This is a genomic window from Micrococcales bacterium, from assembly GCA_016703125.1.
Lineage (GTDB): Bacteria > Actinomycetota > Actinomycetes > S36-B12 > UBA10799 > JADKAV01.
In genome coordinates, this window is record JADJCR010000002.1 from 57672 (window position 1) to 171990 (window position 114319).

106 protein-coding genes, 2 tRNA genes and 12 pseudogenes (2 of these 120 only partly in view) are annotated in these 114319 nt (G+C 69.1%); 49 read left to right on the top strand and 71 right to left on the bottom strand.

The window, feature by feature from the left end; all coding sequences use genetic code 11:
* Positions 1–654 carry the 5' end (the start) of an aldo/keto reductase gene (locus tag IPG68_01870; protein ID MBK6762093.1) on the bottom strand. It extends 819 nt beyond the left edge of the window, so the window shows 654 of its 1473 coding nt (coding positions 1–654); it begins with the start codon at positions 652–654; its stop codon lies beyond the left edge, outside the window.
* A gap of 90 nt (positions 655–744) precedes the next feature.
* On the opposite strand from IPG68_01870, the gene IPG68_01875 reads away from it, so the two are divergent.
* The gene (locus tag IPG68_01875) at positions 745–1320 is read left to right on the top strand and encodes a TetR/AcrR family transcriptional regulator (protein ID MBK6762094.1); all 576 of its coding nucleotides are present in this window, start codon (positions 745–747) and stop codon (positions 1318–1320) included.
* 108 nt (positions 1321–1428) lie between these two features.
* Entirely contained in the window at positions 1429–2139 is a 711-nt protein-coding gene (locus IPG68_01880; protein MBK6762095.1) for a hypothetical protein, read from the top strand.
* 719 nt (positions 2140–2858) lie between these two features.
* Here the strand turns inward: IPG68_01880 and IPG68_01885 are convergent.
* The 4 genes from IPG68_01885 to IPG68_01900 all read right to left on the bottom strand — a co-directional run bounded on the left by IPG68_01885 (position 2859) and on the right by IPG68_01900 (position 5641).
* Positions 2859–2932 (bottom strand) — tRNA-Thr (locus IPG68_01885).
* Positions 2933–3170: 238 nt separating this feature from the next.
* Positions 3171–3869 carry a hypothetical protein gene (locus IPG68_01890; GenBank protein ID MBK6762096.1) on the bottom strand — a complete coding sequence of 233 codons (699 nt, stop codon included), beginning with the start codon at positions 3867–3869 and terminating at the stop codon, positions 3171–3173.
* 46 nt (positions 3870–3915) lie between these two features.
* The gene (locus tag IPG68_01895) at positions 3916–4092 is read right to left on the bottom strand and encodes a hypothetical protein (protein ID MBK6762097.1); all 177 of its coding nucleotides are present in this window, start codon (positions 4090–4092) and stop codon (positions 3916–3918) included.
* Between the two features lie 19 nt (positions 4093–4111).
* Positions 4112–5641, bottom strand: coding sequence for an alpha/beta fold hydrolase (locus IPG68_01900; GenBank protein ID MBK6762098.1), 1530 nt, complete (start codon positions 5639–5641; stop codon positions 4112–4114).
* A 56-nt stretch (positions 5642–5697) separates the two neighbouring features.
* Between IPG68_01900 and IPG68_01905 the strand changes: the two genes are divergently transcribed.
* Positions 5698–6591: a patatin-like phospholipase family protein gene (locus IPG68_01905; GenBank protein MBK6762099.1), complete on the top strand. Its 894-nt coding sequence runs from the start codon at positions 5698–5700 to the stop codon at positions 6589–6591.
* Positions 6592–6797: 206 nt separating this feature from the next.
* On the opposite strand, the gene IPG68_01910 is transcribed toward IPG68_01905, so the two are convergent.
* The 8 genes and pseudogenes from IPG68_01910 to IPG68_01945 form a co-directional block, all read right to left on the bottom strand.
* Complete coding sequence (locus IPG68_01910; protein MBK6762100.1) at positions 6798–8849, bottom strand: dehydrogenase; 2052 nt, start codon at positions 8847–8849, stop codon at positions 6798–6800.
* 42 nt (positions 8850–8891) lie between these two features.
* Complete coding sequence (locus IPG68_01915; GenBank protein ID MBK6762101.1) at positions 8892–9728, bottom strand: hypothetical protein; 837 nt, start codon at positions 9726–9728, stop codon at positions 8892–8894.
* A complete protein-coding gene (locus IPG68_01920) occupies positions 9692–10786 on the bottom strand; it encodes an SMP-30/gluconolactonase/LRE family protein (GenBank protein MBK6762102.1) in 1095 nt (364 codons plus the stop codon). The genes IPG68_01915 and IPG68_01920 overlap by 37 nt, the downstream gene beginning before the upstream one ends.
* Before the next feature lie 83 nt (positions 10787–10869).
* Entirely contained in the window at positions 10870–12036 is a 1167-nt protein-coding gene (locus IPG68_01925) for a DNA polymerase III subunit delta' (GenBank protein ID MBK6762103.1), read from the bottom strand.
* Positions 12033–12638 (bottom strand): dTMP kinase, encoded by a 606-nt coding sequence (locus IPG68_01930; GenBank protein MBK6762104.1) that lies wholly within the window; start codon positions 12636–12638, stop codon positions 12033–12035. Before IPG68_01930 ends, IPG68_01925 begins: the two co-directional genes overlap by 4 nt.
* A gap of 384 nt (positions 12639–13022) precedes the next feature.
* Positions 13023–15640 (bottom strand): annotated as a pseudogene (gene topA, locus IPG68_01935) (type I DNA topoisomerase).
* Positions 15641–15744: 104 nt separating this feature from the next.
* Entirely contained in the window at positions 15745–17178 is a 1434-nt protein-coding gene (locus IPG68_01940) for an aspartate aminotransferase family protein (GenBank protein MBK6762105.1), read from the bottom strand.
* 7 nt (positions 17179–17185) lie between these two features.
* A complete protein-coding gene (locus tag IPG68_01945; GenBank protein ID MBK6762106.1) occupies positions 17186–18544 on the bottom strand; it encodes an MFS transporter in 1359 nt (452 codons plus the stop codon).
* A 71-nt stretch (positions 18545–18615) separates the two neighbouring features.
* Between IPG68_01945 and IPG68_01950 the strand changes: the two genes are divergently transcribed.
* Complete coding sequence (locus tag IPG68_01950; GenBank protein MBK6762107.1) at positions 18616–18948, top strand: hypothetical protein; 333 nt, start codon at positions 18616–18618, stop codon at positions 18946–18948.
* On the opposite strand, the gene IPG68_01955 is transcribed toward IPG68_01950, so the two are convergent.
* The 12 genes from IPG68_01955 to IPG68_02010 form a co-directional block, all read right to left on the bottom strand.
* Complete coding sequence (locus tag IPG68_01955; protein MBK6762108.1) at positions 18941–20023, bottom strand: SDR family oxidoreductase; 1083 nt, start codon at positions 20021–20023, stop codon at positions 18941–18943. The genes IPG68_01950 and IPG68_01955 overlap by 8 nt on opposite strands.
* Positions 20020–20862, bottom strand: coding sequence for a hypothetical protein (locus IPG68_01960; GenBank protein ID MBK6762109.1), 843 nt, complete (start codon positions 20860–20862; stop codon positions 20020–20022). Before IPG68_01960 ends, IPG68_01955 begins: the two co-directional genes overlap by 4 nt.
* Positions 20863–20944: 82 nt before the next feature.
* Positions 20945–23290, bottom strand: a complete 2346-nt coding sequence (locus IPG68_01965; GenBank protein ID MBK6762110.1) for a sodium-translocating pyrophosphatase — start codon at positions 23288–23290, stop codon at positions 20945–20947.
* A gap of 137 nt (positions 23291–23427) precedes the next feature.
* Positions 23428–23799, bottom strand: a complete 372-nt coding sequence (locus IPG68_01970) for an ATP-binding protein (GenBank protein ID MBK6762111.1) — start codon at positions 23797–23799, stop codon at positions 23428–23430.
* Positions 23799–24131: an STAS domain-containing protein gene (locus IPG68_01975; GenBank protein ID MBK6762112.1), complete on the bottom strand. Its 333-nt coding sequence runs from the start codon at positions 24129–24131 to the stop codon at positions 23799–23801. The genes IPG68_01970 and IPG68_01975 overlap by 1 nt, the downstream gene beginning before the upstream one ends.
* A 64-nt stretch (positions 24132–24195) precedes the next feature.
* Positions 24196–24522, bottom strand: coding sequence for a flp pilus-assembly TadE/G-like family protein (locus tag IPG68_01980; GenBank protein ID MBK6762113.1), 327 nt, complete (start codon positions 24520–24522; stop codon positions 24196–24198).
* Positions 24512–24895, bottom strand: coding sequence for a pilus assembly protein TadE (locus IPG68_01985; GenBank protein MBK6762114.1), 384 nt, complete (start codon positions 24893–24895; stop codon positions 24512–24514). The genes IPG68_01980 and IPG68_01985 overlap by 11 nt, the downstream gene beginning before the upstream one ends.
* On the bottom strand, positions 24892–25068 hold the full coding sequence (locus IPG68_01990; GenBank protein MBK6762115.1) for a DUF4244 domain-containing protein: 177 nt from the start codon (positions 25066–25068) through the stop codon (positions 24892–24894). The genes IPG68_01985 and IPG68_01990 overlap by 4 nt, the downstream gene beginning before the upstream one ends.
* 125 nt (positions 25069–25193) lie before the next feature.
* The gene (locus tag IPG68_01995; protein MBK6762116.1) at positions 25194–25871 is read right to left on the bottom strand and encodes a type II secretion system F family protein; all 678 of its coding nucleotides are present in this window, start codon (positions 25869–25871) and stop codon (positions 25194–25196) included.
* On the bottom strand, positions 25868–26506 hold the full coding sequence (locus tag IPG68_02000) for a type II secretion system F family protein (GenBank protein ID MBK6762117.1): 639 nt from the start codon (positions 26504–26506) through the stop codon (positions 25868–25870). The genes IPG68_01995 and IPG68_02000 overlap by 4 nt, the downstream gene beginning before the upstream one ends.
* Before the next feature lie 5 nt (positions 26507–26511).
* Positions 26512–27639, bottom strand: coding sequence for a TadA family conjugal transfer-associated ATPase (locus IPG68_02005; GenBank protein MBK6762118.1), 1128 nt, complete (start codon positions 27637–27639; stop codon positions 26512–26514).
* Entirely contained in the window at positions 27636–28667 is a 1032-nt protein-coding gene (locus IPG68_02010) for a hypothetical protein (protein MBK6762119.1), read from the bottom strand. Before IPG68_02010 ends, IPG68_02005 begins: the two co-directional genes overlap by 4 nt.
* Positions 28668–28917: 250 nt before the next feature.
* On the opposite strand from IPG68_02010, the gene IPG68_02015 reads away from it, so the two are divergent.
* Positions 28918–29736 (top strand): HAD family hydrolase, encoded by an 819-nt coding sequence (locus IPG68_02015; protein ID MBK6762120.1) that lies wholly within the window; start codon positions 28918–28920, stop codon positions 29734–29736.
* A 124-nt stretch (positions 29737–29860) separates the two neighbouring features.
* On the opposite strand, the pseudogene IPG68_02020 reads toward IPG68_02015, so the two are convergent.
* From IPG68_02020 to IPG68_02040, 5 genes and pseudogenes are all read right to left on the bottom strand, one after another.
* Positions 29861–31098 (bottom strand): annotated as a pseudogene (locus IPG68_02020) (class I SAM-dependent methyltransferase).
* Positions 31095–32492, bottom strand: a complete 1398-nt coding sequence (locus tag IPG68_02025) for an FAD-binding oxidoreductase (GenBank protein ID MBK6762121.1) — start codon at positions 32490–32492, stop codon at positions 31095–31097. The pseudogene IPG68_02020 and the gene IPG68_02025 overlap by 4 nt, the downstream one beginning before the upstream one ends.
* Before the next feature lie 37 nt (positions 32493–32529).
* On the bottom strand, positions 32530–34026 hold the full coding sequence (locus IPG68_02030) for an AarF/ABC1/UbiB kinase family protein (protein MBK6762122.1): 1497 nt from the start codon (positions 34024–34026) through the stop codon (positions 32530–32532).
* 348 nt (positions 34027–34374) lie between these two features.
* A complete protein-coding gene (locus IPG68_02035) occupies positions 34375–35049 on the bottom strand; it encodes an oxidoreductase (protein ID MBK6762123.1) in 675 nt (224 codons plus the stop codon).
* A 121-nt stretch (positions 35050–35170) separates the two neighbouring features.
* A complete protein-coding gene (locus IPG68_02040; GenBank protein ID MBK6762124.1) occupies positions 35171–36223 on the bottom strand; it encodes a PilT/PilU family type 4a pilus ATPase in 1053 nt (350 codons plus the stop codon).
* Between the two features lie 239 nt (positions 36224–36462).
* Between IPG68_02040 and acs the strand changes: the two genes are divergently transcribed.
* The 4 genes and pseudogenes from acs (at position 36463) to IPG68_02060 (ending at position 41012) form a co-directional block, all read left to right on the top strand.
* Positions 36463–38406 carry an acetate--CoA ligase gene (acs, locus tag IPG68_02045; GenBank protein ID MBK6762125.1) on the top strand — a complete coding sequence of 648 codons (1944 nt, stop codon included), beginning with the start codon at positions 36463–36465 and terminating at the stop codon, positions 38404–38406.
* 37 nt (positions 38407–38443) lie between these two features.
* Positions 38444–39698 (top strand): annotated as a pseudogene (gene nhaA, locus IPG68_02050) (Na+/H+ antiporter NhaA).
* A gap of 4 nt (positions 39699–39702) precedes the next feature.
* On the top strand, positions 39703–40092 hold the full coding sequence (locus IPG68_02055) for a phage holin family protein (protein ID MBK6762126.1): 390 nt from the start codon (positions 39703–39705) through the stop codon (positions 40090–40092).
* Positions 40093–40121: 29 nt separating this feature from the next.
* Positions 40122–41012 carry an alpha/beta hydrolase gene (locus IPG68_02060; protein ID MBK6762127.1) on the top strand — a complete coding sequence of 297 codons (891 nt, stop codon included), beginning with the start codon at positions 40122–40124 and terminating at the stop codon, positions 41010–41012.
* A 446-nt stretch (positions 41013–41458) separates the two neighbouring features.
* Here the strand turns inward: IPG68_02060 and IPG68_02065 are convergent, their stop codons facing one another.
* The 3 genes from IPG68_02065 to nth are packed head-to-tail and all read right to left on the bottom strand — an operon-like array spanning position 41459 to position 43991.
* The gene (locus tag IPG68_02065) at positions 41459–42637 is read right to left on the bottom strand and encodes a MarP family serine protease (GenBank protein MBK6762128.1); all 1179 of its coding nucleotides are present in this window, start codon (positions 42635–42637) and stop codon (positions 41459–41461) included.
* Positions 42638–42672: 35 nt separating this feature from the next.
* Positions 42673–43302 (bottom strand): CoA pyrophosphatase, encoded by a 630-nt coding sequence (locus tag IPG68_02070; GenBank protein MBK6762129.1) that lies wholly within the window; start codon positions 43300–43302, stop codon positions 42673–42675.
* Positions 43299–43991 carry an endonuclease III gene (gene nth, locus IPG68_02075; protein MBK6762130.1) on the bottom strand — a complete coding sequence of 231 codons (693 nt, stop codon included), beginning with the start codon at positions 43989–43991 and terminating at the stop codon, positions 43299–43301. Before nth ends, IPG68_02070 begins: the two co-directional genes overlap by 4 nt.
* Before the next feature lie 131 nt (positions 43992–44122).
* Between nth and IPG68_02080 the strand changes: the two genes are divergently transcribed.
* From IPG68_02080 to IPG68_02095, 4 genes are read left to right on the top strand one after another with little or no spacing between them, the layout of a single operon-like run.
* Positions 44123–44596, top strand: coding sequence for a hypothetical protein (locus IPG68_02080; GenBank protein MBK6762131.1), 474 nt, complete (start codon positions 44123–44125; stop codon positions 44594–44596).
* Between the two features lie 53 nt (positions 44597–44649).
* Positions 44650–45324, top strand: coding sequence for a Crp/Fnr family transcriptional regulator (locus IPG68_02085; protein ID MBK6762132.1), 675 nt, complete (start codon positions 44650–44652; stop codon positions 45322–45324).
* Between the two features lie 4 nt (positions 45325–45328).
* A complete protein-coding gene (locus tag IPG68_02090) occupies positions 45329–46066 on the top strand; it encodes a DUF2029 domain-containing protein (GenBank protein MBK6762133.1) in 738 nt (245 codons plus the stop codon).
* Positions 46018–46491 (top strand): hypothetical protein, encoded by a 474-nt coding sequence (locus tag IPG68_02095; GenBank protein ID MBK6762134.1) that lies wholly within the window; start codon positions 46018–46020, stop codon positions 46489–46491. The genes IPG68_02090 and IPG68_02095 overlap by 49 nt, the downstream gene beginning before the upstream one ends.
* 40 nt (positions 46492–46531) lie before the next feature.
* Here IPG68_02095 and IPG68_02100 read toward each other — a convergent pair.
* The 4 genes and pseudogenes from IPG68_02100 to IPG68_02115 all read right to left on the bottom strand — a co-directional run bounded on the left by IPG68_02100 (position 46532) and on the right by IPG68_02115 (position 48662).
* Positions 46532–47257, bottom strand: a pseudogene (locus IPG68_02100) (MBL fold metallo-hydrolase).
* Positions 47258–47349: 92 nt separating this feature from the next.
* On the bottom strand, positions 47350–48057 hold the full coding sequence (locus IPG68_02105) for an NUDIX domain-containing protein (protein ID MBK6762135.1): 708 nt from the start codon (positions 48055–48057) through the stop codon (positions 47350–47352).
* Positions 48057–48414 (bottom strand): annotated as a pseudogene (locus IPG68_02110) (RidA family protein). Before IPG68_02110 ends, IPG68_02105 begins: the two are co-directional and overlap by 1 nt.
* Positions 48415–48506: 92 nt before the next feature.
* Positions 48507–48662 (bottom strand): hypothetical protein, encoded by a 156-nt coding sequence (locus tag IPG68_02115; GenBank protein MBK6762136.1) that lies wholly within the window; start codon positions 48660–48662, stop codon positions 48507–48509.
* A gap of 119 nt (positions 48663–48781) precedes the next feature.
* Between IPG68_02115 and IPG68_02120 the strand changes: the two genes are divergently transcribed.
* The 3 genes from IPG68_02120 to IPG68_02130 all read left to right on the top strand — a co-directional run bounded on the left by IPG68_02120 (position 48782) and on the right by IPG68_02130 (position 51551).
* Positions 48782–49747: an ArsA family ATPase gene (locus IPG68_02120; GenBank protein ID MBK6762137.1), complete on the top strand. Its 966-nt coding sequence runs from the start codon at positions 48782–48784 to the stop codon at positions 49745–49747.
* On the top strand, positions 49744–50871 hold the full coding sequence (locus IPG68_02125) for an ArsA family ATPase (GenBank protein MBK6762138.1): 1128 nt from the start codon (positions 49744–49746) through the stop codon (positions 50869–50871). Before IPG68_02120 ends, IPG68_02125 begins: the two co-directional genes overlap by 4 nt.
* 131 nt (positions 50872–51002) lie before the next feature.
* Positions 51003–51551, top strand: coding sequence for a YceI family protein (locus IPG68_02130; protein MBK6762139.1), 549 nt, complete (start codon positions 51003–51005; stop codon positions 51549–51551).
* A gap of 100 nt (positions 51552–51651) precedes the next feature.
* On the opposite strand, the gene IPG68_02135 is transcribed toward IPG68_02130, so the two are convergent.
* Positions 51652–51963, bottom strand: coding sequence for a WhiB family transcriptional regulator (locus tag IPG68_02135; protein MBK6762140.1), 312 nt, complete (start codon positions 51961–51963; stop codon positions 51652–51654).
* A gap of 307 nt (positions 51964–52270) precedes the next feature.
* Here IPG68_02135 and IPG68_02140 point away from each other — a divergent pair, with 307 nt between their 5' ends.
* Positions 52271–54454 carry a transglycosylase domain-containing protein gene (locus IPG68_02140; GenBank protein ID MBK6762141.1) on the top strand — a complete coding sequence of 728 codons (2184 nt, stop codon included), beginning with the start codon at positions 52271–52273 and terminating at the stop codon, positions 54452–54454.
* A gap of 1 nt (position 54455) precedes the next feature.
* On the opposite strand, the gene IPG68_02145 is transcribed toward IPG68_02140, so the two are convergent.
* On the bottom strand, positions 54456–55160 hold the full coding sequence (locus IPG68_02145) for a TetR/AcrR family transcriptional regulator (protein MBK6762142.1): 705 nt from the start codon (positions 55158–55160) through the stop codon (positions 54456–54458).
* A gap of 83 nt (positions 55161–55243) precedes the next feature.
* Here IPG68_02145 and IPG68_02150 point away from each other — a divergent pair, with 83 nt between their 5' ends.
* Positions 55244–56182: an NAD-dependent epimerase/dehydratase family protein gene (locus IPG68_02150; protein MBK6762143.1), complete on the top strand. Its 939-nt coding sequence runs from the start codon at positions 55244–55246 to the stop codon at positions 56180–56182.
* A gap of 6 nt (positions 56183–56188) precedes the next feature.
* On the opposite strand, the gene IPG68_02155 is transcribed toward IPG68_02150, so the two are convergent.
* Positions 56189–56650 carry a GatB/YqeY domain-containing protein gene (locus IPG68_02155; GenBank protein MBK6762144.1) on the bottom strand — a complete coding sequence of 154 codons (462 nt, stop codon included), beginning with the start codon at positions 56648–56650 and terminating at the stop codon, positions 56189–56191.
* Between the two features lie 66 nt (positions 56651–56716).
* Between IPG68_02155 and IPG68_02160 the strand changes: the two are divergent.
* Together IPG68_02160 and IPG68_02165 are read left to right on the top strand one after the other, a co-directional pair.
* Positions 56717–57602, top strand: a pseudogene (locus IPG68_02160) (metallophosphoesterase).
* 25 nt (positions 57603–57627) lie between these two features.
* A tRNA-Pro gene (locus IPG68_02165) sits at positions 57628–57701 on the top strand.
* Positions 57702–57869: 168 nt separating this feature from the next.
* On the opposite strand, the gene IPG68_02170 is transcribed toward IPG68_02165, so the two are convergent.
* The 4 genes from IPG68_02170 to IPG68_02185 form a co-directional block, all read right to left on the bottom strand.
* Complete coding sequence (locus tag IPG68_02170) at positions 57870–58178, bottom strand: antibiotic biosynthesis monooxygenase (protein MBK6762145.1); 309 nt, start codon at positions 58176–58178, stop codon at positions 57870–57872.
* A 97-nt stretch (positions 58179–58275) separates the two neighbouring features.
* Entirely contained in the window at positions 58276–58566 is a 291-nt protein-coding gene (locus IPG68_02175) for an SHOCT domain-containing protein (GenBank protein ID MBK6762146.1), read from the bottom strand.
* Positions 58566–59009 (bottom strand): DUF1269 domain-containing protein, encoded by a 444-nt coding sequence (locus tag IPG68_02180; GenBank protein MBK6762147.1) that lies wholly within the window; start codon positions 59007–59009, stop codon positions 58566–58568. The genes IPG68_02175 and IPG68_02180 overlap by 1 nt, the downstream gene beginning before the upstream one ends.
* 87 nt (positions 59010–59096) lie before the next feature.
* Positions 59097–59501 (bottom strand): hypothetical protein, encoded by a 405-nt coding sequence (locus IPG68_02185; GenBank protein MBK6762148.1) that lies wholly within the window; start codon positions 59499–59501, stop codon positions 59097–59099.
* A gap of 188 nt (positions 59502–59689) precedes the next feature.
* Here IPG68_02185 and IPG68_02190 point away from each other — a divergent pair, with 188 nt between their 5' ends.
* The 7 genes and pseudogenes from IPG68_02190 to IPG68_02220 all read left to right on the top strand — a co-directional run bounded on the left by IPG68_02190 (position 59690) and on the right by IPG68_02220 (position 70114).
* Positions 59690–61045 (top strand): diacylglycerol kinase, encoded by a 1356-nt coding sequence (locus tag IPG68_02190; protein MBK6762149.1) that lies wholly within the window; start codon positions 59690–59692, stop codon positions 61043–61045.
* Positions 61045–61617, top strand: coding sequence for a phosphatase PAP2 family protein (locus IPG68_02195; GenBank protein ID MBK6762150.1), 573 nt, complete (start codon positions 61045–61047; stop codon positions 61615–61617). Before IPG68_02190 ends, IPG68_02195 begins: the two co-directional genes overlap by 1 nt.
* A gap of 88 nt (positions 61618–61705) precedes the next feature.
* On the top strand, positions 61706–62953 hold the full coding sequence (locus IPG68_02200) for an AI-2E family transporter (GenBank protein MBK6762151.1): 1248 nt from the start codon (positions 61706–61708) through the stop codon (positions 62951–62953).
* 133 nt (positions 62954–63086) lie between these two features.
* A pseudogene (locus tag IPG68_02205) lies at positions 63087–65994 on the top strand (sulfatase-like hydrolase/transferase).
* A 256-nt stretch (positions 65995–66250) separates the two neighbouring features.
* A pseudogene (locus IPG68_02210) lies at positions 66251–67527 on the top strand (anaerobic sulfatase maturase).
* Positions 67524–68252, top strand: coding sequence for a DUF2252 family protein (locus tag IPG68_02215; GenBank protein ID MBK6762152.1), 729 nt, complete (start codon positions 67524–67526; stop codon positions 68250–68252). The pseudogene IPG68_02210 and the gene IPG68_02215 overlap by 4 nt, the downstream one beginning before the upstream one ends.
* A gap of 2 nt (positions 68253–68254) precedes the next feature.
* Positions 68255–70114, top strand: coding sequence for a hypothetical protein (locus tag IPG68_02220; GenBank protein MBK6762153.1), 1860 nt, complete (start codon positions 68255–68257; stop codon positions 70112–70114).
* A gap of 7 nt (positions 70115–70121) precedes the next feature.
* On the opposite strand, the gene IPG68_02225 is transcribed toward IPG68_02220, so the two are convergent.
* Positions 70122–70523, bottom strand: a complete 402-nt coding sequence (locus tag IPG68_02225; protein ID MBK6762154.1) for an HIT family protein — start codon at positions 70521–70523, stop codon at positions 70122–70124.
* A gap of 24 nt (positions 70524–70547) precedes the next feature.
* Between IPG68_02225 and IPG68_02230 the strand changes: the two genes are divergently transcribed.
* The 3 genes from IPG68_02230 to IPG68_02240 all read left to right on the top strand — a co-directional run bounded on the left by IPG68_02230 (position 70548) and on the right by IPG68_02240 (position 73967).
* Positions 70548–71486 (top strand): DNA alkylation repair protein, encoded by a 939-nt coding sequence (locus IPG68_02230; GenBank protein ID MBK6762155.1) that lies wholly within the window; start codon positions 70548–70550, stop codon positions 71484–71486.
* A gap of 62 nt (positions 71487–71548) precedes the next feature.
* Complete coding sequence (locus IPG68_02235; GenBank protein ID MBK6762156.1) at positions 71549–72895, top strand: hypothetical protein; 1347 nt, start codon at positions 71549–71551, stop codon at positions 72893–72895.
* 52 nt (positions 72896–72947) lie between these two features.
* A complete protein-coding gene (locus tag IPG68_02240; GenBank protein MBK6762157.1) occupies positions 72948–73967 on the top strand; it encodes an aspartate-semialdehyde dehydrogenase in 1020 nt (339 codons plus the stop codon).
* 102 nt (positions 73968–74069) lie between these two features.
* Here IPG68_02240 and IPG68_02245 read toward each other — a convergent pair whose 3' ends face one another.
* Positions 74070–75251, bottom strand: a complete 1182-nt coding sequence (locus IPG68_02245) for a molybdopterin-dependent oxidoreductase (GenBank protein ID MBK6762158.1) — start codon at positions 75249–75251, stop codon at positions 74070–74072.
* A gap of 1060 nt (positions 75252–76311) precedes the next feature.
* Here IPG68_02245 and IPG68_02250 point away from each other — a divergent pair.
* The gene (locus IPG68_02250; protein MBK6762159.1) at positions 76312–76848 is read left to right on the top strand and encodes an LURP-one-related family protein; all 537 of its coding nucleotides are present in this window, start codon (positions 76312–76314) and stop codon (positions 76846–76848) included.
* 27 nt (positions 76849–76875) lie between these two features.
* Here the strand turns inward: IPG68_02250 and IPG68_02255 are convergent, their stop codons facing one another.
* Positions 76876–77355 carry a transcriptional regulator gene (locus IPG68_02255; GenBank protein MBK6762160.1) on the bottom strand — a complete coding sequence of 160 codons (480 nt, stop codon included), beginning with the start codon at positions 77353–77355 and terminating at the stop codon, positions 76876–76878.
* Between the two features lie 87 nt (positions 77356–77442).
* On the opposite strand from IPG68_02255, the gene IPG68_02260 reads away from it, so the two are divergent.
* Positions 77443–77721: a DUF2249 domain-containing protein gene (locus IPG68_02260; protein MBK6762161.1), complete on the top strand. Its 279-nt coding sequence runs from the start codon at positions 77443–77445 to the stop codon at positions 77719–77721.
* A 3-nt stretch (positions 77722–77724) separates the two neighbouring features.
* Here the strand turns inward: IPG68_02260 and IPG68_02265 are convergent, their stop codons facing one another.
* Positions 77725–78495 carry an MOSC domain-containing protein gene (locus IPG68_02265; GenBank protein ID MBK6762162.1) on the bottom strand — a complete coding sequence of 257 codons (771 nt, stop codon included), beginning with the start codon at positions 78493–78495 and terminating at the stop codon, positions 77725–77727.
* Between the two features lie 127 nt (positions 78496–78622).
* Here IPG68_02265 and IPG68_02270 point away from each other — a divergent pair, with 127 nt between their 5' ends.
* Positions 78623–79849, top strand: coding sequence for a DUF222 domain-containing protein (locus IPG68_02270; protein MBK6762163.1), 1227 nt, complete (start codon positions 78623–78625; stop codon positions 79847–79849).
* Here IPG68_02270 and IPG68_02275 read toward each other — a convergent pair.
* The 3 genes from IPG68_02275 to IPG68_02285 are packed head-to-tail and all read right to left on the bottom strand — an operon-like array spanning position 79836 to position 81948.
* On the bottom strand, positions 79836–80216 hold the full coding sequence (locus IPG68_02275) for a hypothetical protein (protein MBK6762164.1): 381 nt from the start codon (positions 80214–80216) through the stop codon (positions 79836–79838). The genes IPG68_02270 and IPG68_02275 overlap by 14 nt on opposite strands.
* A complete protein-coding gene (locus IPG68_02280) occupies positions 80167–81561 on the bottom strand; it encodes an NAD-binding protein (protein MBK6762165.1) in 1395 nt (464 codons plus the stop codon). Before IPG68_02280 ends, IPG68_02275 begins: the two co-directional genes overlap by 50 nt.
* Positions 81562–81948 carry a hypothetical protein gene (locus IPG68_02285; GenBank protein MBK6762166.1) on the bottom strand — a complete coding sequence of 129 codons (387 nt, stop codon included), beginning with the start codon at positions 81946–81948 and terminating at the stop codon, positions 81562–81564.
* A gap of 157 nt (positions 81949–82105) precedes the next feature.
* Between IPG68_02285 and IPG68_02290 the strand changes: the two genes are divergently transcribed.
* From IPG68_02290 to IPG68_02300, 3 genes are read left to right on the top strand one after another with little or no spacing between them, the layout of a single operon-like run.
* Positions 82106–82294, top strand: a complete 189-nt coding sequence (locus IPG68_02290) for a hypothetical protein (GenBank protein ID MBK6762167.1) — start codon at positions 82106–82108, stop codon at positions 82292–82294.
* The gene (locus IPG68_02295) at positions 82291–83502 is read left to right on the top strand and encodes a cupin-like domain-containing protein (protein MBK6762168.1); all 1212 of its coding nucleotides are present in this window, start codon (positions 82291–82293) and stop codon (positions 83500–83502) included. Before IPG68_02290 ends, IPG68_02295 begins: the two co-directional genes overlap by 4 nt.
* The gene (locus IPG68_02300) at positions 83499–84371 is read left to right on the top strand and encodes a hypothetical protein (protein MBK6762169.1); all 873 of its coding nucleotides are present in this window, start codon (positions 83499–83501) and stop codon (positions 84369–84371) included. The genes IPG68_02295 and IPG68_02300 overlap by 4 nt, the downstream gene beginning before the upstream one ends.
* A 191-nt stretch (positions 84372–84562) precedes the next feature.
* On the opposite strand, the gene IPG68_02305 is transcribed toward IPG68_02300, so the two are convergent.
* From IPG68_02305 to IPG68_02345, 9 genes and pseudogenes are all read right to left on the bottom strand, one after another.
* The gene (locus IPG68_02305; protein MBK6762170.1) at positions 84563–85360 is read right to left on the bottom strand and encodes a YwiC-like family protein; all 798 of its coding nucleotides are present in this window, start codon (positions 85358–85360) and stop codon (positions 84563–84565) included.
* Positions 85357–86097 (bottom strand): respiratory nitrate reductase subunit gamma, encoded by a 741-nt coding sequence (narI, locus tag IPG68_02310; GenBank protein ID MBK6762171.1) that lies wholly within the window; start codon positions 86095–86097, stop codon positions 85357–85359. Before narI ends, IPG68_02305 begins: the two co-directional genes overlap by 4 nt.
* Positions 86098–86126: 29 nt before the next feature.
* Positions 86127–86747, bottom strand: coding sequence for a nitrate reductase molybdenum cofactor assembly chaperone (narJ, locus tag IPG68_02315; protein ID MBK6762172.1), 621 nt, complete (start codon positions 86745–86747; stop codon positions 86127–86129).
* Positions 86747–88423 carry a nitrate reductase subunit beta gene (gene narH / locus IPG68_02320; protein MBK6762173.1) on the bottom strand — a complete coding sequence of 559 codons (1677 nt, stop codon included), beginning with the start codon at positions 88421–88423 and terminating at the stop codon, positions 86747–86749. Before narH ends, narJ begins: the two co-directional genes overlap by 1 nt.
* Positions 88424–89203: a hypothetical protein gene (locus tag IPG68_02325; protein MBK6762174.1), complete on the bottom strand. Its 780-nt coding sequence runs from the start codon at positions 89201–89203 to the stop codon at positions 88424–88426.
* A 118-nt stretch (positions 89204–89321) separates the two neighbouring features.
* On the bottom strand, positions 89322–89525 hold the full coding sequence (locus IPG68_02330) for a hypothetical protein (protein ID MBK6762175.1): 204 nt from the start codon (positions 89523–89525) through the stop codon (positions 89322–89324).
* Positions 89492–90008: pseudogene (locus tag IPG68_02335) on the bottom strand (molybdopterin-dependent oxidoreductase). The gene IPG68_02330 and the pseudogene IPG68_02335 overlap by 34 nt, the downstream one beginning before the upstream one ends.
* Entirely contained in the window at positions 89942–90631 is a 690-nt protein-coding gene (locus IPG68_02340) for a molybdopterin-dependent oxidoreductase (GenBank protein MBK6762176.1), read from the bottom strand. The pseudogene IPG68_02335 and the gene IPG68_02340 overlap by 67 nt, the downstream one beginning before the upstream one ends.
* 349 nt (positions 90632–90980) lie before the next feature.
* Positions 90981–92196 (bottom strand): annotated as a pseudogene (locus IPG68_02345) (nitrate reductase subunit alpha).
* 807 nt (positions 92197–93003) lie between these two features.
* Between IPG68_02345 and IPG68_02350 the strand changes: the two are divergent.
* Entirely contained in the window at positions 93004–94281 is a 1278-nt protein-coding gene (locus IPG68_02350; protein MBK6762177.1) for a NarK/NasA family nitrate transporter, read from the top strand.
* Complete coding sequence (locus IPG68_02355; GenBank protein MBK6762178.1) at positions 94278–95615, top strand: NarK/NasA family nitrate transporter; 1338 nt, start codon at positions 94278–94280, stop codon at positions 95613–95615. Before IPG68_02350 ends, IPG68_02355 begins: the two co-directional genes overlap by 4 nt.
* A 4-nt stretch (positions 95616–95619) precedes the next feature.
* Here IPG68_02355 and IPG68_02360 read toward each other — a convergent pair whose 3' ends face one another.
* Both IPG68_02360 and IPG68_02365 read right to left on the bottom strand, forming a co-directional pair.
* Positions 95620–96759, bottom strand: coding sequence for a molybdopterin molybdotransferase MoeA (locus IPG68_02360; protein ID MBK6762179.1), 1140 nt, complete (start codon positions 96757–96759; stop codon positions 95620–95622).
* Positions 96752–97519 (bottom strand): NTP transferase domain-containing protein, encoded by a 768-nt coding sequence (locus tag IPG68_02365; protein MBK6762180.1) that lies wholly within the window; start codon positions 97517–97519, stop codon positions 96752–96754. Before IPG68_02365 ends, IPG68_02360 begins: the two co-directional genes overlap by 8 nt.
* Before the next feature lie 29 nt (positions 97520–97548).
* On the opposite strand from IPG68_02365, the gene moaC reads away from it, so the two are divergent.
* The 3 genes from moaC to moaA are packed head-to-tail and all read left to right on the top strand — an operon-like array spanning position 97549 to position 99844.
* Positions 97549–98013: a cyclic pyranopterin monophosphate synthase MoaC gene (moaC, locus tag IPG68_02370; GenBank protein MBK6762181.1), complete on the top strand. Its 465-nt coding sequence runs from the start codon at positions 97549–97551 to the stop codon at positions 98011–98013.
* Entirely contained in the window at positions 98010–98873 is an 864-nt protein-coding gene (locus IPG68_02375) for a molybdenum cofactor biosynthesis protein MoaE (GenBank protein ID MBK6762182.1), read from the top strand. Before moaC ends, IPG68_02375 begins: the two co-directional genes overlap by 4 nt.
* Positions 98855–99844 carry a GTP 3',8-cyclase MoaA gene (gene moaA / locus IPG68_02380; GenBank protein MBK6762183.1) on the top strand — a complete coding sequence of 330 codons (990 nt, stop codon included), beginning with the start codon at positions 98855–98857 and terminating at the stop codon, positions 99842–99844. Before IPG68_02375 ends, moaA begins: the two co-directional genes overlap by 19 nt.
* A 353-nt stretch (positions 99845–100197) precedes the next feature.
* Here the strand turns inward: moaA and IPG68_02385 are convergent, their stop codons facing one another.
* Genes IPG68_02385 through IPG68_02405 form a run of 5 tightly spaced genes read right to left on the bottom strand, consistent with a single transcriptional unit; the run spans position 100198 to position 102728 of the window.
* Positions 100198–101178 (bottom strand): Ig-like domain repeat protein, encoded by a 981-nt coding sequence (locus IPG68_02385; protein MBK6762184.1) that lies wholly within the window; start codon positions 101176–101178, stop codon positions 100198–100200.
* Positions 101172–101510, bottom strand: coding sequence for a hypothetical protein (locus IPG68_02390; protein MBK6762185.1), 339 nt, complete (start codon positions 101508–101510; stop codon positions 101172–101174). The genes IPG68_02385 and IPG68_02390 overlap by 7 nt, the downstream gene beginning before the upstream one ends.
* A complete protein-coding gene (locus IPG68_02395; protein ID MBK6762186.1) occupies positions 101507–101737 on the bottom strand; it encodes a DUF2470 domain-containing protein in 231 nt (76 codons plus the stop codon). The genes IPG68_02390 and IPG68_02395 overlap by 4 nt, the downstream gene beginning before the upstream one ends.
* Positions 101738–101778: 41 nt before the next feature.
* The gene (locus IPG68_02400) at positions 101779–102225 is read right to left on the bottom strand and encodes a hypothetical protein (protein MBK6762187.1); all 447 of its coding nucleotides are present in this window, start codon (positions 102223–102225) and stop codon (positions 101779–101781) included.
* Positions 102226–102227: 2 nt separating this feature from the next.
* The gene (locus IPG68_02405) at positions 102228–102728 is read right to left on the bottom strand and encodes a hypothetical protein (protein ID MBK6762188.1); all 501 of its coding nucleotides are present in this window, start codon (positions 102726–102728) and stop codon (positions 102228–102230) included.
* A 47-nt stretch (positions 102729–102775) separates the two neighbouring features.
* Here IPG68_02405 and IPG68_02410 point away from each other — a divergent pair, with 47 nt between their 5' ends.
* The 4 genes and pseudogenes from IPG68_02410 (at position 102776) to IPG68_02425 (ending at position 106049) form a co-directional block, all read left to right on the top strand.
* Positions 102776–103399 carry a biliverdin-producing heme oxygenase gene (locus IPG68_02410; protein MBK6762189.1) on the top strand — a complete coding sequence of 208 codons (624 nt, stop codon included), beginning with the start codon at positions 102776–102778 and terminating at the stop codon, positions 103397–103399.
* Positions 103327–104266, top strand: a pseudogene (locus IPG68_02415) (ABC transporter substrate-binding protein). Before IPG68_02410 ends, IPG68_02415 begins: the two are co-directional and overlap by 73 nt.
* The gene (locus IPG68_02420) at positions 104263–105309 is read left to right on the top strand and encodes an iron ABC transporter permease (GenBank protein ID MBK6762190.1); all 1047 of its coding nucleotides are present in this window, start codon (positions 104263–104265) and stop codon (positions 105307–105309) included. The pseudogene IPG68_02415 and the gene IPG68_02420 overlap by 4 nt, the downstream one beginning before the upstream one ends.
* 53 nt (positions 105310–105362) lie before the next feature.
* Positions 105363–106049, top strand: coding sequence for an ATP-binding cassette domain-containing protein (locus tag IPG68_02425; GenBank protein MBK6762191.1), 687 nt, complete (start codon positions 105363–105365; stop codon positions 106047–106049).
* A 47-nt stretch (positions 106050–106096) separates the two neighbouring features.
* On the opposite strand, the pseudogene IPG68_02430 reads toward IPG68_02425, so the two are convergent.
* A pseudogene (locus tag IPG68_02430) lies at positions 106097–107361 on the bottom strand (aspartate kinase).
* A gap of 225 nt (positions 107362–107586) precedes the next feature.
* On the opposite strand from IPG68_02430, the gene IPG68_02435 reads away from it, so the two are divergent.
* Complete coding sequence (locus IPG68_02435) at positions 107587–109011, top strand: adenosylhomocysteinase (protein ID MBK6762192.1); 1425 nt, start codon at positions 107587–107589, stop codon at positions 109009–109011.
* A 24-nt stretch (positions 109012–109035) separates the two neighbouring features.
* On the top strand, positions 109036–110229 hold the full coding sequence (locus IPG68_02440) for a methionine adenosyltransferase (protein MBK6762193.1): 1194 nt from the start codon (positions 109036–109038) through the stop codon (positions 110227–110229).
* Positions 110230–110240: 11 nt separating this feature from the next.
* Here the strand turns inward: IPG68_02440 and IPG68_02445 are convergent, their stop codons facing one another.
* Positions 110241–110630 carry a hypothetical protein gene (locus tag IPG68_02445; protein ID MBK6762194.1) on the bottom strand — a complete coding sequence of 130 codons (390 nt, stop codon included), beginning with the start codon at positions 110628–110630 and terminating at the stop codon, positions 110241–110243.
* A 40-nt stretch (positions 110631–110670) separates the two neighbouring features.
* Here IPG68_02445 and IPG68_02450 point away from each other — a divergent pair, with 40 nt between their 5' ends.
* The gene (locus IPG68_02450) at positions 110671–111738 is read left to right on the top strand and encodes an ROK family transcriptional regulator (GenBank protein ID MBK6762195.1); all 1068 of its coding nucleotides are present in this window, start codon (positions 110671–110673) and stop codon (positions 111736–111738) included.
* A 13-nt stretch (positions 111739–111751) separates the two neighbouring features.
* On the opposite strand, the gene IPG68_02455 is transcribed toward IPG68_02450, so the two are convergent.
* Positions 111752–113176, bottom strand: a complete 1425-nt coding sequence (locus IPG68_02455; protein MBK6762196.1) for a GuaB1 family IMP dehydrogenase-related protein — start codon at positions 113174–113176, stop codon at positions 111752–111754.
* A 68-nt stretch (positions 113177–113244) separates the two neighbouring features.
* On the opposite strand from IPG68_02455, the gene IPG68_02460 reads away from it, so the two are divergent.
* Complete coding sequence (locus IPG68_02460; protein MBK6762197.1) at positions 113245–113868, top strand: class I SAM-dependent methyltransferase; 624 nt, start codon at positions 113245–113247, stop codon at positions 113866–113868.
* 3 nt (positions 113869–113871) lie between these two features.
* Here the strand turns inward: IPG68_02460 and IPG68_02465 are convergent, their stop codons facing one another.
* On the bottom strand, positions 113872–114319 hold the 3' portion of the coding sequence (locus tag IPG68_02465; GenBank protein ID MBK6762198.1) for a N(G),N(G)-dimethylarginine dimethylaminohydrolase. The gene runs 299 nt beyond the window's last position; only the last 448 of its 747 coding nucleotides appear in the window; its start codon lies beyond the right edge, outside the window; its stop codon occupies positions 113872–113874.

Consider the following 114319-nt stretch of genomic DNA (forward strand, 5'->3'; position numbering starts at 1 on the left):
GCTCTCCGGCCCGCCGTAGGCGAGCTTCGCCGGAGTGAAGCGCGACCTCTCAGTGCCTCTGGCTGTGGTGATGTCCCCGAGGTCGAGGACGTCGGTGTGGCCGAAGTCGCGCAGCAGCCCGGTCACCGCCTGCTTGGCGCCCTCGTCGTTACCGCTGACGAACACCGTGTGGTCGCCGGCGGCGAGCAAGCCCGGGTCGGTCATCAACGCGGCCGTCATTGTGTTAAGCGTCTTGACAACGCGAGCGTCGGGGTAGGTCCGCTGGATCTGCTCGCCCAGGGAGTCGGTGTCCTTGACGAACAACGTGGGCGGCATGCCCTGCGAGAAGTCGAGCGGGTTGGACGCATCGATAAGCACCTTGTCCGCGAGGGCGTCCGCGCCGGCCGCGGCTAGGGCGTCCATCGCGCCGGCCCCGTTCGTGGCGTTGACCACGATGTCGCCAGTGGCGGCTGCTTCGGCGTAGGTGACCAGGCGCACGTCGGGGTGTTCGGTCTGCCACGCCCCGTAGCCGGGCCTGCCCCAGCCATCGGGCTCGGTGCGGCTCATCGTGTCGGCGACATCACGCGTGCCGACGACGACCTCGTGGCCGAGTCCGGCGAATCCTGCGGCCAGTGCCTGGCCGACCGCTCCGGTGCCGAGAACTGCAATCTTCATGGGGACTCCTTTGGTGGTCTGCGTTGCACGACGAACGTAACAGACAGGTCTGTCTAGCACAAGACAGAGGGGTCTGTGTATTATCGGTTCGTGACCACAACTGTTGCCCCGACGGCGCGCGACCGGATCCTGGATACAGCTTTCCGGCTCTTCTACGCCAAAGGCCTGCGCGCGGTCGGGGTGGACACGATCATCGCCGAGTCCGGCGTGGCCAAGGCGACGTTCTACCGGCACTTCCCCGCCAAGGAGGACCTCATCGTGGCCTACCTCGACCGGGTCGACGAGATCTGGACTGGGCAGTTGAAGGCCGCGGCCGCAGCAGCCGGAACCGAGCCGCGAGAGCAACTCGTCGGCCTGTTCGACGCATTGACCAGCGCCTGCCGCCGACCCGGGTACCGGGGTTGCGCATTCATCAACGCGGCTGCCGAGGCTCCCCCGGGGACGCCCGTCCACGACCGTACCGTTGCGCACAAGCAGAGGATCCTGGCCTGGGTCACGGACCTGGCGCGCGAGGCTGGTGCCGCAGACCCGCAGCAACTGGCCCGGGCCCTGACCCTGCTGCTCGACGGCGGCCTGGCCAGCGGCGCGCTTGACGGAGGTCCGGAGAGCGCGGTCGCGGCCAGGGCGACAGCCAAGGCACTGGTCGGCGCCGGGACGTCTGGTTGAAGCGGGCCCCGTCGCGGGCACACGGCTGATCTGCCCGGACGGGGGTTTGTTGCCCATCGCCGGCAGTTCTACACTCGCCGTGTCCTCCGGGAGGTTCCCATGTTCCCCATGCACCGTCTCGTCCCCTTCGCCGCTGCCGGCCTCGCCGCTTCCCTGATGGCTGTGGCCCCTGCTTCGGGTGACGTCATCAGCGGGCACTCCGGCGGCTGGTCGTTCCGCGGGGCGGTGAAGGGTCTGGTCACGGTCACGCAGAACGACGCTGACGTCACGCTCGCCTTCAACCTGTTCGGACTGCGCGCGAACACCAAGTACCGGCTGGTCGCCAGCAGCAGGAGGTGCGGCGCGAGCGGCGGGCGCATGTTCGCGCGGGCGTTCACATCTGACCCCCGCGGCACATCGTGGGACCCCGTCACATTCCGCGCCGACGCGAGCCGGATCAAGTCCTTCTCCCTGCGCGAGCGCAAGTCCGGGACGACTGTGGCCTGCTCCGGCAAGGCCGCGATCCACGTGGGAGCGGACAACACCGGCATAAAGGTCGCCCGACCCAAGGCCGTGGTCATGACCTCCGAAGCCAACGCGCTATGGGTGCTCATGACATCGGTCACGGGCCTCGAGCCGAACACCAGGTACCGCGCCGCGGCTCTGCCCGGCGGCTGCGTTCCAGGTGCGAAGCCGCTGTTCACTCACGGGTTCCGATCGAACGCGCAAGGCAATGCCCTCGTGCGCGCGCAGCGGGATGCTACTGCGGCCTCGCCCATCAGTTCGGTCGCTGTCGTGGAGCGAGCCAGCGGCAAGGTCGTCTTCTGTGCAGGTGCATGACGCCGCGGACCTCAGGGTCGGACTTGCTGGCACACGCCGGCATCATGCGCGCACCGCAAGTGGCGAATCTCTGGTTCCAGTGCCGTCCGGGAACTGATCCGGTACCCGATCGGGCTCGTGCGACGCTGCAGGGTCACCACGTACGGCTCGAAGGGACCGCGGCCCCGTCATAGCCGGCGAACACCTCGTCGGCGCACGGCGCAGCCATCGTTGAACGCGCTACGCACGGTCCGTCACCACGGTTGTTGCACTCCCTGGCCCGCCCTGCAGCGCACCTGCCTTCCCGCCGTCCCCGCCCGACGCCATCCTGCAGTGCCGCGGACTGGCAGGAGCCGTGACGTCGCGGCTGCACCTGGCGTTGGTGCTGGTTGGGAGACTGAAGATGAACGCCGGGGTGGTGTTGGACCTGCGCTGGTCGCGGGTGGACCTCAACCACCGGGGCATCACCACTCGGCTGATGGCGAGGTGGGTTTCGGCGACCCGGTGGCCGAGGAGTTGCACGAGGCGCGGCACTCGTCGGTAACGGCCATGCGGGAGGCCGGGGTCCCGGACATGGCGGTCGCGGAGTGGCACGGGCACGACGAGGCCGTGATGATGCCCGATACGCCTTCTCGGAGGCCTTCTCAGCGGCTAGTGACTTCTTAGTGACTTCCGGCGCCTTCGTCGCGCAAAAAGGGCCTGGTCACCCGCTCTTGCGCTTGTGACCAGGCCTCTCACTGAGCCGCCTAAGGGAATCGAACCCTTGACCTACGCATTACGAGTGCGTCGCTCTGGCCGACTGAGCTAAGGCGGCGTGGGCGGCGCACCGCCCGACCCGATCAGTCTAACGACGGCCGCGGTGCCGCCCCACGGCTGGTCGGAGCCTGAGGTGGGGAGACTCCCAAGCCTCCGCACAACTCACGCGGAGAGAGTTGCGGACACCCGGGAGCGACTCAACCGGGCCTTATCGCTCCCCGATGGAGGCAACTCTCCCGCTTCAGGCAGCGCGCACGCCGGAGTTCACCACGAGCACGTCCGACCTCAGCGGCTCGCTACCGAACGATCTGCAACGCTCCCGGGGCAGCGACCACCGGCGCGTCGGCGGGCGTCAGCGGCACGTAGAACCCGGCAGGGTTGGCGAAGGCGGCGCAGGCACCCGTGGTCTCGTCCTTCGCGAACAGCATGCTCGCGCCGATCGGGACGTCCGTGACCGTCGTGGCGGCGACCTTCCAGGCACTGGCGGTCGTCGCGTTGACGACCTGGAACACGGCTCGGCCGTTGCCACCGGCTGCATTCAGGTAGGGCACCAGGTCAGCCTTCAGCGTGCGCCGGATCACTGCATCGGTACACCCGTTGTTCAGGAAGAGCAGGGCGGTGTTGTCGTTGTCCAACTTGCCGTCCATGCCGTAGCGGAAGACCGCACCGTCAGCCGCCGTGACGACGACCTCCGGGACGAGCCCGGTGGTGTAGTACCCCGAGAACGTCCCGAGCGTGGTGCCGTTCTTGTCCTTGACCAGCCAGTTCGGACCCGCTGGTCCCGCCGGTCCACCGGGACCCTGTGGGCCATTGGAGTTCCAGGACGTCTTCACCCAGCCCTTCTTGCACTTCTTGTTCTTCTTGTTGATGAACTTGACGGCCCCGTTCGATTTCTTCACGCAGGCCTTGATGGTCTTCGCCTGTGCTGCTGGCGCCATCGCCAGACTCCCAGCAGAAATCCCGACCGCCGCGGTGATCGCGAGCAACTTCTTCATGGTGTCTCTCCTCCCGGACACCGCGAGGCTACACGTCCCGGGCAGGTCAGGCGGCATCTTTCTGCTTCATGAAAGCCACAACCATCGTGGCGATCACGCCCACCACAGGCAGCAGGAAACCCAGGACCGGCCAGCCGATTCTGTTCATCCCGTTGCGCTCGGCGATGAAGAAGCAGAACCAGGCACAGGCCACCGCCACGATCAGGCCCCAGAGGTAATCCATGGCCTCAGGTTAGTCCAGCTCAGGTGCACTTCAAACCGTCCTCGGGGACCTCTCCATCCACGAGGAAGGCGTCCACTGCACGGTCTACGCACTTCGACCCGGAGTAGTACGCCGTGTGCCCGTCAGCGTCCATCCAACTGACCAGCACCCCCGACTCCAGTTGGTCGGCCAGTGAGACCGCCCAGTCGTACGGTGTGGCCGGGTCGTACTCGGTGCCGATCACGACGATCGGCGGCGTGCCGGGAGCGGTGATCGCGTGTGGTTCATCGACCGCCGGCACCGGCCAGTAGTAGCACGGCAGGTTGCCCCAGGCCAGCGCCGCGCCGAACACGGGAGCCTCCTGGCTCCACTCCTGCGCCTGCTGCTGCGTCTCCTCGGGGTCGAAGCGGTCGGGCCGGTCGATGCAGTTGACCGCGTAGAGCATCTCGTAGGAGTTGTTGGCGTACGTGCCGTTGGGTTTGCGCTCGGTCAGCGTGTCCGACAGCGCTTGCAGCGAGAAGCCGTCGCCGTCGAACGCGCTGTCGAGGGCGTAGAACAACGCCTGCCAACCGTAGTCCGCGGAGTAGAGACTGCCCACCACACCGTTCATCGCCTGGGCGGCGGTCAGTGGGCGTCCCGCCTCTGCGGGCAGCGGGTTCTGCTCCAGATCGTTGAGCAGGTCCGCGACCTTCTGCACCCCCGCCTGCGGATCGTCACCGAGCGGGCAGTCCTTCTCGTCGGCACACCACTGTGCATAACGCAGCAAGGCCTTCTCGAAACCGACCGCCTGCCCACGGCTGACTTCGGCGTTGGTGAGCTTCGGGTCGACTGCCCCGTCGAGCACCAACCGCCCCACCCGGCCCGGGAACAACTCGGCGTAGGTCGCGCCGATGTAGGTCCCGTACGACTTGCCCAAGTAGGTGAGCCGCTCATCGCCGAGCGCCGCGCGCAGGATGTCCATGTCGCGGGCGACGTAGGGCGTGCCGACGTTGGGCGTCATCTCCGGGGAGTTGCGCTCGCAGCGCGGCCCGAAGCGCTTCGACACGGCCACGGTCGCGGCCACGTCCTCATCGGTCTCGGGGTTCGGGTCGACATTGAGGAACCGGTCGAGTTGCCGATCGGTCAGGCACTCCACCGGCGTGCTGTCGCTCACGCCGCGGGGGTCGAAACCGACGATGTCGTAGCGGTCGAGCAGGTCCTCACTCACAACCGCTCGGGCGGCCCGAGCGTACTCGATGCCCGACCCGCCGGGACCCCCGGGATTCACGACCAGCGACCCGATGCGGTCCTCCGGGTCGGATGCCGGCAGTCGCACCACCTTGACCTCGATGGTGTCCCCGGCCGGGTCGTCGTAGGCCAGCGGCACGGTCAGCGTGGCGCATTCGAACCGTCCGCCGCAGCCGCTCCAGGCCAGGCTCTGCCCGTAGAAATCTGCTAGCGCCGGCTCCTCCGGGGACGGTTGGACGGTTGCCGTCGGGGAGGCGGTGGGCTCATCGCCGCCGCCGAAGAAGGTGCACCCGGACAGCGCGACGAGCGCGGCAGCACCGACGGCGAGCAGGCGTGGATTCACCCCTCGACTGTAGCCACCACCACGACGAGCGGAGCCGGGGTGTGGACAATGAGCCTGTGGCCCGCCTGAGGATCGCCGACTCCTTGCCCCGCCCGATCGCATACGTGCTTGGCGGCGGCGCATCGTTCGGCGCGGTGCAGGTCGGCCACCTGCGGGCCTTGGCGGAGACCGACATCACCCCGGACTTCGTCGTGGGGACCTCGGTCGGATCGCTGAACGGCGCCGTGCTCGCCGAGCACCCGGCCACCGCACACGAACGGCTGGCGGACCTGTGGAGCGGCATGACCCGGGCCGTGGTCTTCGGCAAGATGCTCGGCACGGCCCTGAACCTCGCCAAGGGCAAAGCGTCAGCAGTCCCCAGCACCGGACTTCGGGCGGTGATCGAGAACGCCGTGGGGGCGCGGACCTTCGAGGAACTGACCCTCCCCCACACCGCCGTCACCACGGATTTCGACACCGGCGAACCCGTGCCGCTGAACTCCGGGGACCTCGTCTCGGCGCTGCTGGCCAGTGCGGCAATCCCGCTGGTATTCCCCCCGGTGCAGCGCGGCGATCGCAAACTCGTGGACGGCGGCATCGTGGCCAACGTTCCCATCGGAATCGCGGCCGCCCAGGGCGCCGCGACCATCGTGGTGCTCGACTGCGGCTTCACGGTCATGGCGCCGCAGCAGGAGGAGACGGCCACCGGACGGCTGCTGCGCACCGCCGCGATCATGGCCGCCCAGCAAGTACGCCGGGATCTGCGCACCGTGGACGACCGGGTGGTGCTGTACCTGCCCGGGCCGTGGCCGATGCGCGGGCGCCCCGACGACTTCCGCCGCGGCGCCGACAACGCAGCAACCACCTACGACCTCACGATGGCCTGGCTGCACGGGTTGAACGTGGTCGGCAGCGGGAGGTACGGTTCAGCGCCGTCGGACATGCTGATCAGGGCGAAGGTCGCGCCGTAGCGGGCCGGAGCGTGGCTCCAGTTCAACCCGGGAGAGATCGGGACAGCCGGGAGAGATCCAACCGGTCCTTATCGCTCCCCGATGGAGGCAACTCTCCCACCTGCAAGAACCGCGGCCACCAGAGCGATCCAACCCCCAGCCACACCCGGGGGCGATCCGGCACCAGAGGACTCTCCCGCCCTGCGCTGACCGACCGGCCGCGAGCCTCAGGCCTCCGACATCTCCGCACGCTTGGCCAGCGCCAACTCCCGCACCCGAGCCAGATCCTCATCGGTGTAGACGCCGTTGACGCCGCTGATCGTCGCGAGCTTCATGCCGTGCTTGAGGCCCAACTTGTAGATCTCCTTGACCTTCGCCCACTCGATGTTGCGGCCGATGGTGAAGGTCTCGTACCTGCCCTCAAGGGCCAGCACGATGGTCTCCGCCAGGCACGCGTAGGCGACGCCGGGCGGCAGGCCGATGTTGCCCATGTGGACATCGCCGGGCAGATGGATCTCGCCGGACTCCACCACCAGCACGTCGGGCCGCTTGGCGACGTCCTCGGCGGACAGGTCCAGCGGCCTGGCGACGTCGGTGATCACCGCGCCGGGCTTGACCTGCATGATGTCCAGCACCCGCTTGCCCGCCCCGGAGGTGGCGGTCACGATGGCGTCCATGTCGGGCAGGGCCTCATCGGGGGTGGCAGCGACGTAGATCTTCGCCCGCGGATTCTCACTCTCGATGTCGGCCTTGAGTGCGAGCAACTTGGCCGCCTCCGGGCTGACCATCCACAACTCGTCGCACGCCATGGCCAGCAGCCGCGCGCACACCGAGCCGATGGCGCCCGTGGCCCCGACGACCATGGCCTTGCCCAGCAGCCGGCCCTGCTCGTCGACGTCGGAGATCCCGAGCCGTCGCAGCGCGTCGTGCAGAGCCCACAGCGCACCTGAGGCGCTGTAACTGTTGCCCGTGGTGATCGGCAACGGGGCGCGCTTGGCGACCGTGACCCCCGCGTCCCCCACGACCTTCGTGAACGCGCCGAGGCCCATGATCTGGGCGCCGAGCTTCTTGGCCATGTCGGCGGCCTGCAACAGCCGCTTGTAGGTGAACTCGGGGTCATGGGCGAGCAGTTGCTTCGGGGTACCGCCCACCGTGATGAGCCAACCCTCCGCCTCGGCCCCGGTCGGGGACTTGACCCCGCTGATGTGGCTGTAGGTGAACGGTGGGGCATACGCGATCGCCTTCTCCACACCGTCCATGACCACCTGCGGCGAGATCTTGGCCATCGTGTTCAGCGGCTCGACGTTGCGCAGGTACTGCTGCGACAGCGGGTGGATGACGAACGCGAAACGGCTCTTGCGCTTGAACCCGCCCGGGTACAGCGAGCGCGGCTCCAGTCCGGCCGAGGTGATCATGTCGAGCAGGTCGTCATCGGTCAGGCGCGCCTCCTCGGCGCCGGTGACCGCGAGCATGAGGGCTTCGAGGACCGCGGCGTTGACCGTGACGCCTTCGAACGGCTGGGGGGTGTCGTCGAGGACGAGGTCGACACCCAGGCGGTGCAACTCGTCGAGGCGCTCGTCGGAGACCGCCGAGGTGATGAGGGTCTTGCCGGCCAGTTCCTCCAGGCCGAACATCATCAACTCGTCGTACGTGGCGACCAGGACGTCGGCATCACGCACGGCCCTGCGCAGCAGGGACTGGTTGAAGCGGCGGCCCGGCGCGGTGATCGGCGTGCTGACCTGGTCCGGCACCCGGTCGAGGAACCACGTGCTCACCCCGAGGAACCGGTCAAGGGCGTTGAACGAGTCCAGCATCGACGGCAGGCCCATCTGCAGCACCGCGTCGGCGAATCGGATGTTGTCGGTGAACTCGGAGAGCACGCGTGCGGTCCGGCGGTGGTGGGAGCCGCCGAGCACAACCGTGCGGGCATTGCTGAACAGTCCGGGCTGGTCGGCCTGCACCTTACGGACCGTCCACTCCTGCAGGACGTCGCGCAGACGGTGGCCGTTCGTCGTGGGGACCTCACCGGTGGCGGACTCCAGACGACGCAGCGCCGCCTTCTCATCGCCGGACAGGATCCCGACCGTGCGCGCGTCCCGCGCACCGGTGATGGCGAACACCGTTGTGCCCGGCATCCACTCCTTGATCATCTGCTCGGCACGGTCGACATCCCCGTCGGCCCCGAGGCGCAGAATGCGGAAATCGTTCTCCAGGAAGGTCACCGCGGTGTCGTAGTTTCGATCGGAGTCGGCCAGACTCACGTCGACCACTGCGGGCAGTTCCACTGCCTTCTTCTTGCGCGCCACGGGCTCCTACTTTCGTCAGTAATTCGGGTCGAACAAGCCGGCCGCTGTGCGCAGGCCCGAGGTGTAGGCCTGCACGTCCAGAACCGCCGGACCCACGATCTGTGTCACAGACTGCTGCAGATCGGGGGCGGCGATCAACTCGGCGGCGGCCGCCACCAAGCCTTCGTACGCTTCAACGCCCGCACGCAGCCGCGCGGCGACCTCGATGCTCGCGTGGTGGGCTACGGTGGCGGCTTGGGTGCCCGGCATCTGCTGGGTCGTCCGGTACAGCGTGCCGAGGCGTTCGACCAGGGATCGCAGAGCTGGGTCGACCTCGGCCAGGGCCCTGCGGAGCTGCTGCCCGGCGTCGGGGTGCATCTGGTCGACCAGGGGCAGCAGATCGTCCCAGCGGTGTGCCGCCCGCGACCAGCGCGCGACCTCCGCGGAACCCGGGGTCCCGGCCGGCAGCGGCTCGACGGGCAGGGCGGGGAGTTCCGGCATGGCCGGGGCCTGCAGGTGCTCCCGCTTCTCCTTGGTCAGGTAGGCGAACATCCCGGAGAACCCGGCGACGGTGAACCACAGCAGGGAGGGCTGCGGGGTGACGGCGCCCACGACCCCCATGGTCGAGGCGCCGGCGGCACCGGCGGTCCACATGACCTGCCGGCTCTTCATCCGTTGCAGACGCCGCTCGTGCCCGGCAACACGGGTCTGATGCCCGGCGATGATCGCCTGCCGCTGCTGCATGACGAGCTCGCGGTCGGTCGGACGCCCGGGCTTACTCGCCCGGTACTGCTGGTAGCGCTCGAGACTGGCGGAGAGACCGCTTTCGAGCACCTTCAGCGAGGGTTCGTTCTGCTTGCTTCCCTTGGCCATGTGTCTACGGTACGTGACGTCGGGGTGAACGCGCCAAGTCGTCGCGGGATCTGGGGCTCGGGCAGTTGGTTGGGGCGCGGCGCGGTGAACGTCAACCAACGCGCCTGGCCGCCGAACCAGGCCAGCGCGGTGGTGTTCAGACTCCCCATGGCCACCTTGCCGTCGCGGGCGCGCACCCCGGTGCACATGTAGAACTGCTCGTGCTCGCCGAAGAACTCGTAGACCACGCGGCCGTCGGTGTCGTAGGCCCGCACCCAGACCAGCTTGTCCGGCTTCGGGTGCAGGGCCTCGGGCAGCGCCCAGATCACCTTGCGCAGCCAGGGCCTGCCCGCGGTCTTGTCCAGCGCAGGCTTGCGGGCGCTGGCCATCGTCACCCACACCAGCCCGTCATCGCCCGCGGCGATGTTGTCCGGGAAGGCGGGCAGGTTCGTGATCCACGGCTCGTGCCGGCCGCTGTCGAGCCACACCCGGTCCACGCAGTACGCCCCGGTCTGGGCCACCGCCACGAACTCGCTCGACAGCGCCACGCCGTTGGCGAACTGCAGGCCGTCGGCCAGGACGTCCACGGTCCCGTCGGGCGTGCGGCGCAGCAGCCGGCCGGTGCCTGAGTGCTCGATGATGTCCGCGGTCCAGTGCTCGAGGTCGAATCGTTGGCTGGAGTCGGTGAAGTAGATCGTGCCGTCGCCGGCGACCGCGGCGTTGTTGCACACCCGCAAGCCGTGCTCACCCTTGGCGACCAGCGTGGTGAGGACACCGGCGTTGAGCAGGAGCAGGCCCTTCTCGGCGTCGCAGACGAGCAGGCCGTCGGGGTGCGCTTCGATGCCAAGCGGCCGGCCACCGGTGTCGGCGAGCACCTCGATCCGCCAGCCGTCGAGGCTCACCGAGATGATCCGGCCGTCCTCCAGCCCGGTGACGATCGCGTCCCCGACGAACAGCGCGTCCTCGGGGCCGACGCCGGGCACCGGAAGGATGTGCAAAGCGGGCAGGTTGGTGGCTGGCGGCTTGCTCGCCGCACCGGCTGGCTGCCACGTGGTGGGGGCGATGGCGGGTTTGCTCATGGAGTCATTGTGCGGTGCGCCGGGGCACTCCGGTGACGTTCGGCATATCTCGTTGCGCGTCAGGTGCCACCACGGTCGGAGGCTCAGCGGCCCGCCAGCCGCGGCGCCCGGAGTTTCACCACCATCGCCTCCATGGCCAGTTGCGGCGCGACGTTCATGGCCAGCGCCTGCCGGGCGTCGCGAATGGCGGTGAACCGCAGGAGGGTGTCGCTGGTCGAACTCTCATCGGCCATCCTCGCCAGGTCCGCGCGCATCTCCTCGTTGACCAACTCGACGGGCGCCTCCTCCTGCAACGCGAGCACGTCGCGGAACCACGCCAGCAGGTCGACGAGCACACGGTCGAGTTCGTCGCGCACGCTGCGATTGCGCCGGGCGGCCTGACGGTCCTCGAGGTCCTTCAGCGCGGCTTTGGTCACGCGCTTGATCCCCTTGCCCTCCGCGCCGGAGCCCAGCGCGAGCATCATGTCGGCGCGTTCGGTCTCCTCGCGGTCGGCCAGCAGCGCCTCGGCGTCTGCCTTCGCGGCTTCGACGATGTTGCCCGCCGCGGCCATGCAGCTTGCGAGGTCGGACAAGTCGCGCATCATCACGAGCACGTCGTGGCGCCGGTTGCGGACCGACTCGATGGTGGCCAGCGCCCGCGCCCGGCCGATGTGGCCCATGGAAGCGCGGGCGGCGAACGCGGCGGTTCCGGCGTCGACCCCCTGCCGCTCGAGGAACGCCGCGACGGCGCGCGTCGCGGGTGTCCGCAGACCGATCACCTGACAGCGGGACCGGACCGTCGGCAGGAGGTCCTCCACCGAGGGCGCGCACAGCAGCCAGACCGTGCGACTGGCTGGTTCCTCGATGCTCTTGAGCAGCACGTTGTTAGCCGACTCGGTGAGGCGGTCTGCGTCCTCCAGGACGATCACGTGCCAGCGGGCGCGGGTCGGGGCCATGTCAGCGCGGCCGACGAGTGCGCGGGCCTCCTCGGTCTTGTAGGACAGGCCCTCTGGGCGGACCACACGGACGTCCGGGTGGTTGCCGGCCAGGACGGCCCGGCAGTCCTGGCACACCCCGCACCCCCCCTGCGGGCACACCAGTGCGGCACCGAAGGCGATGGCGGCATTGGACCGGCCCGAGCCCGGCGGCCCGATGAACAGCCAGGCGTGGGTCATCGTGGGACCCGCCGGTTCGACCGCGGCGTCCTGGGCGGCCACCTGAAGCACCTCGACCACATGGTCCTGCCCGACCAGGGTCTCGAACACGCTCATCGGAACTCCTCGGGCAGCGAGGCCCACACCCGGTCCGCGACGTCCTCCACCGACCCGGAGGCGTCGATGACCGAGTAGCGGTGCCCCTCGCGGGCGGCGAGGTCGAGCAGGCCGCGGCGGACCCGGGCCTGGAACAACTCCCCCTCGTTCTCCATGCGGTCCACCTCACCGTCGCGCTGCTGGGACGTCCCCACCGGCAGGTCCAGCATGATGGTCAGGTCCGGGATGAGGCCGTCAGTCGCCCACAGGTTCACACGCTCCACCTCGTCGATCCCCAAGCCGCGCGCCACACCCTGGTAGGCCAGCGAGGAGTCCACGAACCGGTCGGAAAGCACGACGGCCCCGCGTTCCAGCGCAGGGCGGATCGTCCGCTCCACGTGGTCTGCGCGGGCAGCGGCGAACAACAGCGCTTCGCAGCGTGCCGACATGTCGACATCATCGGCGAGCAGGAGCACCCGGATCGCCTCGGCCACGGGGGTTCCGCCCGGTTCGCGCGTGACAACCACTTCGTGGTGCTCACCGAGCCGTTCGGCCAGCAGGCGCAGTTGGGTCGTCTTGCCTGACCGGTCCACACCCTCGAACGCGACGAACAAACCCCTCACATGGGTCACCCTCTCACGCTGCCCCGAGCAGGCGGTCGCGTCGGTACGCCGCGTCCCGTTGGAGAGCGCCCACGAGGTTGGAGAACCCACACGTTGGTTCTCCAACGCGGTGAACAGCCTCCAACGACCCACGCCACAACTGGGCGCGACAGGCGGGATTCAGGCCGCTTTCGCCCACTTGTGGGCCGGAATAATCCCGAATGCCCGGTATACACCCGTCGATCGGGACCACAAGTGGGCGACCAGGGGGCGGGTTCGCCCACTTGTGGCGAGCAGGGAGCGGCGAACTACCCCACCAGCCCGTTCGGCGACGCCAAGGACCGGGACATCATCAAGGCCCTGTAGCACGTCTCGCGTCGGTCGCTGGGCGTGACGGCGGTCGGGCTACTTCTTCGACGCTGCCTTCTTGCGGGGCTTCTTCGGCGCAGGACCCTTCGCGCGCCGCTCACTGATCAGATCGCTGGCACGCTCGAGCGTGATCGTCAGCGGGTCGTCGGCCACCCGCAACGAGGCGTTGGTCTCACCATCGGTGACGTAGGGGCCGAAGCGCCCTTCCTTGAGTTCGATCTTCTTGCCGGTGATCGGATCAACGCCGACCTCCTTGCCGGGCGCGGCCTGCTCGCGGCCCCGGCCGCGTTTGGGCTGGGCGAACAACGCCAGCGCCTCGTCCAGGGTGCACGTGAAGATGCTGGCCTCGTCGGGCAGCGAGCGGGAGTCCTTGCCGTGCGTGAGGTACGGGCCGTACCGACCGTTCTGTGCCATGACCGGCTCCCCGTCCTCGGGGTGCTTGCCGACCTCGCGCGGCAACGACAGTAACCGCAGGGCGTCCTCGAGGGTGACCGTCGTGAGGTCCATGCCCTGGAACAGGCTCGCGGTGCGCGGCTTGACCGTCTTGCGCGGCTTCTTCGCGCCTTCGGGGAGTTCCGGCAGGATCTCCGTGACGTAGGGGCCGAACCGTCCGGTCTTGGTCACGATCTCGTGCCCGGTGTCCGGGTCGACGCCCAGCCCCCGCTCCTCCTTGGGCGCGTTGAGCAACTCGAGGGCCGACTCGGGGGTGAGCTCGTCGGGCGGCAGGTCGGCCGGCACGTTCGCACGCTTCTCGCCCGACTCCAGGTACGGTCCGTACTTGCCGACGCGCAGGACGATCTCTTGGTCGATCGGGAACGACGAGTTCTCTCGCGGGTCGATCTCCGGCAGTTTCTCGATCATGGGGTGCAGGCCCACGAAACGGCCCCCGCGGGGGTCCACGCCGCCGTAGTAGAACGTGCCCAGCACGAACGTGCGGGTTTGGTGACCGTCGGCGACGGTGTCGAGGATCTCCTCGAGTTCCGCGGTGAAGTCATAGTCCACCAGCGCCGAGAAATGGTCCTCCAGCAGCCGCACCACGGCGAATGCCAGCCACGCCGGCACCAGCGCGGTGCCGCGTTTGAAGACATACCCGCGGTCCAGCAGCGTGCCGATGATGTTCGACCACGTCGAGGGCCGGCCGATGCCGCGCTCCTCCAAGGCCTTGAGCAGCGTGGCTTCGGTGTAGCGGGCAGGCGGCTTGGTGGAGTGCTCCTCGGCGGTCAGCGCCCGGACCGTCACCTCGTCACCGGTGGCCAGGCGCGGCAGGCGGCGTTGCTGCCCGCTGTCCTCGTCGTCGCGGCTCTCCTCGTACGCGGCCAGGAAGCCGGGGAAGGTCACCACGGTGCCGCTGGCGGAGAACGTCGTCGCCGTGCCATCGGCGGTCGTGGCGGCCAGTCGCAGCGTCGTGGTGGCGATCTTCGCGTCGGCCATCTGGGAGGCGACCGTGCGCTTCCAGATCAGGTCGTAAAGCGCGAGCTCGTCGGGGTTCACCTGCGAGGCCACCTGGCCCGGGGTGCGGAAGGAGTCACCGGCTGGGCGGATCGCCTCGTGCGCCTCCTGCGCGTTCTTCACCTTGCGGGTGTAGTCACGCTGCGGACCGGGGAACACGTGGTCGTCGCCGTACAGCGCCCGCGCCTGCGCCCGGGCGGCCTGGATCGCCGTGGCCGACAGGTTGGTGGAGTCGGTACGCATGTAGGTGATGAAGCCGCGCTCGTACAGGCCCTGGGCCACGCGCATCGTGCGCTGGCCCCCAGCGCAGTTTGCGGGAGGCCTCCTGCTGCAACGTGGAGGTCATGAACGGGGGGGACGGCCGCCGCGTGCCCGGCTTCTCCTCCACCGATTCCACAGCCATCCGGGCGTCGGCCAGACCCGCGACGAGCGCCTCCGCAGCGGCGATGTCGAGGTGCCGCACGTCCTTCTTCTTCAACTGCCCGAGGTCGTTGAAGGAATCCCCGCGCGCCACTCGCACGCCGTCGACGTGGGTCAGGGTGGCGGTGAAGTTGCCCGGGTCCAGCAGCGCCTCGATGTCTGCGTAACCGGCCCGCACGAACGCCATCCGTTCACGCTCACGGTCCACGACCATCCGCAGCGCCACCGACTGCACACGCCCGGCGGACAGCCGCGGCATGACCTTCTTCCACAGCACCGGCGAGACCTCGTACCCGTACAACCGGTCCAGGATGCGCCGGGTCTCCTGCGCGTCCACCAGGTCGAGGTCGAGTTCGCGGGTGTTCTGCAGCGCGTGCTGAATGGCGTCCCGGGTGATCTCGTTGAACACCATCCGCCGCACCGGGACCTTCGGGTCGAGCACCTTCAGCAGGTGCCAGGCGATCGCCTCACCCTCCCGGTCCTCATCGGTGGCAAGTAGCAGTTCGTCGGCGTCGCGCAGCTTGTCCTTGAGCTCCTTGACCCGCGCCTTCTTGTCCGCGTTGACCACATAGATCGGAGCGAAATCGTTCTCGATGTCGACGCCGAGACGCGCCCACGGCTCGGACTTGAACTTGGCCGGGATGTCGGCGGCACGGTCGGGCAGGTCCCGGATGTGGCCCACACTCGCGGTGACCTCGAAGCCGTCGCCGAGGTAGCCCCTGGATCGTCTTGGCCTTCGCGGGCGACTCGACGATGACAAGGCGGCGTACGGTGCTTTCAGGCATATTTCCCTTCCCCGACCCCATGATGCGGGCACGAATCGGCACAGTACGACACCGGGGTGGGGTTGCGCCAGCGGGGATCGCCTACCTGGACGACTGGGCGATCCTCAGCGGTTGGGTGTGAACACCTCGCTGAACACCGCCTTGAGCAGCACCTCCACCAATGGCGCCGGGGATCCCTCCAGCAGCGCATTGATGCCCGCCATCTCCTCCGGCAGGGCCACCGGGCCGCCCTGACCCTTGAATCCCGCGATCTGCATGAGGCCGTCGATCGTGGCCGCGTCGAGGGCGTCCACGTCGATGCTGGCCGCGGCCGCCGCGAGGTTCGGGTCGATGTCGGCTCGCCCCTTGCCGGTGGCAGCCTCCGTCGCTTCCCTCAGCATCGCCAGGAACTCGTCTGCCCGGTCCCCGATGCCCGCGGACACCGTCACATGGATGTTCGTCGGCCCGCCGCGCCGCGCCGGCTGGACCTGCAGCGACCATCCCAGCGCGTGCGCCTCGTCGGCGACGATCCGCACGTCGGGACCGTCCGGATCTCCGGTGTCGCCGATGCAGACCAGCGAAGACTCCGGGGCCGCGACCACCCGCAGCCCGGGGATGGTGGCCACCTCCTCAGCGATGTGCACGGCGCCGGCTCGCGATTTCAGCGCCAGCTCCCGCAGCCCTTCGCGGCCCAGTAGATGCAGAACCGCCCACGCGGCGGCACCCGGTGCGGCGGAGCGGCTGGACAGCAAGGTGTTGTTGATCAGCGGGTAGCCGGGCCAGCCGGCGTCGGCGAAGAAGTGGTACTGGCGCAACTCCGGATTGGCGTGCAGCACGATCGACACGCCCTTCGGGGCGTACCCGTACTTGTGCAGGTCCATGGACGCCGACGTGACACCCGGGATACTCATGTCCACCGGCGGCAGACCCTCGGCCTCCCGCACGAACGGCAGCACCCACCCGCCGATACACAGGTCCAAGTGGCACAGGATGTCGCGCTGCGCGGCGTCGGCCGCGACCTGCTCGACGGGGTCGATCACCCCGTGGGCGTAGCTGGGCGCGGAGACGACTGCCAGGGCGGTGCGCTCGTCCATGGCCGCGCGCATCTCGGCGGCATCGGCTTTGAACCCGTCGTCGACCCCGATGTCCACCACGTCCACGCCGAACAACCATGCTCCCTTGCGGAACGCCGAGTGCCCGGTGACCGGCAACAACATCCTCGGCCGGCCCTGCCCACCCCGGCGGTGGTAGCGCTCCCGGGCGCCGAGCACGGCAAGCATGCAGGACTCCGTGCCACCACTGGTCACCGTGCCCACGGCGTCCGGACCGCCACCGTGCAGGTCGAGGGCGGCGCCGACCAGGTCGTTCTCGACCGCCGCGATGCTGGGGAACGCCGTGGGGTCCAGGCCGCTGCGACCCCAGGCGGTCGCGGCCGCGGCGTTGGCCACCTCCCGTAACTGGGCGTTGCCGGACTCGAAGTGGTAGCTGGTGGCCTTGGTGTAGTCGAGGTCCACGGCGCGCAGAGCGGCCAGCGCCGACAGGATCTCGGCGGCGGGCAGGCCGTGGTCAGGAAGCGGCGGCAGGGTCATGTGCACCTCGCAGGTCGTTGAGTGTCTTCTCGGTGAGGTCGTACTTGAACAACGTGGGCAGGCTCAGCAGCATCATCAGCGCCGGGAACAGCGAGAAGGACAAAACGATCCCGGTCAGGGCGCTGCCCGGCTGCGTGACGGTCTGCCCGGCCTCGCTGGAGATGAAGCCGGTCGCGGCCAGGATGAGGCCCACGACCGCCGGGCCGAGCGCCAGCGAGACGGTCTCGGCGGCCGCCCACACGCCGGTGAACACCCCGGCCCGCTGCCGGCCGTGCTGGGCGGCGTCCGCCGCCACGGTGTCCGGCAGCATCGCCAACGGGAACATCTGCATGCCGGCGTAGGCCACCCCGACCATCCCGACGAGCACGTACACGGCGGCGTCCGGGAGGCTGCGGCTGAAGAACAGTCCGACCGCCGCGACCAGGAAGACGCCACTGGCCATCACGAAGCCGCGTTGTTTGCCCACCCGCTTGGAGACCATCGCCCACAACGGCATGACGATGACCGCCGGTGCCACCATGCAGACGAAGAGCAGTGTCTGCTGCAGTTCCCCACCCCCGAGGATGTAGGTGGCCAGGTAAGGCACGGACGCCAGCATCGCGCCGGTGGCCAGCGCCTGCGGGACGAAGGTGAGCATGAGCAGCAGGAACCAGCGGTTCTGCCGGACCGCGGCGACCCGTTCCTGCAGCGTCGGTTCACTCTGCGCCTGGCTGTAGGAGCGGACCCGGCGCAGCATGGACCAGCAGACCACGGTGCTCACCAGCAGTAACAACCCGACGACCACGCCCATCCCGGCATAGCCCGAGCGGCCCGAGCCGAACGCCTTGACGAGGATGGGGGCACCTGCGCCGAACAGCAGGATCGACAAGCTCAGGAACACGATGCGGATGGCCGTGATCCGGGTGCGCTCGCCGTAGTCGTCGGTGAACTCCGCGGGCATCGCGAGGTACGTGACCTGGAACGTGGCGAAACCCGTGATGGCGAACAGGAAGAACACGCCCACCCACAAGGCGGCGGCGTTGCCCTCCAGGGCGCCGGGTGCCGCGAACGTCAGGGCGAACATGGGAGCGAGGATGAGCCCGCCGATCAGCAGCCACTTGGAGCGGTGGCCGGAGCGCACCATGGTCCGGTCGGACATGCTGCCCACGACCGGCGCGATGATCACGTCCCAGGCCTTCGGCAGGAAGACCACGAGGCTGGCGATCGCGGCGGCGACCCCGAGCACGTCGGTGAGGTAGAACAACAGGACCAGGCCGGGAACCGTCGCGAAACCACCGGTGCCGAACGATCCGAACGCATAGCCGAACCGCTGCCTGCCTGTCAGTCGCTGGGCCATGAGGCCCAGTATCGTCCCGTCACCCGTACCGTTGCCGCGTTTGCGGGACACTGGGAACAGGGGTGGTTTCCATGTCAACTCCGGACACGGCACGACGCTCCACCACCGCGGCGTTCCTGATGCCTGTCACCTATCTGATCTGGTTCCCGATCGTGTTCGCCCTCGGATACTGGATCACCGCCACGTTCGATGCGTATCCGTCCACAGAGGTCCCCCTGGTCCAGACCGGGCTGGACGGAATCATCGCCGCGGCCTGCTACGGCCTGATCTGCGGACTGCCGGCGTGGATCGGGGTGTGGCTGGCAGCGAAGGCCGGCCGCGGCGGGGGCACTGCCGCGGCAGTGCTCGCCCTGGTGCTGAATCTGCTGATCGCTGTGGCGATGTTCGCCCTCGCGTTCACGTAGTCCGCCCGAAATCGGAAATCAGCGCGGCGCGCACGACGGTGTCGATGTAGTCGAGCACTGCCGGACATTCCAGACCGGCTGGCGCGAGGACCTCGTCGGCATGCGTCGTGTCGAACTGCGGCCGCATCTGCAGGTAGGGACGGTAGACCAGCCCCGCCTGCAGGGTGCGCCGCAGGCGTTGGTCGGGCACAAGCATGAGCAGCGGGCGCACGCCCCTGCGGAACACGACGGGCGGGACGCGGATCGGCGCCCCCCGCTCCAGCAGGGCGAACACCCTCGGGAGCATCTCACCGGTGGTGGTGTCGCGGCCCGGACCCGCGGCCAGGTGGAAAGTGCCGCCCAGCGTCGCAGGATCTGCCGACAGCGTGAGGATCGCGTCGGCCACGAAGTCCACCGGCACGACGTCCAGGCGCGCACCGGGGTCGTAGGGGATGACCGGCAGCCAGCCGCGGGCGATGACCTTGAGGGGCCAGTAGAGGACCTTCCAGGCTCCGGTGCGACCGGTCCGGGAGTCACCCACCACGATCGAGGGCCGGTGCACGGCCACCGGCAGGTCGGCCATCGCCGCGCGCAGCAGGTGCTCGGCCTCGTACTTCGTCTGCTCGTAGGTGTTGTGGAAGCCCGCGTCGTGGTCGAGGTCGGACTCCAGGATCAGGCCATCGCGGCGTCCTGCGACGTAACACGTCGAAACCGCGTCGAGACGGCGCAGTCGCGGGAGCCCAGCGCAGACGTCGATGACGTTGCGTGTGCCATCGACGTTGATGCGCCGCGCTGCCGCCAGCGGCAGGTCGAAGGACACGCTGGCCGCGCAGTGGATCACCTGCGTGACCTCGCTCAGCAGCGCGGGATCCACACCCAGGCCGGGTTCGGTGACATCGCCGGCCACCGCGTGCAGCCGCCCGGTGTCGCTGTCGTTGCGTTCGGAGAGGGCCACCAGCCGTTGCTCCGCCGTCGCGTCCGCAGTGGGGCGGATCAAGCACAGCACCGCGCGGTAGCGCGGGTCCGCGGCCGCGCGCCGGAGCACCTCGCCACCGACCATGCCGGTCGCACCGGTCAGCAGCAGGACGTCGGTCATAGCCGCGCGGCGATCCCCCGCACAAGGCGCCGCAGAGCGGTGGGTTCCTGCTGCAGGAACAGCGAGGGCTCCACGAGTTCCAGTTCGGCCAGCAGGGGTTGGTCGTGGTCGTCGCGGATGAGATCGATGCGCGCGTAGAGCAGTTCGTGCGGGATGTCCGCGATCACCGCCTCGGCCAGTTCTCGCTCGGCGTGGGCGATGGGCAGCGCCGCGGACACCTGCTCCTGCGCGTCGCCGAGGCGGGGGCTCTTGCGCACCGCGTGCGTGAGTTCCTCGTCGATCCAGATCAGCGAACGTTCGCCATACGTCTCGACTGAGGACAGGTAAGGCTGCACCATGACTTCCCGGTCGCCGCACAGTGTGCCCCAGAACGCCCTCGCCGCTGGCGACTGGGGGTCGGTGATCCGATCGGTGAGGAACGACCCGGCCCCCACCACCGGCTTGGCCACGACGTCGTGCCATCCGCGGTCGGCCATGAGGTCGGCGAGGTCGACCTCCTCGCCCACTCCGAGCCAGGCCGTGGGCACGACCGGCACGCCCTGCTTGGCGAGTTGGCGCAGGTAGCCCTTATGTGTGTTCCACTGGACCACCTCGACCGGGTTGAACAGCCGGGTGACGGTCGCCGCGTGCACCGCCCAGTCCAGGAACGCGTCGAGGTTGTCGATGTAGTTCCACGCCGAACGCAGGACCGCGATGCCGAACCGCGACCAGTCCACGGTGTCGTCGTCCCACGCCGCAAGTGTGGGTTCCAGGCCGGCGTCGCGCAGAGCCGCCAGCAACAAGTCCTCGTCGGGGTCGGGTTCCGGCAGAACCTGGCAGGTGACGATGGCTACGCTCACAGGCCAACTCTCGCGCACCACGGGCACCGGACACACCGCGACCCCCGTCCGGACGAACCGGAACGGGGGCCGCTGGTGCTGTTCAGGAGACCTGCGAAGCGATCTCCTCCGGGCTGACCGCGATCGGCCGGCGCTTGGTGATGACGACCGCGCCCACGACCACAGCCAGCGCACCGGCCGCGATGGCCCAGCGCAGCGCGTTGCCGTCGAGGAACATCGACACCACAGCCGGGGCGATCAGCAGCGAGACCAGGTTCATGACCTTGATCAGCGGGTTGATCGCCGGACCGGCGGTGTCCTTGAACGGGTCACCGACGGTGTCACCGATGACCGTGGCGGAGTGGGCCTCGGAGCCCTTGCCGCCGTGGTTACCGTCCTCGACGAACTTCTTCGCGTTGTCCCAGGCCCCACCGGAGTTGGCCAGGAACACGGCCATCAGGGCGCCTGTGGCGATAGTGCCCGCCAGGAACGATCCGAGGGCGCCGATGCCCAGGCCGAAGCCCACAGCGATCGGCGTCAGGATGGCCAGCAGACCCGGCGTGCTCAGCTCCCGCAGGGAGTCGCGGGTGCAGATGTCCACGACCTTGCCGTACTCCGGCTTCTCAGTGCCTTCCATGATTCCCGGGTGCTCCCGGAACTGCTTGCGCACCTCGAAGATGATGGCGCCGGCCGCCCGGGTCACAGCGTTGATCGCCAGACCCGAGAACAGGAACACCACCGAGGCGCCGATCAGCAGACCGACCAGGTTGCGCGGGTTGGAGACGTCGAGGATGCCCAGATATTGGGAGGCGTCCTGCGCGCCGAGGCCCTGCAGCGCATCGCCGGCCTGAGCCGTCGCCTGCTGCACCGCGTCGCGGAAGGAACCGAACAGCGCCGTTGCCGCCAGTACGGCGGTCGCGATCGCGATCCCCTTGGTGATCGCCTTCGTGGTGTTGCCCACCGCGTCCAGGCTGGTGAGCACCTGGGCACCCTCGCCCTCGACGTCGCCGGACATCTCGGCGATGCCCTGCGCGTTGTCGGAGACCGGACCGAAGGTGTCCATCGCAACGATGACGCCAACCGTCGTCAGCAGACCGGTACCGGCCAGCGCCACTGCGAACAGGCTCAGGGTGATCGAACCGGCACCCAGCAGGAACGCCCCGTACACCGCGGCGCCGATGAGCAGCGCGGAGTACACCGCGGACTCCAGGCCGAGCGAGATACCCGACAGGATGACGGTCGCCGGACCGGTCAGCGAGGTGCGGGCCACGTCGTCCACCGGACGACGGTTGGTCTCGGTGAAGTACCCGGTCAACTGCTGGATGGCGGCGGCCAGGATGATGCCGATCAACACGGCGGCGATCACCAGGAAACGCGGGTTGAGCGTCTCGGCGGTGGTCACGCTCAACTGCAGCCGCTCGCCGACCACGGTCCAGTCGGTCAGCTTGACCAGGCGGTCGGGCAGCCAGATGAAGGCGGCGATGGCTACCAGCACAGCCGAGATGATCGCGGAGATGAAGAACCCGCGGTTGATCGCGCTCATGCCGGAGCGGTCGTTGGGGCGCGGGGAGACCGCGAAGATGCCGATCATCGCCGTGATGACACCGATCGCCGGGATCACCAGCGGGATGACCAGGCCGAGGCTGCCGAGGGCGGCCTGGCCGAGGATCAGCGCAGCCACCAGGGTCACCGCGTAGGACTCGAAGAGGTCCGCGGCCATACCGGCGCAGTCACCCACGTTGTCACCGACGTTGTCGGCGATGGTCGCGGCGTTGCGGGGGTCGTCCTCGGGGATGCCCTGCTCGACCTTGCCGACGAGGTCCGCGCCGACGTCAGCAGCCTTGGTGAAGATACCGCCACCGACACGCATGAACATGGCCAGCAGGGCTGCGCCGAAGCCGAAGCCCTCCAGGACCTTCGGCGCCTCGCCCTTGTAGACCAGCACCACGATCGCCGCACCGAGCAGGCCCAGGCCGACGGTGAACATGCCCGCCACACCACCGGTGCGGAAGGCGATGCGCATGGCCTTGGTCTCTCCGCTCTTGCCCTCGCGGGCCGCGGCCGCCACGCGCACGTTGGCGCGCACGGCCAGCCACATGCCGACGTAGCCGGTCACCGCGGAGAACACCGCGCCGACGAGGAAGAAGATCGAGCGACCGATCCTCTCGTTGGTCGTCTCTGCCGGAAGCAGGAAGAGGACGAAGAAGACGATGACGGCGAAGATGCTCAGCGTGCGGAACTGGCGACTCAGATAAGCCGATGCCCCCTCCTGGATGGCTCCGGCGATGCTCTTCATCGAGTCAGTGCCTTCGCTGGCGGCGAGTACCTCGCGGACGAGCAACCCGGCCACCGCCAGCGCGAGCAGCGCGATGAGCGCCACGACGATGACAGTGGTGTAGTTGCCGCCCGACAGAGTCACTACGTTCGCTGCGGCAGTGCCTGCGGACATACGGTTTGCTCCTCGGATTCCCTTGCGGGCGCCGGGCGGAGACAGTCCCCTGACCGGTGCGCCTTGGTGGAGCCGGGCCCTCCCAGGACCGACTGGGCGCGATTCTACCTGTGGGTAACTTACGTCCCGCTTACAGGTCAGCCCGTTTCCGGCCGTGACCAGGACATCCGCAGCACCTGGCCCCCCTCCGGCGGCCAGGTCACCTCGGTCCCGGGGACCAGTGCGCGGATGACGGCCATAGCCATCCCGGGGTCGTCGGCGGCGCCGGAATCACGCACCTCGATCACGAAATCGCGGTCAGAGTCGACGATCCGCACGTCCACTCCGGCGGCCGAGCCCGCGCGCTCGTGCCGCACGACCGCGCGGCCCACCGCCTCGCCCACCGCCAGGCGCACGTCGTCCACGTCGTCCTCGGTCAACCCACATCGCCGGGCAGCCGCAGTGGCGACCAATCGGGCCACCCGCACCTGCGCGGAATCCGCGGGGATCCTCAGCGAGCAGGCGGCCATCAGGTCAGGGCTTCCTCAACCGTGGCGTACATGCCCACCTGCTGGTCGACGCCGGTGAGCGTGAAGACCTTCGTGATCTTGCCCGCCGCCGTGACCACCCGCACCTCACCGCGGTACTCCCGCACCGCCGCCACCGTGGCCACGATCACCGACAGCCCAGTCGAGTCCATGAAGTCGACGGCCGCGAGGTCGACCACGATGAGCGGTGCCTGCGCGGCCACTGCCGACTCCAGTTCCGCCTGCAGGGTTGCTGCGGTGTGCAGGTCGACCTCGCCGGCGGCGTGCACCACCGTCGCTGCACCCTGCTGCTCGCTGTTGACCTGCACGTGCATGTCGCCTCCCGGATCCGCTGCCCGCCACTTTGCCAGACAACGCCATGGCAGACACCCCTGTCAGTCACGGCGGCCCCGCCCGCGCCCAGGCGGTCACGCGCACGGTGCGGCCCATCGCCAGCTCAAGCTCGCGGCCCACCACCACCTCCACGTCGGCCCCGTACACCTCACACGAGACGAGTTCGGCACCGTTGTCGTGCGCAGTCGCGCGCGCCTCGGTGCAATCCATCGGCCCGGCAGCGGCCAGTGCCGCCAGGTCAGCAGCAGCTGAGACCTCGGCGCGAGCCACCGCGAACCGGACCACGCCCAGAGCGCCGAGGAACGCCACCAGCCCGACGCACAGTCCCGCTACGAGCAGGACGGTGGCGGCACCCCGCTCCTCACGTCTCACGCACGGTCCTCACCTCGGCGCGCATGGTGAAGCGCGGGAGCAGCCCGCGCCCCCCGACCACCCTGCTCACCTCGACCCGCAGGCGCCCGGCTTCATCGTGGATCCGCACCTGCGCCCCGGGCAGGGCAGACACCACCTGCTCGCGCACGGCCACTTCGTCATCGCCACGGGCGAGCATCCGGGCGGCGGTGCGCGCCGCCTCCGTCGTCTGCACCTGTACCGCGCCGGCAGCGACCACCCCCACAAGGGCCAGTACCACGGGGATCACCGCCAGCAGCCCCACGGCCAACTCAGCGGTGAACATCCCGGCGGAGGCGCGGATGCGGTGATGCAGCCGGGCCGCACCACCGCCGCGCGCAGAGGACGTCCTCACAGGATGAACGAGAACGCCTTCTGGATCACCTGCCACAGAACGTCCTGGACATCCGGTGAACTGAGCAGCTTCACCAGGACGCCACCGAACCCGCATGCGGCAACGGTCCCGACGGCGTACTCCGCGGTGGACATCCCATCGTCCGCGACGACCCGCTGGATGACAGCCTCCATCGATTACCTCCTTGTGGTTGGTCCGCCCCGAACTCAAGGCGGCTCAACCACTTTCCCGCCGCGGGAAGGTGGCCAACAGGGCCCGGAGCGGATCTGGGGACAACGGCCCGAGCGCGTCCACAACCTCAGAACAGGTCCATGACCAGCGAGCCCACGATGGGCACGACAGCCAGCAGGACGAATGCTGGCAGGAAGCAGACCGCCAGAGGCAGCACCGCCTTGACCCCGACGGCCCGGGCCCGGCGCTCGAGGTCCGCGCCCCGTTCCGCGCGCAGCTGCCCGACGCAGGCGACGAGGGCAGTGGTCAGCGCAGCGCCGGACTCCACGGACCTCAGCAGCACCCGGCCCACGGGGGCCAGCGCAGGGTCGTCGAGGAACTCCGCGAACGTCAGCGGGTATCCGGCACCGAGCCGATGGCGTGCGGCGCACCGCCTGAACAGCCCCGCAACGGGCTCGCCGAACGCATCGGCGGTCACCGTCATCCCCGTCCACAACGGCGCACCCGCGGCCAGGCAGGATGCCAGGCAGTCCACGGCATCCGGCGCCTGGCGCAGGAGTCCCTCGCGGTCGGTGGTGTCCGCGGCGGCGAGACGCTCCAACAACCGGCGGGAAGCCCACCCGGCGGCCAGTCCCAGCGGCAGCCCCCACCAGCGGCCCACGAGGGCCACAACGCCCAGCGCGGCGGCAGCCGCGGCCGCGGTCGGTGCGTCCACCCCCGGACCCCGGGACCTGTGCACCACGCGCGCCCGGCTGCCAGGCGCGATGAGCAGGATCGCCCCCAGGCACAGCAGCAGCACGCTCACAGCGACGCCTCCACACCGGCCACGAGCTTGCGCATCCAGACCACGCCCAGCACCTCGAGCAGCCCGGCGAGGCCCAGGCACCCCCAACCCCAGATCGTGCCCAGCAGGAAGCCGACCGGATCGGCCCCCATCAGCAGTCCCATTCCCACCCCGATCAGGGGCAGGAGCACCAGTACCCGCACTGTGGCCCGCGGCCCTGCCAATTGCGCCCGCACCTCCCGGCGCACCGCCGCGGCTTGCTCAGCGCCCTGCACGAGGCGGTCGAGGGCCGCTGCCATCGCGGCCCCGGATCCCTCACACACCTGCCACAGCGCAGCCAGCGCCAGCAGGAGTGACTGCCCACCGGCACCGGTCCGCAGGGCCGACGCGACGTCGCCGCCGAGCCGGGAGGTCGCAACGGCATGGCGGACGATCTCATCGGCGCAGTCGCCTGCGGCACGTTCGAAACCGTCCCGCAGGGCGGCCCCCGAGCGCAATTCGTCACGGAACGCCCCGAGCACCTCCATCACGGCGGCCTCCGACGAGGTGCGTCGCCAGGAACCGAAACGCCGCCAGGAGGACCGCGACCGGCGGATGACCCGGGGACGCACCGACGCGGGCACGAGCAGCAGAACCCCCACCGTCAGGACCGCCACGCCGATCACGGCAGGCGGTCCGCGGCAGGTCCTGGCACCACATGGCCGTCCCGGAAGACCACCGCCGGGACGGTGCTCACGTAACCCGCTGCATCGCGCTGCAGCACCGCTACGCCGGCCACGCGCCGCCGCGGATCCCGGACGACGTGCACGACCGCCTGCAGGCCAGCCGCCACCTGGGCGTGCAGACCCTCTCTGCCCAGCCCGGCCGGCAGCGCCAAGGACTCCAACCGGGCCGGGACGTCCGCGGCACTGTTCGCGTGGACCGTGCCACATCCACCCTCATGTCCGGTGTTCAGGGCCGCGAGCAGATCCACGACTTCGGCACCGCGGACCTCACCGACCACCACCCGGTCTGGCCGCATCCGCAGCGCTTGGCGGACGAGGTCTCGCACCGTCACTTCCCCGGACCCCTCGGTGTTGGGTGGCCGCGCCTGCAACTGGACCACGTGCGGATGGTCCGGTTGCAGTTCCGCGGAGTCCTCCACGACCACCACCCGCTCCGCCGGGTCCACGGCCGAGAGCAACGAATTGAGCAACGTGGTCTTGCCCGACCCGGTGCCCCCGCTCACCAGGAACGCGGCCCGCCGGGCCACCAGCCGGGCGAGGATGTCCGCGCCCTGCGCCGGGAGCGTACCGACGTCGACGAGTTCGGGAAGGGTGAACACGCGGCGGCGCGGGATCCGCAGGGACAGGCACGTGCCCTGCCCGCTGATGGGCGGCAGGACCGCGTGAAGCCGGACACCGCCGGCCAGCCGGGCGTCGACGTAGGGGACGCTGTCGTCGAGCCGGCGACCCACGCCTCCGGCCAGCCGCTGCGCCAGTCGACGCACCGCGGCCTCATCCGGGAACCGGACGTCGCTGCGCTTAAGGCCCTCGCCCGCGTCGATCCAGACCTCCCGCGGTCCGTTGACGAGCACGTCGGTGACACCGTCAGCGGCGACCAGGGGCTCCAGCACGCCGAGGCCCGCGATCTCGGTGCGCAGACTGCGGACCACTTCGACGATCGACGACTCCGGTAGCACCAGCCCTTCGGAGCGCAGCGCCTCCGTGACCGACAGGGCCGTTGCCGCCCACCCCTCCGCAGCCAACCGGCGGCGGACCCGGTCCACCACAGCCTCGGGGGCGCTCATTGCAGGACCTCCGCCAGCAGCCCGTCGCCCGCCCGTCCCAGCGGGCTGCGGCGGCGCCATCCCGGCGGCTCGCCGCGTTCCAGGCGCTGATCCAGACCCCGGTCCGGAGCCATCGCGGCGATGACCGGCACACCGACCGCCGCCGCCACATCAGCCCCGGTCAGCCCCCCGGGATTCGGGCCCCGGACCACGATGTCGAAAGCCGCCCCGAGCCTCGCCACCACCCGCCGCGCCGCACGCACACCGCGCACATCTGCCGGCACCAGCATGAACACCTGGTCGCAGCGCGCCATCGCCTCGCGCTGGTAATCCGTGACGCCGCGGCCGAGGTCCACCACTGTGACCGCGGCGCACCGGCGCGCGGTGTCGAGCACCGCCGCCGCCACACCCGTCGGCAGTCCGGCGGTACCGTCGTCCGGCCACCCGAGGACCGCCACCCCCTCCACCCGTGACACAGCGGATTCCAGGGACCGCACAGGGATCCGCCCGGCTCCGGCACGGACCTGATCCCACGTGAGACCAGACACCTCGTCGGCCCCCAGGACCACGCCCAAGCCACATCCCAGCGGATCGAGGTCGAGCAGGTAGACCCCCAACTTGGCGCGCACGGCGGACATGGCCAAGGCGCAGGCGAACACCGAGGCACCCGCGCCGCCGCGGCATCCGAGCACGCCCACCACTCGCCCCTGTGCACCGCGGTCCTCCTCCCGCCGCGACACCCGTTCGGTGAGCCAGCCCGGTTCACCCGGCGGCCGGACCACCTCCTCGGCGCCCACCTCGAAGACCACCTGCCACAGGTCAGGGTGCGGTTCACCGAACACCACCACCGCGGGACGCTCAGGCAGCGCCGCAGCACGCACCTCGAGCAGCACCTCGGTGCACACGACGACCACCGGGGCCCGCGTCCAGATCAACGCCGCCGCGCTCGCCTGCTCCTCGACCTGCACGGTGAGTTCGGCGGCCGAAGCCAGCGCCAGCACATGGTCGACGGCTTCCGGATCCCGCCCGAGGAGTAGAACGTCGGCCACACATCCACCCTGCGCCGAAGGTGGCCGCGGTCCAAGGTGGGCAGAACGATCTGTGGACAAAGGGAAGACCCCCGCAGGGGGGGATGCGGGGGCCTTCGGGGCCGATGATTGGGGGGAAAGATCGGCCGTGCGCCCAGTTGGGCTCTTCAACTATCCCGCCATCCCGCAATAGATGCAAGTGAATACCCCCGGATGCCGGACGGTGTGGAGAAAATACCGGCTCAGCCGATGGTGCGCAGCCGAAAGGACGATGCGCACTGGCCTCTGTGACACCATGGTGGTCGTGCCTGCGCGTGCCGCTGCGTTCTTCGATCTGGACAAGACGATCCTGGCCAAGTCCAGTTCGCTGGCCTTCGCCAAACCGCTCTACGCCGGGGGCCTGATCGGCCGCTCGGCGGTGCTCAAAAGCGCATACGCGCAACTGGTCTACCTCGCCGCCGGGGCGGACCACGAGCAGATGGAGCGGATGCGGGTCTACCTGTCGGAACTGTCCCGGGGCTGGGACGTCGACCAGGTCAAGGCGGTCGTGGCGGAGACGCTCGACGGGATCGTGGATCCGATCGTGTACGTCGAGGCGGTGAAGCTCATCGCAGAACACCAGAGCGCCGGCCGCGACGTCATCATCATCTCGTCGTCCGGTACGGAGATCGTCGAACCGATCGGTGCACGACTGGGAGTGGACAAGGCCATCGGCACACAGATGGCCATCGAGGACGGTAAGTACACCGGCGACATCCTCTTCTACGCCTATGGGCCGGGCAAGTCCGAAGCCATGCGCGCGCTGGCTGCCGAGGAGGGCTACGACCTGGCCGAGTCATACGCGTACAGCGACTCCTACACCGATCTGCCGATGCTCGAAGCCGTCGGCCACCCGTACGCCGTGAACCCCGACGAGCAACTGCGCCGGGTGGCCCGGGAGCGGGTGTGGCCGATCCTGGAGTTCGACAAGCCGCAGTCCATGCACCGCACCATCAGCCGGGAGCAGAGAGCAGCCGCCAGCGCCGGGGCCGCGGCGGGGGCGGTCGCGTTGGGGCTGGCCTGGTACTCCCGGTATCGCCGGGGTCGTTGAGCGGCGCCCTCCCGGCGAGGGTGTTAGTGATACGGACATCCGGGAGCGAAAAAGATGGCCCGTTTCGCCAACGCCTATCCGATTCACTAACCGATGCAGTCGGCGGCGGCGAGGAGGCCGGGCCCTACCCCTCCAGCGACAACCGCAGCGGCATCCCACTGTCCCCTGTCGGGGAGGTCCGGGTGGCCAGGATCTGGTGCAACTGGATGCGGTTGCGCATGAAGCCCCACTTGCTGGCCGCAAGGTAGAGCCGCCACACCCGGGCCTTGCGCAGGCCTACCTCGGCCACGGCCTCGTCCCAGTGCGATTCCAGGTTGGCCAGCCAGACACCGAGGGTCATCGCGTAGTGGACACGCAGGTTCTCCTCGTGCTGGACCTCGAGACGCTCGTGCTCCATGGCATCGACGAGCGTGCCCACGTGCACGAGCTCCCCGTCGGGGAAGATGTAGCGGTTGATGAACCCGTTGCGGGTGTAGGTCTTCTCCTTGGGATCGGTGCGGGTGATGCAGTGGTTGAGCAGCCGGCCACCGTCCACCAGTCGCGACCGCAGGAAGGAGAAGTAGGCGGGGTAGTTCTCCTTGCCGATGTGCTCGGTCAAGCCGATGGATGCGATCCGGTCGAAACCCGTCTCCCGCACCGCGCGGTAGTCACCGTGGCGCAGGTCGACCTGTTCCTCCAGTCCCGCCCCAACCACCGCCCGCTGCCCCCAGCGGGCCTGCTGCTCTGACAGTGTCACCGCGATGACCTCGACACCGTGGTGCTTGGCGGCGTGGATGGCGAACCCGCCCCATCCGCATCCGACATCGAGCATCCGCATGCCCGGTTGCAGCCCGAGTTTGCGGCACACCAGCTCGAACTTCTCCTCCTGGGCCTGCTCCAGGGTCGCGTCCGGACCGGGGAAGACGGCGCAGGTGTAGGCCATCGTGGGACCGAGCACCCATTCGTAGAAGGTGTTGGAGACGTCGTAGTGGTGGGAGATCACTTCGGCATCTCGGCGGCGGCTGTGCTTCATGCCGTTGTTGTGCACCTCCTCTGGCGGCGGCGGAGGCTTGCGCAGGAACAACGGCGCGAAGTGCCGCCCCAGGGCGGCCTTCTCCCGCCACGACACGTCGCGCAGGGCGGCGGTGGCCAGGCGGTCGAAAGCGGTGTACAGGTCGCCGGTGACCTCGAGGTCGCCAGCCACATAAGCGCGGGCCAGACCCAGTTGCCCGGGTGCGCCGAGCAGTGCCGCGATCGCCTTGGGCGACCTGACCTCCAGGCGGATGTCCGAGCCGATCCGGCCCCCTTACTGCCGTCGTAGGCCACGAACTCCACGTCCGTACCGGGTCCGGCCAACATGTCGAACGCCTCGGCGATCTTCATCGCACCTCCACGCAGGTCTTGTCGTACAACTCGGGAAAACGTCCGTCGGGGTCGTACTGCTCCTTCAACCCCGCGTACGCGGCTCCCCCGTAGATCTCGTAGAACTCCTCACGGCCGTAATAGGACGTGGAGTACAGGGACTTTCGGCCGCCGAGTCCGGCGACCTCGCGCTCGATGGCACGGTTCACCCGCCCGGCATCCGGATCCTCGCCGGAGCCCAGCGCCACCCGCGACCAGAACCCCACGTTGACGTAGGTCGTCGCCGGGTCGAACTCGTACAGCGTCCACCGCAGGTCCGCGTCGCGCTGGCGCAGGGGGCACAACCACACCGGGGTGATACCGACCTCCCGGTGGAAGAAGTCCAGGAACTCCGGTAGTGCGGCCACCGGCACCTCGACGTCCTGCACGACCATCTCCTTGGGTGCCCTGCCCCGCATACGGTCCAAGCGCCGGGAAAGCCGCCACCGGCGATCCGCGGCGATGATCTTCCAATACACGTCGCTGCGCTTGTAGCGGTCGGGCCACAACCGCCGGACCACGGGGTTCTGCACACCGAACGCCGAGGAACACCAGAACCAGTCGGTGTCCCACCGCCACAGGTAGTCGTGGATGGTCAGCACGTCCGCGCCGCGCTCCCGGATCGAGCGGTAGTAGATCTGCTGGCCGGTGTAGTCCGACGGCTGGCCCAGGTCGCTGTAGGAGCCGAGCGTCAGGAAGATCTCGCGGGGTTCGAACAGCGTGGCGTCCATGTAGTCGACCGGCACCCCGTCGAACTGCCGCGTCGCAGTGATGTCCGCCATCGTCGCTGCGAGCGCGGCGGCGTCATCGAACCCGACGTGGCGAAGCGACACGAACCGGCGCACCGGCTCCAACTCGATGTCCAGGCGCAGGGCGTAGCCGAGGGTGCCGTAGGAGTTGGGGAAGCCGAAGAAGAGGTCGTGGTGCTCGCCGTCCGCGGTGGCCCGCACGACCCGCCCGTCACCAGTCAGCACATCCATTGCACTGACCGACTCGTGCGGGCAACCGTTGCGGAAACTCGCGGCCTCGATGCCCAGCCCGGTGACCGCCCCGCCGAGGGTGATGGTGCGCAACTGCGGGACGCACAGCGGCACCAGCCCATGGGCCAGGGTGGCGGCGACCAGGTCCTCGTATGTGGTGAGCCCGCCCACGCTGGCGGTCCGGGTGGCCGGATCGACGTCGAACACCCGGCCGAAAGCTGACAGATCGAGTTCGGACTCGGTGGCGGCCCGCGAGCGGAAGAGGTTCGACGTGGTCTTGTGCAGTCGGACCCGGCCTTCGGTAGTGCGCAGGTGCTCGGCCGCGGCTCGTGCCGCTGCGTCGAAGTCCAAACCCAGGCTCACCCGTTCAATCCTGCCAGCAGTCGGCGGGCGCATACAGAGTTTCGGCGGACAGTAAACCGGGTCCGAGTGATCAAGCGTGCTCGGTGGTCGGTCTTGCCGACCTATCCCCGACGTGGGGTGAAGCGCCGCGTGGGTACTCGGACCCGGTTGTCGATGGCCTGCGCCATCTGGTTCCTTTGTATACCTGAGATCGGCGCGGCGGGAAGCCTTGTTGATAACACGCCGGGGCGTTCACCCGAACGGGCGGTGTGTCGTGTCCAGCCCGGCGGCGAATCCCGGCAGGTGGCGACGCAACTCCGAGCGGACGGCGACGGTGGCGTTCAGCCCACTGAGCACCCCGACCAGTCCCAGCCACACCCGGTGAGTGAAGAGTTGTTCGGCCGGCATGTTCATCTGCAACGCCACGGCGAAGTCCGGGTTGCGCGGGTCGTTGATCGTGCCGAAGGTGCTGCGCAGCCACTCCCGGGAGTAAGTGAACGTCTCGTGGCGGGCGGGCCTCGGTGAAGGGCGCCAGGTAACCGGCGAGCTTGTCCACCTCCAGATGCCTGCCGGGCCGGATGAACCCGTCCTGGCGCAACCGCGCCTCAACCGCCGCGTCGTCCCCGGCCAGCATGCCGGCGATGAGCCGGCCGAACGTCTCCGGAAGCCCCGCTGGGGTGGCCAGTACGGATCCGAAGTCCAGCACGCCCAGCCGGCCCTCGGTCAGCCGGAAGTTGCCCGGGTGTGGATCGGTGTGCAGCAAGCCGACCCGGGTCGGGCTGGTGAGGAAGAAGCGCTGGTACAACTCCCCCGCCCGGTCCCGGTCCGCCGCACTCCCGGACGCGGCCAGTTCGGCGAAACCGGTGCCGGGCAGCCACTCGGAGACCATGACCCGACGAGTCGCCTCGAGGACCCGCGGGACGAACACCTCTGCGTCCCCGCGGTACTCCTGCGCGAAGCGGTTCTGCGCCGCCGCCTCGTGCTCGTAGTCCAGTTCCTCGGACAGCCGGGTGCGCAGTTCGGCCACGAGCGGCGGCATGGCCATGCCCCGCGCAACCAGCGACGTCGCGCGCAGAGCCAGGGACAACGCCCGCACGTCCGCGGCCAGGACGTCGGCGATCCCCGGGTACTGGATCTTGACCGCCACCTGCGTGCCATCGTCGAGTTCGGCCCGGTGGACCTGCCCGATCGACGCCGCTGCGGCCGGGTCCGGGTCGAACTGCGCGAACCGCCGGCGCCAGCCCCGGCCGAGTTCCTCGCGCAGCACCGGTTCGAGTTCGGCCAGCGGCAGGCCCGGGTTGTCCTGCTGCATCGCCGTGAGCGCGGCGCGCCAACTGCCATCGGGATCCTGCGGGAACAATGTCTCCACCGTCGAGAGCAACTGACCGGCCTTGAGCGCCCCGCCTTTGAGCTCACCGAGCACGCGGCGGGTGTCATCGGCGGTCGCGGCGCGGGCGGCATTGGACAGCTGGACGCGGTCACCCCCGCGCAGCACGTCGAACTGCACCCTGGCGGAGCGCCCCAGGGCACGCACGGGCAGCATCCCGATGCGCGCCGAGCGGATCACGCCGGAGGTGGACAGGGCCATGTGGCCAGTATCGCCCGGGCGTGCCGCTGCCCCCACAGCCCAACCCGGGAGAGATCCGGACAGGCGGGAGAGAAAAGAACCGGTTGGATCGCTCCCGGATATCCGAGTCACTCCCGCCTTGAGCACACGCGCGCGAGAGTGCCCCGGGCCCCCACAGCCCAACCCGGGAGAGATCCGGACAGGCGGGAGAGAAAAGAACCGGTTGGATCGCTCCCGGATATCCGAATCACTCCCGCCTTGAGCACAAGCGCGCAGAAAGCCCCCGCAAACCCCCCTCGGCCCAAGAAGACCGGTTGGATCGCTCCCGGATGCCCGACTCACTCCCGCCTTGAGCACAAGCGCCGGCTCTCAGCCCACCAACTCCGCCAGACCCTGCGTCCCCTCGGCCAGCGCGGAGCAGTAGAAGCCGACCCACTGCACCACGTCACCCTGCGCGTAGGCCCGCAGGCTGCGGGCATAGGCCGAGCGACCCTGTGCGTGCAGGCCCGCCTCGGGCACCGCCCAGTTGTCCGGATCGACGCCGCGACTGCTGAGCAGGAGGCGGTCGACGCCCCGGACCACAAGCCCACTGCCGTACGTGAAGGGCTGCAGGGTCATCAGTTCGGCGTGCACGATGGCGGCCACGATCAACGCCGGCGCCTCGGTGGGTGTGGTCAGGCGCCGCGCGAGATCGGTCAGACGGGGGCTGACCGTCGTGGCGTCCGGAGCCGGTCCGATGCGCAGCGGATCCTGCGGGTCACCGGTCCGGGGGCGGCCAACATCCTCCGCCGCGACCGGCACCGCGACCAAAGTGTGCAACTTGGCCAGCGCCTGCAGCGGGGCGGTCTCCCAGACCCCACGGATGGCGGGGAGTTGGGCGTACATCGCGACGATTCCTGCGGCGGCCCGGCCCATGGGGGTGTCGTCGGCGGCCTGGCCGGCCTCCCACACGCTCCACTCGATCTCGATGCCGTCGATGCCGGCCGAACTCGCCGCCCCCGCCAGCGCGGAACGGCGGGACAGATCCTCGGCCCTGGCCCGCAACTGCCGGTCCCACAGGATCGCGTCGAATGCCGAACGGGCCGACGCCGCGGCATCCTGCGCTCCCCCGGCAGGGCGGCCACTGCGGCGAAGGCGTCCACGCCCCGACCGTAGCCGGGACGGTTCAGTACCCGCGGCGGCGGGCGATGTCCGCCGGGTACCGCGAGCGGGCCACGGCGTCCTGGTAGGTCACCAGACCCTCCTGGACCAGTTCGCTCAGGGACTGTTCGAGGGTCAGCATCCCGTCGGCCTGACCGACGACGAGTTGGTTGCGCATCTGGCCTGTGCGGCCTTCGCGGATGAGGTTGCGCAGCGAGGAGTTGACGACCATCACCTCGAACGCGCCCACCACGCCGCCGCCGATGCGCGGCAGCAGGCGCTGGTAGACCACGCCGGCCAGCGACAAGCCCAGCAGCGTACGGATCTGCGCCTGCTCCTCCCCGGGGAACACATCCACGAGCCGGTCGATGCTCTGCACGGCGTCGTTGGTGTGCACGGTGCCGAAGACCAGGTGGCCGGTCTCAGCCAGGGTCAGCGCCACCCGGATCGTCTCCAGGTCGCGCAGCTCGCCGACCAGCAGCACATCCGGGTCCTCCCGCAGGGCGCTGCGCAGTGCGGTGGCGAACGACGGGGAGTCCTCGCCCACCGCGCGCTGGTTGACCACCGAGCGACCGTGCCGGTGGAGGAACTCGATCGGGTCCTCGATGGTGATGATGTGTTTGGCCTGGTGGCTGGCGATCCACGCGATCATCGCTGCCAGGGTCGTTGACTTGCCCGATCCCGTCGGGCCACTGACCAGGACCAGCCCGTGGTCGCTCTGCGCGAAGCGGCGCACAGAGTCGGGCAGGCGCAACTGGTCGAAACTCGGGACCTCCGAGGGCATCATGCGCAGCGCCACCGCCAGGGAGTTGCGCTGACGGAATACGTTGCCCCGGATGCGCAACGTGCGGCGCCACCCGAAGGAGAAGTCGAGGTCACCCTTTCCGCTGCGGCAGTACGCCATCTGCTCGGGGCTGAGGACCTCGGAGAGCAACGTGTCCACCTGGGGAGGCAGCAGCCTGCCCACCCCCGGCACGTCGTGCAGTTGGCCCTCGAGGCGCAACTTCGGCGCCATGCCACCGGACAAGTGCAGATCCGTCCCGCCGACGCGCCACAACGCCTCGATGAGTTGGTCCATGGTGACCGGAACCTGCTCAGCCCCCGACGGTGCGGTCATGGCCCGGAGTCTAGCGACGGGCGTGTGCCGACCGCTCGCTCGCGAATGGCGTGCAGCCGGCGCCTTGAGCGGAGCCCAGGAGAACGACCGGTGGCGTCGCTCCCTCTGCAGACGAGAGCCGAGGGGCCTGGGGGGACCCGCTTGCACCCGGCCGCTGCGACCTGATCGGATAGGGGGAACAACGCCCGAGGAGGTCGTGAATGTCCGACGATGCCCTGGAGAACCTGCTGCACGAGAACCGGCTCTTCCCACCGACGCCGGAATTCGCGGCTCAGGCCAACGCGACGGCGCAGATGTACGAGTTCGCCGCCGCCGACCGGCTCGCCTTCTGGGACACGCAGGCGTCACGGCTGCACTGGCAGACCCCGTGGCAGCAGACGCTGGACTGGTCGGACGCACCGTTCGCGAAGTGGTTCGTGGGCGGCCAGCTCAACGTTGCGTACAACTGCGTCGACCGGCACGTGGACGCCGGTCACGGGGACAAGGTCGCGATCCACTTCGAAGGTGAACCCGGCGACACCCGCACGCTGACCTATGCCGACCTCAAGGACCAGGTCAGCCGCGCCGCGAACGCGCTCACCGACCTCGGCGTGGCGGCTGGCGACCGGGTCGCCATCTACCTGCCGATGATCCCGGAGGCCGCGATCGCCATGCTGGCCTGCGCCCGGATCGGGGCTCCGCATTCCGTGGTCTTCGGTGGTTTCTCCGCGGAGGCGTTGCGTAGCCGCATCGAAGACGCACAGGCCAAGGTGATCATCACCTCCGACGGCGGCTACCGGCGCGGCTCGGCAACAGCCCTGAAACCCGCGGTCGACGAGGCGGTCGCCGAGTGCCCGTCGGTGGAAAAGGTGCTCGTGGTCCGGCGCACCGGCCAGGACGTCGACTGGACCGACAAGGATGTCTGGTGGCATGAGGCGGTGGCGGCCGCCAGCCCCGAGCACGCCGCTGAGGCATTCGACGCCGAGCACCCGCTGTTCATCCTCTACACGTCCGGCACGACGGGCAAGCCCAAGGGGATCCTGCACACCAGCGGCGGTTACCTGACCCAGACCGCGTACACCCACCACGCCGTCTTCGACCTCAAGCCCGAGGACGTCTACTGGTGCACCGCGGACGTCGGCTGGGTGACCGGGCACAGTTACATCGTGTACGGCCCGTTGGCCAATGGCGCGACGCAGGTGATGTACGAGGGCACCCCCGACACCCCGCACAAAGGCCGCTGGTGGGAGATCATCGAGAAGTACCGGGTGTCTCTTCTGTACACCGCACCCACCGCCATCCGCACGTTCATGAAGTGGGGCAACGAGATCCCGGAGCGGTTCGACCTGTCGTCGATCCGCTTGCTCGGCAGTGTCGGCGAGCCGATCAACCCGGAGGCGTGGATCTGGTACCGCGACCACATCGGCGGCGGCGACTGCCCCATCGTGGACACCTGGTGGCAGACCGAGACCGGCGCCATGATGATCAGCCCGCTGCCCGGGGTGACGGCGTGCAAGCCCGGATCGGCGATGCGGGCCCTGCCAGGGATCAACGCCGACGTGGTCGATGACCACGGTGATGTGGTGAGCCCCGGTGGCGGTGGCTATCTCGTGCTCAGCCAGCCGTGGCCCTCGATGCTGCGCGGCATCTGGGGTGACCCGCAGCGGTACCAGGACACGTACTGGAGCCGCTGGCCGAAGTACTACTTCGCCGGTGACGGCGCGAAACTCGACGAGGACGGCGCCATCTGGCTGCTCGGCCGGGTGGACGACGTGATGAACATCTCTGGTCACCGGATCTCCACCACCGAGGTGGAGTCGGCGCTGGTCTCCCACGAACTGGTCGCGGAGGCCGCCGTGGTGGGTGCCGCCGATGAGACCACCGGGCAGGGCATCGTGGCCTTCGTCATCCTGCGCACCGACATGACCGCCCCCGACGATGTGGTGGCCCAGTTGCGCAACCACGTGGCCAAGGAGATCGGGCCGATCGCGAAGCCGCGGCAGATCCTCGTTGTGGGGGAACTGCCGAAGACCCGCTCCGGCAAGATCATGCGGCGGCTGCTGCGCGATGTGGCCGAACACCGATCCCTGGGCGACGTGACCACCCTGGCTGATCCGGCTGTGATGAGCCTGATCAGCGAAGGCCTGGGGCAGGGTGGCGACTGACCGGCCCGCTCGGTCAGCCGTCTTCGAACGGCCGCCGCTGACCGAGCGGGTATGGGTCCTGCGACAACTGCAGGACGAGACCGTCGGCGGCGCGCTGCTCATCCTGGCGGCGGCCATCGCGCTGGTCTGGGCCAACTCGGCGTGGTCGGACGCGTACTTCACGCTCGCGAATTTCAAGATCGGCCCCGAAGCCCTCCACCTGAACCTGTCGCTTGCCACATGGGCCGCCGATGGACTGCTCGCCGTCTTCTTCTTCGTGGCGGGCCTGGAACTCAAGCCACGAGTTGGTCAAGGGTTCGCTGAACAACCCGGCGAAAGCGGCCGTACCGGTCGTCGCGGCGCTGGGTGGGATGGTGGTACCGGCGAGCATCTACGCTGCGGTGAACCTCACCGCCAGCGGGGGCGAGCCGATCGGCTGGGGGATCCCCATGGCCACCGATATCGCCTTCGCGCTGGCGGTCCTGGCCGTGGCCGGCCGGCACCTGCCCGTGGCCCTGCGGGCCTTCCTGCTCACCCTGGCCGTGGTCGACGACCTCGGCGCGATCATCGTCATCGCGATCTTCTACTCCGAGGCCTTCAACCTCGTGCCCTTCCTGGGCTCGTTGGCGTGCATGTTCGGCTACTGGCTGGCGCAGCGCGCGCGGATACGCTCGCCGTTCCTCTACGTTCCGCTGGCCCTGCTCACATGGACGCTGATGCACGAGTCGGGCGTCCACGCCACGGTGGCTGGGGTGAGCCTGGCCATGCTGACCCGGATCCGGGAGGACCCGGGCGAGCACGAAGCGCCGGCCGAACGGCTGCAACATACCCTGCACCCGCTGTCCGCGGGCTTCTGCGTGCCCGTATTCGCGTTCTTCGCCGCCGGGGTGGACCTGCGCGGGCAGGGACTGATCTCCGCCTTGGACAATCCGGTGGCCATCGGCATCGTTCTGGGCCTGGTGGTGGGCAAACCCGTGGGCGTGCTGATCGGTGCCTGGCTGACCGCCCGCTTCACCCGCGCGTCGCTGGCGCAGGGACTGCGATGGCTGGACATCCTGGCACTCGGTCTGCTTGCCGGGATCGGGTTCACCGTGTCCCTGCTGATCGCCGAACTGGCGTTCGATTACGGCAGCCCCGTGCAGAGCGCTGCCAAGAGCGCGATCCTCGCGGCCAGCCTGATCGCGGCGGTCCTCTCGGTGATCGCGCTGCGCATGCGCGCTCGGTCATACCGCGCTCTCTTCGACGAGGAGGAGCGCGACGAGGACCAAGATGGGATTCCGGACGTCTACAACGAGCAGCGCCCACTACCCTGATCTCATGGCGATTGACACCAAGCAGACTGACCCCGGCCTCATCGAGCTGGTCCGGTCGGCCGCCGCCGACACCACCGAACTGGTCAAGCAGCAGATCGAACTGACCAAGGCCGAGGTCAAGGACAACATGCGCACCGCGGGTTCGTCCTTCGGCTTGCTGGCCGTCGGCGGGGTGATCCTGTTCCTCGGCGTGATCTTCCTGCTGGTCACGCTCGCCTACGTGCTGGTGGAGGTCGGCCTGCCGGTGTGGGCCGGATTCGGCATCGTGACGCTCGTGCTGATCCTCTTCGGCCTGATCCTGGTCCTCGTGGGACGCAGCCGGGCGAAGTCGGTGCACGGCCCTGAGCGGTCGATGGCCGCCCTCGAGGCCACCAAATCGACCCTTCGCGGGTAGTGCCTCTCCCCTTCACCCCGCACGAGGCGATCAACACGCCCGGCCCGTGGTCGCACCGCCTCGTGCCGGCCAACGGCGCGCAGTTCCACCTCGCGGAGTCCGGCGACGGACCCTTGGTCCTCCTGCTGCACGGGTTCCCGCAGTTCTGGTGGACGTGGCGGGAGTACCTCCCGGCTCTGGCGTCCGCGGGGTACCGGGCTGCGGCCATGGACCTGCGCGGTTACGCCGGATCCGACCACGCGCCGCGCGGGTACGACCCAACGACGCTGTCCAACGACGTGCTCGGGGTCATCGCCTGCTTGGGCGAGCAGTCAGCTGTGATTGTCGGGCACGGCTGGGGCGCCCACATCGGTTGGACGGCGGCGCGTCGTTCCCGCATCATCACGGGGCTGACGGCCATCTCCGCACCCCACCCGACGCGCCTGCGGGAAGCGGCGCGCACCCACCCCCAGATCAAGGCCTGGCGCTACGCCCTGCGCTACCAGTGGCCGTGGCTGCCCGAACGCGATTTCGCCACCGACGACGCCCTGCGGGTGGCCGAGGTGCTGCACTCGTGGTCGGTGCGCCGGGAGTGGCTCACGCCGGAGGTGACCGATCGCTTCCGCGCCGCATTCCTGGCGTCCAACACCGCGCACTGCGCCATGGAGTACCACCGCTGGGCCTGGCGCAGTTACGTGCGCGCCGACGGCCGGCGCTTCAACGCCCTGATGGCCGCCGAGCCGATCCGGCAACCGGTCCTGCACATCCACGGCGCACAGGATCCGACGGTGCTGCCGGCCACGACCACCGGCAGTGAGGACCACGTCGCGGGGCCCTATCAGCTGGCGGCGATCGAGGACTGCGGGCACTTCCCCCACGAGGAACGACCGGATGTCGTGCTGCCGATGCTGCTGGAGTGGCTGGCGCACCACCGCCCGTGACGGCCGGGTGGTCGCGATCTGCACCCCGATTGTGACGAAGGTGCAGCCCGCGTAAGCCCGGTTGCGACGATGGTGCGCGGTCAAGCGCCACAGACCCCGCACCTTCCTCACAAACCACCCCGAAGGACCGGCACCTTCGTCACAGAAGGCGGGGGTGTCACGATTGTGACGAAGTTGCAGCCCGCGCAAGCCCGGTTGCGACGACGGTGCGCGGTCAAGCGCCGCAGACCCCGCACCTTCCTCACAAACCACCCCGAAGGACCGGCACCTTCGTCACAAGAGCCCGGGTGGTGTCACGATTGTGACGAAGGTGCAGCCCGCGCAAGCCCGGTTGCGACGACGGTGCGCGGTCAGGCGCCGCAGACCCCGCACCTTCCTCACAAACCACCCCGAAGGACCGGCACCTTCGTCACAAGAGCCCGGCACAAAAAGCGGTGCAGGGCGGCTCAGCGCGAGCAGAGCCCCGTGTCCACTGGCACGGTCCGGTCGGCGACGCTGCGCAACTGCTGCGCCACCGTCTTGAGCGTCAGGGCGAAACCTGTGCGCTTGTACTGCTGCGAACTGGCGAAGACGATGCCGGCGTAGCGACCGTCCCGGGTGAGCAGCGGCCCGCCGGAGTTGCCCGGGATCACGCGACCGCGCACGACGAAGATCTCGCGTGGCTTCGTGGGGTCGCCGTAGATGTTGTCGGAGAACACCGGGCTCTCCGAAGTGCGGGTCACGACGCGGGCACTGCGCAGGTCCAGCGGCCCGCCACCGGGATAGCCGGCGATGACCGCCGCTTCGCCGTCCTGCACGTCGCGTGCCATCTCCAGGGGCGTCAGCCCGAGCCCCGGCACGAACAACACCGCCAGGTCCAGGTCGGCGTCGAGCAGGACCACGTCAGCACCCCACGAGCGGCCGTCGGACGTGACGACGCGGACCTGGCTCATGCCAGCCACCACATGGGCGTTGGTGGCGATGTGGTCGGTGGCGTAGACGAACCCGGAACCAGTCGACCCCTGGCCGCACGACGGCGTCGGCCCGGAGACCCGCACGACCGACTGGCTGGCGGTCACCGCGGCCTGGGAGATGTTCTTCGGCGGAGCCGGGACCCGGTTGCCGGGCAGTCCCTCGAGACCGAAGAAAACGTCGGGGAGGTTCACCTGGTCGAGGAACTCCCGCATGGAGTACGCCAGATCGGTCGCCCGCGCGGGCGCGAGGCGTTCCACCTGCTGCAGCAACGTCGAGGACCGGACCGCCGACGACAGCGCCGGCGAGGGCAGGCCGGCGACTGCGGCCGCCACCAACCACATGGCGACCAGACCCGCGACCACGCTGACCAGCGCGCCGGCGGATGCGTCCAGCACCCGCGCGGGGCCGGCCTGCATGGCCATCCACAACGGCCGTCCCAGCGTCACTGCCAGGGCGTTCCCGATGCCCACCCCGAGCAGGATCACCCCGACGCTGATCGCCGCTGCCGCCGGTCCCAGCGCACCGAGTTGACCGAGGATCCACGGCAGGCTCGCCGCGGCGACCAGCCCGCCCCCCACGGTCCCCGCCACCGACAGGACGCTGCGCACCAGGCCCTGGTGCCAGCCGATGAGTGCGACCAGGCCCAGGACTCCGAGCACGACGATATCCACGGCGCCCATTCAGCCGCGCCGATCCGTGAGGGTGCTCAACCTGTCCATCCGATGTCCACGATACGACCGGAATCCCAAGGGCGCTCCCAGCCGGCCAGGGCGATGATCCGGTCGAGGAGCAACGCCGTGAAACCCCACACCAGCATCCCCCGGACGGTGAAGCCGGGACTGACGTAACCGGTCGGGTGGCGCACACTCACCCGTCGCTGCGGATCCGTCAGTTCCGACAGGGGCACTCGGTGCACCTGCGCCACCTCGGCCGGGTCCATCACGCTGACCGGGGAGTCGTGCTCCCACCACGCCAGCACCGGGGTCACCACGAAGCCGGTGGGCGGCAACCACAACTCCGGCAACGTGTGGATCACCTCGACCCCGGCCGGGTCCAGGCCCGTCTCCTCCTGCGCCTCCCGCAGAGCCGCACCCACCGGCCCGCCGTCCTGCGGATCCTCGGCACCGCCGGGGAACGCCGGCTGACCGGCGTGCGAGCGCATGTCCGGGGCGCGCTGGATCAGCAGTACATCGGGGCCCTGGTCGCCCTCCCCGAACAACACCAGCACTGCGGACCGGCGGCCGCCGTCGTCGGGCGGGGTGAACCTGGACAGCGCCTCCCCGGACAGCTCCACGGTCGCCGTCACGAGCGGATCGAGCCAGTGCGGAACACTCATGGCCGTTTGATCATCTGGGAGGCCCGCTGCGGGTCCTGCTCCCCGACCCCGCTCGAGGGGCACAGTCTCGCGACCGGGCAGGCGGCGCACGCCGGCTTTCGCGCGAAGCAGCAGCGACGGCCATGAAAGATCAACCGGTGCGACACCATCGTGCGGTCCTTGCGCGGGAACAGGGCGTCGAGGGCGTACTCGATGCGCACCGGGTCGGTCTCCTCCGTCCAGCCGAGCCGCCGGGACAGCCGCTGCACGTGCGTGTCGACGGTGAACCCGGGCTGGCCGAACGCGTTGCCGCGCACCACATGCGCGGTCTTGCGGCCCACCCCCGGCAGGGTCGTGAGTGCGGACATCGGCCGCGGGATCTGGCCCTTGTGCCTCTCACACACCACCGCGGCCATCGCCTGCAGGGACGCGGCCTTGTTCCGGAAGAATCCCGTGGGCCGGATGATGCCCTCGAGGTCGGCGCGGTCGGCTGCAGCCAGGGCAGCCGGGTCCGGGTACTTCGCGAACAGCGCGGGCGTGACCTGGTTGACGCGCTCGTCGGTGCACTGGGCGCTGAGGATGGTGGCCACGAGCAGTTCGTATGGGTCGTGGAAGTCCAGTTCACAGTGGGCATCGGGGTACGCCTGCTGCAGGATGCGGTCCACGGAACGGGCCCGGCGCACCAGTGACAACGGGGGGCGGGGGTCCACCGACCCAGGGTACGTGGTGGCGGTCACCCCGGCCCGGCGGCCACCGAACCACCCGGTTGGGCGTCACCTGACGGGGTCAATACGCCGGGCGGGCGTTCAGGGAAGCGCGCCTTCCGTCCGATAGGAACGCCATGACCACCCACGCGGACGCTCAGGTCCTGCTCTGCGACCTGTCCCTGGACGACCTGCGTATCCTGCGTCAGCACCTCACCGACGAGGAGAGCCGGGTGTCCTATTGGCGCAGGCTGTTCCAGGCGCGGCTGGACATGCTGAACGAAACCGACTGTGTCGACACCCATGACCTGCAGAAGGTCCTGCAGGACGCCAACAACGCCCCCCGCCGCTGGCAGGCACTTGGCCTGCACCCGGCCGACATAGACACCTCCATGCCTGAGGCACAGTCGCTGTGGAGCCGCGTGGTCGATCTCAACGACGAGGTGCAGCGCCACGCGTACATCCAGTTGCTCAAGGCGATGGAGTCGTCGCTGTCCGCCAACCGGCACGCCCTGCACCGCCAGATCGACGCTGTGACGGAGGAGCTCATTAGGCGATACCGGGCAAATCCGGCACTGGCGCTGACCGCGCTCCCCGTCCGGCATCGGTAACTGTTGTGTGAACGACAGGCGTGAGGACCGATTCCTGAGTCACACTGTGAGGCGTGGACGACGTCTTACGCCAAGCCCCCCTGTTCGCAGCCCTCGACGATGAGGCTGCCACCGCCCTGCAGTCATCCACTGTCGAGGTGCGGTTGTCGAAGGGGCAGGACCTTTTCCTGGAGGGCGAGCGCGGCGAACGGATGTTCGTCATCACCGAGGGCAAGGTCAAGTTGGGGCACACCGCTTCCGACGGCCGGGAGAGTCTGCTGGCGATCCTCGGACCCGGCGAACTGCTGGGCGAACTGTCGCTGTTCGACCCGGGCCCGCGTACCGCCACCGCCACTGCACTGACCGACGCCACGCTGATCGCCGTCGGCCACTCGGCCCTGCGGCCCTGGCTGACCGGGCGTCCCGAGGTTGCCGAGGCGCTGCTGCAGGCTCTGGCCCAGCGGCTGCGCCGGACAAATGAGGCAATGGCCGACTTGGTCTTCTCCGACGTTCCGGGGCGCATCGCGAAGATCCTGCTCGAACTCGGGGACAAATTCGGCCGCGAACTGCCCGACGGCCTGCATGTCTCCCACGACATGACGCAGGAGGAACTCGCCCAGCTCGTCGGCGCCTCCCGCGAGACCGTCAACAAGGCGCTGGCCGACTTCGCCAGCCGCGGCTGGATCCGGCTGGAGTCCCGCTCGGTGGTCCTCATCGACATGGACCGGCTGCAGCGTCGCGCCCGCTGAGGACGTGCTCGAACGCCGCGGCCCGGGGGCCATCGCCTGGGTCGCCATCGGGGTCGGCGCAGCACTGTGCCTGCACTACATGACCAAGGCCGCTGACGCCTACCTGCTCGACCTCGACGTCTATCGCGATGCCGCGAAGGCAGCGTGGGACGGTGACGACCTTTACGCACTGCGCTTCACCGACGTGGAACTGCCATACCTCTATCCGCCCTTCGCGATCCTCTTCCTGACCCCGCTGGCATGGCTGTCGGACTTGTCCGCACAAGTGGTGTGGACGGGGATCACCCTGGTGGCCGTCATCGTGTACGCGCTGATCTGCGTGGAGAACTTCGCGGCCAAGCGCTTCCACACCGTGACCGTGGCCTCTGTGACCGTGGCGTTCACGCTGGCGATGGAACCGACCGAGTCGGGCCTGAACTTCGGGCAGGTGAACATCCTGCTGGCCATGTTCCTGGTGCTGGATCTCAGTCATCGCGCCGGGCGCCTGCCGCAGGGGATCCTGACGGGGATCGCCGCAGCGGTGAAACTGACGCCCCTGCTGCTGGTCGTGTACTTCCTGGTGACCCGCCGGATCAAGCCCGCCTTGTGGGCCGCCGGGACGTTCCTGGCCTGCAACGCAGCCGCCTGGCTGGTCTTCCCCAGGCCTCCTGGGTCTACTGGACCGGGACCTTCCTGGAGTCCGACCGGGTCGGGGTGGCGTACATCAGCAACCAGTCGATCAACGGGCTCCTGCAACGGTTGATCGGCGACACCACCGCCACCCGCCTGGTCTGGCTGGTGCTCGCCGCGGTGGTCACCCTGGCGACGTTGATCGTCGCCCACCACCTGTACGGCAGCTTCCCGCACCTCACCGATGCGCTCGTGCTCGCCGCGATCCTGCTGGTCTCCCCGATCAGCTGGACGGCCCACTGGGTGCTCATCCTGCCGCTGCTGCTGGTGGCCGCACTGCCGGACCGCCCGGTGCCACTGCTGCAGGTGCTGGCCGGCCTGTTGGGGGTCGCCTTGCTCTACGGCGTCGTGCGCCCGCAGGAGACCGCGCAGATCCTGGTGGAACCGCGCAGCGAGCAACTGTTCTTCGGCAACACCTTCACCTGGCTGACGTTGGTCGTGGCCATGGCGTGCGTTCTCTGGTACTGGTCACGGGTGGAGGCCGACGACACGAAGTAGCGCGGTGGCACCTGCCGGTTCTGGACAGTCCTCCCGGCGCTCAGCGGCCGAGGTACTCGAGTTGGGCACGCACACTCAAGGCTGCCGCGGCCCACACGCCCCGGGGCACGTCGGCGTACACGGCTTCCACGACCCGCTGCGTCACCACGTCGATGGGCAGGTCCGGGTCCATGCCGGCCAGCGCCTCCTGGACCTCCACAAGGCGTGCGTGGCGGTGGTCCAAGTACGCGGCCAGCACCGCGGCGGCGTCGTGAAGTACCGGCCCGTGGCCCGGCCAGACCTGCACCGCATCCTGCGCCGCGACCAGGTCCGAGAGCCGCTGCAGCGATTCGAGGTAGTCGGCCAGGCGGCCGTCGGGATGGGCCACGACGGTGGTCCCGCGACCCAGGATCGTGTCTCCCGTGAGCAGCGCCCGCACCTGCGGGACGTACAGCGACACGGAGTCCGAGGTGTGCCCGGGGGTGGCTACGACGTGCACCTCGACACCGGAGCGCACCAGCACCTCGCCGGCCGCCAACCCCTAGTCGCCGTATCGGAGCGCCGGATCCACGGCCCGCACCCGGGCGTCGAGCGCTTGCGCGAACAGTCGCGCCCCGGCGCTGTGATCGGCGTGCCCGTGCGTGAGCAGGATGTCGACCACCCGGCGCCCGGCCAACGAGTGCTCCACCGACCTCAGGTGCGCCGGGTCGTCCGGACCGGGATCGACGAGGATCACGGCGTCGTCGCCGACGTCGATCAGCCAGGTGTTGGTCCCGTCCAGGGTCATGGGTCCGGGGTTGCCGGCCAGGACACACGTGCCCCCGTCGAAACGCCCACCCGCCCACGGACCCATGGACCCGGGCATTGCGACGTAGCCCGTCACAAAGCCTCTCCGGTGACGGCGTTGACCAGGATCCACGCGATGTCGTCCTCGCCGGCCGCCACCGGCCTGGGCATGATCGGCACGGGACGCCGCTGCACCTCCAGCACCTCCGCGACGGTCGCGAACCGGGCCACCTCGGCGAGGGCGGCGGCCGTGGGCGGCAGCATCGGCAGGGCCGTGGCGTCCTGCGGCCGGTACCAGCCGACCGCCTGATGCTCGCTGGTCAGGGCCATGAGGTCCTGCCCCGGCGGCAGGGCCGCGGCGTAGAAACGGGTGTCGAAGCGCCGCGACTCGATCTCCGGGGTCACCCAGTGGGCGAACGTGTGCAAGGCCGCCACCGCCGGCCGGGCACCGAGTTCGCCCAGGGCCTCCGCGAAGTCCCGCTCCCGCAGTCCTTGCACGTCCCCGTGCGGGTCCGGCTCGGCCAGCAGCACCCCACACTCCTCGAATGTCTCCCGGATGGCTGCCACCAGCCACGGGTCGCCGAGATCGGCGTCAGCGGCGTCGAGCGCACCGCCGGGGAAGACGTACATGCCGCGGGCGAAGCCCAGGTGGGCCGATCGCTGCAGCAGCGCCACCTCGATCCCCGCTGCGCCGTCCCGCAGCAGCACCAGCGTCGCGGCCGGCCGCGGATCGGGCGCGGACCACTGACCGCCGTAGACCATGGCGCGGGCTCGCTCGAGCAGCTCCGGAGGCATGCGCATCAGAGCACCTCGGCGATGACCTCGACCTCGACCGGTGCGTTGAGTGGCAACGCAGCCACGCCCACCGCCGAGCGTGCATGCACGCCGTGCTCGCCGAGGACCTCGCCGATGAGTCCGGAGGCGCCGTTGACCACCTGCGGCTGAGCTGTGAAACCGGGCGCGCTGGCCACGAATCCCACGACCTTGACGATGCGCACCGTCGAGTCCGCCGGCCTGCTCGGCCACGGCGGCCAGGGCGTTCAGCGCGCACTGCCGGGCGCAGGCCACCGCATCGTCCAGACCGACCTCGGATCCGACCAGGCCCGCGTGCAGCAGCTCGCCATCATGTAAGGGCAACTGCCCCGACGTGTAGATCATGGAGCCGGACCGCACTGCCGGAACGTAGGCCGCGACCGGCGCGGGCACCGGCGGCAGCGTCACGCCCAACTCCGCCAGTCGCTGCTCGACGTTCACGGCCTCGCCCGCTTGAAGTACGCCACCAGGTTCTCCGGTGTCGGGCCGGGAACGACCTGCACCAGCTCCCAGCCGTCGGCTCCGAAGTTGTCGAGGATCGCCTTCGTGTTGTGGATCAGCAGGGGCGCGGTCAGATACTCCCACGTAGTCATGCCCCGACCCTAGGACACCGCCCCTCGCAGCGCACTCCCCCTGCCAGGTGCCCGGGTGCAGGACGGGCGTTCCCCCCTACTCTGGGAACGTGAGCAATCGGGTGCCGAGCTGGTCCCGCGTGCGCCTGCATGTGGTGTCCGGCAAAGGGGGGACGGGCAAGACCACGGTGGCCGCGGCACTGTCCCTGGCCCTGGCCCGCGGCGGCCGGAAGGTCCTGCTGCTGGAGGTGGAGGGCCGACAGGGGATCGCGCAGTTGTTCGACACCGCACCGCTGCCGTACCAGGAGACCAAGATCGCGGTGGCCGAGGACGGCGGCATCGTGTACGCCTTGCCGGTCGACCCGGAAGCGGCGCTGCTGGAGTACCTGGAGATGTTCTACGGCATCAAGCGCGGTGGGTACGCCCTGCGCAAGCTGGGTGCCATCGACTTCGCCACGACCATCGCCCCGGGTCTGCGCGACGTCCTGCTGACCGGGAAGGCGTCCGAGGCGGTCAAGCGCGGGGAGAAAGTCGGCCGTCCGGCCTATGACGCGGTGGTCCTCGACGCTCCTCCGACCGGGCGGATAACCCGCTTCCTCAACGTCAACACGGAGATCGCGGGCCTGGCGAAGGTGGGGCCCATTCGTTCCCAGGCCGACTCGGTGATGGGGGTGATCCGGTCGGCGCGCACTGCCGTGCACCTGGTGACGCTGCTCGAGGAGATGCCCGTGCAGGAGACCCTGGACGGGATCACGGAACTGCAGTCCGCCGGGTTGCCGCTCGGCGCGATCGTCATCAACCAGGCCCGGCACTCCGAACTCGGTCCCGAGGAACTGGCGCTGGCATCGGCGCGCAGGCTGCCGCAGGCCGAGTTGCGCGAGGGGCTGCTGCGAGCCTCCGTCGAGCCGACGCCGGCCACCCTGCGGGCGTTGGAGGACGAGGCCGCCGACCATGCCACGCGGGTGGCCTTGCAGGATTCCGAACGGCAGCGCTTGGTCGACACCGGCCGCCCGATCATGGAACTCCCGCTGCTCGCCGGCGGCGTCGACCTGGCTGCCCTGTACGCCTTGGCCCGTGACCTGCACGCACAGGGGCTGCCCGGATGACCGCGCCACGACTCGACATCGACGCACTGCTCGACGACCGCGACGTCGGGGTCATCGTCTGCTGCGGCTCCGGAGGGGTCGGCAAGACGACCACCGCCGCGGCCCTGGCGCTGCGTGCGGCACAGCGCGGCCGCAGCGCCTGCGTGCTGACCATCGACCCGGCCCGGCGCCTCGCGCAAGCCATGGGCCTGACGGAGCTCGACAACACACCTCGCCCGGTTCCCGGGATCGAGGGTGGTTCGCTCAGCGCGATGATGCTGGACATGAAGCGGACTTTCGACGAGATCGTCGAAGCACACGCCGAGCCGGAACGCGCCAAGGCGATCTTGGAGAACCCCTTCTACCAGGCGCTGTCGAGTTCGTTCGCCGGCACGCAGGAGTACATGGCGATGGAGAAACTCGGGCAGTTGCGCTCGCAATCGCAGAGCGGGGAACACTGGGACCTCATTGTCGTGGACACCCCGCCGTCGCGTTCGGCGCTGGACTTCCTGGACGCGCCCAAGCGCCTCGGCTCGTTCCTGGACGGGCGCCTGATCCGCGTGCTCGCCGCCCCCGCACGAGGCGCCGGACGGATGTCCGCGCGCGTGCTCAGTGCCTCGCTGGGGCTGTTCACCGGCGCGATGAGCAAGATCCTGGGTGCTCAGGTGTTGCGCGACGTGCAGCTGTTCGTGACGAGTTTCGACGCGCTGTTCGGCGGTTTCCGGGAGCGCGCGGAGCAGACCTACGCGCAGTTGCAGGCACCGGACACCCGCTTCGTCGTGGTGGCGGCGCCGGAGTCTGACGCGCTGCGCGAGGCGTCGTACTTCGTCCAGCGCCTGGAGACCGAACGCATGCCGCTGGCCGGGCTGGTGCTCAACCGCGTGCAGGAGGTTCGGCTACCCGACCTGTCCGCAGCGACCGCCCGGGCCGGCGCGGAACGCCTCAACGATGAACACTCGCTCGTGGCCGAACTGTTGCGGCTGCACGCGGATCGGATGGAGACGGCTGCCCGCCAGGAGCACCTCGCGGGCTCGTTCACCGGCGCCCACCCGCGGGTTCCGGTGGCCTCGGTGATCGCCCTGGCCGATGACGTCCACGACCTCGAAGGCCTGCGCACCGTGGGAGACCTGCTGGCGAAGGACTGAGGACCCGGCCGGGTCGTCGTCACCACCAGCAACCCCGGGAATTCTTCCCGCCATTGTCCCGTTTCCACTTGACAAGATTGCTTGAATGCTCAACAATCTAGTTGAAGACACAACGACTTAGGAGATATCCCATGGCAGACCTGACCCAGTACACCGGCACCTGGACCATCGACCCCACCCACACGCGCCTCGGCTTCGTCGCCCGGCACGCGATGGTCACCAAGGTCCGCGGATCCTTCACCGACTTCGCTGGCTCGCTGACCCTCGACGGCGCCAACCCCACCGCCTCCAGCGCCACCGTCACCATTCAGATGGCCAGCGTCCAGTCCGGCACCGTCGACCGCGACGCCCACCTGAAGTCCGCTGACTTCTTCGACGTCGAGACCTACCCGGCGATGAGCTTCGCCAGCACCGGCGTGAAGCAGACCGACGGCGACGAGTTCGTCCTGCTGGGCGACCTGACCATCAAGGACGTGACCCGGCCCGTGGAGATCGAGGTCGAGCTCGACGGCATCGTCACCGACCCCTTCGGCAACACCCGCGCCGGCTTCGAGGGCGAGGCGGAGATCAGCCGCAGGGACTTCGGCCTGACCTGGAACGTGCCGCTGGACGCCGGCGGCGTGCTGGTCAGCGACAAGATCAAGATCCAGCTCGACGTGTCTGCCACCAAGGCTTCCTGACCATGTGACCGGTGTCCGCCCAACCCTCCCCCAGCGGGCGGCTCACCAACGCGCGAGGCCCCGTTCCCAGTCCGGGAACGGGGCCTCGTCGCGCGGTGTCTCAGGCGAAGGCGTGGCGCCGGGCGTCCGCCTGCGCCGGGATCTGACGCGTCGACGCAGTCTCCAGCAGTTCCGTCCAGGACTTCACATGCGGCCGCTTGCGCAGCAGGGCTCGGCGTTCGCGCTCGGTCATTCCGCCCCAGACCCCGAACTCGATCCGGTTGTCCAGCGCATCAGCGAGGCACTCCATCTTGACCGGGCACCCGTTGCAGATCTGCTTAACGCGATTCTGGGCTGCCCCCTGGACGAACATCTCATCCGGATCCGTGTCACGACACGCGGCTTGGGCGCTCCAGGCAACGACGTTGAGCACTTTGGTACTTCCCCTCAGTCCGGTTCTGAGCCATCCCCCGAAGCTCTCGGTAACAGTAAGCAACCGCTCCGCTACCGTTGAGGGCCATTCGTACTATGACACCTAGTCTTTTCAGACCATTTGCCACTGGCCCCTCGCAGTGTCGGCGTTATCTGCGTCACATCTGCTGGTAACAGCATGGCCCATAACCCCGGGGTCTGTGAACCCGGGGTATACCTTCTCGTTACCTGGGAAGCGCACATCGTCCATCGCCCAACGGACACCACATGGGTGGCGCGGGAACCAGGGCCACGTACCCTTACGTCTGATGGCTGTGTCGAATGCTCGTAAGAAGTCCACTGCGGATCGCCCGGTGCCCGCACTCGCCCGCTTGGGCCTCGTCGGGCTGGTCGGCGGCGCGATCCTGGCCGCCATGGCGGTGCCCTTCGTCGCCGGATTCGGCAAGGCCTCCGAGGTGGCCGCCGAGCAGATCGGATCGCTGCCTGCAGTCCTGGCCACCCCGCCGCTGCCGGCGCGCACCTACATGCTCGACGCCGACGGCAACCGGATGGCGACACTGTTCGACGAGAACCGCATCGAGGTGCCGCTGAACAAGATCAGTCCCAACATGCAGCGCGCCATCGTGGGCGTCGAGGACGAGCGCTTCTACGAGCACCACGGAGTCGACGTCCAGGGCCTGATCCGGGCCCAGTTGGAGAACACCGCCAGCGGCTCGATCCAGCAGGGCGCGTCCACTCTGACCATGCAGTACGTCCGCAACGTGCTCGTGACCGCTGCCCGCAACGAGCAGGAGGTCGAAGCCGCCCTCGAGCGCACCACGGCCCGGAAACTGCAGGAGATCCGCTACGCCGTGCAGTTCGAGCGGGAACTGCCCAAGGACGAGATCCTCCGCCGTTACCTCAACATCGCTTACTTCGGCTCCGGCGCGTACGGCGTTGAGGCGGCCTCGCGCCGGTACTTCGGCCACGGCGCCGACAAGATGAGCGTGGTGGAGGCAGCCACGCTGGCCGGCATCGTGCAGGCCCCGGTCGGCTACGACCCGCTGATCAACCCGGAGGACTCCGAGACCCGGCGTAACGCGGTGCTGGCCAAGATGGAGTCGCTGGACTACATCACCCCCGAGCAGTACCAGAAGGCTGTCGCCAAGCCGGTGAAGAGTTACCTCGAACCGAAGAAGATCAGCAATGGCTGCGCGGAAAGCAAGTACCCCTTCTACTGCGACTACGCGGTCAAGCAGATCCTGAACGACCCGAACTACGGCAAGACCGTTCAGGACCGTGAGGACTTCCTCAAGCGCGGCGGCTTGGTCATCCACACGGCCATGCAGCCCAAGGCGCAGGCTGCGGCGACGAACGCGGTGATGAACACCATTCCCCCCAAGGACCCGAGCAAGAAGGGGACCGCCATCGCCATGGTGAACCCGCCCACCGGCGAGGTGGTCGCGCTCGCGCAGAACCGGCTGTGGGGCACCAAGGGCAAGGGTCGCACCACGTACAACTACGCCGTCGATCAGAAGGACGGCGGGACCACCGGTATGCAGGCCGGGTCGACGTTCAAGATCTTCACGCTTGCCGCCGCGATGGAAGCCGGATTCTCACCGTTCACGGTCCTTGACTCCTCTGACGACAAGAACTTCCCCGCCGGCCCGTGGGGCTGCACCGACGGCAACTACTTCGGGGCCTACACGGTGAGCAACTCCACCTCCTCCGGGCAGTTCAACATGCTGCAAGGCACGGCCTTCTCGGTGAACACCTACTTCGTCGGCCTCGAGCAGCAGGTGGGCCTGTGCCGCACGGTGGACATCGCCCAGCGCACCGGCATGTCCCTGGCCAACGGCGCGGAGTTGCCGCTGGTCCAGTCCTTCACCCTCGGCTCGGTCGAGGTGTCGCCGCTGGCCCTGGCCACGAGTTACGCCACCATGGCCAACCACGGGGTCTACTGCAAGCCGCACGCGATCACCCGCATCGTCGACGAGCAGAGCAGCGAGAAGAAGGTCGTCTCGAAGGTCGACCCCCAGTGCCGCGCGGCGGTGAGCAGGGAGGTCGCCGACTCGGTGACCGCAATCCTCACCCATGTCGTGGACGGCGGTATCCCGGGCCGCACCGGTGCGGCGATGAGCCTCGGCCGGGACGCGACCGGCAAGACGGGCACCACCGACTCCTCGGCTGCCGTTTGGTTCGCCGGATACACGCCCGAACTCGCGGCGGCGGTATGGGTGGGCGACCCGCGCGGTGGTTTCCAGTACCCGATGAAGAACGTCTACATCAACGGCTCGTACTACGGTCAGGTCTTCGGTTCCAGCCTGCCGGGTCCGATCTGGAAGCAGGCCATGTTGGGCGCCCTCTCGGAAACTCCGCCGAAGTCGTTCGAACTGCAGACGCTGTTCGGCCTGCGCACCGCCCGCGGTGGCGGCAGTTACATCCCGCCGACCTACACGCCGGCGCCGGTGCCGGGCGTGCCGTCGACCCCGACCCCGCTGCCGACACCGTAATTCAGGACACGCCGAGGTTCTCGGCAAGCACCGCCAGTTCGAACTCGAAATAGGCACGGCGGTCGGCCCCGGAATCGCCGACGACGCCGTGGCGATGTCCGAAGAGCTCGAACGAGATCGATCCGATCATGTGCGTCCACGCCATGACACCGACGGCGAAGGCCGCCTCGCTGTAGGCCGGCTGCGTGATCCCCGTCCACGCCGCCATGCCGGTGAGCCCCGGGCGCAGGCTGCGGGCCACGCGGTCGCTGTACGCGGCGGGGGCGATCTGGACGCGGGCCTGCTGGATGATCCCGACAAGCAGGGCCGGGATGCGGGTGGCGGGCGCGATGGTCTCCTGCGGAGCGGCGTAACCGGGGACGGGGGAACCATAGATCAGCGCGAAACGTTGCGGATTGGCCAGTGCCCATTCCCGGCAGGCCAGGCCCACTGCCCGCCAGCGCCTGCCAGGGTCCGGCGCCCGGTCAGCCCGGACCTCGACGGCCGCTGCCAAGTCGTCGTACGCGTCGATGATGAGCAGCGTGAGCAACTCGTCCCGGGAACTCACGTACCGGTAGATCGCGCTGGACGCCATGCCGAGGTCGCGCGCGATCGCACGCACCGACAGCTGCGCGGGACCCACCTCCACGAGTTGCCGATTCGCGGCCTCGGTGATCGCGGCCATGATCGCCGCCCGGTTGCGTGCGCGGAATCCCGATTCAGTCATGGTCCGAGTATATGCGAGCACTGCTCTTGCTTTTGCGAGCATTGCTCTGTAGTGTGAGCAGTGCTCGCACATTAGGAGAGATCATGGGTCAACACATCATCGTCGGCGCCGGTCAGGTCGGAACCCGACTGGCCGCGCTGCTCGCCGGGCAGGGTCACACCGTGCGCCTGGTGAGCCGGTCCGGCAACACCGTCCCCGGTGTGGAGGCGCGCTCGGCTGACGCCGGCCATCGTGAGGCGCTGCTGACGGCGACCGCAGGAGCCGACGTCATGTACAACTGCATCAACCCGCCGTACCACCGATGGGTCACCGACTGGCCGCCGATGGCCGACAACCTGCTCGCCGCGGCCGAGAGCACGGGCGCCGTGCTGGTCACGCTCAGCAACCTGTACGGCTACGGGGCGGTGGACGGCCCGATGACCGAGCAGGCCCCGATGGCCGCCCATACCCGCAAGGGCAAGGTGCGCGCAGCGATGTGGGAGCAGGCGCTGGCGGCACACGAAGCCGGTCGGATCAGGGCAACCGAGGTGCGCGCCAGCGACTACATCGGCGAGGCCGGTGATCAGACGAACTTCGGGTCGCGAGTCATCCCCAGGTTGCGGGCCGGCAAGCCGGTTCTGCTCATGGGACGCACCGACCAGCCGCACAGTTGGACCTACACCGGCGACGCCGCCGCACTCCTGGCGGTCGTGGGCCAGGACGCGCGGGCGTGGGGCCGGCCTTGGCACGTGCCCACCAACCCCGCCCGCACGCAGACCGAGGTGATCGGGGATCTGGCCGCCGCCATGGATGTGCCAGCACCGAAGATCCGGACGGCAGGGGCGGGCACGCTGCGCCTGGTCGGGCTGTTCAACCGCCCGGCCGCTGAACTCGTGGAGATGCTCTACGAGTTCGACCGGCCGTTCGTCCTGGATTCGTCCCTGACCGAGCACACGTTCGGCCTCAGGCCGTCGCCGTGGGGCGAGATCATCGATGAGACGCTGCGCCGCAACGGGCTCGAAGTCCGAGCGAGCGCGCAGTAGGGCGGATCAGCCCTGCAGGCGCTGCCGGACGATGCCGGACACGGCCTTGCCGTCGGCACGACCGCGGGTGGCCGCCGTGACCTGCTGCATCACCGGACCCATCGCGGCCATGCCCGTCTTCCCCGACGCGGCGACATGGGCGATCGCCTGGTCGATGATGGCCGACACCTCGTCGTCGCTCAGCGGTGCCGGTAGATAGCCGGTGAGAACACCGAGTTCGGCATCCTCGCGGTCGGCGAGTTCGGGGCGATTGGCGTCGCGGTAGGCGGTGGCCGACTCCCGGCGCTTCTTGGCCTCTTTGTCGAGGACCGCGAGCACCTCGTCGTCGGTCAGTTCCTTGGCCTGCTTGCCGGCGACCTCAGCGTTGGTCACCGCGGCCAGGGCCATGCGCAGAGTCGCTGCGGTGAGTTCATCGCGGGACTTGATCGCTGCCTGCAGGTCCGACTGCAAGGTCTGTTTGAGGGCCATGGCGCCAATCCTTTCATGTGACCGCGGTCATGGTACGGGGGTTTGTCGCCGTGCGACCATTGACGGGTGCATCCCGCAGCGAAGATCGGACTGGCCGGCATCGGCGCCGGCGCCGCGACGCTCGCCTACTCGCTGTGGGAGGCCCACCAGTTCACGCTGCGTTCGGTGCGGGTGGATGTGCTGGCGCCGGGGTCACGCCCCGTCCGCGTCCTGCAACTCAGCGACCTGCACCTCACCCCCGGCCAACTGGACAAGATGGAGTGGGTGCGGTCGCTGGCAGAGCTCGACCCGGACTTCGTCATCCTCACCGGCGACTTGCTCGCGCACATGGATGCCGTGCCCTACGTGGCCAAGACGCTCGAGCCGTTGAACGGCGTTCCGGGGGTGTTCGTCTTCGGCTCCAACGACTACTGGACCCCGAAGACCGTCAACCCGTTCAAGTACTTCATCAAGGACCGCGAGCCGGTCATGGCCACGCGCAGGCTGCCCACCGCGGAGTTGGAGGCCGAGCTGCTCAACGCCGGGTGGGCCGGCCTGAACAACCGCCGCGACGACGTGACGGTGCGCGGCAACCGCATCGACATGCGCGGGGTCAACGACCCGCATCCGCCTCGACCGGTACGAGAAGGTGGCCGGACCGTTCGACCCGGACGCGTCGTTGCGCCTGGCCATCACCCACGCGCCTTACCTGCGCGTGCTCGATCCCATGGCGGCCGACGGAGCCGACCTGATCGTCGCCGGCCACACCCACGGCGGTCAGGTCTGCATCCCTGGCTACGGGGCCCTGGTGACCAACTGTGACCTGGACCGCAAGCGTGCCAAGGGTCTGTCCCGCCACGACGGCGCAGCGCTGCACGTCAGCGCCGGTCTGGGCACCAACCCTTACGCGCCGATCCGGCTTGCGTGCCCACCGGAGGCCACGATGCTCCACCTCGTGCCACGGGCGCGGTAGGGCGGTCGCTATCCTGTCCAAGGAGCGGGGTGTGGCGCAGCTTGGTAGCGCGCTTCGTTCGGGACGAAGAGGTCGTGGGTTCAAATCCCGGGCCCCCGACAAAGGCCACGATTTGGGAGGGGAACGGCCAGCGTTCCGGGCCCCACACGAGTCTTTTCCAGGTAAGGCCACGGATTTGGGAGGAGGAACGCGCCAGCGTTCCGACGGCTCCCGCCACCCCGACCGCCACTGGCGTCGAGGCGGGAACTCTCGCGGGTGCAACCCCGCCTACTCCACACTCCGGTCGCTGGCCCGCGCCACCACTGCATCACCGTCGGCGTGCAGCAGGACCTCGAAGGCACTGACCCGGTCGGACGCGCTGACCATCACCGGTGCCGCTGCGACCTTGGCGTCGAAGCCACCGAAGCCGCGCCGCATGGACCCGACGTCGCGCCACGAGGTGCTCACGAGCCACACGTCGGGTTCGTCGGGGCTGCGCCCCACGTCCCCGCTGAGGAAGCCCTCAGCGCGGCTCAGCACGTCCAGCAGGGCCCTGCCGAGGTCCAAGAACTCGTCACCGGCACGGTGCTCGGTCACGACGATCACGAGGACCGCCGCGGGGCTGTCCGCTCTGTTCAGTGATCATGGTCGGTCCCCCGCTCGTCGTGGGCGGCGATGCCGCGCCGGACACCGCTCAGCCGAGAAGCTTGGCCTTCTGGGCCGCGAACTCCTCGTCGGTGAGGATCCCCTGCGCATGCAACTCTCCGAGCTGCTTGAGCGCGGCGATCTTGTCGTCCATCGTCTCCGCGGCGGGTGCTGGGGCTGCGGGTGCTGGGGCAGGCTGAGCTGGCGCCTGCTGGGCCTCCTGCTGAGCAGCCTTCTTCTCCCATCGGCCGTACTGGCGCCGCGACACGCCGTTGGACACCGCTGTGGCGGTACCGGCGATCGCGGCCGTGCGGGCAACTCCTCGGATCAAACCAGGCATCAGGCGTTCTCCTGTTCTTCGTTCTCGAGCGCTGCGATGAGCGCATTCACCGGGATCCGGCCGTTCGCGATGAGTTGTGCACCGGCCTTGCGCAGGGCGGTGGCGAACGGTGCGGCCCACGTGTTCTCGTACACGAGGATCGCGCCGATGGCTCCGGGGGTCATGATCTCGGCGGCCTCGGTGATGTCCTCGTCGTCGAGCAGGCCCGTGCTGGCGCCGTCGAAGATCGCAAGATCACCCGCCCCCTGCAGGTTCTCCATGCTCAGTACCGCCACCTCGCCGTCCATGCCTTTGGCCACAAGCGCCACGTCCAGCAGCCGGACGACCCCCCGGTCGACCAGGTCGAGCAGGTACGGCAGGGCTTCCCCTGTGGGGTTCCCGTCCGGATACTCGATCACCAGGTAGTCGACCGGACCGAGTTCGAACTCGTCAGATTCCGTCATGTGCATCCCTTTCATCGCCAACTGCATGGTAGGCGGGCCGGCCCGTTCTCGCCCGGTACATGCCGAACCCGGGTCGGCCCCCTGCATTCAGGCCGACTTCATCTCCTTGCCGTGCACGATCACCGCGTACAGGATGAAGATGTCGATGACGATCACGACGATCGCCCACACCGGGTACACGGGCAGCCAGATGAAGTTGACCACGATGCTCAGCATCGCCAGGATCACGGCCATCGTGCGACCGAAGAGGTTCCCACTCATGACCAGGAATCCGGACAGCAGCATGAGCAGGCCCAGGAACATGTGGACCCATCCCCAGCCCGTCACGTTGAGGAAGAGCGCGGCCTCCTCCCCGAAGATCACGACATCCCCGTTGATCACGGCGATCAGGCCCTGCAGGGCCCACAGCGCGCCGCCGATGACCATCATGATGCCCGCAAAGAACACCCAGCCGGTCCAGCCGGTGACTTCTTTCTGACCGGTCGTTGACATACTCGTCGCCTCCATTCGTGCGGGACGGTCGTCCCCACCGCCTGCACTGTAGGATTCCGGCGCGACCACGACATCACCCGATCAGGGGGAGATCATGGCCCGCCGCGGGCAGGTACGATTTCACCCGAAACGGGCGATGCGACCTCCTCCCCAATAGGCCACAGTGCGACCCGGACCTAGGAGGCCCCATGGACACCCCCTCCCGCGCACAGCGCATCGCCGCCTGGATAGCGCTGCTCGGTGCGGCGCTGCTCACGGTGATGGTGCTCCTGCTCGTGTTCTCCCGACTGGCTTCACTGGTGCTGGCGGTCCTGGGGCTCGCGCTGCTGGGGGCCGGTGGGTGGTGGCTGGTGACCGAGCGCGGAGCACGCCGGGTGGCAGGCGGTGTGGGCCTCGCGGCCGGGCTCGTCCTCATCATCACCGGCCTGCTGACGCGCATCGCGGATCAAGGCTGGGCTCTGTTGGCGGCCCTGGCCGTGGTCGCGCTCACCGCGCTGGCGGCCGGCCAGGCGCGGATGGCGGTGGCTGGGGCGCGGCGGATGGACGGGGTTCACTTTGACAAGCCCGCCCACCCCGTCCTCATCGCCAATCCCAAATCCGGCGGCGGCAAGGTGGAGAAGTTCGGGCTGCGGCAACTGGCCGAACAGCACGGGGTGGAGGTCATCATCCTCGAGCCCGGGGACAATCTCGAGCAGTTGGCGCGCGATGCCATCGCCCGAGGTGCCGACTGCCTCGGCATGGCTGGAGGCGACGGGTCGCAGGCGCTCGTGGCATCCGTGGCGATCGAGCACGACCTCCCGTTCGTGTGTGTCAGCGCCGGCACCCGCAACCACTTCGCGCTGGACCTGGGCCTGGACCGCGACGACCCCGGCGAGGGGATCGCCGCGTTCTCCCACGGGCTCGAGCGCCGTATCGACTACGCCACGGTGGGCGACCGCCTATTCGTCAACAACGTGTCGATGGGTGTGTACGCCACCGTGGTGCAGCAGGAGTCCTACCGCGACGCGAAACTGGAGACCTCCAAGGAACTGCTGCCGGAGTTGCTCGGGGCGCGCACCGAACCCTTCGACCTGCAGTTCACGACCCCCGACGGCACCGACGTGGACGGGGCATTCGTCATCCTGATCTCGAACAACCCCTACGTGCTCGGCCCCAAGCTCGACGTGGCGCAGCGGCGATCGCTGACGACAGGCCGACTCGGAGTCTTCGCGATCAATGCCCGGACCGGGCCGGAGGCGGCCAAACTCGTGGCGCGTTCGACCTTCGGGCTGGCGGGCCGCGACCCGAACGTGCACCAGTTCGATGCCCGCGAGTTCGAGGTAAGGTCCCACGGGGGAACCGCCTTCGCGGGGGTCGACGGCGAGGCGCTGGATCTGCCCACACCACTGACGTTCCGGATCCATCCGGGCGGTCTGCGGGTCCGGGTACCGTCGGCGAGCGTGGACCGGCTGCGGCGGCGCTGGGCGCGCAACATCACTCTGAAGGACCTGTTCCGCGTGGCGCGCGGGCAGTCCTTGACCGAGCCGCGGGCCGGGGGTGCCTGATGCTCCCCGAGTCCGTGCGCGACATCGGCGGCGAGTTGTCGCAGGTGGACCGTGCCTTGTACAGCGCCGTTGCGAGCACGCCGACCCCCCACCTGGACGAGGGGCTGCGGGATCTCTCCCGGGCGGCCAACAAGTCCGTGCTCTGGCTGACCGTCGCCACCGGCCTCGCCCTGGCCGGTGGGCCACGGGAACGGCGCGCGGCCCTGACAGGCGTGGCCAGCATCGCGGCCGCCAGCCTGCTCGTCAACGCGGGCGTGAAGTTCATCGCCCGCCGCGACCGACCAGAGCGAGGGCCCAACAGCGATGACAGATTCGTGCCGATGCCCACGTCCACGTCCTTCCCTTCCGGGCATTCGGCGTCGGCCTTCGCCTTCGCCCAAGGGGTCGCCTCGGTGGCACCGGGCACCGCGATCCCCCTGCACGTCGCCGCCGCGGCGGTGGCCTACTCGCGGGTCCACACCGGCGTGCACTACCCCGGTGATGTGGTGGCCGGGTCGTTGATCGGGATCGTCACGGGAGGAACGGTGGGGCGACTGCTCAACGGGCGGCTCGACCGCTCTCCGGCCACGTGACTGAGGGTTGCGCGATGCGTGTAGGGGCCTCCTGCCGCGCCGCGGCCCCCCGGCGTCACTACGGTGGGCCTCGGACAGGAGGGCGAGGATGAACGAGAACGACATGGACACGCCGGTCCCGCAAGCGCCCTTCGGCGACGCCCTGCCACAGCAGCCCGACGCGGCACCGGCCGGCCCGACCCCCCAGCCGCCGGACTGGGTGATGCCGATGGTGCGCAGGATCATCTGGCGGGTGATCGTGGTGGTCCTCATCACCGCGGCGCTGCTCCTCATGGCGATGCAGACGCGCAGTCTGCTGTCGATGTTGTTCATCGCGCTGTTCTTCGGCATCGCCATGGAACCTGCGGTCAACCATCTGCACATGAAGCGGGGGATGCGCCGGGGCGCCGCCACCGGACTCGTGTTCCTGCTCTCGGCGGCCTTCCTGATCGTGCTGACCTTCATCATGATCCCCGGACTGGTGAATGTGGCCGGCGAGATGTCGAACAGCCTCAAGTCCGCGGTGCCGCAGATCAACGAACAGTTCGGCACCGACTTCCCGACGTCGAAGACCGATCCGGCCTTCTCGGAGGCTCAGGAGAATGTGAAGGACTGGGTACAGAACCACGCCAGTGACATCATGGGCTTCGCGAGCAGCACTATCGGCTTGATCTTCCAGTTCTTCACCATCGCGATGTTCGCGTTCTACTTCGCCGCCGACGCCCCCCGGATCCGGCGGGCCATCCTGCGCCGGTTCCCCGCCGGGCAGCAGCAGCGGCTGGGCTGGGCGTGGGACACGGCCATCGAGCAGACCGGTGGCTACCTGTATTCCCGGCTACTGCTCATGATCATCAACGGCGGCCTGTTCTTCTTCGCCATGCTCCTGGTCGGAGTGGACTGGACGATCGCCCTGCCCATGGCGATTTTCGAGGGATTCGTCGCGGAGTTCATCCCGGCCATCGGCACCTACATCGGCGCGGCGGTGCCCATCCTTCTCACGTGGGGCCTGGAAGGGCTCACGGCCGCGGCCGCCCTGTTGGTCTGGACTCTCATCTACCAGCAGCTCGAGAACTACTTCCTGAGCCCGAAGATCAGCGCCAGGACGATGGAGATCAACGGCGGTATTGCCTTCGGAGCGGCCATGGCCGGCGGCGCGATCGGTGGGCCCATGCTCGCCTTCATGTCGCTGCCGATCGCCGCGCTGGTCACATCCTTCATGAAGAACTTCTCCCGCCGGTACCCATTGGCGTACTTCTCGCCCTACGACGGGGACTACACCGAAGAGGATGAGCAGGAGTCGATAGAGGCCCGCCCGCACACCGTCCGGACCGACCCGCCCCACGACGAGAGCACCTGACACCGTGGGCGGCTTCCCGTCGCCCCCCACCGCTGCGCTGGCCGCAGGGTCGACGGCTCGGCGCGGACCGACCCCCCGTCGTGGGTGATGCCCGGCGCGCGCGGCCGCAGTGGAATGTCCGTGGAGGTGCCACATGTCCGACCGACTGATGCTCATCGTTGCCGGCTACCCGGATCCCGCGACCGCCCAGCACGAGTTCGATGCGCTGGTTGCGAAGGTGAAGACAAAGGAGTTGGACTCCCGGGCGATGATCCTGGTGGGCAAGGACTCCGAGGGCAAGGTCACCGTCAAGGACACCGGTGACCACCTCGGGCGCAGGGGCGCCGGTTGGGGTGGCGGCGTGGGCGTGCTGGTCGGGCTGTTCGCCCCACCGCTGCTCGGATCGGTCGCCCTCGGCGCGGCAGCCGGCGCGATCGTGGGGAAGTTCGCCGGACACAAGGTCCGCGGAGCCGTCGAGGACAAGGGTCTCAGAAGCGCTCAAGCCCGGCAGTGCCGTGATCATCGGTATCTTCTCCGCCGCTCAGCGGCTGGCCGTGGAACAGGCTCTGCCCGGTGCACCGCTGAAGTCAGTGGTGGAGTCCGACGAACACAGCCTGGACGAACTGAAATCGGCCCTCGGGGAGGCGATGGGCAAGTTCAACCCCGATCGCACGGTGCTGCCCGTCCCAGACCGCCAGTTCGGAGGTATGGCGGGCCGAACCCTTGCGGATTCGGTTCCGGACTGGTCCTTCATCCCCGGTGTGCAGGCACCCGAGGACGCCCCCAACGTGCTGATCGTCCTCATCGACGACGCCGGCTTCGGGTCCATCGACTCGTTCGGGGGCCCGGTTTCGGCACCGACCTTCACCCGCGTGCAGAACCAGGGCCTCACCTACAACCGTTTCCACGTCACCGCCGTGTGCTCGCCCACCCGTGCGGCTTTGCTCACCGGACGCAACCAGCACCGAGTCGGTTTCGGTTCGATCGCCGAGTACCCCGGGCCGTTCCCCGGCTACAGCGCGGCCAAGCCGAAGTCCTGCGCCGCCCTCCCCCGCATCCTCCGGGAGAACGGTTACGTCACCGGCGGCTTCGGCAAGTGGCACTTGACACCGGACAACGTCCAGGGTGCTGCCGGGCCGTTCGACCACTGGCCCAAGGCATGGGGATTCGACCACTGGTGGGGTTTCCTGTCCGGCGCCGCCGGCCAGTACGACCCCATCATCACGATCGACGATGCGATCGTCGGCGTACCTGAGGGCCAGGACGGCGAGCAGTACTACTTCCCCGACGACCTGACCGACAAGGCTGTCGAGTGGTTGCACGCCGTGCGTGCCCAGGACGCCAGCAAACCGTGGCTGATGTACTACTCGACCGGCTGCGCCCACGCCCCTCACCACGTGGCACCGGACTGGGCCGACAAGTACAAGGGCACCTTCGACGACGGGTGGGACGCGCTGCGCGAGCGGACGCTGGCCAAACAGAAGGAACTCGGCATCGTTCCGGAGGACACCGAGTTGACCGCCCGCCCGGATGTCTTCCCGGCATGGGATTCGCTGTCGGACACGCAGAAGAAGCTCTACGTGCGACAGATGGAGGTCTACGCGGGATACCAGGACAACGCCGACTGGAACGTGGGCCGGCTCTTGGACGCCATCCAGGAGATGGGAGACCTGGACAACACGCTGATCTTCTACATCTGGGGCGACAACGGCGCCAGCATGGAAGGCACCGTGACCGGCTCCTTCAACGAGATGACGTTCCTCAACGGCATCGTCCTGGACGCCGACCACCAGATGGAACTGATCGATCAGTACGGCGGGATCGAGGCGATAGGCACCGACCACACCGCCCCCCACGTGGCGGCAGCGTGGGCGCACGCTATGAACACACCGTTCCAGTGGGGCAAGCAGATGGCCAGCCACCTCGGCGGTACCCGCGACCCGATGGCGGTGGCCTGGCCGGCACGCCTGCGGCACGACACGACGCCACGCAGTCAGTTCACCCACTGCATCGACATCGCTCCCACGATCCTGGAGGCAGCCGGGATCCCCGAGCCGGCCTCGGTGGACGGCATAGCGCAACAGCCGATGGATGGCACGAGCTTGCTCTACACCCTGGACGACCCGCAGGCCCCCGAGCGTCACACGACGCAGTACTTCGAGATGTTCGGCGGCAGGGCGATGTACTCGGACGGCTGGTGGGCAGCGTCCAAGCCTGACCGCATCCCGTGGGACTTCTCCCCCGAGACACTGAGGAAGTACGGGCCGGACTCCGGCTGGGATCCAGACCGGGATGCGCCGTGGGAGTTGTACGACCTCACGACCGACTTCTCACAGGCCCACAACGTGGCAGACCAGCACCCCGAGAAAGTGGCTGAGTTGCGGGATCTGTGGTGGCAGGAGGCCGAGCGCAACAGTGTGCTGCCATTGTGCGCAGGCCTGGCCATCATGTTCGGCATCCTGCCGCCCCTGCCGACCGTCACCCGCTACGCGTTCGCCGGCGACGTGCAGAACGTCCAGCGCGGGATGATTCCGCGCATATACGGGCGGTCGTACGCCATCGAGGCCGACCTGCACGTTCCGGAGGGCGGCGCGGAGGGCGTGATCGTGGCGAACGCGGACTTCATCGGGGGGTTCGGCCTGTGGGTCGGCGCCGATGGCACGTTGCGGCACACGTACTCCCTGCTCGGCGTGGAGACCTACCGGCAAGTTGCGTCCAAGCCACTTCCTGCGGGGGACGTGACGGTGAAGATGCTCTTCTCCTCGGACACCCCCGACCCCGGCAGTGGCGGGCACGTCGGCCTGTTCGTCAACGACGAGTTGGTGGGCGAAGGAGACATGCCGCGGACGGTGCCGATCACCTTCAGCAGTTACGCCGGGATGGACATCGGCCGGGACAACGGTCTGGTGGTCGACCTGGAGTACGAACCCAAGGCGCCCTACCCGTTCACCGGGACCGTCCGCAGCGTCGTGTTCGACCTCTCCCCGGAGGATCACGAAACCGAGAAGTCGCTGCACGCCCGCACGATGAGCCACACCGTCGGGCAGGGGGCCGCGGGCTGACAACTGCTGCGGGCTGCGAGGAGCCGCCGGCTGGGCGAGACGACGTCAGGTCCGCATTCGCGATCCCGCACGTGTCACCCGGTCCAGCCCGGCGCTCCTGCGTCGCATTGTCCGGTGTCTGCCTCGTCGCAGGGCTCGTGCGGTAGCCCGGGAGCGCTAGGATCACCCCCTCAGGGGGATATGACCTGAGCACGGGTCTGGAAGAGTCGCAGACCAAGGAGGATCTGTGTCCACTGCGCAGCGCGTGTTCCAGTTGATGGCCAAGCCGACCGGCGCAATCTGCAACCTCGACTGCGACTACTGCTTCTTCCTCTCCAAGGAGCAGCTCTATCCGGGTTCGGCCTTCAGGATGGACGACGCGGTGCTGGCCGCGTACGTGCGACAACTCCTCTCGGCTCATCCGCCCGACTCGGAGGTGACCTTCGCGTTCCAGGGCGGAGAGCCGACCCTCATGGGCGTGGACTTCTTCGCCCGGTGCCTGCAGTTGCAGCAGGAGTACAAGCGGCCGGGGCAGCATATCCTCAACACGATCCAGACGAACGCCACCTTGCTGGACGCGCAGTGGGCCGGGTTCCTGGCCGACAACCGGTTCCTCGTGGGCGTGTCCATCGACGGCCCCCGGGAGATGCATGACGCCTACCGTCGGGACAAAGGCGGCAAACCTACCTACGACCGGGTGGTGACCGGTCTGCGCCACCTTCAGCGAGCCGGCGTCGAATGGAACGCGTTGACCACCGTCAATGCTGTGAACGGCGACCACGGACTGGAGGTCTACCGCTTCCTGACTCAGGAACTCGGCGCCCAGTTCATACAGTTCATCCCCATCGTCGAGCGGGTGACCGAGGACCTGCTTCCCCTGCCGAGCAGTCCGGGTGGGGCGCCCGGAACCATCGCACCGTCCTGTACACCCAGACCGGCACCGCGGTCACGAACCGCTCCGTGCGCCCGGAGCAGTACGGGCAGTTCCTCGTCGATGCCTTCGAGCACTGGGTCCGCCACGACGTCGGGGAGGTGTTCGTGCAGATGTTCGACACCACGCTGGCCCATTTCGTCGGGTACGAGAACGCCGGGCTGTGCGTGCACGCCAGGACGTGCGGCGAAGCGCTGGCCCTCGAGCACAACGGTGACGTCTTCTCCTGCGACCACTTCGTCGAGCCCGGCTACCAGGTGGGCAACCTCGCGGACGGCAGGACACTTCTGGAAATGGTGGATTCGCCGGCTCAGCGCGCGTTCGGCAACGCCAAACTCGACACCCTTCCCGACTACTGCCGCCGGTGCGACGTGCGCTTCGCGTGCAACGGGGGCTGCCCCAAGGACCGGTTCGCAACAACGCCGGACGGCGAACCCGGCCTGCACTACCTGTGCGCGGGCTACCAGCATTTCTTCCGGCACGTGGACAAGCCCATGCGGCTCATGGCCGCGCTGCTGCGGCAGGGCCACTCGGCCGACGAGGTCCGGGGCTGGTACGCGAAACGGGACGCCCGCCGGGAGTCACAGCAAGCCCGCACACCCAAGGGAAGGACCGCACCATGAGTACCCGGACCACTGCGGAGGAGCGTCGAGCCGCGGGCTTGGCGGCGCGGGAGACCGCGCCGCTGGTCAGCCACGCCGAGTGGGAGCCCGCCGATGGCAGGCGGAATCCCGTCGACATCCTGCGCGCACAGAACGAGGAGCGTCTGGAGTTCCTGGTGCCCGTACGGCATGCCCGCATGCGTGTGTCCCCCTTCACGTTCTACGGGGGCGCCGCCGCGATCATGGCCCAGGACCTCAGCCGCACCCAAGAGAGCGGGCTGTGGATACAGGCCGGCGGCGACGCCCACCTGTCCAACTTCGGCGCCTACGCCTCGCCGAGCCGGGAACTGGTCTTCGACGCCAACGACTTCGACGAAACCCTCCCGGCGCCGTGGGAGTGGGACCTCAAACGGCTCGCCGCCAGTCTCACCATCGCCGCGCAGAACCTCGACGTGCCTCCGGACAAGCAGCGCAAGGTTGCCGCCCACGCGGTGCACGCGTACCGCACCGCCATGCGGTCATACGCACAGAAGCCGGTGATGGACATCTGGTACGAGTACCTCACCGCCGAGGACATCAAGTCGTGGGAGGGCCTGCCCAGCGAGGAGATGCGCGCGCGACTCGACCGGTTCGCCAGCAAGGCCCGCAGCCGGACCAGCCTGCAAGCCCTTGCGAAACTCACCACGAAGGAGTCCGGACACCTGCGGATCAGAAGCGTGGATACCGTTGGCCGCCGGGGCCTCTGACGGTGGAGGAGCCCGCGTTCTCCCGACATGTGCTCCCCGGGTTCCTGAGCAGTGTGAACTCCCTGCAGCCGGTGACAGTCGTGCTCGACGATGCCCATCTCATCAGCCAGGCCCCGGCGCGGCAGTTGCTGAAGATGTTCGTCAATGCGCTGCCCGACGGATCGCAGGTGGCGCTGGTGGGAAGGTCGCTGCAGGGACTCCCGCTCCCGCTGTGGCGGGGTCAGGGCCGCGTCGCCGACATCAGCGCCGACGACCTCAGGTTCACCGTGGCCGAGACCCGCGAGGCTCTGGGCCATTTCGTCCAGGGACCGGTCACCGATACCACAGCGCTTCAGGTTCATGAGGCCACCGACGGCTGGCCGGTGGCGGTGTACCTGATGTCACAGGCCGGGCCGGGCGCGCGCAGCCTCTCCACCATCGAGGAGTTCATCGAGGTCGAGGTGCTCGGCCCCATGGGGCGGGAACTGCGGTCCTTCGTAACCTGTACCGCGGCACTGGGTAGCGTCACCGTGGACCTGGCCACCACGGCAACGGGGCAGCACAGAGCCGGCCACTTCCTTGGAGAGGCCATCACCACCGTCCTGATCCACAAGACTCAGGACGACTGGTACCGCTACCACCCCCTCCTGCAGGAGTGCGCCACCAGCATCCTGGCGCGTGAGGATCCCGACACCCTTCGCTATGTCCGAGGGGCGGCCGCGCTGTGGCATCTGGAGCAGGGTCATATCGAGCAGGCCGTCCAGCTCGCCCTTGCTTGCGGCGACCCGCTGGTCCTCGGCACCGTTCTCTGGCCGGCGGCGCGGATCTCGCTGCTGCAGGGCCGGGCCCGGACTGTCGAGGCTTGGCTTGAGATCGTGGGCGAGAAGACCATCCTGGCAACACCCGCTCTGGGGATGACGGCGGCCTGGACATATCTCTCACTCAGCGATTTCGGCGCGGTGCTGCGGTACGTGGACGCGGCCGTGCGGCGGATGCCGCCCGACTGGCAGCAGGACCTCAGCGCCTCGGACATCGCGCCACATCTCGCGGTGCTGCTGGCTACCACCGCTCCGGGCGCAAATGGGCAGCAGGAGGCCACCGACCTCGCCCGTGCGGCACTCGCCCGGATACCCGATGAGGATCCGATCCGCGCCCTGAGCACACTCGTCGCCGGCCTGAACATGGCGCTGCTCGGGGACCCTGCCGCCATCACGGTCGTGGCGCGCGCCGCAGCCCTGGCGAAGACCACGGGCATCCCGTCGACGGAGGTCGAGGCTCGAGTCATCCTCGGGCTGCTGCACATGGTCGCCGGTGACGACACCGCCGGCTGCGAGCAAGTCGAGGCGGCCGACAGCATCTACGCGTTCCACGACCTTCGGGCGATGATGTCGACCACGGGCATCCTGGTCCTCGGTAGGGTCGGCCTGCTCGCCTTCCGCGGTCGGCACGAGGATTCCCGCGTAGCGATGGCCGAACTGGACCGGTTCACTTCCCGACTGACTCCGACCTTCCCCTGGTTCCGGTCACTGGCAGGCGGGGTTCTGGCCTTCAGTTGCGCCCGGCACGGAGACCTCGACGACTTCAGCCGGTACCTCAGTTGGTGCGACGAGACCGAAGTTGTCGGCGGTGGTCTCTGCCAGCGATGGGCGGCCAGGGCCCGGCAGGAATACGCGGTCAGCAGCCCGCTGCGCCACCTCAGCCCCGCCGAACTGCGGGTGTGGGAATTGCTCAAGGGCCGCATGACCCTCAGCGAGATCGCGGGCGTGCTGTTCCTGTCCCGCGAGACGGTGAAGACGCACACCGTGTCCATCTACCGCAAGTTGGGGGTGTCCTCCCGGCGCGATGCACAGGACCTGGCCGAGGCGTGGGGCCGAGCCGGTTGAGACGCGGCTAGCGCAGTTCAGCCGCAGCCTCGGCGATGACCTCCGGGTCCCCGGCCGTCGGTATCCACGGCAGTACGAGGCCGTCTTTGCCGGCGAAGCGCGGAACGACGTGCAGATGGAAGTGGAAGACGGTCTGCCACGCCGCGGCGCCACACGCGTTCAGGATGTTGACACCGTCGGCGCCGAGCCGGTCCAGGGCGCGCCGCGCGATCTCCTGGGCCAGGTGGCTGCATGCGGCCAGGTCCGCCTCCCCGACCTCCATCAGGTCCGCCGCGTGGGCCTTCGGGATCACCAGCGCGTGCCCCCGGGTCGCGGGGTTGATGTCCATGAAGGCGAGCGCCCGCTCGGTCTCGGCGATCTGCAGGGACGGCAGGTCGCCGGAGACGATGGCACAGAAGATGCAGGTCATGGCCGTGAGCATAGGGTGTGCGCCATGGCCGCGCCCTTGAAGGAACAGTACGGTCCGCAAGTGGTCGCCCGTCTGGCGGACACCCTGCCTGTGGATCGCCGCGACTTCCTCGCCGAGTGCCTTGACGGCTTCGAGGACCTCGGCCTCATGGACCGCGCCCGACAGGTCGCGGCCGTGATGCACGACCATCTCGACCCCGACCCGGCAACCGCGGTGCGGCAGGTGCATGCGGCCATCGGAAGTCGGCGCGAGCCCGGCATTGCGGCGTTCTTCTACAACCCGCACTCGATGTTCATCAGCACCTACGGTTTGCCCGTCTTCGAGGAGTCCCTGGCTGCGAGCTACGACCTCACGAAGGTCTTCACCGCGGAGTTCTGCATCCGGCCGTTCATCGTGGAGCATCCGCAGACCATGATCAGGCTGAGGCAGTGGAGCCACGACCCCGATGAGCACGTGCGGAAGGACGACCCCTCCGACTATGTGCTGCGGTCGGTGGGCAACAACCTCAACGACATCGCCAAGGACCACCCGCAGCGCGCTGTCGAGGTCGCGGCGACGTGGATGCCAGGGCGACGACGGCTGGTACGCCGGGGCCTGCGGACGCTGGTCAAGGCCGGCGATCCGGCCGCGCTGGCAGTGCTGGGCTACGAGCCGTTAGAGGTGGCCGCGCGCGCAGATCTGCCCCGGGAGATCGCCATCGGCGAAACCTTGCGCCTGGCCATCGAGTTGTCCGGCCGCGGCCGGGCCCTGGTCGACATCGTCGTGCACTTCGTCAAGGCCAACGGGTCCACCTCCCGCAAGGTGTTCACCGGCGGCGAGTTCGCTCTCGACGGCACGGCGACGATCCGCCGGTCGATCAGTTTCGCCCAGCACAGCACGCGGCGTCACTATCCCGGAGCGCATCGGATCGGGGTGATCATCAACGGCGTGGAGAAGGAGATCGGTACGGTTGCTGTGGTTTGATCACCCGTAACGGGTGATCCGTGCGCCCAGCGGTCACGTCAGGATAGTTTGGGAGGTCCGACATGAGCGACGTCGCAGGAACGCCGGAACAATCCGAGGTCCGTCGACTGCAGCAGCAGGTCGCCGACCTGGAGAGGCAATTGGGTAACGCGCAGCCGACGCCGAAACCGAAGCGCTACTGGGTGCGCACCTTCTGGTCCACGGTGCTGATCGTAACCGCGTGTCTACTCGCACCCCTTTCGATGGTCTCGGTGTGGGCGCGCGGCGAGGTCACCGACACCGACCGGTACGTGCAAACCGTCGCGCCCCTGGCACAGGACCCGGCGATCCAGCAGGCCGTCACCAACCGGATCACCGAGCAGATCTTCACCTACGTGGATGTGCAGGCGCTGACCAGCGACGCGGTGTCGACCATCTCGGCGAACCGCAGCCTGACTCCACAGCAGACCGCCGCCCTGCAGGCGCTGGCCGGTCCCATCTCCCAGGGCGTCCAGTCGTACACCGAGGACGCAGTGGCCAAAGTCGTCCAATCCGAGCAGTTCGAGGCCGCATGGCTCGAGGCAAACACCCTGGTGCACCAACGGCTCAACGAGGCACTCAGCGGCCAGAACACCGACCGTGCATTGCAGGTACAGAACAACCAAGTGGTTCTCGACCTGGGCAATCTCGTCAACCAAGTCAAGGAATTGCTGATCAGCAAGGGCTTCACGGTCGCCGAGAAGATCCCCACCACCGATGCCACCATCGTGCTCTTCAATGTCCCCAACGCCTCTGCGCTCCAGACCGGGTACAACGTCCTGAACACGGTTGGCTTCTGGCTGCCACTGATCGCCATCGCGCTGGCCGTCCTGGGTGTCTTCGTGGCCCGCACCCCGCGCAAGGCCCTGGCCTGGTTCGGATTCGGCCTGATGCTCGCCATGGCGGTGGGCGCCGGGATGCTCGCGTTCGGCCGCATGACCTACCTGAACGACTTGCCCGCCACCGTGGACACTGCGGCCGCCACGGCCTTCTTCGATCAGTTCACCGTGTTCCTCAAGCAAGCCATGTGGGCTGGCGCGACTGCCGGTCTGGTGCTGTTCCTGGGTGGTCTGCTGCTGGGACCGAGCCGGGTCGCCAGCGGCATCCGTTCGGTGCCGGTCAAGGCCGCCGACGGAATCCAACATTGGTTGTCGTCGCTGGGTCTGCACATGAACGGGATCCGGACGTGGGTCGCCGGGCAGGCTGCCGGCCTGCGGATCGCGGCCGCCCTCGTGGCACTGGTTCTGATAATGCTGCAGCGCTACAAGACAGCGGAGTTGATCCTGTGGACCACAGCCGGTCTGCTGGTCGCGCTCTTCGTGATCCAGATCCTCGCCTCCGGCGTGGTGGGAGAGGAGGAGGTCGTGGTCGCCGAGGAGGTCACGACGTAGGGCGCGGAAACGCCTGCCTCCGGGGCCGGGTCGCACCGATACCCTGGGACTCATGGACGTAGGAGTCTTCGGAGCAACCGGCCAGGTCGGCGGGGTCATGCGCACCCTGCTGGCGCAGCGCAACTTCCCGCTGGATCGTGTGCGCTACTTCGCCTCGGCGCGCAGCGCGGGGACGACGCTGCCGTGGGGTGACGACCAGCTCATCGTCGAGGACGCCGCCACAGCGGACTTCTCGGGTCTCGACATCGCGCTTTTCTCCGCCGGTGCCACCACCAGCCGCGCCATCGCGCCGAAGGTGGCCGCCGCGGGGGCGGTCGTCGTGGACAACTCCTCGGCGTTCCGCATGGATCCCGAGGTGCCGCTGGTGGTGGCCGAGGTCAACCCCGGGGCGCTGGACTCCATTCCCAAGGGCATCGTCGCCAACCCCAACTGCACGACCATGGCCGCCATGCCGGCCCTCAAACCGCTGCACGAGGACGCCGGCCTGGTGCGGCTGATCGTGAGCACGTACCAGGCGGTGTCCGGCGCCGGTTTGGCAGGCGTGAACGAGTTGCAGGAGCAGGTGCTCGCCGGCGCCAAGGACGACAACCTGCCGGGCCTGACCTATGACGGCGGCGCGGTCGGCCTGCCCGAACCGTCGAAGTTCCCCGGCACCATCGCGTTCAACGTACTCGCCCAGGCCGGGAACTTCGTCGACGACGGCTCGGGGGAGACCGACGAGGAGCAGAAGCTGCGCAACGAGAGTCGCAAGATCCTCGACATCCCGGACCTGCGGGTCTCCGGGACCTGCGTGCGGGTGCCGGTGTTCACCGGGCACAGCCTGTCGATCCATGCGGAGTTCCAGCGGCCGATGAGCGTTGCCCGGGCCCGGCAGTTGTTGCAGGACGCCCCGGGTGTGGTGGTCACGGAGGTGCCGACGCCGCTGCAGGCCGCCGGCCAGGACCCCAGTTATGTGGGGCGGTTCCGGCAGGACGGGGAGAACGGGTTGGCCTTCTTCGTCAGCAACGACAACCTGCGGAAAGGGGCGGCGCTCAACGCGATCCAGATCGCGGAGTTGCTCGCGGCGCGGTGAGGCGGCCCGGGCCGTTGGTTGACGCTCGTGCAGTTGGTTGACGCTCAGCGCCCGACGAACCTCAACCAACTGCACGAGCACCATCCAACGTGCCGGCGCCGGTCACACCTTCCGCAACTCCACCGGCACCGATTTGAACGCCGGCGTCTGCGACTGGGGGTCGAGCCGGGAGTCGACAAGGACGTTGGCCTCGGGGAAGTACATCGCCACACATTTGCGGGCGATATCGATGATCGCCGCACGCACCCGCATGCTCCCAACCGACGATCTCACCTCCACCGAGTCTCCCTCGCGCACCCTCAGTAGCGCGGCGTCTACGGCGTTGAGCATCACCACGTCGCGCGACGTGTTGCCCCGGTACAGGTCCTCGTCGTCATACACGACCGTGTTGAACTGCCCCTCGGAGCGGATCGTCATCAACTGGAACCCGGGCACCGGCGACGGCACCTCGACCACCCGGAAGCGCGCCCTCCCATCGTCGGTCAAGAACTCCGGCTCGTGGAACGTGCGCCCACCGACCTGGAACTCCCCGTCGGACTCGATGCGTGACACCGGTTCGTAGCCGGGCACTACGGCGGCGATGGCGTCCCGGAGGTTGCGGTGCGAGCGCAGGGCCGTCCAGTCGAACCGGTCGGCACCCATCGCCTCATGCGCGAGGCCGGCCAGCACGTCGGTCTCCGACCGCAACTCCTGCGCGATGGCCGGATAGCCGCCGTCGGAGAGCCGCACGTAGTTGAACATCGACTCCTGCGTCGTGGCCTGCGCCTCCTCGTCACGGGCAAGCACGGGGAGGATCACCATCGTGCGGCCGTTGCCGTGGAAATGCCCCGGGTTGAGCTTGGTCGTCAAGGACACCGTGACGTCGATGTTCCGCATCGCCCGTGCCGCCCACTCGCTGTCCGGGTTGCTGCCCCACAGATTGCCGCCCACCAGCACGGCCACGTCGATCTCGCCCCGTTCCGCGGCCCGCATGGAGGCGTGCGTGTCCTGACCCGCGGCGGGCACCACGATCCCGAACCGCCGCTCCAACTCGTTGGCGAACGCTCCCTTCAGCGTCGGCGACACCCCCATCGAGCCGACCCCCTGGATGTTGGAATGGCCGCGGATGGGCATCAAGCCGGCACCCGGCTGGCCGAGGAATCCCCGCGCCAGCGCGAGATTACCCAAGGCACGGATGTTGTCCGTTCCGTGCTCGTGGTGGGTCAGCCCCATGGACCACATGAAGATGCCCCGGCGGGCCCGCGAGATCAGACCGGCGGCGGCACGGATGTCGGCCAGCGGCACGCCCGACGCCTGCGCCAGTTCCTCGACGTCGAGCCCCGCGACATGCGCGCACTGCCTCCGCACCCGAGGTGTGCGCCCCGACGAAGCCCTCATCCCACTCGACCAGCGCCAGCAGCGCGGTGAACAACGCGATGTCCCCGCCGATGCGTGGCTGCAGGTACAGGTCACTGACCTGCGACCCGGCGGCCAGACTACGGGCATCCGACGGCAGCCGGAAACGCCGTAGTCCCAGCTCGGCGATCGGGTTGACCACTATGACTTTCCCACCGCGGCGGCGCAGGTCGATGAGTTGGGTGATGAGCCGGGGGTGGTTGCTCGCCGGGTTCGCGCCGGCCACCAGCACTAGATCAGCCTTCGCGAGGTCATGCAGGGTCGTGGATGCCGTGCCGCTGCCGTAGATGTCCGCCAGGGCCACACTCGACGCGTTGTGGCAGTAGAACGAGCAGTTGTGGATGTTCGGCGAACCGTACGCACGCGCCACGAGTTGCATGAGGAACGCCGATTCGTTTCCCGACCGACCACTGGCGTACCAGAAGGTGCGATCCGGCGCGGCAGCCCGTAGCGCTCCGCCCGCGATGCCGAGGGCCTCGTCCCACCCGACCCGCTCGAAGTGGTGCTGGCCCGGGCGCAGCACCACCGGGAAGCCCAGCCGGCCGAGGTTCTCGGCCCGTGCGCTGGTCAGCACCCGCAGTCCTGCCAGGTCGTTGGCGGCGAAGAACGACTCCGGGATGGCCGGTTGCAGGTCCGCGGCCTGGGCCTGAACGGACTTCTTGCAGACCTCCGGGAAGTGGCCGGCCTCGTTGACCATCCCGCCCTTCTGCCCACCCATCCCCAGCGCGCAGGTCTTACACGTGTTCCTGGACTTCAAGCGTTTGGCGACCTCGGTGAACTCCCCCGTGCCCCAGGCCTTGCGCATGACATAAGCGATCGCCGGCAGGCCACCGGCCGCCTTCACCCGGGGTTGCGCCATGGCGACCACCGTAGACCTCCCCCCGTGCGGGGGATGGCGGGACGTGGCCGGAACGCGCAGACTTGGTGCACTCCGACGAGAGGAACTGACATGGGTTTACGCGACCGGGTGCATGAGCGCCGTGCGGAGGACGCCGGCCACACCTTCTACACGATGCGCCAGAAGCTGTGGTCGATCGGGGATGACTTCTGGATTCAGGACAACCACGGCAACCGTGCCTACAAGGTTGACGGCAAGGCGCTGCGTGTGCGGGAGACCCTGAAGTTCGAGGATGCGCAGGGCAACGAACTGTTCAAGATCCAGGAGCGCATGGCCCGCGTGCGCGACACCATGGTCATCGAGGATGCCAGTGGCAACACCGTGGCGACGGTGAAGAAGGCCGTCATCAGCCCGATCCGCGACAGGTGGCACGTGTCGGTCGAGGGGGGACCGGACATCTCCATCAAGGGGAACATCGTCGACCACGAGTACACGATGGAGTCCGACGGCGGCCAGGTGGCGGAGGTGTCGAAGCGCTGGCTGCGGGTGGCTGACTCCTACGGCGTCGAGGTCGGCCCGGGCCAGAACCCCGCCCTGGTCCTGGCGCTCGTGGCCGTCATCGATGAGATGGCCCACCCGGACCGGTGACCCGGACGGCGCGGGCTCAGGTGCTGGTCACCGCAGGTGCAGCCGGCACGCGCCCGGCTCGGCGAAGGGCAGCAACTCCACCTGCGGATCCTCCCGTCCCATCCGCTGCAGCGCGCCGCTGATCAGCCCGAGGTGCACCTGGCACACCACCTCCGGATGCTCGCGCGCGACGTCGAGCAGCGGGCACCGGCGTAACGCCACCGACCGGACGCGCGCGTCGGCCTGCGGGTCGAAGCCGAGGTCGTCGAGGATCGCGACCACCTCGGTCCGGGCGGCGATCGCCGATCTCGGGCGCTTGCCCGCCACCATCTCCTCGCCCCAGCGCTGACCGGCGGCACGGGCATCGCCGGCCGGGTCCGCCGAACGTTGCGCCACAACCGTGGCCAGCGCCGCAGCCAGGTGGGCGTAGTCGCGGACGCGGGGGTCCACCTCCTGCGCGACACCGGAGCTGAAGAGCATCGCCGGGCGGCCGCGGCCCTTGGGCTCGGCGATCACGCGCGTGGCCAAGCCGGAAGCAACCAGGCCGTCGAGGTGCAACCGGGCGGTGTTGTCGTGCAGGCCGAGGGCGGACAGAAATTATAGTAAATTGTTACCATGAACACTGAACTGCCTGTCACCTCGAGTTGCCGTTGTGGGGAATCGCACGACGGCGATCCCGTCCTGGACGCGCGCACCATCCCGCACGCCATCCGTCACGCCGCCATTTTCGGCGCGCTCGACTCCTTGCGGCCCGGCAAGGCCATCGAACTCATCGCGCCGCACGAACCGCTGCCACTCCTGGCGCAGATCGACACCCGCTACAACGGCGCGATGCGAATCACCTACCTGCAGCAGGGCCCCGAAGAGTGGCGACTGCGGCTGGCGCGCGCCTGAGCGTCATGCCCGCTGCACGACGGTGATCTCGTCACCGACGGCGAGCTCCCCGAATGCGCGGTGCACGGCGTTCTGCCCGAACATGACGCCCCCCTTGGCTTTGCGGAAGGTCCCGAGGGTGCGCAGCGGCTCACCGTCCCCGCGGATTCCGGTCTGCTGGTCTACGCGGGTGATCGCGCACCGGGCGCACGGCTTCACGATGTCCACCGGGATCGAGCCGACCTCGATGCGCTGCCAGTGGTCCTCGTCGAAGGCTGGCGACCCCGCCACGACCATGTTGGGACGGAAACGATTCATGGGGAGGGGCGTGGGCAGCCGGGCGTTGAGTTCGGCGAGTGACGACTCGGTCATGACCAGCAGCGGGTATCCGTCGGAGAACCCGACTCGGCCGCCGGCGCGGTCGGAGGGCCGGTCGTGCTCAGGCGTCAGCGTCACCAGACGGCAGGTCCGTCCGAGGTGGTCGGAGAGTAACGCGGCGGCCTGATCACCGCAATCCAGCGCCGAGCATCCGTAGTCCCACACCGAGACCTCGAGCCGGGCGCCAGGGATCGCCGGCGCCGATCCCCCCGGCGTGGCCACCGTCAGCGGTTCACCCGGCTCGGGCCGCACCAGCGCCAGTCGCGGCTCCTCACGCTGGGTGAGGAACCGGCCATCTTCGTCGACCACCATGTACGAGCGGTCACCTTCGAGTCCCGTCGCATCGAGACGCCGGGTCTGCACCGCCATGCCGGCGCACGACTTGATGGGGTAGACGAACAAACCGCTGAGCCGCATGCGCCGATTCTCCCAGCAGGACAGCCCTCGATGGGTGGGCCCCGTGACCCTTGTCCACAGGTGTGGTTGTGGCCTCCTGCTTGTCGTACCTCTGCAGTAGATTCGTACTGTTCGAAAGGAGCGGCGGATGGCGGTGCTGGAAGTGTCCCGACCGGCGATGCGCCGCACCCGTATCCGGCAATCCCTGCCCACCGACCACCCGCCGATCCTCGACCAGATCGCCGACCTGCTCAACCAGCTGCCCGACCCCCTGGACCTCAGCAGCGACCAGGTCGTGGGCGCCATGACCACCACCGCCGAACTACGCAACCGCTTCGACGCCTACCTCACCGACCTGGCCGGCACCGCCGACGCCACCCACATCTCCAAGAGCCTGCGCGCCGGCACCACCGGTATGCTCGTCGCCACCGCCACCGGCGCCAACCCCGCCACCGGGTCCGCGATCGTGGGCACCGCCCGAGCGTTGCGCACCCTGCCGCACGTGGCCCAGGCCTACCGCGACGGGCAGATCAGCACCCCCCACGTCCACGCCCTGCGCGAAGCCGCCACCCGCATCACCGACTTCACCGACCTCGAACCCGCGTTGGTCGAGATGGCCACCACCATCGAACCCATCGAGTTGCGCCGCATCCTCACCCTGCTCATCGGCCAGTGCCAGCCCGACCACGACCACACCAAACAACGCGACAAACGCGGCCTGTCGCTCAGCGAAACCCCCAACGGCATGTACCGCCTCGACGGCTGGCTCGATGCCATCGAAGGCCGCCGGCTACGCGACACCCTCACCGCGTTCACCGACCCCGGACTCCCCGGCGACACCCGCACCCCGACCCAGGCCCGCGCCGACGCCCTCGCCGACATCCTCGCCGCCGCCAACGCCAACACCCGCCCGTTGGGCGTGTCCGGGCTGTCCCGTCCTCGTCGACCTCGACACCTGCCCGACGGCCTCGGCGCCACCCTCGACGACGGCCACCCCATCGGCCCCGACACCTTCGACCTGCTGTCCTGCGCCACCGCCTGCGCAGTCATCTTCGGGGCGAAACGCAAGGACGCTTTCGTGCCGATGGCCCCTCGGCCGCGCCCACCGCCGCGCCACCCGCTGGCAATGGGCCGCCCTCATCGCCCGCGACCGCGGCTGCATCCGCTGCGGACGCGCGCCCCGCTTCTGCCAAGCCCACCACATCCTGCACTGGCGCCACGGCGGCTTAACGGACCTGTCAAATTTGTGCCTGCTCTGCAGTCGATGTCACGCCGACCTCCACCACGGCCACTACACCATCACCACCAACACCCACGGCACACCCACCATCACCAGCACCCGCGCACCTCCGGCCTGACGATCAGCGGTCGATGAGAGTCCGCCAGATCCACGATTGGCCCACCCGCGATCCAGTGAGTACGTACTCCGCTGCCGTGGGGACACTCGCCGTGGTGTCCAGCGCACGCCGGTCGTAGGACATGCCGATCAGCAGCAACCGGTCCCCGGACTGCAGAACGTGCTCGCCGTCCGGGGCCAGGACCGTGTCGTCGCCACGCTGGAGCATCAGCGCCACGATGTCCAGTGGCCGTTCACGTTCCTGCGGATCGTGCAACAGCGTCCCGAGGGTCACGTCATGCAGTCGCTCGTGGATCGCAGGCGCCCCCGACTCCGTGACATCGAACGTCCAGATGTCAGCGCGCCGGGTGCCGCAGCACCCGGTGATGCGGTCGATCAGGGCCACTGCCCAGTCGTCGTCGCGGGCATGTGCCTGCTGCACGAACGTCCACAGTGACGAGTCGCCCACCCGTGCCAGGACTTCCTGGGCGACCAGTCGGGTGGGGATCAGCGTGCTGTCCAGGGACAATTGCTCGAACAGCGGGCCATCGGACGGGTCGTTCTGCCTGCCGATCGTGAACAGGTCCGGGTTCAGCCGACGCGCGGAGACCAGCAGGGGACAGGTTCGTCACGTCGTTGTCCGTGGCCGCGGCAAAAGCGACGGCGTTGAGCAGATCCGCTCGGGCGAGCACTTCCGGATCCGTCGCATCCCCGGCGATGACCTCCACACCGTCGCGAGTGCCGCCCGCTGGATCGATCGCAGTGACCGGGATCCGGTGGCGCACGAGGTCGGCCGCCAGGTGACCGCCGAACCGCCCCAAGCCGCAGATCACCCAGCGGCCTTGTCGCGGCAGTCGCATCACGCCGGGCAGTGCATCGCCGGGGTTGGCAGTCAGCCACGAGATGAGTTGATGCGTGCGAGGTGCCCGCAGCGCGACCAGCAGTTCATCGCCGTAGAGGTTGAAGGGGTCGATGATCAGCGGACTGCCGAACGCGGAGATCCGGTCGATGAGAACGTCCTCCATCGTCCGGCAGACAACTGGCACGTCCGGTCGCAGCAGGGCCGAGGTCATGGTGATCGCGAGATTCGCCTGGTCGTCGTTGGTCAGCGCGATCACCCCCGCGCAGTGCTTGTTCAGCAGGCCCGCGCGACGCAGTTCGTGAGGGTTGCCGGCGTCTGCGGCCAGTCCGGGGACATCCGACCGGAACGCCACGAGGTCCAGCGCCTCGATCCGGGCGGGTTCCACATCAAGGATCACGAGACGCCGGTCGCGCCGGTCTAGGCTGCGCGCCACCACCTCGCCAGCCTGGCCGAATCCCGCCACGATGACGAACGGCTCCCGCAGCTGCCGAACCTGGCGCTCGAAGCGCTGCAGGCCCAGCGCCTCCCGGAAGCCGCGGTCCTGAAGCAGCGCCAGCACTGAACCGATCGCATAGGCCCAGGCGATCACACTGAGATAGATCGAGACGATGACCCAGGCTCGCTGCGCGGTGCTGAAGGGATAGGGGATCTCCCCGAAGCCGATGGTCGTGGCCGTGTAGCTCATGAAGTAGAAGGCGTCGAACAGGTCCATGCGCCACGGCTGGCCGTCCTGATCCTGCCCGGGGACGAGTGTCAGGCCGAAGATGCTGACGGCGAACAGGCTGACCAGGACAATCAGTGGCGCGCGCATCCTGCGCAGAACCAGGAATATCGCCGTCGTCGACGGCCCCTCGGCAGCCACCCGCCGGACGGGCGCCGGGGTCGACACCTACTGCCGCCGGAACGACACGGTCTCGACGACCAGCAGGGTCACCGAGATGACGTTGGCGAACAGTGCGCCGCCGGACAGGGAGACAATGCTCGAGATGTGCTCAGCCGACAGCGGCCCGTCGCCGGTGTTGTCGAAGTACGCCCACAAAGATGCCGCCGCGACCAGTTGCAGACTGGCCACCAGGCTCGTGGCCAGGTGTACGGCACCGATCTGCGTGCGGTCGCCGAACTTCATGATCAGTGCGATGAGGTTGATCACCACGGCCGCGAACAGTTCCCACTGGTTGTGCACGCGCGGGTCGTCGATCGGGCCGATGAAGAAGCCGAAGTTCATGGTGGCGGCGAGCACGACGAAGAAGCCGAAGACGACCTTCTCGAAGTTCACGCTGCCTCCTCGCAGTGGCGAGTCTAGGGGCTCGCAGTCGGGTTTCGCACGGGCTCAGACAACGGGCCCGTGGGAGGGCTGGATCGCCGCTGCAGGGGTAGATTCGGCGCAGGGGCCCGGACTCCCCGGACCCTGATGAGACCAGCAGGAGACGACCATGACCGATGACGAGATGACGCACGGCCCGCTCGACGGTGGTGCTGATGGCGGCGCCGACGGCGGTGCTGACAAGGGCGCCGACGGCGGTGCGGACGGCGGTGCGGACGGCGGTGCGGACGGCGGTGCCGACGGCGGTGTGCGGTGGACGGATGGCGGTGCTGATGGCGGTGCCGACAGCGGCGCGTGAGTACCACCGACGCATCTGAGACGGCGTTGTCACATGTGTGCTCAGCCACGCCCGATGTCTTCGCCTCCGAGGTCTGGGGGCATCGGGCGTGGCTGTCGCACGCCAACGATCTCGCCGGTGACATCACCGGTCTCTTCTCCCCGCAGGCCGCCGACGAGCTCCTCAGCACCCGGGGCCTGCGCACCCCTTTCTTGCGTATCGCCAAGGACGGCGCAGTTGTCCCTCCCGCCCGTTTCACCGGGTCCGGTGGGGCAGGCGCGAACGTGGCCGACCAGGTGCATGACGACGCTGTCTTGCGGTTGTTCGCCGATGGCGCCACGGTGGTGCTGCAGGGCCTGCACCGCACCTGGGCCCCAGTGGGAGAACTAGCCGCCGGACTGGCTGCCGAACTCGGCCACCCGGTCCAGGTGAACGCTTACATCACGCCTGCTCAGTCGCAGGGATTCGCCCCGCACTACGACACCCACGACGTCTTCGTGCTCCAGATAGGCGGCAGCAAGCGCTGGCGCGTGCACGAACCGGTCCTGCTCTCGCCGATGCCCGCAGAGACCTGGCAACAACGTGCCGCCGAGGTCCGGGCGCGAGCCGAAGACTCCCCCATCATCGACACCGACCTGCAGCCCGGTGACTGCCTGTACCTTCCGCGCGGTTTCGTGCATTCCGCCGTGGCGCACGGCGAAACCAGCATCCATCTGACCTTTGGCATCCATGCATCCACGGAACGCGACGTCCTCGAGGCCGTCTTCGAGGCGGTGACAGAGCGAGGCTGGCGTACCGCTCTGCCCGCGGGGTGGGATCCGGGCTCCGCGGACGGCATGTCCAGACTCGCGGCCGTGATCGAGGACCTACGCGATGCCCTCGAGCAGGCGGATCTGAGCGATGTCGCCGCCACGTTGGCAGACGGCCGGGCGCGGCAGCAGCGCCCCGAGCCTGTGGCGCCCCTGGCGCAGGCAGCGGCAGCCGTGAACCTGACCGCGGACACCACGGTGCGGCTGCGTCGCTGGCTCGGCGCGCGGTGGTCCGCCGAGGGGCTGGTCGCAGCCGGGCTCACGGTGCCCGTGAATCCTGAGGACCGAGCTGCGGCGGAGGTACTCCTGCAGGGCGAATCGGTCCGGGTCGGTCAACTCCCCGGCACCGCCGACGGACCGCCGTTCGCGCTTGTCGCCGAGTGGCTGCGCGCGGGCATCCTGGTCACGGACTCCTTGTGAACGCTTTCCGCTGCTCCGATGCCGCGCGGACGCGGGGGGACGCCATGCTCGGTACCGCGTCGCCGGCGTCGATGTGGTTGCTCATCGAGCGTTCAGGGGCATGGCCGCGGCGGGCACTCGAGGCCTTCGAGCCGGCACTGGCCGCCGGGCTGTCGGCGAAGGCCGAACGTCACGGCGCGCGGGTCACGCTGATCCGGCCACCCGGCAAGCACCCGCGGGAGGACGGCGCATTCCGGTGGGCAGTGGCTGATGCCCGACCGGGACACGAGGGCATCCGCTGGCACACGTCCAAGGACTACCGCGAGGTCGTGGAGCGGGATTGGCGCGTCTCCGCCGGCGAGGGTGAACCGGTCGCGCTGGTCTGCAGCCACAGCCGCCACGACGTGTGTTGTGCAGTGCGCGGACGTCCCGTGGCCGCGGCCGGCGACCTGGTCTGGCCGGGCCGGGTGTGGGAGTGCTCGCACGTCGGTGGCGACCGCTTCGCCGCCACGGTGGTCCTGCTACCGCACGGGGTCACCTACGGGCAGGTCGAACCGGCTGACACCGCGCGCCTGCTAGGGATGTTCGAGAGCGGCCTGGTCGACCCGGCGCACCTGCGCGGCCGCAGTTCGCTGTCCCGCCTCGAACAGGTCGCGCAGGGTCTGGCCCTTGCCGCCGGCCTCACCAGCAGCGTCGACGGGTTGCGTCCCGAACTCGTGGACGTCGCAACGGACGGGGTCATCACCGTTGTTGTGTCAGACCCCGGGGTGCGGATCGTCTTCCGTGAGGTCGAGGTGCCCCTGGGCACGCCCGCGACCTGCCACGCCGTCGCACCCGGGATCGGCCGGGAGTACCAGCTGCTGTCCCTGGAACGACTGCCCGCTGCGTGAGGGGTGAGCCCGCCGCCGAGTACGGACCTTGTTGGCAGGCTCTGACTGTGGGTCTTTGTGACGTTGGTACTGCGCCGCGGGGGCCAATGCGACGATGGTGCGGCATCGCGCCGCACGTGGTCCGCACCATCGCGACAAACCGGCCCGGCGGCCCCGCACCTTCGTCACAACAGTGGTCACCCTGACGAGACTCATCCCAGCGCCAGCGCCGCCCCCACCACGACGAGGACCGACACCACGATCTCCACGGCGCCGATGACCGCCGGACGACTGCCCGTGGGCACGGCGAAGGCTCGCACCGCCGCGACGCCGAACGGCAGGAGCAGCCACGGCGAGATCAGCCCCATCGCCAGGGCCGCCACGTGGAATCCGCGCGAGGCGATGGCCCAGCGCCGGTCGTCGGCCTCCCGGATCAAGGACTTCACGTGCAGCACCGAACCGGTGAAGAAGACCAGGCAGATGAAGGCGGCCAGCCATGCCTGCGCCGCGGCGGGGTCCCCGATGCCCAGGTCCGGGGTGTCGGTGGCGATCGCCCAGAACAGCGGCACCGCGATCGCGGCCTGCGCCACGAGCAGCAGGTCGTTGCCGGCGCCCCGCTCATGGCCGGCGCGGGTCAACCACACGCTGACCGCCCACAGCACTGCGAGAACCACCCCGACCCAGATCAACCAGGGCCGCAGCACCAGCAGGACCAGCGACGGGACCCCTGCCAGCACTACCCACGGGACCGCGTCGTGCAACTCGCGTTTGGCCAACCGGGACCAGGTCCCGCGGCGCCAGCGGATGACCACGGCTCGTCCGAGGTAGTAGCTGGCCGGGTACGCCAGCACCCAGGCGACCGAGAACACCGCTGCAGGTGCCGACCACCCGGTAATGACGAAGCCGAGCACCAACGGGATGACCAGGAAAGCCCATGCCCCGTGCTGGCCGGGGATCGCCAGGCGCCGTGCGGTCCGCGCCTGCCCGCGCACTCCGGTGGTCGCGCTCACGGCCCTCCGACTTTCTCCCAACCACGGCGCGGCTGCCGGTTGCCGGCGTCGTGCGGCCCGCGGTCGCGGTACACGATGTACGGGCGGAACGCGTATCCGAACGGAGCGCTGAACGCGTGCACCAGTCGCGTGAACGGCCACACGATGAACAGCGCCATGCCGGCCAGCGCGTGGATCCGGAACGCCAGCGGCGCATCGGCCATCAACTGGCCTTGTGGGTCGAGGTAGAACAGCGACCGGAACCACACCGAGACGTCCTCGCGGTAGTTGTGCCCCTCACCGAGGACTCCGGCCCCGGCCAGGGTGGCGACCACCCCGAGGCAGATGGCGGCGACGAGGAAGATGTACATCGTCTTGTCGTTCTTGGTCGTTGCGGCGAAGACCGGCCCGACCGTGCGCCGGCGGTAGACCAGCAGCGCGATCCCGATCAGGGTCGCGGCGCCGGCGAAGGCACCGAGGAGCACCGCGAAGAAGTGGTACGTCCCCTCCGAGACCCCCAGCGCGTTCGTCCACGCTTCGGGGACGAGCAGACCCATCACGTGGCCCATCAGTACCGCCAGGATGCCGAAGTGGAACAGCGGGCTGGCGATCCGGATCAGCTTGCGCTCGTACAGCTGGCTGGACCGGGTGGTCCAGCCGAACCTGTCGTACCGGTAGCGCCAGATCATGCCCACCACGAAGACCGCCATGGTCACGTATGGCAGGACATCCCACAGCAGGATGCCGGCGGTGGTCATGCCGGTGTCGGTGGTCTCTGCAAGGGGCCTCATCTGCGCGCTCCCGTCGTCTGAAGTCCGAATGGTTCCAGGCCCACCTGCTCCACCGGCGGGCCGTGCGTGGCGATCTGTGCCATGCGCTCAGCGATCTCCGGGGTCACGTGCGGCAGCGTCGCGGTGACTGCGGCCAGCACCTGGGCGTACGGGGAGTCCACGGACTCCAAGGCCGACTGCAGCAGCCCGATCGCCGCGGCGTGCTCGGCGAGCAGGGCGTCGCCGGTCAGCCGGTCCCCGACGGCCGCAAACTCCAGCACCACCGCGAGGTGGTCCGCGAGTTCGGCGTCACCAGCGTCGAATCCGGCGTCGAGGTAGGCCGCCTTGAAGTGCAGGATGGCCATCCCGCGGTTGCGGGTGTCGCCGTGCGTCCAGTACGTCAGGTACGGGCAGGCCTTTCGCCTCATGTCGAAGGTCTGCACGTACTCCCGGCGCACCTGCATGACGTCGGTGCTCCCGAGCCAGTCGATGAAGGCGGACAGCGGGGCGCGGGCGGCCCCCGGCAGTTCCGAGACCGCGGCCCGGATGTCCGGCAGCCGGGCCACCATCTCGTCGTCGGGGTACCAGAGCAGCCAGGAAGCGGCCAGCCTTGCCACCGCCTTGTCGTGGGCGTCCATCACTTCTCCCCTTCCTGCTTCTTCGGCGGCATGGACGGCATGCCCAGCGGCACCCCGACGCCGTCCCAGTTCAGGAGATTGACCCGTGCCTCGCGCTGCTCGGAGGGCACGATGGTCTCCGACTGCTGGCGCTGGGCCAGGGCGTGGAAGGTCTCCACGGCGACCGGTACCGGCCGGCCGGAGGCCTCCCCGAACGGCCCCTGCTCGTACATCCCCGAGCCGCCCTCGTAGTCCAAGGAACAGGCCAGTTCGTCGAGGTTCTTCGCCGTCTCGGTGTGTGCCTCCGGGATCACATAGCGGTCCTCGTACTTGGCGATCGCGAGCAGGCGGTACAGGGTGAACATCTCCTCCTCGCTCAGGCCCACTGACGCGGGGATCGACGCGTCGGTCGGATTGCCCAGGTTGTTGTCGCGCATGAACGCGCGCATCGCCGCCAGCACCCCCAGACTCTTCTTCACCGGGACGACATCCCCGGCGGTGAACAACTCCGCGAGGTACTCGATCGGGATCCGCAGGGCGTTGAGCGCCCCAAACAGGTTGCCGGCGTCCTCGGCGTCGTTGCCGGTCTCGCGCAGGGCGTCCACCACCGGCGACAGCGGCGGGATGTACCAGACCATCGGCATCGTGCGGTACTCCGGATGCAGCGGCAGCGCGACCCGGTACTTCTTGGCCAGCGCGTACACCGGTGACCGCTTGGCGGCGTCCAGCCAGTCCGCCGGGATGCCGTCGCGGAGGGCCTGCTCGATGACCCGCGGGTCGTTAGGGTCGAGCAACAGGTCCAGTTGGGCTTCGTAGAGGTCCTGCTCGTTCTCAGTGGCCGCGGCCTCGGTCACCCGGTCCGCGTCGTAGAGGAACAGGCCGAGGTAGCGCAGCCGGCCCACGCAGGTCTCCGAGCACACGGTGGGCAGGCCGACCTCGATGCGCGGGTAGCACAACGTGCACTTCTCGGCCTTGCCGGTCCGGTGGTTGAAGTAGACCTTCTTGTACGGGCAGCCGGTGACGCACATGCGCCAGCCGCGGCACGCGTCCTGGTCGACCAGCACGATGCCGTCCTCGCTGCGCTTGTACATCGCCCCGGACGGGCAACTGGCCACACACGCCGGGTTGAGGCAGTGCTCGCAGATCCGCGGCAGGTAGAACATGAATGCCTGCTCGAACTCGAGTTTCACCCGGTCGCCGACGTCCTTCTTGATCTTCTGAAGAACCGGGTCGGCGGGTGCGAGTTCCGGCCCGCCGGCGAGGTCGTCGTCCCAGTTCGCCGACCACTCGATCTTCATCGGCTGACCGGTGATCAGCGACTTCGGCCGCGCGACCGGCGTGTGCTCGCCCAGCGGTGCCGAGATCAGCGTGTCGTACTCGTAGGTCCACGGCTCGTAGTAGTCCGAGAGCGTCGGCAGGTTGGGGTTGCTGAAGATCATCGACAACCGGTGCAGCCGCCCGCCTGCGCGCAACCGCAACTTCCCGCGCTTGGTGCGGACCCAGCCGCCCTTCCACTTCTCCTGGTCCTCGTACGTGCGCGGGTACCCCTGGCCGGGCCGGGTCTCGACGTTGTTGAACCACACGTACTCGATGCCGGCGCGGTTGGTCCACGCCTGCTTGCAGGTCACCGAGCAGGTGTGGCACCCGATGCACTTGTCCAGGTTCATCACCATGCCCATCTGGGCCATGACTCTCATTTAGTACTGCACCTCCTGGGAGCGGCGGCGGATCACGGTGACCTCGTCGCGCTGGTTGCCGGTCGGCCCGAGGTAGTTCAGGAAGAACGACAACTGCGCGTACCCACCGGCGACGTGTGTGGGCTTGATCATCAACCGGGTCAGGGAGTTGTGGATCCCGCCGCGCAGGCCCGAGGTCTCGGTGCGCGGGACGTCCACGGTGCGGTCCTTCGCGTGGTACATGTACACCGTGCCCTTGGGCATGCGGTGCGACACGATCGCGCGGGCGACCACCACCCCGTTGCGGTTGTACGCCTCGATCCAGTCGTTGTCCTTGACGCCGACGGTCTCGTCGGCGTCCTGCGGACTCATCCAGATCTCCGGCCCGCCGCGCGACAGCGACAGCATGAACAGGTTGTCCTGGTACTCCGAGTGGATCGACCACTTCGAGTGCGGCGTCAGGTACCGGACGGTGACCTCGCGGCCCTCCCCGGTCCCCTGGTCGCCGTACAGCCGGTGCATGTTCAGCGGCGGCCGGAACGTCGGCAGGTTCTCGCCGATCTCGGCCATCCAGTCGTGGTCGAGGAAGAAGTGCTGGCGCCCGGTCAGCGTGTGCCACGGCTTCGAGCGCTCGACGTTGATGGTGAAGGCGGTGTAGCGCCGGCCACCGTGTTCGCTGCCGGACCACTCGGGGCTCGTGATGACGGGGACGGGACGGGCCTGAGTGTCGGGGAAGGTGATCCGTTTGCCCTCGTTGTCCAATGCGAGGTCGGCCAGTTGCCGGCCGGTCCGCTCCTCCACCGCGCGGAACCCCTCCACTGCGACCCGGCCATTCGTCGTGCCGGACAGCGTGAGGATGGCCTCGCAGGCCTGCGCCGCGGTGACGATCGCCGGCCGCCCGGCGCCGGGCCGTCGCGGATCACGCCGTTGTCCGGGCGAGCAGTTCCATCTCCGGCGCGGTGTTGACCGCCACGCCCTTGGTCATGGTGCCGAGCGTCTCCAGCAGCGGGCCGAGGGCCGACATCTTGGCGCCGACCGTGGTGTAGTCGCGCTCGCGATGACCGAGCTTCGGCGCGGTCACCCCGGGGATCAGGTCGACCTCGCCGGTCCGCCAGTCCGGCACCGCCGCCCGGCACCGCCATCTCGTCGGGGGTGTCGTGCAGCAGCGGGATGGTCATCAGGTCGGTGCGGGTCTCCAGGGTGCCCTGGGGCCAGCTCCGAGACCTGCGGCGAGCGCCTGGAAGATGTCGTAGTCGCTCTTGGTCTCCCACGGCGGGTCGATGGCCGGCGTGAACGCGTGGACGTACGGGTGCATGTCCGTGCTGGACAGGTCGTGCTTCTCGTACCAGGTCGCCGCCGGGAGCACGATGTCGCTGAACAGGGTGGTGCTGGTCATCCGGAAGTCCAGGTTGACCAGCAGGTCGAGTTTGCCGACGGGGGCGTCGTCACGCCAGGTCGTCCTGGGCGCACCCTCGGGGGTCTCCTCGGCGCGCACGGCTGTCGGCGCCCAGCAGATGCTTGAGAAAGTACTCGTTGCCCTTACTCGACGAGCCCAACAGGTTGGCCCGCCAGATCGTGAGCACGCGAGGCCAGTTCTCTGGCGCATCGGGGTCCTCGATCGCGAACCTCAGGTCGCCGGACAGCAACTGCTGCTTGATGTACTCCGCGGCGTCCTCCCGCGGCCTCGGCCTCGTCGGCCAGGTCGAGCGGGTTGCGGTCGAAGTCGGGGAAGGACGGCATCCAGCCCAGCGCGCCGACTGGGCCAGCGTGTCGATCATCGCTGCGCCCTCGAACCGGCCCCTCGCCCAGCGGGGTGGCCAGCAGGTCAGCGCCGAGGTTGTCGTAGCGCCACTGGTCGGTGTTGACGTACCAGAACGCGGTGCCGATCATCTGGCGCGCAGGGCGCTGCCAGTCCAGGGCGAAGGCCAGGTTCGCCCAGCCGGTGATCGGCCGCGCCTTCTCCTGGCCGACGTAGTGCGCCCAGCCGCCGCCGTTGACGCCCTGACAGCCGGTCAACGTGATCATGGCCAGGAACGTGCGGTAGATCGTGTCGGAGTGGAACCAGTGGTTGGTGCCGGCGCCGAGGATGATCATGGAGCGACCGCCGGAGTCCTCGGCGTTCTGCGCGAACTCCCGGCCGATGCGCTCGGCCTCGCCGCCGGCACGCCGGTGATCTCCTCCTGCCAGGCGGGCGTGTAGGGCTCGGGATCGTCGTAGCCGGTGGGCCACTGGCCCGGCAGGCCGTCGCGGCCGACGCCGTACTGGGCCAGCATCAGGTCGAAGACGGTCGTCACCAGCCGCGGCCCGGCCGGCCGACCGGCACGCCGCGCGGAGTGCCGAGCCCCCTCGCTGTCCGCCTGGCCGACGTCGAAGCGCGGTAGGTGCACCTCGACGTTCTGGGACCCTCCCGCGCCGTACAGCGACAGGGCCGGGTCGATGCCCTCGAGGTCGAGGTTCCACTTGCCCTTGCCCGCTTCGCCGTACCGGAAGCCCAGCGACCCGTTGGGCACGACCGCCCGGTCGGCCGGTCGACCAGCACGGTCTTGAACTGGCCGCCCTCCTGCCTGTGTCGCCGAGGTCAGCGGCGGTCAGGAACTTGTCCGGGACCCAGGCGCCGTCCGCGCTTCAGCGTGATCAGGAACGGCATGTCCGAGTACTGCTTCACGTACTCGACGAACCGCGGCACCTGCCGGTCGACGTAGAACTCCTTGAGGATCACGTGCCCCATCGCCATGCCCAGAGCCCCGTCGGTGCCGGGGTGCGGGGTGAGCCACTCGTCGGCGAACTTCGTGTTGTCCGCGTAGTCCGGGGACACCGTCACGACCTTCTGTCCGCGGTAGCGGGCCTCGGCCATGAAGTGGGCGTCCGGGGTGCGGGTGACGGGCACGTTGGCGCCCCACATGATCAGGTAGCTCGCGTTCCACCAGTCCGCCGACTCGGGAACGTCGGTCTGGTCGCCGAACACCTGCGGCGATGCGACGGGCAGGTCGCAGTACCAGTCGTAGAACGACAGCATCGAGCCGCCGAGCAATGACACGAACCGACTGCCGGCGGCGTGAGACGCCATGGACATGGCGGGGATCGGCGAGAAGCCGAAGACGCGGTCGGGGCCGTAGGCCTTGATCGTGTGGACGTGCGCCGCGGCGATGATCTCGATGGCCTCGTCCCACCAGGCGCGGACCAGGCCGCCCTTGCCGCGGGCCTGGTAGGCGCGGGCTGCTCGGGTCGTCGACGACGGCCGCCCAGGCGTCCACGGGGTCTGGGTGCTGGGCCTTCGCCGCGCGGTAGGCGTCCAGCAGCACGCCGCGGACGTACGGGTACCTCACCCGGGTGGGGGAGTAGGTGTACCAGGAGAACGCGGCGCCGCGCGGGCAGCCGCGGGGCTCGTACTCGGGGCTGTCCGGGCCGACCGACGGGTAGTCGGTCTGCTGGGTCTCCCACGTGATGATGCCGTCCTTGACGTACACCTTCCACGAGCACGATCCGGTGCAGTTCACGCCGTGGGTGGAGCGCACGACCTTGTCGTGGCTCCACCGGTCCCGGTAGAAGACGTCGCCCTCCCGGCCACCATGGCGGGTCACGGTCCGCAGGTCGGGGGAAACCTCGCCCGGGGTGAAGAAGCGCCCGGCCTTGACCAGGAAGTCGCCGGCGATATCGGGGTCGGTGTGGTGGTCATCGTCACCTCCTCTTCTTCGTCGGGGCGCGCACGACTCTTGCGTGGAGTTCGGGGGGCTGTGCGCCCGGATGACCTGCGTCGGGCCGGTCAGCCCGGCGCCGGGCAAGGCGCGACACATGCCCGGGCCGCGGCCAACACCTCCATCCCCGCCACGCGACGGCTTGCCCGTGCGGTGCCAGACCTCGCCCAGCAGGGCCGGGCGTGGATGTCGCAGATCACCGGCTGGTCGCGACCAGCGCCGCGTACGGGCACTGGCCCAAGGTCACGGAGTCGCCGATCGGCGAGACCTCCACGGCGAACCGGGCCAGACCAGCCAGGCGTCGACGGCCTGGGCCGGGGACCGGTGGGCCCGGCCCGTTGTCCTCCGCCGAGCGCCACCGGCGCGCCGCCTCGGCAGCGACCCTGGGTCCTGGGCGGCGGCGAGCGCCTCGCGCAGGTCGGCCGCCAGCCGGTGATAGGGCCTTCCGCGCGCGGAGTACAGCCTCCGAGGGCGGCCCGCGACCGACGGTGTCCTGGCTCCGCTGATGTCCCGCCGGCGCGCAGCACCTCCGAGGTGGGCGCGGACCGTGTTCGCGTGCAGGTCGGTGGTCCGGAGATGTCCTCGACGCTCACCGGCTCGCTGGCTCCTGGACGATCCGCAGGATCAGGTCCAGGATGATCGCCCGTCCAGGGGATGCTGCGATGGGCAGCGTGCGCTGAGGCGCGCCAGGCTGCGGCCGATGCTTCCGCAGCGCCCGGTTCCATACCCCTCTTCTACCACATATTCACCGGGGAATATGTAATAAACACCGTGGTAACGTCTATGTGCAGTGGAAAATGGAGAGGAGCCCACGCATGACCGAGGCTGGGACCGGAAGGAGTCCGATGGGGTTGCAGCCCGGCCGCGGTGCAGGTCCTGGTGATCTCGACGTTGGCCTTCACGCTCATGTTCGCGGTGTGGCTCATGTTCGGTGTCCTGGGCATCCCGATCCGCAAGGAGTTCGGCCTCACCGACGTCCAGCTGTCCTGGATCACCGCCGTCGCCGTGCTCAACGGCGCCATCTGGCGGCTCCCCGCCGGCATCCTCGCCGACCGCCGCGGCGGCCGACTGGTGATGACCGTGATGCTGGCCGCCACCGCGATCCCCGCCTACCTGGTGTCCACGGCGGACAACTACGTCCAACTGCTCATCTACGCGTTCCTCGTCGGCCTGGCCGGCAACTCCTTCAGCGTCGGCATCGCCTGGACCAGCGCGTGGTGGCCCCAGCACCTGCAGGGCTTCGCGCTCGGCGTGTTCGGTGCGGGCAACGTCGGGGCATCCGTCACCAAGTTCATCGGGCCCGCCCTTATCGCGGCGGTCCCGGCAGCGGGCTTCCTCGGCTTCATCCCCGGCGGCTGGCGCTTCGTGCCCTTCCTCTACATGGTGCTGCTGCTGATCATGGCCGCGGTGACATGGTTCGTGTCCCCCCGCCACGACATCGTCCCCGGGCAGGGCAGGTCGCTGGCATCGATGCTGCAGCCGCTCAAGCAGATGCGGGTCTGGCGCTTCAGCCTCTACTACGTGGTGGTCTTCGGCGCCTACGTGGCACTGGCGGCCTGGCTGCCCAAGTACTACGTCGACGTCTACGACCAGAGCCTCAGCCACGCGGCGTTGCTCACCGCGCTGTTCATCTTCCCGGCCTCCTTGCTGCGACCGGTGGGTGGCTGGATCTCCGACCGCGTCGGCGCCCGGCGGGTCATGTACATCACGTTCGGGATCATGCTGGTCACCACCGGGATCCTGATGATGCCCTACGGGTACATCGTCGTCGAGCGCCAGGACGGCACCACCAGCGAGATCCTGCCGTGGACGGTCGGGGTGTGGATGTTCACCCTGCTGGTATTCATCACCGGCTGTGCGATGGGGATCGGAAAGGCCGCGGTCTACAAGCACATCCCCGAGTACTTCCCGCACGACGTGGGTGCGGTCGGCGGCCTGGTCGGCTCGATCGGCGCCCTCGGCGGCTTCTTCCTCCCCCCGATGTTCGCCTACGCGACCGCGTGGAGCGGTGCCCCGCAGGCCACGTTCGGCGTGTTGTTCGTCGTGACCCTCGCCGCGACGCTGTGGATGCACTTCACCGTGGTCAAGATGCTGCACCAGGCCAGTCCGGAATTGACGAACAAGTTCGAACACGATCACAGCCCGGAGATCCCGGCTGACGAGATGACAGGAGTCACGCGATGAGTTCAGCAGCCGCCAGTGCACCGGCACGCAAAGGGGGTGACTGGCTCGAGAGCTGGAACCCCGAGGACGCCCAGACGTGGGACTCAGGGCGGGCCTGGAAGACCCTCTGGATCACCACCTTCAACCTCACCCTGGCGTTCATCACCTGGTTCCTGGTCTCCGCCATCGCCCCGCAGCTGAACTTCATCGGCTTCGACCTGTCCACCAGCCAGCTCTATTGGCTGGTCGCCATGCCGGGTCTGGCCGGTGGTCTGCTGCGGTTGGTGTGGATGTTCCTGCCACCCATCCTCGGCACCCGCAGACTCGTGTGGCTGAGCAGCCTGCTGCTGATCATCCCGCTGGCCGGGTGGGCCATGGCTGTGCAGAATTCGAACACCTCGTACACCGTCCTGCTCGTCCTGGCCTTCCTGGCCGGTATCGGCGGCGGCGTGTTCAGCGGCTTCATGCCGAGCACCTCGTACTTCTTCCCGAAAGCCAAGCAGGGCACGGCCCTGGGCATCCAGGCCGGGATCGGCAACTTCGGCGTGAGCATCGTGCAGTTCGTGACCCCGTGGATCATCGGGTTCGCCCTGATCGGCGGCTCGCAGGCTTTCGTCAACGAGGACAAGGGCATCAACAAGGAGGTCTGGTACCAGAACGCCGGCTACATCTGGATCCCGTTCGTCATCGTGGGCGTCGTCCTCGCCTTCACCATGCTGAAGTCGGTCCCGGTCCAGGCCCGCGGTGTGAAGGACCAGCTGGACATCTTCGGCAACAAGCACACGTGGCTGATGACGTGGCTGTATGTCCTCACCTTCGGCACGTTCTCCGGCATGGCCGCCCAGTTCGCCCTGCTGATGAAGAACTTCTATGGCACCCCGTTCGGCGCAGACGGCATCACTGCGGTGTCGTACGCCTTCCTCGGCGCGCTCGTCGGCTCTGCGGCGCGCGTGCTGGCCGGACCCGTCGCCGACCGTGCCGGGGGCGCGAAGGTGACTCTGGTCGCGGTGATCGGCATCGCGTTCTCCGCGCTGTACACCTCGTTCCAGTTGTCTCCGAGCAACGTGGACGAGTTCCCGAAGTTCCTCTGGGGGATGCTGGCGATCTTCTTCTTCGCCGGGGTCGGCAACGCCAGTACCTTCAAGCAGATGCCGATGATCTTCGAACCCCGGCAGGCGGGCGGGGTCATCGGTTGGACCGCGGCGATCGCCGCCTTCGGCCCGTTCGTGTTCGGCGTCATGTTCGCCACCGGCAACGCCCAGATGCTGTACTGGCTGGGTTTCGTGACGTGTCTGATCGGCGCCGGGCTCACCTGGTACTACTACGCACGACCGGGCGCGGAGAAGCCGTCCTGATCCGTCAGGGCAGGGCCAGCCACCGCACCTGCGTGCCGGTGGCGGCCCCGCCCGGCGGCAACACTGCGAACCCGTCAGCAGCAGCCAGGCCCCGCAGCATCGCCGAGCCCAGGTGCGTCACCGAATGTGCGGTGCCGGCGTCCAGACGGCAGGCGAGCAAGCGGTGCTCCCCCGCCGGCGCGGTCGCGGCGGCTGCCAACGTGACCACCGGCAGGTCCGGTGACCAGCGGCCGAGCATCGCCGCGATCAAAGGGGCGCCCAGCGTGAGCAGCGACACCACCGCGCTCTGCGGGTTCCCCGGCAGGGCCACCAGCCAGCGACCGGCGATCCGGGCTGCGGCCATGGGGTGGCCGGGGCGCACCGCGACACTGTCCACGACCCACTGCCCGCCGAGGTCTGCGACGGCCGCGTGCAGGTGGTCGACGGGGCCCGCCGCCGTCCCGCCGGTGGTCATGACGATGTCGGCATCGGCATCGCGGATCGCCGCGATGTGGGCGGCCAGGGTGTCCTCGGCACGCGCCACGGACACGACCCGCGCCCCCAACCGCCGGATCCAGCCGGGCAACTGCGGACCCAGTGCGTCGCGCACCCGCCCCGGTCCGGCCACGCCGGCGTCCACCAGTTCGTCGCCGAACAACAGCAGCGCCACGCGGGGCGTCCGCCGCACGAGCAGTTCGTCCAGGCCCGCCGCGCAGGCCAGCCCGATCAGTGCGGGGTCCACCACTGCGCCCGCTGCCGCCAGCACCTCACCGGCTCGGCACTCCTCGCCGCGTGGCCGCAGGTCCGACGACCGCGCCGGGCCGTCCACCCTGCCGCCTGTCACTGTCGCGTGTTCGGTGCGCAGCACCGCAGTCGTGCCGTCGGGAACCGCCGCCCCCGTGGCGATCACCACCGCCTCACCCGACGTCAAGACCATCGGTGGGGCAGCTCCCGCCAGCACCGTCCCGACGACCGTCCAGGGACCCGGGCCACAGACCGCCCAGCCATCCATCGCCGAGGTGTCGGCGGCCGGGAGGTCGGTCAGAGCCTCAACCGGGCCCGCCAGCGTGCGGCCGTCGGCTGTGGCCGGCGCCAGCGTCTCGCCCGGTAGGAGGACCGCATCGGCCAGCAGAGCGCGGGCGGTGTCCCAGTCGGGCTCACGCATCGGAGGACCACGATTGCGCGAGTCCGGCGATCCGCACCGCCGTCTCGCGGGGGTCGGCGCCGTTGGCCACGGCAAGACCCATGAGGTAGGTCGTCACGGGGGCCGCCGGGCGCTGCACCGCATGTGCGGCCTCCTTGGCGACGTCCAGAACGACGGCGACGTCGACGTCGGCTGTGATGCCCAGTTCGCGCTTGACGGCTTCCACCCATGTGTCCATGTCGTCCATTATCAGCCGTTGCTGGGCCGCGTGGAGGTCCTGCGCGGTATCGATGTCGACGAGGGCATCGGCGGCCACGTCGACGTACTCGACGGCCAGTCGCGCCAGAACCTCGCGCATGCTCATCCCGGCGGTTGGCGCCGCCCGGCGCAAGGCAGGCGTGCGGTACCACGCGCACAGCGGCTGGGCGTGGCCTTCGGTGCGCGGCACGAGTGCATCGCCGGCGGGCAGGGGCAGTTGCAGCAGCGCGGGCACGGCGAACGGCATGTCAGTGGCGAGTACCGCCACGAACGGCGTGCTGGTCACCGCGATCCCCGCGGCGATGCCTGCAGCCGGTCCGCCTCCCGGTGGATCCTCCCGGGTGAGCGTGATCGGCCGTCGGACGTGGGGATCGGGTCCGACCACCACCACCGGGACCTCCGGCGGCAACCCGGCCAGGATGCGATCGATCATCCTCCGGCCCGCCACCGGGGTGGTCGCCTTGTCCCGTCCCAGCCGTCGGCTGGCCCCCCCGGTCAGCACGATTGCCGTCCAGTCGGTCACACTCGCAGACTAGGGGCAGGGAGGTGGGCATGGCCGAGGGCTTGAGCCACATCGATGCACGGGGTCACGCGCGCATGGTGGACGTGGCGGGCAAGGACGTGACCGTGCGTACCGCGCTGGCCCGCGGCCGGGTCCGGACGTCCGCGGCGCCGGCGATCGCGGAGGGGACCGTCGCCAAAGGTGATGTCCTGGCCACCGCCCGCATCGCCGGGATCATGGCCGCCAAACGCACGCCTGATCTCATTCCCATGTGCCATCCCATCGCCGTGCACGGTGTGACGGTGGACCTCGAGGTGGGCGATGACAGCGTGGCGGTGACCGCCCAGGTCCGTACCGCGGACCGGACCGGCGTGGAGATGGAGGCGCTCACGGCCGTGACGGTCGCCTGCCTGACGATCATCGACATGACGAAGGCCCTCGACCCGGCGGCGACCATCGAGGCCGTGCAGGTCGTGCGCAAGACCGGCGGTGCCAGCGGGGACTGGCAGCGATGAGGGCCGCCGTGATCGTCTGCTCCGACTCGGTCGCCGCCGGCACCACCGAGGACACCACCGGGCCGGTGCTCGTCGGCGGGCTGCGGGAGATCGGCTGCGACACCACGGTGGTCGTCGTGCCCGACGAGGTCGACCGGATCACCACCGCCATCCGCGCGGCTGACGCCGAGGTCGTGGTGTGCACCGGAGGGACCGGGCTGGGCCCGCGCGACGTCACACCGGACGCCGTGCGCGCGGTGATCGACCGGGAGTTGCCCGGATTCGGGGAGGCTTTCCGGGCCCGTGGCCGCGCCGTCACCCCGCTGGCCGACCTGTCGCGCGCGGTCGCCGGCAGCATGGGCCAGACCCTCGTGGTGGCGGTGCCGGGCAGTCGCTCGGCGGTCGCCGACGCCCTGGCTGTGCTCGGGCCACTGCTGGACCACGCCCACCACGTGATGGGAGGCGCCCACCACCGCGGGCTGGTGCGCGAGGCACCCATCACGACGGCCGAGGTGGAGGCGAAGGTGCGCCGTGACGACGCCGGAGCGGTGGTCGTGTTCGAGGGCCGCGTCCGCGACCATGACCACGAGCGGTCGGTGGCGTCACTGCGGTACGAGGGTCACCCGGAGGCCGACCTCATTCTGCAGGAGGTCGTGTCGCAGGCACGGGGACTGCCCGGAGTTCTGGAGGCGGCGGCTCTGCACCGCGTCGGCGGGCTGGCGATCGGTGAGCTGGCGTTCGTGGCCGCAGTCAGCGCCGCGCACCGCGGGGAAGCGTTCGCCGCGTGTGCGTGGTTGGTGGATGCGGTCAAGGACCAGTTGCCGGTCTGGAAGTTGCAGCGCTTCACCGACGGTTCTGAGGAGTGGGTCAATTGCGCCTGATCGACGGTTTCGGACGTGTTCACAGCGATCTTCGGGTGTCGCTGACAGACCGGTGCTCCCTGCGGTGCACGTACTGCATGCCCGCCGAGGGTCTGCCCTGGCTGCCCGGCGAGCAGATGCTGTCCACCTCGGAATTGCTGCGACTGGTGACGGTCGCCGTCGACTGTGGCGTGCGCAGCGTGCGGCTGACCGGGGGCGAGCCGCTGTTGCGCCTCGACGTGCCGGCCGTCGTCGCAAGCATCGCGGGCCTCGGAGTCGAGGTCAGCATGACGACCAACGGCCTGCGCCTGCCGCAACTGGCCGCGCCGCTGCGGGACGCCGGCTTGCAGCGCGTCAACATCAGCCTCGACACCCTCGATCGGGAGACGTTCCGGCGCATGACGCACCGGGACAGGCTCGTCGACACCCTCAGCGGGATCCGGGCCGCGCAGGTGGCCGGACTTGAACCGGTGAAGGTGAACACGGTGCTGCTGCGTGGGATCAACGATCGCGAGGCGCCGGATCTGCTGCGCTGGGCGATCGGCGAGGGGGTGCACCTGCGTTTCATCGAGCAGATGCCGCTGGACCCGCAGCACGGCTGGCGCCGCGAGGAGATGGTCACCGCCGAGGAGATCCTCGCCTCGCTGGCCGACGCCGGCTTTGCGCTCACACCGATCCCCGATCCGGGGCCGGCCCCCGCCCGCCGGTGGGACGTCAACGGCGGTCTGGCCACCGTCGGCGTGGTCGCATCGGTGACCAGGCCGTTCTGCGGTACCTGCAACCGGCTGCGGCTCACCGCCGACGGCCAGTGGCGCAACTGCTTGTTCGCCCACTCCGAGACCGACCTGCGGGGGCCGTTGCGCTCCGGTGCCGACGACGCCGAACTGGCGCGCCTCATGGCCGCCGGGGTGGCCTCGAAGCGCGCTGGGCACGGCATCGACGACCCCGTGTTCCTCCAGCCCCCACGGCCCATGTCCGCGATCGGAGGCTGAGGTGGCCGTCACGGTTCGCTTGTTCGCCGCCGCCCGGGAGGCCGCGGGGGCCGACCGCCTGGCAGTGCCCGCCGGGCCGGTCCGCGCGGGGTTGTTGGCCTTGGGCCTCGGGAGCGCTTCGAACAGGTCCTCGCCGTCTGCACCGTGGTCAGTGACGGTTACCGGCTCCGGGCCGACGACGCAGTCGAGGAGGACGCGGTCGTCGACGTGCTGCCGCCGTTCGCCGGGGGGTAGGGCTTTCGCGACGGTTGTCGTCGCACCTGACCGGGAGGTTGGAGAACAACCCCGAGGTTGGAGGACGGCCGTGTGTGTTCTCCAACCTCGTGGACGCCGGCGCCCGGGCAGCCAGCAGGTCAGCGCACCCGCAGAACGACGCGCTTGGACACTGAGCGAGCGGTCTGCGCGGTGCCCGGGAAGACGGCGCGCAGGGTGTGCTTGCCGACCTTCAGCCGCGGCAGTCTCACCACTGCCTTGCCCTTGCTCAGTCGTTTGGTCGCCAGCGTGCGGGAACCCTTCTTCACCGCGACCTTGCCCTTGACACCGGGCGCCCGGACGACGGCCACTGCGCGCTTGCCGGCCTTGACCGTGTCCTTCTTCAGCGAGAACGTGACCTTCGCTGGGGCCGGCGCCCTCCGGAACGTGATCGCAGTGAAGGTGTCGTAATCCGTGATGGCGTGGGAGTGTGCTGCCCAGGTGCTGACACCGAGCGTCTGCGTGGTGCCGTCCCAGCTCTTGCCGTCCTCGCCGGTGTACCGGCCCTTGATGGTCAGGGTGGTCTCGAACTCCCCATCGGCGTTCGGCGCGGTGGGCAGGTACTGCGCGGCCCCGAAGGTCGTCGCCGCGTTCATCCCGTAGCCCACGGTGGCCGCATCCGGGCCGAAGACCACGTACAGCCCCTGAACCGGGCCGCCCTTCTTGGCCGGGTCGAAGCCTGTGCCTTTGACAGTGATGGTCGCCTGCTGGTCGGCCGTGAGGTTCTCGGCGCCCTCGATGGTCACCGCGGGACCGGTGCTGGTCGGCACGGAGTCGAAAGCCACGGACACCGCGGCCGGCGCCTTGTAGGGGTTGGCGCCGCTCGTGCCGGTGGCCCAGAACCAGCCCTTGAGGCTGGCCGGCAGGGCGTCGAGCAACGGCTGCGCGAACTGCTTGCCGTCGATCGGCGCTGGCACGCCCGGGGTCCCGGCGTTCTGCCACGGCGGGGTCACCTGCCAGGTCTTTGCGTTCGGAACCGCGGGCAGGTCGACGATCTTCACGTCGCCGACGATGGTCTCCGGTGCGCCCGGGGGCCGCGCGACGACATCGGCGACCAGCGCCCCGGACCCGGCCTTCACCACCACCTTGGGGTCGGCGAACGTGATCGAGTAATTGCCACGGTTGACGTTGCCGATGGTGACAGAACCGGTGAAGTCGATCGCGGTGGCCCCGGTCGCGGGGTCGTAGGACCCGTGCCGCCGGTGAAGGCCCAGCCCTCCCCGCCCTTCGTGACGTTACCGGTCAGGGACTGTGCCTCGGTGATGCTGCCGCAGGACGCGATGGTCGCGTCGAACGCGCACTCGCTGATTTTCCAGGTCAGAGTCGCGCCGCTGGCGGAGTCGGCACTCGCGGGTGTGGCGACGAGCACGCTGCCCGCGACGGCGAGGACGGCGGGTATGGCGATCTTCTTCACTTCTCTCCTTGTGCTTGTTCGTGCATCTCAACGACGTACTTGCGGATGTCGGTCCGCTGGGTCAGCGGTCCGGGCCAGGCCAGCGCGACCTCACGGGCGGCACCCGGTGCCTCCACGACCCGGACGTACAGTGCCGCCTCGTCCACCCCGGTCACCTCCGCCTGCGTGGCCGTGGGGGCCTGTTCGGCGACCATCACGAGCAGGTCCGCACGGTGGTCGTCGTTCATGTGCGTGGTCACGGCCCTGACCACCTCAGGGGTCAGCCAGTTCACCGGAACCGGACCCGGATGGCGCGGTCGTAGGAGCGGTCGCCACCGGCGCGGTGATCACGGCGGACGACGATCGCGCACTTGGTCGTCTTGCAGTTGACCGATCCGAAGGACGAGCGCACGGGCAGGCGGAAGGTCCGCCCGGGCTTGGCGATGTTCGACGCGCTCGGCCGCGGACCGTAGGGGTACTTGCCGAGCACCCACACCCCGGCGTACTGCCCGCCGGTGTTCAGGCACTGGCTCGCAGTCGGCCGCGCACCCTTCGCCGGTTTCTTGCACAGGCGCACGTAGACACCGGCCTTCTTCGGCAGGCCGGAGACCTTGACGGTCACGCTGCCGCTGGACGGTAGCCCCTTGCGGGGCGAGACGTCCACCGTCATGGCGGACGCGGCCGCGGGGGTCGCCAACACGATCGCGGGGGCGGCGATCAGGGCCAGGGCTTTCACAGTCACTTCTCCTCGAAGGTGATGGGGATGAACACGTCCTGCGTGCGGTCGGTGGTGCGGGTGTGGTCGGCGCGAGCGGCGACTCCGCAGACCATCTCGCGGCAGTCCACGTCGCCGATGTGCGCCGTGGCGCGGATCTGCACGTCGAAGGACCCGCCGGGCCCGTACGGCACCGCAAGTCCCGCTCCGTACGGGGGCGGGTCCGACGACACCCACGCCGAGGCCCCCGACTCCCCCGTGGTGTCGACGCCACCTCCGCACGGGCTCGGCGGCTCCCCGGCCGGCGGTTGCACGCAGAAGGCGACGTAGATGCCCTTGCGCTCGTCGAATCCGCGGCCGGTCACCGCCAGGGTGGCGGGCCCGGTCAGCACCGCCCCGGGCGCCACCTGCACGGTGGGGCCGGACGCCGAGGCAGTCACAGCCGGTTGGGCCCCGGCGGACCCGCAGCCGGCCAGACCGAGGACCGCGAGGCCCACGACGGTGGGGAGTGTTCGGCCGATCATGTAGTTAGGTTAGCCTTACCTTAACTAGACCCGGAGGAGGGGTACCCGTGTTGACCTCAGCACCGCTCTCGAGCCGCCTGCGCGCCGCCACCACGCAGGAGCACGGCGATGCGGAGGCCTCGGCCTTCATGACCGCAGTCATGGCCGGCGGCATCAACGCCGGCGACTACGCAGCCCTCGTCGTGCAATTGCAGAACGTGTACGACGCACTGGAGGCGGCTGCCGCCGGCCACCGCGAGCAGCCGGTATTCGGCCCGTTCTTCGACCCGCGACTGCGGCGCGATGCCGCCCTGGCCGCCGATCTGGCGGTCCTCGGTGATCACCGCCACCCCATCACTGCCGCCACCACTGCCTACGCCGACCACCTGCAGGCAGTGGCTGACGACGCGCTGTCGGTGCTGGCCCACCACTACACCCGGTACCTCGGCGACCTCTCCGGCGGCCGTGCCATCGCGGCACGCCTGCAGCACAACCTCGGGCTCACCCCCGAGTCCGGCCTGGCGTTCTACCAGTTCGACGTCGGACCCGCGCCGGCGTACAAGAACGCCTACCGGCAACGGCTCGACGACCTCGACCTCACCTACGGCGAGCAGGAGCGATTCATCGGCGAAGTGCGCACCGCCTATGCGCTGAACTCCGGCATCTTCGCCAGCCTGGATCATCTGCTGTGAGACGGGTACTCACCGCCGTCATCCTGCTCGGCGTGCTCGCCGGATGCGGTGCCCGCCCGGGGGCCCAGGTGTCCGCGCCGGGAACCGACGGCCGGACCGTGACCGTGACGGACACCTCTCGCATCGTCTCGCTGTCCGGTGGCATCACGGAGACCCTGTTCGCCCTCGGGGTCGGTCCGTCCATCATCGGTCGCGACGTCAGCTCGGACTTCCCGGGTACCGCGAACATCCCCGTGGTGACGCAGGCGCACGACGTTTCCGCGGAGGGTGCTGGCGCTGGATCCGACCCTGGTGCTGGCCGACGCCCGGACCGGTCCCCCCGAGGCCATCGAAGCCATCCGCAACGCCGGCGTGCCCATCGTCGTGGTTCCGGAGGTCTGGAGCCTGCAGGAGATCCCCGCCCGCGTGCGCGCCATCGCCGAAGCCGTGGGTGAACCCGGGGCGGCGCAGGCCGTCATCGACGAGGTGTCCGCCGACCCGCCGCAGGTACCGGGATCACCGGTGGTGGCGTTCCTCTACCTGCGCGGCAACGCGGCGGTGTACCTGCTGGGGGGCGACGGCAGCGGCGCGGACTCCCTGCTCGAGGCTGTGGGTGCCGTCGATGCCGGCTCCGAGGCCGGGCTCGGCGCCTTCACCCCGCTCACGCCGGAGGCCCTGGTCACGACCGCACCCGACGCGCTGCTCGTCATGGAGAAGGGGTTGGACTCCGTGGGCGGCATGGACGGCCTGCTCGCGTTGCCCGGCGTCGCCCAGACCCCTGCGGCCCGAGACCGGCGGGTCGTGGTCATCCCCGACGGCGAGTTGTTGAACTTCGGGCCGCGCACGCCGCAGACCCTGGCTGACATCGTCGGCCAGTTACGAACATGACGGCGACACTGACCGCCCCTCCCCGGGGCCGGCGCCGAACCTGGGCGCTTCCGGCACTGGTTGCGGCGCTGCTCATGGCGTGTGGGGCGGCGATCAGCATCGGGGCCTTCACGATCGGCTTCCCGGAGGTGCTGGCCGCTCTCGGCCGGGCCGTCACCGGGCAGCCGTTGAGCACCGCCGACGCGGTGGTGGTCGACATCCGGGCACCCCGCGTCGTCCTGGCCGTCATCGTGGGTGCCTGCCTGGCCGCAGCCGGGGTCATCATGCAGGGGATCTTCGCCAACCCGCTGGCCGAACCCGGCCTCGTGGGGGTGTCCTCCGGGGCGGCGGTGGCTGCCGTGCTCGCCATCGTGGTGGGCCTCACGGCCGCCGGCTTCTGGGTGCTGCCCTTGGCGGCAGTCGTCGGTGGGTTGGCGGTGACCGCCGCCGTCTACCTGCTGGCACGGGTGGACGGGCGCACCGAGGTCTTGACGCTGATCCTCACCGGCGTGGCCGTCAACGCGTTCGCCGGCGCCGTGATCGGCTTGCTCATGAGCGTCTCCGACGACGCCGAACTGCGCAGCATCACCTTCTGGAACCTGGGCAGCCTCTCCGCGGCGACGTGGTCGTCGGTCGTGCTGGTGGCGCCACTGGCGCTGCTGGGACTGGCACTGGCGCCGCTGCTGTCCCGGCCGCTGGACCTGCTCGCCCTCGGGGAGCGCGGCGCCGCTCACCTGGGAGTGGATGTCGAGCGCATCCGGACGATCGCCATCCTCCTCACGGCGGTGCTCACCGCCGCGGCCGTCGCGGTCGCGGGCATCGTGCTGTTCGTGGGGCTGGTCGTCCCGCACGCCCTGCGGCTGGTGCTCGGCCCGGCGCACCGGCTCTTGCTGCCGGCGGCGGCCCTGGGCGGGGCCACCCTGCTGGTGCTCGCTGACCTGCTGGCCCGCACCGTGGTGGCGCCGCGGGAGATCCCGCTGGGCGTGCTCACTGCCCTGATCGGGTCGCCGATCTTCTTCTGGCTACTGCGCCGGGAGCACAGGCGGCGGGGGGCCTGGGCGTGATCGAGGTCGCCGACTTGTGCGTGTCACGCGGGCAACGGCAGATACTGCACGACGTGAGTTTCGAGGCCGGTGCGGGCGAATGCATCGCCGTGGTCGGGCCCAACGGCAGCGGGAAGTCCACCCTGCTCGCGGCGCTGGCCGGTGATCTGCCGTTCCGGGGACGCGCGCAGGTCGCCGGGCAGCCCGCCGCCGGCGACCAGGCCCGGCTGCGGGCGGTGATGACCCAGCACACCGCGGTGGCCTTCGGCTTCACAGTGCGGGAGGTCATCGCGATGGCGCGGGCACCCTGGCATGGAGCCGGGACTGATGACGTCCGGGCCGTGGCCGATGCAGTAGCCGCCGCCGACGTGGAACATCTGCTCGATCGCGGGGTGCAGGGCCTGTCGGGCGGCGAATTGGCCAGGGTCGCCTTCGCCCGCCTGCTCGCCCAGACCGCCCCGGTGATGATGCTCGACGAGCCGACGGCCGCCCTGGACCTCAAGCATCAGGTCGGACTGCTCAACGCCCTGCGCGGCCGCATCGCCGGTGGCAGTACGGCCGTGGTGGTGCTGCACGATCTGACGCTGGCGCGAGCCGCCGCCGACCGCGTGCTGGTCCTCGACGAGGGCCGGGTGGTGGCGTTCGGCCCCCCGGCGGACGTGCTCGTGCCGGGGGTTCTGGGGCAGGTCTACGAAGTGGCAGTGGAGGTGCTCGCTGAAGGCCGGGTGGTGGTGCCGGCGGCTTCTGGGCCGGGGGTGTGACGCCCCCGCCTGCGAAGGCGTGAGCGAAGCGGTTGGTCCGGCGGCGGTCAGCGACCGGTGCCGGCGGAGATGACCGCCTGCCCCTCGGCATCGAGGCCGAACGCGGTGTGCAGCGCGCGAACGGCCTGGGCAGCGTCCTCGACCCGGGTCACCACGGAGATCCGGATCTCGGAGGTGGAGATCATCTCGACGTTCACATTCGAGTCGGCCAGGGTGCGGAAGAACGTGGCGGACACCCCGGGGTGCGACCGCATACCAGCACCCACCAGAGAGACCTTCGCGATGCCCTCGTCCTGCAGCAGTTCCCCGAACCCGATCTCTCGTCGCGACGGGACAGCAGCGCCTCGCTGGCGCGCGCGAGGTCGGCGGTCGGGAGGGTGAACGTGATGTCCGTGCTGCCGTCGGCTGACACGTTCTGGACGATCATGTCGAGGTTCACCCCGAGGTCGGCCACGGTCTCGAACACCAGCGCCGCCTCGCCCGGGCGATCCGGGACCGCAGTGACGGTGATCTTGGCCTCCGAGAGGTCCTGGCTCACGCCAGAGATGATCGGCTGCTCCATCACGATGTTCTCCTCGATCTCATGGACCACCAGGGTGCCGGGCTTGTCGGTGAAACTGGAGCGCACACGCAACGGCACGTTGAACCGGCGCGCGTACTCCACGCACCGCAGGTGCAGGACCTTGGCGCCGTGCGCGGCGAGTTCCAACATCTCCTCGTAGGTGATGTACGGGACCTGGCGCGCCGCGGGGACCACCCGCGGGTCGGCGCTGAAGACCCCATCGACATCGGTGTAGATCTCACAGACATCCGCGTTCAGCGCAGCCGCCAGGGCGACCGCCGTGGTGTCCGAACCACCGCGGCCCAGCGTGGTCACGTCCTTCGTGTCCTGGGCGACCCCCTGGAACCCGGCCACAATAGGGATGGCCCCTTCGTCCAGGGCCGCCTGGATCCGCCCCGGCGTCACGTCGATGATCCGGGCCTGGCCGTGGTAGCGGTCGGTGATGAGCCCCGCCTGGCTGCCGGTGTAGGAACGGGCCTCGGCGCCGAGGTCGGAGATGGCCATCGCCAGCAGCGCCATGGAGATGCGTTCCCCAGCGGTCAGCAACATGTCGATCTCACGACCAGGGGGGTCCGGCGACACCTGCTCGGCGAGGTCCATGAGCTCGTCGGTGGTGTCCCCCATCGCCGAGACCACCACGGTCACCCGGTTGCCGGTCCGCTGGGTCTCCACGATGCGCCGGGCCACGCGCTTGATGCTGTCGGCGTCGGCAACAGAGGATCCTCCGTACTTCTGCACGACAAGCGCCACGGGTGAACTCCTTTTCCGTCGACGCCCATGGTATCCACCGCCACAACTGGGCGCGGAGGCGGCTGAATCCCGCGAATCCGCCCACTTCTGGCGGCCGACCCGCCGGATTCGCCCCGTTATGCCCGACATGGCCTGACCACAACTGGGCACCCGAGCGTGTCACTCGCCCACTTGTGGCGACGACCGCCGATTGTGCGGCCCTGGGACGCCTGCGAGACTGGCTGAATGGACTTCAAAGTTGCTGACCTGTCCCTGGCTGCTGCCGGGCGCGACCAGATCCGCCTCGCCGAGCACGAGATGCCGGGCCTCATGGCCATGCGCGAGCAGTACGGCGCCACCAAGCCACTGTCGGGGGCGAAGATCACCGGCTCGTTGCACATGACGGTGCAGACCGCGGTGCTCGTCGAGACGCTGGTGGACCTCGGCGCGCAGGTGCGCTGGGCCTCCTGCAACATCTTCTCCACCCAGGACGAAGCGGCTGCGGCCGTCGCCGTCGGCCGGCACGGCACCCCCGAGGACCCCCGCGGCGTACCCGTCTTCGCCTGGAAGGGCGAGACGCTGGCGGAGTACTGGTGGTGCACCAAGCAGGCGCTGACCTGGGACGGCGACGGGCCGAACATGCTCCTCGACGACGGCGGGGATGCCACCCTGCTGATCCACAAAGGTGTGGAGTTCGAGAAGGCCGGCGAGGTGCCCGAGCCCACCGGCGACGGCGGCGAGTTCGACGAGGTCCTGAAGCTACTGGCCACGACCCTTGCCGAGGACCCCCACTTCTGGACCCAGTTGGCCAACGGGGTCCAGGGCGTCACCGAGGAGACGACCACCGGCGTGCACCGGCTCTACGAAATGATGCGCGAAGGCAGCCTGCTCTTCCCGGCCATCAACGTCAACGACTCGGTCACCAAGAGCAAGTTCGACAACAAGTACGGCTGCCGGCACTCCCTGGTCGACGGGATCAACCGCGCCACCGACGTGCTCATCGGCGGGAAGGTCGCGGTGGTCTGCGGCTACGGCGACGTCGGCAAGGGGTGCGCGGAGTCCCTGCGCGGCCAGGGCGCCCGGGTCATCGTCACCGAGATCGACCCGATCTGCGCACTGCAGGCGGCCATGGACGGCTACCAGGTCGCGACCCTCGACGACGTGCTCGACAGCGCGGACCTGGTGATCACCGCCACCGGTTGCGTCAACGTCGTCACCGCCGAGCAGATGCACAAGATGAAGGACAAGGCGATCCTGGGCAACATCGGCCACTTCGACAACGAGATCGACATGGCGGGCCTGGCCAAGGCCGATGGCGTGAGCGTCATCGAGGTCAAGCCGCAGGTGCACGAGTGGCGCTTCGCCGACGGGCACTCGATCATCGTGCTGTCCGAGGGGCGGCTGTTGAACCTGGGCAACGCCACCGGTCACCCGTCGTTCGTGATGAGCAACTCCTTCACCAATCAGGTGCTGGCGCAGATCGAGCTGTTCACCAAGCCCGAGGAGTACCCGGTGGGCGTCTACATGCTGCCCAAGCACCTCGACGAGGAAGTCGCCCGCCTGCACCTCTCGGCACTCGGGGTCGGGCTGACGACCCTCACCGCAGAGCAGGCCGACTACTTGGGGGTGGCGGTGGACGGGCCGTACAAGCCCGAGTACTACCGTTACTGATCGGCACCGAGCAGGGGAGCGCGCATGTCGAAGCGGTTGTTCACGTCCGAGTCCGTCACTGAGGGCCACCCGGACAAGATGGCCGACCAGATCTCCGACACGATCCTGGACGCGATGCTCAAGGACGACCCGCGCAGCCGGGTCGCGGTGGAGACCTTCCTGACCACCGGGTTGTGCGTGGTCGGCGGGGAGGTGACTACCTCCACGTGGGTGGACATCCCCGAACTGGTGCGCGAGACGGTCCTGGAGATCGGGTACGACTCCTCCGAGAAGGGCTTCGACGGGAAGTCCTGCGGGGTGTCCATCGCGATCGGCAAGCAGTCCCCCGACATCGCCGCCGGCGTGGACGACGCGTTCGAGGAGCGGGTGGGCCACAGCCACGACCCGCTGGACTCCCAGGGCGCCGGCGACCAGGGCCTGATGTTCGGCTACGCCTGCGACGACACCCCGGAACTGATGCCGCTGCCGATCTCCTTGGCCCACCGGCTGTCCAAGCGCCTGTCGGAGGTCCGCAAGGACGGATCCGTGCCCTACCTGCGCCCGGACGGCAAGACCCAGGTCACCATCGAGTACGCCGGCGACGACGCGGTGCGGCTGGACACCGTTGTGCTGAGCACGCAGCACGCGCCGCGCATCGACCTCGAGCACATGCTGACCCCCGATATCCGCGAGCACGTAGTTGAGCCGGTACTCGCCGAGCTCGACCTGCAGACCGACGGGTACCGGCTGCTGGTCAACCCGACCGGCATCTTCGAGATCGGCGGGCCGCAGGGCGATGCGGGTCTCACCGGCCGCAAGATCATCGTGGACACCTATGGCGGCATGGCCCGTCACGGCGGTGGGGCGTTCTCCGGCAAGGACCCGTCCAAGGTCGACCGCTCAGCGGCCTACGCCATGCGATGGGTCGCCAAGACCGTGGTGGCGGCCGGTCTGGCCAAGCGCTGCGAAGTGCAGGTCGCCTACGCCATCGGGGTGTCCCACCCGGTGGGCCTGTTCGTACAGACCTTCGGGACCGGCGCGGTGCCCGACAAGCAGATCCAGAACGCGATCACGCAGGTGTTCGACCTGCGGCCGGCAGCCATCGTCGCCGAACTGGACCTGCTGCGCCCGATCTACGCGCAGACCGCCGCGTACGGCCACTTCGGGCGGGAACTGGCGGACTTCACGTGGGAGAGCACGCACCGCGCTGAAGCGCTCGCCGCCGCTGTCCTCGGCTGACCGGCAATCGTTCAACCGAGGCCGGCGGCCTCCAGGAGCGCCTGCTCGAGACCGTCCAGATCCGCCACCGTCAGGGTCAGACCGGGATGCAGGATGATGCCCGAGGGATCCAGGATCTTGACGGGTTCCTTGAACTCCACGCACACCCCGCCGGCGGTCGTCGTGCCGAAGGTGGCCCCTCTGTCTGCGAAGGACCCCCGCGCGCCGATAACCTTCACTGCGGAGTACGGACCTGTGCGCTTCACGCAGGAGATGTTCTTCACGGAGGTGCGGCACCGCCAAGGACCGAACCGCGCATCAAGGGTCTGATTGCTCACATCCACCTTTGCGGTGAGCGGAGTGACCCCGATGGCCGCCAGCGCCGGGAGATACTTCTTCTCGAACGCGAAGTCGAAACGCACTGTCCAACCGTACGCCGGTTGAGGGGAGGTGAACCACGCGATGTCGCAGGGCACCTCACCATTCGTTCCGGACGACGTCCCGGCGGACCGGGCAGACACCCGCCGCACAAACCGCTCCCGCCTGCTGCGATCGATCATCACCCGGGGCCCGGCCACCCGCGCCGAACTGTCCCGGCGCATCGGATTGAGCCGGCCCACGATCTCCGTGATCACCAACGAACTCCTCAAGGCCGGGGTGCTCGCGCAAGGCGAGCGGGTGTCCAGCGGCGGTGCGCCCGGGACCCTGCTGGAGATCGCCAAGGACACCGGGGTGACGATCGTGGCCGATCTGCGAGATGCCGACCACATCCTGCTGGCCACGGTCTCGCCGTCCGGCGAGGTGCTCACGTCCACCCGCAGCCTCAGCCGGACCAGCAAGCAGATCCACCGCGCTGTGGGCGATTTCGCGCGCAGTGAGCAGGCGCGTTCTGCCCTCGGGGTGGCACTGGCGGTGCCGGGCTGGGTGACCCCCGGCGGGGAGTGGACGGCGCAACCGGCCCACCGCGCGGATCCGTCGCTGGTGCACGCTCTGCGCCGGGAGGTACGCCTTCCGGTGTTCGCGATGAACGCCGTGGACGCCATCGCCATCGCGGACCTGCGCGACAGCGATCCCAACCTGGCCGCCCAGGCCTCCGTGGTTCTCGACCACCCCATCGGGATGGGCCTGATCATGGCCGGGCGTCTGCGCAGCGGAGTCAAGCGGCCGGCCGGGGACATCGCGCACATCGTGCCCGGCACGCCCGGCCCGGTGTGCCGGGAGTGCGGGCACCGCTGCCTGGAGCCGCAGGTGCAGGCACTGCACACCGACCACAGCGCGGCTGCAGTCGACCTCGCCGCCGAGGCGCTGGCCGGCATCCTCGCCCCGATCGCCGGTGCGTTCGAACTCGAGGAGTTGGTCCTGGGTGCCTTCCCCACCCCGGTCATCGGCGACCTCGCCCGCCTCACCCGCGCGGGCCTGGAGCAGCGGATGCCCGCCCACCAGGTCCCGGCGGTGCGAGTGTCCGCGTACGGCCCGGAGGCGGCCGTCGTGGGCGCCGCGGCCAAGACGCTCTACAGCATCCTGGGCTGAGCCGTCAGCACACTCACCACGAGGTGTGCAGGGGCCGGCCCTCGGCATACCCGGCCGCGGACTGGATGCCGACCACCGCCCGCTCGGCGAACTGCTCGACGCTGGCGGCGCCGGCGTACGTGAAGGCACTGCGCACGCCGCTGACGATCTCGTCGATGAGGCTCTCCACCCCCGGGCCGTCAGGATCGAGGTACATCCGCGAACTGGAGATCCCTTCCTCGAAGAGCGCCTTGCGCGCGCGCTCGAACGGGCTGTCACCGGAGGTCCGGCTGCTCACCGCCCGCGCGGAGGCCATGCCGAACGACTCCTTGTACGGCCGGCCGTCAGGGCTGATGTGCACATCGCCGGGCGACTCGTGGGTGCCGGCGAACCAGGACCCGATCATCACCGCGCTGGCGCCGGCGGCCAGGGCCAGCGCGACGTCGCGGGGGTGACGCACCCCTCCGTCGGCCCAGACGTGTTTGCCCCGTTCGCGCGCTGCGGCCCCGCATTCCAGGACGGCTGAGAACTGCGGGCGCCCGACACCGGTGCGCATCCGGGTGGTGCACATGGCGCCCGGGCCCACACCCACCTTGACGATGTCGGCACCGGCGTCGATCAACTCCCGGGTGCCGGCCGGGGTCACGACGTTACCGGCGACCAACGGCACCGGCACCGGGCCGATCGCGGCGAGCACGTCGACCATCTTGTCCTGGTGGCCGTGCGCGGTGTCCACGACCAGCAGATCGATCCCCGCGGCGATGAGGGCCTTGGCCCGCAGACCGACGTCGCCGTTGATCCCCACCGCCGCGCCCACCCGCAGCGCTCCGCCACCGTCCACCGCCGGGGCGTACAGCGTGGACCGCAGCGCCCCCTGCCGCGTCATGATCCCGACCAGCGTCCCGTCGGCGCGGACGACCGGGGCGAACCGGCGGTGCTCGTTGTGCAACCGGTCGAACGCCTCGCGCGGGGTCACGGTGTCGGGCAGGGTGAACACGTCGCTGCTCATGACCTGGTGCACCTGGGCGAACCTGTCGACCTGCGCGCAGTCCCCCTCGGTGACCACCCCGACCGGCACGCCGTCCTCCGTCACGATCGCGGCGCCGTGGCTTCGCTTGGGGATCACCGCCAGGGCTACGCCGGTGGTGTCCGTCGGGGTCAGCGTGGTGGCGGTCTCGAAGACCTGGTGGCGGGACTTGACCCACGCCACCACGTCGGCCACGACGTCGGTCGGGATGTCCTGCGGGATGACGGCCATCCCACCGCGGCGGGCGATCGTCTCGGCCATGCGCCGGCCCGAGACCGCCGTCATGTTGGCCGCCACCACCGGGATGGTCAGACCGGTGCCGTCCGGCGCGGTGAGGTCGACGTCGTGCCGGGAGGACAGCGACGAGCGGTTGGGCACCAGGAATATGTCGTCGTACGTCAGGTCGTACGTCGGTGTGTTCAGGAATCGCACGGTGTCGACGCTACGCGGTCAACCCGGGCCGCGGCGAGTCGTTGCACCCCAGGTCCTAGGCTGTGGCCATGCCCGCGCACGACCATCCGTTGTTCACACAGGTCTACCGCTGGCTGGCCCGCGCTGAGGACTCCGGGGCCATCGGCAGGGCACGCACCGAGGTGTCACGAGCACTGCACGGGCGTTTGCTCATCGTGGGTCTCGGCCCGGCCGAGGACCTGCACCACCTGCCCGACACCGTCACCGAGGTGGTGGGGATCGAGCCCAGTGCGTCCATGCGCAAGGTGGCGCAGGCCGCCGTGGAGGCCGCCCCCATGCCGGTCGAGGTCATCGATGCGGTGGGTGAACAGTTACCGCTGCCGGACAACAGCGTCGACTCCGCACTCTTCGCCTACGTGCTGTGCACGGTGGACGACCCCGAGTTGGTGGTCGCCGAGGCGTTGCGGGTGCTGCGTCCCGGCGGCACGATCGGGGTCCTCGAACACGTGAAGGCGGACGAGGGCACCTGGATGCGGCGGGCGCAGAGGGCTGCAGGTCCGCTCTGGCCGCACGTGGCCGGCGGCTGCCGCTGCGACCAGGACACCCGGGCGGTGTTCGCCGCGGCCGGACTCGACCTCAGCGGGCTGAGCAGCCCGCATCTGACGCCGGTGCCGCCGGTCGCGCCGTCACTGGTCGGCAGCATCCGCTTGTGACGCTCAGCGCACCCGCACCGACAGGCAGGTGACGCAGCCTTCCAGTTTCTCGAACTCACCGATGTCGACCTCCACGGTGCGCAACCCGCGCTGCCGCAGTAACTGCGCAGTGCGGGGCGCGGAGGCCGCCATCAGTACCGTCTGGTCGTCCACGACGACGACGTGTGAGCCCGGTTCCTCCGGGACCGGCAGGAAGCGGCCGAACATCGACACGTCGTCGAGCAGCGGCGGGTACCCGATGACCGTCCCGTCCGGCAGGGCCGTGACGGCGCTCTTGAGGTGCAGCACCTTGGTGACCGGGACGGGGACCACCTCCACGTCGAAGAAGGCGGCCAGTTGCCGGCATGCACCCGCGCTCGTGCGGTCACCGACACCGGTGAAGAAGCGGTCACCGATCTTCAGGACGTCGCCGCCGTCGAGGGTGTCCGGGCCGCCCACCTCACCCACCTCC

What these genes read in the sequence shown, in the direction of transcription:
- IPG68_02140 (MBK6762141.1), top strand. Translation starts at nt 52,271, where the DNA reads ATGGCTGTGTCGAATGCTCGTAAGAAGTCCACTGCGGATCGCCCGGTG.
- IPG68_02450 (MBK6762195.1), top strand. Translation starts at nt 110,671, where the DNA reads ATGTCGCAGGGCACCTCACCATTCGTTCCGGACGACGTCCCGGCGGAC.
- IPG68_02350 (MBK6762177.1), top strand. Translation starts at nt 93,004, where the DNA reads ATGTTCGCGGTGTGGCTCATGTTCGGTGTCCTGGGCATCCCGATCCGC.
- IPG68_01970 (MBK6762111.1), bottom strand. Translation starts at nt 23,799, where the DNA reads ATGGCCGCCTGCTCGCTGAGGATCCCCGCGGATTCCGCGCAGGTGCGG.
- IPG68_01990 (MBK6762115.1), bottom strand. Translation starts at nt 25,068, where the DNA reads ATGGAGGCTGTCATCCAGCGGGTCGTCGCGGACGATGGGATGTCCACC.
- IPG68_02420 (MBK6762190.1), top strand. Translation starts at nt 104,263, where the DNA reads ATGACGGCGACACTGACCGCCCCTCCCCGGGGCCGGCGCCGAACCTGG.
- IPG68_02215 (MBK6762152.1), top strand. Translation starts at nt 67,524, where the DNA reads ATGAGTACCCGGACCACTGCGGAGGAGCGTCGAGCCGCGGGCTTGGCG.
- IPG68_02395 (MBK6762186.1), bottom strand. Translation starts at nt 101,737, where the DNA reads ATGAACGACGACCACCGTGCGGACCTGCTCGTGATGGTCGCCGAACAG.
- IPG68_02235 (MBK6762156.1), top strand. Translation starts at nt 71,549, where the DNA reads ATGAGCGACGTCGCAGGAACGCCGGAACAATCCGAGGTCCGTCGACTG.
- IPG68_01890 (MBK6762096.1), bottom strand. Translation starts at nt 3,869, where the DNA reads ATGAAGAAGTTGCTCGCGATCACCGCGGCGGTCGGGATTTCTGCTGGG.
- IPG68_02070 (MBK6762129.1), bottom strand. Translation starts at nt 43,302, where the DNA reads ATGAGTGTTCCGCACTGGCTCGATCCGCTCGTGACGGCGACCGTGGAG.
- IPG68_02175 (MBK6762146.1), bottom strand. Translation starts at nt 58,566, where the DNA reads ATGCCTGGTTTGATCCGAGGAGTTGCCCGCACGGCCGCGATCGCCGGT.
- narI (MBK6762171.1), bottom strand. Translation starts at nt 86,097, where the DNA reads ATGACCACCGCCGGCATCCTGCTGTGGGATGTCCTGCCATACGTGACC.
- IPG68_02360 (MBK6762179.1), bottom strand. Translation starts at nt 96,759, where the DNA reads ATGCGTGAGCCCGACTGGGACACCGCCCGCGCTCTGCTGGCCGATGCG.
- IPG68_02105 (MBK6762135.1), bottom strand. Translation starts at nt 48,057, where the DNA reads ATGCGCATGCCTCCGGAGCTGCTCGAGCGAGCCCGCGCCATGGTCTAC.
- IPG68_02265 (MBK6762162.1), bottom strand. Translation starts at nt 78,495, where the DNA reads ATGCGGCTCAGCGGTTTGTTCGTCTACCCCATCAAGTCGTGCGCCGGC.
- IPG68_02440 (MBK6762193.1), top strand. Translation starts at nt 109,036, where the DNA reads ATGTCGAAGCGGTTGTTCACGTCCGAGTCCGTCACTGAGGGCCACCCG.
- IPG68_01975 (MBK6762112.1), bottom strand. Translation starts at nt 24,131, where the DNA reads ATGCACGTGCAGGTCAACAGCGAGCAGCAGGGTGCAGCGACGGTGGTG.
- IPG68_01950 (MBK6762107.1), top strand. Translation starts at nt 18,616, where the DNA reads ATGTCAACTCCGGACACGGCACGACGCTCCACCACCGCGGCGTTCCTG.
- IPG68_02080 (MBK6762131.1), top strand. Translation starts at nt 44,123, where the DNA reads ATGACCACCCACGCGGACGCTCAGGTCCTGCTCTGCGACCTGTCCCTG.
- IPG68_02240 (MBK6762157.1), top strand. Translation starts at nt 72,948, where the DNA reads ATGGACGTAGGAGTCTTCGGAGCAACCGGCCAGGTCGGCGGGGTCATG.
- IPG68_01920 (MBK6762102.1), bottom strand. Translation starts at nt 10,786, where the DNA reads ATGAGCAAACCCGCCATCGCCCCCACCACGTGGCAGCCAGCCGGTGCG.
- IPG68_01945 (MBK6762106.1), bottom strand. Translation starts at nt 18,544, where the DNA reads ATGGCCCAGCGACTGACAGGCAGGCAGCGGTTCGGCTATGCGTTCGGA.
- IPG68_02230 (MBK6762155.1), top strand. Translation starts at nt 70,548, where the DNA reads ATGGCCGCGCCCTTGAAGGAACAGTACGGTCCGCAAGTGGTCGCCCGT.
- IPG68_02190 (MBK6762149.1), top strand. Translation starts at nt 59,690, where the DNA reads ATGGACACCCCCTCCCGCGCACAGCGCATCGCCGCCTGGATAGCGCTG.
- IPG68_02260 (MBK6762161.1), top strand. Translation starts at nt 77,443, where the DNA reads ATGAACACTGAACTGCCTGTCACCTCGAGTTGCCGTTGTGGGGAATCG.
- moaC (MBK6762181.1), top strand. Translation starts at nt 97,549, where the DNA reads ATGGCCGAGGGCTTGAGCCACATCGATGCACGGGGTCACGCGCGCATG.
- IPG68_02270 (MBK6762163.1), top strand. Translation starts at nt 78,623, where the DNA reads ATGGCGGTGCTGGAAGTGTCCCGACCGGCGATGCGCCGCACCCGTATC.
- IPG68_01955 (MBK6762108.1), bottom strand. Translation starts at nt 20,023, where the DNA reads ATGACCGACGTCCTGCTGCTGACCGGTGCGACCGGCATGGTCGGTGGC.
- IPG68_02040 (MBK6762124.1), bottom strand. Translation starts at nt 36,223, where the DNA reads ATGGACCAACTCATCGAGGCGTTGTGGCGCGTCGGCGGGACGGATCTG.
- IPG68_01925 (MBK6762103.1), bottom strand. Translation starts at nt 12,036, where the DNA reads ATGAGCGTGTTCGAGACCCTGGTCGGGCAGGACCATGTGGTCGAGGTG.
- IPG68_02150 (MBK6762143.1), top strand. Translation starts at nt 55,244, where the DNA reads ATGGGTCAACACATCATCGTCGGCGCCGGTCAGGTCGGAACCCGACTG.
- IPG68_02200 (MBK6762151.1), top strand. Translation starts at nt 61,706, where the DNA reads ATGAACGAGAACGACATGGACACGCCGGTCCCGCAAGCGCCCTTCGGC.
- IPG68_02015 (MBK6762120.1), top strand. Translation starts at nt 28,918, where the DNA reads ATGCGCACTGGCCTCTGTGACACCATGGTGGTCGTGCCTGCGCGTGCC.
- IPG68_02355 (MBK6762178.1), top strand. Translation starts at nt 94,278, where the DNA reads ATGAGTTCAGCAGCCGCCAGTGCACCGGCACGCAAAGGGGGTGACTGG.
- IPG68_02195 (MBK6762150.1), top strand. Translation starts at nt 61,045, where the DNA reads ATGCTCCCCGAGTCCGTGCGCGACATCGGCGGCGAGTTGTCGCAGGTG.
- IPG68_02155 (MBK6762144.1), bottom strand. Translation starts at nt 56,650, where the DNA reads ATGGCCCTCAAACAGACCTTGCAGTCGGACCTGCAGGCAGCGATCAAG.
- IPG68_01915 (MBK6762101.1), bottom strand. Translation starts at nt 9,728, where the DNA reads ATGGCCAAGGGAAGCAAGCAGAACGAACCCTCGCTGAAGGTGCTCGAA.
- IPG68_02250 (MBK6762159.1), top strand. Translation starts at nt 76,312, where the DNA reads ATGGGTTTACGCGACCGGGTGCATGAGCGCCGTGCGGAGGACGCCGGC.
- IPG68_02025 (MBK6762121.1), bottom strand. Translation starts at nt 32,492, where the DNA reads ATGCGCCCGCCGACTGCTGGCAGGATTGAACGGGTGAGCCTGGGTTTG.
- IPG68_02005 (MBK6762118.1), bottom strand. Translation starts at nt 27,639, where the DNA reads ATGAGCGCCCCCGAGGCTGTGGTGGACCGGGTCCGCCGCCGGTTGGCT.
- IPG68_02030 (MBK6762122.1), bottom strand. Translation starts at nt 34,026, where the DNA reads ATGGCCCTGTCCACCTCCGGCGTGATCCGCTCGGCGCGCATCGGGATG.
- narH (MBK6762173.1), bottom strand. Translation starts at nt 88,423, where the DNA reads ATGAGAGTCATGGCCCAGATGGGCATGGTGATGAACCTGGACAAGTGC.
- IPG68_02055 (MBK6762126.1), top strand. Translation starts at nt 39,703, where the DNA reads ATGGCGATTGACACCAAGCAGACTGACCCCGGCCTCATCGAGCTGGTC.
- IPG68_02130 (MBK6762139.1), top strand. Translation starts at nt 51,003, where the DNA reads ATGGCAGACCTGACCCAGTACACCGGCACCTGGACCATCGACCCCACC.
- IPG68_02115 (MBK6762136.1), bottom strand. Translation starts at nt 48,662, where the DNA reads ATGACTACGTGGGAGTATCTGACCGCGCCCCTGCTGATCCACAACACG.
- IPG68_02290 (MBK6762167.1), top strand. Translation starts at nt 82,106, where the DNA reads ATGACCGATGACGAGATGACGCACGGCCCGCTCGACGGTGGTGCTGAT.
- acs (MBK6762125.1), top strand. Translation starts at nt 36,463, where the DNA reads ATGTCCGACGATGCCCTGGAGAACCTGCTGCACGAGAACCGGCTCTTC.
- IPG68_01965 (MBK6762110.1), bottom strand. Translation starts at nt 23,290, where the DNA reads ATGTCCGCAGGCACTGCCGCAGCGAACGTAGTGACTCTGTCGGGCGGC.
- IPG68_02180 (MBK6762147.1), bottom strand. Translation starts at nt 59,009, where the DNA reads ATGACGGAATCTGACGAGTTCGAACTCGGTCCGGTCGACTACCTGGTG.
- IPG68_02125 (MBK6762138.1), top strand. Translation starts at nt 49,744, where the DNA reads ATGACCGCGCCACGACTCGACATCGACGCACTGCTCGACGACCGCGAC.
- IPG68_01895 (MBK6762097.1), bottom strand. Translation starts at nt 4,092, where the DNA reads ATGGATTACCTCTGGGGCCTGATCGTGGCGGTGGCCTGTGCCTGGTTC.
- narJ (MBK6762172.1), bottom strand. Translation starts at nt 86,747, where the DNA reads ATGGACGCCCACGACAAGGCGGTGGCAAGGCTGGCCGCTTCCTGGCTG.
- IPG68_02375 (MBK6762182.1), top strand. Translation starts at nt 98,010, where the DNA reads ATGAGGGCCGCCGTGATCGTCTGCTCCGACTCGGTCGCCGCCGGCACC.
- IPG68_02435 (MBK6762192.1), top strand. Translation starts at nt 107,587, where the DNA reads ATGGACTTCAAAGTTGCTGACCTGTCCCTGGCTGCTGCCGGGCGCGAC.
- IPG68_01880 (MBK6762095.1), top strand. Translation starts at nt 1,429, where the DNA reads ATGCACCGTCTCGTCCCCTTCGCCGCTGCCGGCCTCGCCGCTTCCCTG.
- IPG68_02405 (MBK6762188.1), bottom strand. Translation starts at nt 102,728, where the DNA reads ATGATCGGCCGAACACTCCCCACCGTCGTGGGCCTCGCGGTCCTCGGT.
- IPG68_02145 (MBK6762142.1), bottom strand. Translation starts at nt 55,160, where the DNA reads ATGACTGAATCGGGATTCCGCGCACGCAACCGGGCGGCGATCATGGCC.
- IPG68_02225 (MBK6762154.1), bottom strand. Translation starts at nt 70,523, where the DNA reads ATGACCTGCATCTTCTGTGCCATCGTCTCCGGCGACCTGCCGTCCCTG.
- IPG68_02185 (MBK6762148.1), bottom strand. Translation starts at nt 59,501, where the DNA reads ATGTCAACGACCGGTCAGAAAGAAGTCACCGGCTGGACCGGCTGGGTG.
- IPG68_02460 (MBK6762197.1), top strand. Translation starts at nt 113,245, where the DNA reads ATGCCCGCGCACGACCATCCGTTGTTCACACAGGTCTACCGCTGGCTG.